The sequence below is a fragment of the Pleurocapsa sp. PCC 7319 genome, from assembly GCF_000332195.1.
GTDB lineage: Bacteria > Cyanobacteriota > Cyanobacteriia > Cyanobacteriales > Xenococcaceae > Waterburya.
Genome location: NZ_KB235922.1, coordinates 1,464,259 through 1,579,601, shown reverse-complemented (window position 1 = coordinate 1,579,601; position 115,343 = coordinate 1,464,259). Strand labels below are relative to the sequence as shown.

The window sequence follows — 115,343 nt, the reverse complement described above, 5'->3', positions numbered from 1 at the left end:
CACATTTTTTAAAACCTTTTCACTCTTTTCATTCCATACTGCATGATAAGCTTGAATTTTTTCCGTATCTAATACTTCAAAACCAAATTTAAGAATGACTTTAACTGATTCTGTCATATATCCTTTTCCTTGTGATTGAGGATGTAGCCAAAATCCTGTAGTCCAAACTTCCTCAGAGTTTTTTCTAATACTAATGGTCCCCAGTTGTTTATTCTCTTCTTTCAAACAAATAGTAAATGCATATGACTTTCCTTCATTCCATGTTTTGATTACTCTTTCGTAATATCCTTCTATTAATTCATCTTCGCTTTCTGGTGCATCCCATAATAGTCCATCATTAAAACCTTGATATCTAGTTGCAGAAAAAATGAAAGGAATATCCTCTTTTTTAATTTGCCTGAGTTTACATCGATCTGTTTCGAGAATTATGTCTGGAGATAACGCCATATTATTTTTTATATTTAAGTTTCAAATGACCAATTCTAGAACTATGCAAAATTATCTTTTTTGTATGCTTCCTTAGCTTTTTTATTTTCAACTTTTTCTAGCTTCTCCGCATTAAAGTTACTTAAACTACTAACTCAAAGTTATTTAGGAATTTTATCAATATGCATAACAATCATCATACAACCCCAGCAATTTCTATTCACAATCTCGATCATTATTTCGGTACAGGAGAACTTCGTAAACAGGTTTTATTTAACATCAATTTAGAAATAAATCGCGGAGAAATTGTCTTGATGACCGGACCTTCTGGTTCTGGTAAAACTACTTTGTTAACTCTAGTTAGTGGATTGCGATCGCCGCAATCAGGAAGCTGCAAAATACTTGGTAAAGAACTTTGTGGTGCGAGTCAAGCCGAATTAGTTCAAGCCAGACGTAACAATGGTTATATCTTTCAGGCACACAACTTACATCGTAGTTTAACTGCTACCGAAAATGTACAGATGGGTTTAGAAGTACATGGTAATTTGACCAAACAGGAAAGGTGCGATCGCTCTGTGGCAATGTTAGAACATGTTGGATTAGGTAGTCACGTCAACTATTATCCCGAGAAACTGTCTGGAGGACAAAAACAACGAGTTGCGATCGCTCGTGCTTTAGTTGCTCACCCAGCGATCGTCTTAGCAGATGAACCCACAGCAGCATTAGATAGTAAATCAGGACGAGATGTGGTGAATCTAATGCAGAAGCTAGCTAGAGAACAAGGCTGTACAATTTTGCTGGTTACTCATGATAATAGAATCTTAGATATTGCTGACCGTATTGTTCATCTCGAAGATGGCAAGCTAGTTAATAACTCGATCAAGCCTGTCGCAGCCTGACAATTAACTTTAAAGTTACATTTATGGACGAAAGTTAATCATTGTTTTTGAATTTCATCAGCTAATTAGAGCTAGAGTTAATAAAACCAACAAATCCTACAACAATAAATATATTTGTAGTCAATGCCAATATTCATCTAGGCATAAATTTTTGCTAGAAGTTTAAATGTAGACATTAAGGTAGGAGGCAAAAATATTTTCAAGCTTACTACCTTCACGGGCACAGCCCGTTAGATACGATCTCGATTCAAAGTATCAAGCTAAATTACGGAGAAATTTAAGATATGTGTTGGAGCGGACAAGCATCGGCAACTCTAGCCACAATAGGTTTAAGCAGTACCGCATATGTAGCCTGGAAGGGTGAAAAAAAAGCATTATGGATTCCTCTGGGTTATTTCTCGTTGATGGAATTACTTCAGGCATTTACCTACACAGTAATCGATCAGCCCGATTTGCCTTTGAATCAGCTTCTTACTCTGTTTGGAGTATTACATATTATTTTCCAGCCTTTTTTCATAAGTGCTGTGGCACTGCATTTTATTCCAGAGAGAATTAGAAAGAAGACAGCACCATTTATATATGGTTCCTGTTTTGTTGGCGCAATAATGATGTTAGTCAAGCTTTATCCCTTTGCCTGGGCTGGAACTTGTACTATAGGATACGAACCTCTTTGTGCTAGTCAACTGTGTTCTGTCTCAGGAAATTGGCACATAGCCTGGAATGTGCCGATGAACGGACTAAAGTGGCTAACTTTGGGCTATTATATTCCAGTATTTGTGGCTCCTTTAATCTATGGTTCCTGGAAATTTACGATTTATCACCTAATTGTCGGACCCTTAGCTGCTCGCCTTTCAACCGATAATATTAACGAATGGCCAGCAGTATGGTGTTTGTTATCTATTGGAATGTTCTTAATTGCCATTAAGACTCCATTACGGCAAATTCTTTACGTAAAACATTGGTGGTTATGGGACTCTGAAGAGGATTTAGAATCTAATTTAGATTCCGAGGAGTCCGAGAGAGTATTAACTGCCTCAATTCCCTTAGATGTGAATGTTGATACTCCACAAATGGTTAACAAAAAATGATTATTTTAGCATCACCTAAAAGCCTTGTAGTAAATTGGGCAATTTCAGCCTGATCGGGATCGATACAAAAATACTTTTCTACTTTTCTGCTCAGGCTTTTATAAAGCCTATTTTGATTGACCAGGAGGAATAAAACGAATCTCAATTCTTCGTCTAGTTTCATCTGGCTGACGATCAACTGATGCTAATCTACCCGAAGGTAAATACAACTGTGCAGCAGAATAGGCTCTAAATTCTACATTATGTAGCCCATTATTTTGTAATTCCTGAACTACCGCTAAAGCTCTCATTAATCCTAGATCGGCATTAGATCCTGCTAATAGTTTACTAACGGGTCGTTTTCCCTGAGCCACGGTTTCTAGAGTTTTATCGAGATTACTATTCTGTTTTATTCCCTCGCCATCCGTATGTCCAATTATTTGAATAAAGTCAATTTCTCGTTCTTGTAAAATTTTGTTTATTTCTGGACTAATTTTAGTAGATATATGATTTTTAAGTTGCGGATTTAATTCTGCACTTCCTGACTTAAATTTAAAATTCCCCGAACTTTCATCTATGATAATTGGTAATGCTGATTGTAAACGTTTATTCGCCTCTTTTAAATCTTTATTTAATTTCTCGGATTGGAATAATACAAGTAGGAGCAATAGACATAAAATCATAAAAGCATTAGACATCAAATCGGTAAACGATTGAAAAAGGCTATTTGATTCTATTGTTGATTGAGAACTGTATAAAGAACGTCGGGACATATTTTATTTCGCCACAGGATTCAGCGAATGTGTAGATAACTTAAAGGCTAAGATTTTATTTGTTTTAGAATGAGAAAAACTTTAAATAATATTATTAAATTTTTTGGTTAGGCTTTGTATTTGCTGACTATAGTTATTTATCTGCTGGTTAGCTTTATTAGTTATGTTTGTACTGAGATTATTAATATCTAAATTCATTTGTTTCTCATGTTTTTCGATAGCCTTAATTAGTTTTTCCGTTTCTAAACTAATAATATTAATTTGATTTATTATTTGTTTGAATTCTGTTATTAACTTAGTTATCTCTAGAGTATTATTTTGAGAGCGTTGCTCAAAACTTTTAAGCATCTTTTCTCCAAATTGTAGAAGACTAGTATTTACTTGCTGTTTATGTTGCTCTAGAGTTGTTACTATATTTTCTAATTCAGATTGAATACTATTTAAACTAGTGATTTCTTGTTGAATATTGCGATCGCTTTTTTCTAGTAGATCGCTCGATTTCTGATTGAGGTTATTTACTTGCTCGATTAAACTATTGGTTTCTTGAGTAGAAGTATTGATGTTATTGATCGCCCTACCCAAAGCATCACTAGACTGATGTAAAATTGCCGTTGATTCGTTAAATTGTTGGGGGATAGTTGTTAATTCTTCAGTAGCAGAAGCTAGTTTGTCGGCGAAGTCACTTTCTTTAAATGTTTCGGCTGCGCCCATAAAACCTGCTGCACTATCTTGTAATTTATTGGAAGTAGTTTGTAATTGTATATAAACTTGTTGAGCTAAATCCGTTGCTTGTTGATGACTTTCACTAATCTTATGAACTTGATTACCTAAGAAAGCTGTAGACTCTGAAAAAGATTTTTGCGTGCTAGCTAAATTAGTTGTAATATTTTCTAAGTTTTCAGAAAATTTACTAGCTTCTATTTTTTCTGCACCCTGCAAATATAATCTAGAGCCTGATTCAATTTTATTAGCCGAAGTTTCTAGAGAAGGAACTACTTCACTGACGATTTGAATTTGTTCTTTGAGGCTATAAGCCGATTCTTGAAAGCTATTGGTACTATTAGCCAAAGATCCTGAAACATCTTGAAACCGATTGACTAAGGTATCAACGTTGTTGTGAAAACCCTGATTGGCATCAACAATTTGCTGGGCAGCATTTCCCATCGATATTTCTAAAACCTTACCTACTTTTTCGTGAAATCTTTCTAAAAATTCTTGTTGTTGCTTGACCATACGGTCAACAGCTTTATCTAAACGAGTGTCCCCTTGAACATTAATTTTGAAAATGTTATCCAAATAATCTTCTAAGGAACTAATTAAGAGAGATTTAGCGAAGCTGGTATTACAGCGTAAATTAACCCCAATCAGAATTGAGCTACAGGCGATCGCCGTCAAACTGGTAAAAAAGGCAATACCCATATTTTGCAGCGGTATTTGTAGTTGTGAAACTAAGTTATCGACATCTGCTGCACTCTGGTTAATGGTTTGACTGAGGTTATATAGATTAGAACTAATACCGATAAAAGTACCCAATAATCCAAAAGCCAATAGTAAATTTGGTAATGTTTGGCAAAAGTAATCCCATTGTTCACAACGCAGAGATATCCCAACAAAGTTTAATCTTTCTTGAGAGTACAAACCATCGATTAAAGCCATCGTATTTACTTGCTCTAGTTTCTGGCTTGCTTGTTTAAATCTTGCTTCTAAGTTATCGACAATTTGCGGTTGTTTTCCTCGGCTTTGGTAAGTTAGTAACCTCGACACTTTATTAGCCGAACCAATTAGATATCGATAAAGGGAGTGACGTAATAAGATAGCCAAAAAAGTTGGTAAAATGACTAAAATAACCGTCAGTAATATTAAAGAAGGCGGGAAAATATTTAAGAGATCCAGCATAGCTTTTATAGGATTAGTAATTTATTTTTTATTAATTGAGTAACTAGGTTTAAAAATATAAATCTAGTATTTCTTTTTCCTTGGCTTTAAATCCTTCTTCTGTAATGATTCCCTGATCTCGTAATTGTTTTAGCTGTGCTAGTTTAGCAATTATTTCTGGATTATTTTTTGATGAATTATCATTATCAATTTCTGCATCCAAAACTTCATTTTGATTTGCTTCAGATTCGGTAATTTTAGTTGATTTTTGACTATTATTAATAACAGCAGTCGTTGTTCCCGATAGTCTTTGTTGACTTTGAGAGGGTAGAGAAGATGAACTAAGTGCTTGTTGTTGATTAAACTTCTCTTCCATCCTGCGCCAGAAACGATTAATAATTCCTTCCTGTGCTTTTGTATCTAAGGTTTCTCTCGTACCGACGACTATTTCTTTATATAGGTAATTAGGATCGTCTTCGGGTAACTCATCAACTAAAGCGACAAATTCTCGCAACTTAGGTAAATAGTGCGACTCCCATTTATTTGGGTTGTTGGTGATATCGTCGATCGCTTTATCTAATTCTTGATTTAAAGCTACTGCCATATCTTTAACATTGGCTAGTTGTTCTAAAGCCTCATCCCAAACTGTGCTTATAGTATTTACTTGATAGGTATCCCGTAGGCGATCGTAATATTGTAACTCGTGTAAACCTGTCTGCTGGTTACAGGGAAGCAACCCAAAAGCTAAAGAGGGATAAAAGATATCTTGTAGCTGTTTCATTTCTCGCGCATCAGGAGGGAGAATATCGGTAAACATAGTGCGATAGTCATTATGCAAAAAACCACTACCATAAGTTTTTTGGCGTAGATAATGTTGTCGCATTTGAGCCAAATCCTGAATCAGTCTCAAGGGAAAAGCAGCGTATTCTGTGACGAAGACAATTTCGTCTTCGGCTTGAATTGGTTTTAGTTGGCTGTCGGGAACACCTAAGTCATTGAAGAGTATCTGTTTAAATTGAATTACCTCGCGGTTATCGGTATCTTTGAAACCGATAATTTCTGCACTTTTACCCGAATCATTATAGAAGTAAGGATCGCTGGTATTTAAAGGCAGTAGAGGTTCGGCTTCTCTCAGTATTTGTTCGAGACGGGTTGCGCGATCGCTTACGGAGTAGTTTTCCAAAAAACGTTTAGTTGCCGACTGTACCCGATCTAAACTACGCGAACCAAATAAACCATCGACAATTAAATTAATTTCTTCGATTAGCTGCGGTTCATCAATTAAACCTGCATCAAGACAGCTAGCCAATGACTCTCCCAAACCAATCTTTTCGGTAATTTTAGTTGTTACTAGTGCTAGTTGTGTAGCGCGATCGCGATCAGGTAATAGGCTTTGATAACAATCATCGGTATCAGCATCGGCAAAGATTGCTTCTCCACTCATTTCATCGACGTTTAATTGTTTTAGTTCGGTTTCGGTTTTTTCGTAAGCCAGTTGGATATTTTTAAGCAGGTTATAAAAGTTGCTGGCTTTAGTGGTTAAGTCGTTGACGTAGTGCTGAAGACTTTTAACTATTTCAAGAGTTTCACGGGTTAATACAAAATCGAAGTTGTGTTTAATTAATTTATTAACCTCCCCAACAATGCGTTTAGCTTCTTCTTGTACCTGACTTTTTTTTTGCTTTTTATTAAACGGTAACAAGCCTCTCTTACTTTCTAGATCTTCAATAGTTTGGGCTGCATCCTGCCATTTTCTTTCTACTTCTTCCAGACTATGAATTTTGCCATTACTGTTTACTCGATCTTCTGTATTTCGATAAGTTTGATTTAATTCTGTACTTAAAGCCTCCAGCCAAGCGCGACTATTAGCTAAAGAAAAGTCAGGTTGACTGGGATGAAGTAAGGTCACTAAAAAGCGATCAATATCTTTAGTTAATTCTCGTGTAATTCGCTCACGGGCTTGTTTGATATTAGTTAGCCAAACTCCACGATTGCTGTCACTTTCCCCGGGTTGAACCTTACGAAATTGTTCGCGAATCTCTCTAGATAATTGAGTAATTAAATTCTCACGGTCGTCTTTAGTTTCACATTCAGCGATACTATTTTCCAGACGATTGCGCCAGCTACTTAAAACATTGCTGAAAGTTTTGTTCCCGTCAGTAGTTGTTTGACGCAGTTTATTAATTAATCCCTCTTGCTTATCCCCTCCCGAGTACCATTGATTTAAAAACCTTTCTAGTAATATTTTTGCATCGGGACTTTGTCCTTCTCCCTGTAACCAATACTTAACTAATTTTAGTTTGATTCGATTTAAAGATACCTGTACGGCAATATCGCGAGGAAAATATATTTCTGCTAAACCAAACGTAAGGTAACGCTGTACATTAGGGCGAGGGTGTTCGTCTAACTGAATTAAATGCTGTAAAAAGTTGTCCCGTTGTGCCACCAGCATTGGCGATAATTCTCCAGCAAAATCCAGATATATTTTATGAGCAATAATATTACACAGCTTGCTTTTTTCTAATATTCTATAATCGCTTTTTGTGCGGTTGGATACTAAATAAACATACTCAAAAGGTGGACGAGATTCTTCTACATATTGAAGATTTTGCAAATCATAATAAGCTTTAAAATTAGTTCCCGCAGTGGCATAATAATTCAACTCTTTTAGTGCTGCATAGGCATTGGCATTCATACTAGGAGTATCCCCGTAAAGTTCGGGACTAATTACCAAGTAACCGCTAATTTGCGCTCCGCGATCGCCATACATCCCTCGCAAACAATATGCAGTATCTAAAAATATTCCACTACCTGTACCACCACACAATGAACCAACTAAAAAAATGCTCAGTTCATTATCGACAACTAATCCCTGTTGAATTAATTTACTCTCATGTCCCCGCGTTCTTTGTTCGGCTGTTTGTAGAGCATTTCTAATCTTGCGATGGTTATGAAAAAAGGCTAATCTACCGACAGGTCTAATTCCTTTTGCTCCTTCATCAATAGCTTTTAGATCTTTTAATAGTTGTGGTGGAAACCAGCATTCAATATTTTTATAAACCCCTGGTGAGCCTTCATAATTACTCGACTTACGATTCATTTCTTGAACGAAGTTATTAACCTCAACTCTGCTCATTGTGGATGCAACTTTTTCGGCATCACTAAGACGTAAATCGACCCCGTGATAAAAATTTCCCGTTCGTAATCCTGTAACATTACTACTTGCTTTATCCGTATCTATATGAACAAAACTAACTACAGGTAGCGCATCTAAATTGCTATATTTATCCACAATCAGACGACGAATACGCATCAAAACATCTTTCCCTGTTCCTCCTAATCCAATACAGATAGTGCGTCTAATTTTCTGACTTTGAGCTTCAGGTTTAATATTCATAGTTTTATTTAATTAATTTAATAGCAAGATTGAAGTTTTTATTTCTGAAAGGGCAATTGAGTCTAAAACTATTAGATTCTACGGCTATAGCTTTTTTCACTTCTTGTTCGCGATAAAAAACTGGCTGGCTTTTAAAAGGAATCAAATGAAGACGATTCCCTTTTCTTTGCAAATAGCCTCTTATTTCATCTCCAGGGCAGAAAATAGCGTTTAGACTATCATCACCAATAAGTATTTTTTGTTTATTTTTCAAATAAACAATCTGTTCTTCCTTATCTTCATCCGATTCAAAGCTGATTTTGAGTTTCCATCTTTTGTTGAGATTAATTAGAGTTTGCTGAAAAAGTAATCGGAAAAATTGACAAGAATCAGCTTGTTTAAAAAATAAGTTTTTATGTTAGTAATTTGACTTTAATATCAGTTTTAATAATAAAAAAGTCAGTAATCGAGCCGAATTTATAGGTATTCAGAAATAAAGACAAAAAAAGACAGCTAACCTGCCTGAGCAGGGTGGAAAGATTGATAACTAAAAAAGTAACGGCAATAGAAGTTTCTGCTGTCTTTGAGAGTTTTGCCATGATACAGTTAAGTCCATAACGTCGTTTTGCTTGTCCGAATTTTCCCTCAATAGCATTACGAAATCTTTCATCATCTCTAGCTTGTTTTTTAGTTGATTTACTAACATTTTTAGGTGGTCTTCCCAATGGTGGTCCACTGATTCTAATACCTCGGTCTTTACACCAAGTTCGATTCTCTCTATTGCGATAAATTTTATCTACATGAACTGAGGATGGATAGTAGCCAGTGAAGTTTTTATAGGCTTCTACTTGTGTTTTTAAATCCCCTGATTCATTAAAGTTATCCCAACTCAAATGATCTAAAAATACATATTGGTCAAAACAGCTTACTGAAATTTTTGCTCCGAATTCCACAGTTTTTCCTGCTTTTCCTCTGACGATAGGACGGATATGAGGTTGAGTTATACTGACGATTCTATCGTCAATTCTGTTGGATTGATTCTCATACATCCACAATTGTTGACGATAAACTTCTGTAACTACCAACAACATTTTATATTGGCTTGGAGATAGACTACTTAAATCAGCCTCGGAATTAACTAAATTCTCTATGTGAGATAAATTTCTTTTGATGTATTGTAATTGTTTGGCGACTGCCGAGCTTCTTTCTTGTCGAGATGGACGACGTTTCTTCGCAACTTTCAAATAATCTTTTCTCGCTTTCTTTCTATAAGTCCTTGGCTTTTTTACTTTCTTTGTTTGACAAGTTTTATAAAGAGAATCTAGAATTTTTTCGGTTTGTCGTCTGGCTTGATTTAATATTCCCAAATCATTGGGATAACTTATATCCCCAGGAGCGCAAGTAGCATCTAATATTAACTTTCCTTGATTTTTAATTGATTTAACTTCTTCTTTTTCGTTTTTTTTTCTGTTTCTTCCTCCTCTTTCTCTCGGAGATTATTTACCATTTTTATATTGATTTTATTAACTAAATCCAGGTCTATTCTTTCTCTAAAATAAACCATCATTGAGGCATCAAATGGGGCTTGATTGCTATAGTCTGACATCCCTAGAAAATACTGTAAATAAGGATTTTCCCTTATTTGCTCTACAGTTTCTCTATCGCTTATTCCTAATTTTTCTTTAATAATTAATGCCCCCAATGCCATCCGAAATGGTTTGGCTATTGCTCCCATTGTTTCTGAGAAATTTTCTGCATATTCTGACTCAAAATCTGACCAAGGAATTAACTCTGCCATAATTACCCATCGGTTTTCTGATGACAACTTACTTTCAAAGGGTAATTCAAAATTTTCTGGGGTAAGCTCCGACTGGCTAGTTTTACGGTACATTTGTTCTTGCTCAGATAAGTGCAAGGGTCTTTTACCAATTTTAGGGGTTTTTCGCCATTTTTACTTAACTTTTTTCTGCGCCTAAAATCCTTATAACCTTTATTGGCTCAAGGTTGTCAAGTTATTCAGCAAACCCTAACTAATTATCGTAGGGGCTAATCGCAATTCGACCTTACACAATCGTATGATTTTCATTTGGAATGACTATAGATGTTCGCGATCGCACTCAAGCAGGCTTGTGGGTAGTGCAGCATTTAGCATAGAGTTAAAGGAGCAAAACTACTCGCTATCAGCCATTAGCTATTTTCATATAAATTAAAAAAGACGGGATAAGACCCGTCTATATCAAAGATTTAATTTACCCGCACGAAGATCTAGATTGCAGATAAAACTTCTTTTGCTGCTGCCAAAGTTTTATCAATATCCTCATCAGTATGAGCCAAAGAGGTAAATCCTGCCTCAAATTGTGAAGGAGCAAGATAAATTCCACTTTCCAACATACCGCGATGAAAGCGAGCAAATTTCTTCATATCTGAAGTTTTCGCATCATCGTAGTTATGAACTTCTGTGCCTGTAAAGAACATACCAAACATGGCACTAATGCTACCACCGGTAACTTCATGACCAGCTTCTTGAGCCACCTTTAATAAGCCAGTCGACAGCTTCTTAGTAATACGGTCTAGCTGTTCATAAGCACCTGGTTTTCTAAGTAATTCCAAAGTTTTGATCCCCGCAGTCATTGCCAAGGGATTACCAGAGAGAGTTCCTGCTTGATACATAGGACCTGCTGGTGCAACCATAGACATAATATCAGCGCGTCCACCATAAGCACCCACAGGCAGACCACCACCAATAACTTTGCCTAAGGTAGTTAGATCTGGAGTTACACCAAATTTTTCTTGTGCGCCACCATAAGCAATGCGAAAACCAGTCATTACTTCGTCAAAAACTAGCAATGCATCATGCTCTTTAGTTATTTCTCGCAAGCCTTCTAGAAATCCAGCATCAGGAGTGACAAATCCTGAGTTCCCTACCACAGGTTCCAGAATCACCCCAGCAATTTGCCCGGGATTATTGGCAAAGAGTTTTTTTACTGTTTCTAAGTCGTTATATGGAGCAGTTAAAGTGTTATTGGTTGCCGATTTAGGTACTCCTGGTGAATCTGGTAAACCAAGAGTTGCTACTCCAGAGCCAGCCTTGACCAAAAACATATCTGCGTGACCATGATAACAGCCTTCAAACTTGACAATTTTGTCTCTACCAGTGAACGCTCTCATTAAACGCAAGACAGACATACAAGCTTCTGTTCCCGAGTTTACGAAACGCACAACATCAATACTAGGAACAGCGTCAATTACCATTTCCGCCAAGACATTCTCTAAAGCGCAAGGAGCGCCAAAGCTCGTGCCTTTTTCCAGAGCTTCGTGAAGAGCTTGAATAACTTCAGGATGGGCATGACCACAAATTGCGGGTCCCCAAGTGCCCACATAATCAATATATTGATTACCATCGACATCCCAAATATAAGCACCCTTAACATGGTCAAATACAATTGGTTGACCGCCAACAGATTTAAAAGCTCTCACTGGTGAGCTAACGCCACCAGGCATTAACTTCTGAGCAGCACTAAAAATCTCTTCTGAATTAGCCGTTTTAAAGGAAGTTTTAAAAACCAAATATTTTCTCCTTTAATCAAAAAAATGAGTGTGTAAGTAAGTATCTTTAGTTTTAAAGATATGCGTTTTAGTAAAGACGTATAGTGTCAATGACTTCTTATTATCCTACGGATAGTAATTTATGAGCGAATCACAATATAAAGAATTTTAAATCTTTTCTCATTTTTCACAATTTTCTTTTAAGCGTGTTGATACACAGAGTCTTGAGCAAAAACCCAAGAAAAAAATCAAGTTAGAGTTTAGCCAAAATATTCTGGTTCGTTTCCCGGTTTCCACTTGATATTGCAACCAATACTCGGTTTTTGCTCAAAATCAACAGCGTTACCTTGCAATACAGCATCGATCGCTCGTCGTAAATCCTGACCGGTAACGGGGATATTATTACCTGGGCGGCTATCATCTAGTTGACCACGGTAAACTAGTTTTTGGTTGGCATCAAAGAGAAAAAAATCAGGAGTACAAGCGGCAGTGTAAGCTTTACTTACTTCTTGGGTTTCATCGTAGCAAAGGGGAAAATTGAAGTTCAATGCTTCTGCCATCTGCTTAAGTTTTGCGGGAGAGTCATCAGGATAATTCGCCACATCGTTAGCACTAATTGCCACAATTCCCAAAGGCTGCTGGCTGTAATCTTGACCAATCTGACCTAATTCTTGCTGAACGTGCTTAACAAAAGGACAATGCTGGCAAATAAACATCATCAGTAAAGCCTGACTATCGGCAAAAGTAGCTAAAGAAATATGTTCTCCAGATACAACATCGGGTAATTTAAATTCTGGGGCAACAGTGCCTAGGGACAACATTGTGGAAGCTGTTTTGACCATAGTTAAACCTCTTGACGATTACTAGACCTTGCTAATATTAATTTTAAGCCAAAAACAAGACTAGAAATATATCTTGACCTACTACCACAGCTTCTAGCTGTTGGATTTGAGGCATAGGTTGATTGAAGTCCGTATACACGACTATAAATCTAGAATAAAAACTAGAATAAAAAAGATAATTTTCTCAGTCAGACAATTTTAGAAAAGCGATCGCTATGACTACTGTTGAACAAGCTACAACATCTTCTGCAATGGATGTATCCAAAAAAGGTTTGCCCGTTACTATCATCACGGGGTTTCTCGGTAGCGGTAAAACCACACTGCTCAATCATATTCTGACTAATCAAGACGGAGTTAAAACTGCCGTTTTAGTGAACGAGTTTGGCGAAATCGGTATTGATAATGAATTAATTATCTCCACCGACGAAAGTATGGTTGAGTTGAACAATGGCTGTATTTGCTGCACTATTAACGAAGATTTAGTTGACGCTGTCTATAAAATCCTCGAAAGAGATGACAAGATTGACTATTTAGTAGTAGAAACAACTGGACTAGCTGATCCTCTCCCAGTAGCCTTAACCTTTTTAGGCACAGAATTGCGGGATATGACCCGCCTCGACTCAATCGTCACTATGGTCGACTGTGCTAACTTCAGCCTCGATCTATTTAATAGTGAAGCAGCACAAAGTCAGATTCAATACGGTGATGTGATTGTGCTTAATAAAACTGACTTAGTCGACGAGGCCGATGTTGATGCTTTGGAAGTCAGACTTAGGGACATGAAAAAAGATGCCCGTATCCTGCGGACTCAAAAGTCTCAAGTATCTCTCCCCTTGATCTTGAGTGTTGGTTTATTTGAGTCAGATAAATACTTCGAGCAAGCAGAATCAAAAGATCATAACCACGATCATGAACACGATCATTCCCATGAACACGATCACCATGAACACCATCATCACCACCATGACCATTCCCATCACTTAGAAAATGACGGTTTTTCTTCTATTTCCTTCCAGTTTGATAAGCCTTTGGCAATTCGTAAATTTCAATATTTCTTAGATAACCAACTACCCGAAAGTGTTTTTCGTGCTAAAGGTATTCTTTGGTTTGATGAAAGTCCTAAACGTCATATCTTCCACCTCAGTGGCAAGCGTTTTTCTCTCGAAGATGAAGAATGGCAGGGAGACAAGAAAAATCAGCTTGTCCTCATTGGTCAAAACTTAGATAAAGAAACACTTCGCAAACAAATCGAAAACTGTGTTTGTTTACCAACAGGCGATCGCGGCAAAGGTTTTGGGAAATAATTATAAATTAAAACTTGAAGCCTAGTGAGAATTAATAATGCTGATAGCTGATAGCTAATAGCTAATGGCTGATAGCTAAAAAAGTTAATTTGAACAAAGCCAATTCCTTAATATTCTGGTGTGTAACTAAATGCGTGTAGTTGTCCAGCGAGTTAAATCATCTTCGGTCATAGTAGGTGGCAAAACAATCGGTAAAATTGGTCAAGGGTTAAACTTGTTAGTGGGAATCTCACCGACGGACACAGAAACAGAACTCGACTGGATGACGCGTAAATGCTTAGAATTAAGATTATTTCCCGATCTATCTGCGGATAAAGCCTGGAGTAAATCAGTGGTGGATATCCAAGGAGAAATCTTAGTAGTGAGTCAATTTACACTGTACGGTGACTGTCGTAAAGGTCGCCGTCCTTCCTTTAGTGCTTCAGCATCTCCTAGTCTGGCAGAACCCTTGTACGATGAATTTGTTGCCAAACTCAAACAAAGTGGTTTATCGATAGCTACAGGTAAATTTGGTGCGATGATGGAAATCAACATCGAAAATGATGGTCCAGTAACTCTAATTTTAGAAAAAGAGAGTTGCTAAGAAAATTAATTCTAAATTCCGAACTCCAAACTCCGAACTCCGAACTCCAAACTCCGAACTCCGAACTCCGAACTCCAAACTCCGAACTCCGAACTCCGAACTCCAAACTCCGAACTCCGAACTCCGAACTCCGAACTCCGAACTCTTGTTATTTTTGAGTTGCGATCGGGAATTATAAAAACATATTCCTCAAGCTAAATAAAAACAGCAATTTAAATAAATGGATGGAGTAGAGCTATTATCGCTTTATCAAAAGGGTGACAGGGATTTTAGTCGCGCTAATCTCAGTCAGATCCAGATTATGCAAGTTGATCTGGAAAATATTGATTTCAGCAGAACTGAACTAGATTGGGCAAATTTTAGTGGTACAAATCTTACTGGAGCTAATTTGAATCGCGCTAATTTGAGTAACGCTCGATTAATCAAAAGTAATTTAGCTAGAGCAAATCTAACTAGTGCTGATCTGACAAATGCGGACTTGAGCTGGGCTAATTTAGAAAATGCTTCATTAGCGCGAGTAGATTTAAGTAATGCTAATCTGAGCCAATCTTTTTTTCGTGACGCAGATCTTTCTGATGCCGATTTAAGTAATGTTAATCTGAGCCGCGCCAATCTTGCTGGAGCTAATCTTAGTCGAGCAAATCTCGCTGGAGCTAATCTTACAGGAGTAGACTTAAGTGGTGCTGATTTCAGTCGAGCTGACTTAAGCGAAGCTGATTTGAGTAATGCCGATTTAACTTCTGCCAATTTTAACAAAGCTGATTTAAGTGGTAGTAGTTTACGCCAATCGAATCTAGAACAAGCAACCCTACAAGGTGCTAATTTACGTAGTGCTAATTTACGTAGTGCTGTACTAGCTGGGGCAGTTCTGAAAGATACCGATACAGGAAATAGTAGTATGGCAACTATATCTCAGTTGAGCTTAACTAACTCGGCAAAAGGTAATAAAATTGATTTTTGTTCTGCTAATCTTATTGGAGCTAATTTAGCAGAGGGAAATCTACAAAACGCTAACTTTAGATTTGCGTTATTATTCAAAACCAACCTAGAAAAAGCTAATCTACAAAATGCCAGTTTAGTTGATGTGTATCTGCGAGGAGCTAATCTGAGAGGAGTTAACCTTAAAAGTAGCATCTTGAGTAGCATTAATTGGAAAGGTACTGTCATGCCAGATGGGACTATTCATCCTTGAAATCATTGAAATGAACTTCAATGATTTATCATTACAAGCCCAAAATAATTCTGGCAATATTAAAGTAAATTAGCACACCTAAAACATCAACAGCAGTAGTAATAAAAGGTGCAGACATTAAGGCAGGATCTAAGCCAAAAGAACGAAATAAAAATGGCAAGGCAGAACCAGCAACTGAAGCTAAAAGAGCGATCGCCACTAAACTAATACCAACAGACATTGCCACCGCTAAACTGCCCTGAAGAAAATAAGCCCATACTGTTGCTATCGTACCCAGTATTAAACCTAACAAAATACCTGCACTAGCTTCGCGAAAAACGACTTTTCCTGTGCCCATATTGTCAATTTCTTCGGTGTTTAAACCACGAATAACCACTGTAGAAGACTGCGCTCCCACGTTTCCTCCTGTGCCAGTTAATAAAGGAATAAAAGCTGCCAAGATTACTGCTTGTTGTAATAGTTCTTCTTGAGAACGAATAATTGCGCCAGTAACTGTGTTAGTAAGTAGCAACACAAATAACCAGACGACTCTTTTGCGGGCAACAGTTAATAAATTGGTTTGAAAATAATTATCACCATCAGACTGAACTCCTCCCAAGGCATAAATATCTTCGGTGGCTTCTTGCTCAATAATATCAATGACATCATCCACAGTAACGACCCCAACTAATCTTTCCTCACTATCAACTACGGGTAATGCCAAAAGATCGTAACGTTGAATAGTTTTAGCTACTTCTTCTTGATCTGTATCGGTATGGACAAAAACCACATCACGAGCCATAATTTCTCCCAGAGTCGTATCAGGCGGAGTAATTACCAGATCTCTTAGAGAGACAATTCCCCTAAGTTGACGAGATGCATTAGTGACATAGAGATAGTAAACAACTTCCGAAGCATTAGCCAGACTTCTTATTCTTTCTAAAGTTTGGGTGACAGTTAAATTCTCTTTCAATGAGATATACTCGGGAGTCATAATACGCCCCGCAGTATCTTCTCCGTAACCTAGTAAAATAGCTGTGGCTTGACGTTCTCCTGGACTTAATTGGGACAATAGACGACGTACAATTTTAGCTGGTAGTTCGTCAAACATTCTAGCGCGATCATCGGGAGACATTTTATCTACGATATCCAAAACATCTTGACGCTTAAATTCTTGAATCAAAGACTGTTGAACTTCACTATTGAGATATTCGTATACTTCGATCGCCTCCGCTTTAGATAGTAAACGAAAGGCAATTAATTGACTTGATTGTGGTAAACCTTCGATCGCTTCAGCTATATCTACTGGTTGTACAGGAATTAAAAGCGATTTTGCCCCTTCTAAATTACCACTATCTAACAATAATTCTAATTGTGAGCGAACTAACTGTCTTAGTTCATTATGTTTAACTCTATTTTGTATCATACATTACATCCCATAATACAGACTTATTGTTATTTAAATCAATCTAAATAATGTAATTTAGTTATCAATAAATTATTAGCTACTATACATTTTTGTATTTTTTAACATTGTTTTCAATCTTGAGATTAATCCTTTCAATCCGGCTGTGTTAACCTACTAGGAAATAGAGATTTCGATTCGGCAAGCGTGTTTGTTTCAATTTTTTATGACCTCTTGGCTACTTCTAGATTGGCAGACTTCCTTCCGAAATATTTATCTCAAAATAATTTTCGTTTTTAGGAGACAATCAATGTCAGTCTATGTAGGCAACTTATCTTATGAGGTCACTAGAGAAGATCTTACGACCGTTTTTGAGGAATATGGTACTGTTTCCAGAGTATCCTTGCCTTCAGATCGCGAAACTGGTCGTCCCAGAGGTTTTGGTTTCGTAGAAATGGGGAGTGAGGACGAAGAAGCTAAAGCAATTGAAAGCTTAGATGGCGCAGAATGGATGGGCAGAGAATTAAAAGTCAATAAAGCCAGACCTCGCGAAAATAATCGTAGCGGTGGTGGTAACTATCGTCGTGATAATAATCTATCGCGTAACTATTAACAGCATAATTCATTAACTAGTATCTACTGATTAATATTTAGACCTAAAACTATTTCAGTAATCTTGCCTCTTCAACCCATCTTCTTACTTCCTCGACGGGAGGCGATAGATCTTTTCTCTGAAGAGTAGCTACCTGTAATCTAACAATTTGACGATGTAGACGATGAAAAGGAGTTTGAGCAACCTGGGTTACTGAAATCATGCCAGCATGTAAAAGTAGCCCGCAATATCGATAGCCAACGCTAGGTAAGCGGGCTAAATCGGCTAACGCTACTAATTTATTAATCTGCTTCAGATTCATTTTTAGCTGATTCGCTAGAGCCAGTCGAGAATTAGGTGTACTGGTTTGGTTTAACAGTTCTTTGGTATCAGTAATATTATTCCTCTTCAGCAACTCTTGTTCTCGGAGCATCAGTCCAGGCAAGCGATCTATTGACCAATATCGAGACTCCATAGTTTTGGGAAATTAATGAGAGATAATGAACGATTAATAGTCGCAAATTGTCGTGGGAAAGCTTAAAATTCGGTAATTATTAGTTGATTAATGGGAATTCCCAATAATGCTAATGCTAGTCTAAATATCTATACTAACTGTATTGGCTATCAATAGTATTATTCATGACTATACTTGTAGCAGATAATGACCAAAATCTTGCCGCCTCTCTCAAGCAAAGAAGAGTTGAGTTAGGAAAACTAATTGAACATCCGGTTATCTTGTGGTCTGGTAATGCTATTAGTAGAAACTTTGTCGCCAATACATTTCCCTTTCGTGCCAGTAGTCACTTTTTGTATTTTGCGGGACTGCCTTTGATCAATGCTGCTATTCGCTTAGATAGGGGGAAGTTAGAATTATTCATGGATAATCCGCCACCCCAGGCGACTTTGTGGCACGGTGAAACTCCTCAACGCGAAGACATCGGTGCCACAATTGGTGCAGATTGTGTTTATCCATTAGCTGAATTGTCAGCTAAGACAGATCATGCAGCTACCATAGCTGTACAGGATTGGAAAACTTATCAGCAGCAATGTCAATTATTAAACCGCTCTATAGCATTTGCTAATCAAATTGAAGGAATTGATTTGGAGTTAGCTCAAGCTATTGTTAAATTGCGATCGCACCACGACGATCTAGCATTACAGGAATTACGCCAAGCTGCTGCCGTATCAGTCGAAGCGCATCTAGCAGGAATGCAAGCAACTCTCCAGGCAAAAACTGAAGCACAAATTCGTGGAGCAATGGAAGGAGTAATTCTTGCTCATAATATGCATTGCGCCTATAACAGTATCGTTACTGTCCATGGAGAAGTTTTGCACAATGAATCCTATCATCATCAACTTGAACCACAGGATCTATTGCTCGCTGATGTCGGAGCAGAAACTTCTAACGGCTGGGCAGCAGATATTACCCGCACCTGGTCAGTTTCAGGGAAGTTTACCAGCACCCAAAAAGATATTTATGAGATAGTTTTGGCTGCCCACGATCGCTGTATTGCTCAGATTTACCCAGGAGTGGAATATCAGGATATTCATTTATTGGCAGCTCAAGTAATTGCTGAGGGTTTAGTTGATTTAGGAATCCTCAAAGGTAATCCCGAAGATTTAGTAGCTATGGATGCCCATGCTTTATTTTTTCCTCATGGGATTGGACATTTACTGGGTTTAGATGTTCATGATATGGAAGATTTGGGAGATTTAGCAGGATATGAACCAGGGAGAACGAGGAGCGATCGCTTTGGCTTGGGTTATTTAAGATTAAACCGCCCATTGGAACCAGGAATGTTAGTCACTATTGAACCAGGTTTTTATCAAGTGCCAGCAATTTTAAACAATCCTGATTTTCGCACCAAATATCAAGATGTAGTTAATTGGGAGCGTTTGGCAATGTTTCAAGATGTCCGAGGAATCAGAATTGAAGATGACGTTTTAGTAACTAATTCTGGTGCGGAAGTTTTAACAGCAGAGTTGCCAACTCAAGTAAAAGATATTGAGAATTTGGTATTAAGTCTTAGAGATTAATATGTTAGTCAAAAATTCACCTCCCGTCCTGATGAGCGATCGCTAACATCGGCAAATATAGCCGTACAAAGTTACGTTAGGACAAGTTTATTTGATTACTCGTAAGTAATGAGTAACGAGTAACGAGTAATGAGTGTCCTAATAAAAGTTCGTATTGCTATACATCTGTATCAGTAATGATAACGGCACTGAACAATGATGATACATTCATCCTGAACTTGGTAAATCAAGCGAAGTTCTTGGTTGATTCGGCGCGACCAAAGCCCCGACATATCAAACTTTAGAGGTTCTGGTTTGCCAATGCCTTCAAAGGGGGTTCTTTGAGTATCCTTGATTAATTGATTGATGCGTTTGAGTATTTTTTTATCTGTCTTCAGCCAATATAAATAATCTTGCCAAGCGTCATCTAAAAACGTTATGTCCATAGATTTAGACTTCAGCAGCCTTATCCGAAGGTGTATCCTTTAGGGTATCTTCTTCAACAGGTCGATTGGACTTGCGCCCTTCAGCAGTCTTGTCTTCTTCAACAAGTCGATTGGACTTGCGCCCTTCGGCGACGCGTCCCTCAACTTCAATCAATTCCCGTTGTTGGTATTTCCCCTCTTTTAATTGCTCTAATGCTTTGTAAAGTCGTTGGGCGTTTTTGGGACTTCTTAGTAAGTACATGGTTTCTTCAATAGCACTATAGTCTTCTAAAGACATCATGACCACTGGGCTTTCTGATTGACGAGTAATGATAATTGGTGCATGATCCTCACACACTTGGTTCATTACCGTAGTGAAGTTTTTGCGTGCTTGAGTATAAGTAATTGCATCCATAATTATAGTGGCGATTTTTTCTTTATTGTAACTATTTAAGTACGTAAACGGTCAATTATTAATTAGGTGGTGCCTCAGGAAAGTGTGGGAATGGTATGATGAGTAGCTAGGAAGAATAGGAGTTTCAAATATGGCTTTAGATCAACTCGAGGCATTTTTAAAGAAAATGCAGTCTGAACCTGCACTTAAAAATGAGGTGCTCGCTTCCTCAACTGCAGATGAAGTTGCGCAAATAGCACTAAAGCTTGGTTTCGAATTTTCAGGTGATGAATTATTGAGAATGTCAGGTAAGAAAGTTGGCAGGGTTACTGTTGAAAAAAACGATCTTCCTGGAGAGTACTGGGGGAATTGAGCAGATGCCAGCTCACCTATAGCCGATAGCTGATAGCTGATAGCTTGTTTGAGCGAAGCAAGTTCTAATAACTACGACGACTTTTTCTTTTGCTCACAAACAACAGGGGAATTACCCAACCCAGAATCATACCAATACCACTACAAAAAGCTAATAAAACTCCAACGGGCACAGTAATCGATTCCAAAGTCAAAAACTTTACCGAAACATCTTGAATATTTTGGATCGAAAATATGGCGATCGCGATAACCCAAGTTGCTAAGAGTAAAGAATTTAATAAGCCAGCGAGTGCTTTCATGATTAGCAATAATTAAAATAATAAAAGTTGTTCTAGAGCAATCTTAATATCCGGAAAAGCTAGGGGAGAAATCGTACCACTAATATACTCAACAATTTGAGAATAGCTATTATTTTTAGGGTGAGTATGGACAATTAACTTATTGTTTGCCAGGTCTACGACCCAATATTCAAGAATATAATTTCGGGCATAAATAAGAGATTTTTCTGCCAAATCTTGACTGAGAGTCTCGTTTGATATTTCAATTAACCAGTAAATATCTTGGGAATAAGGATGATGATGAGAATAAATAGTTTTGGGTAATCTAACTACTGCTATATCAGGTTCTGGTTCAGAATTATCTAAAGTAATCGGATGAGATTCGCGTATTTTAGCCAGTCCTTGTAGTTTTTCTCTCAGTAACTGAGCTACATCATCATTAGCATAAGTATGTTCTTCTCGTTCTGGACTCATTTCAATTATTTGACCATTTAACAACTCAACAGATTTACCTTCTAATAGTCCAGCTTTGATCATCAGGTGATACTCTTCAACTGACCATTTATAAGTAGTTAGCGTCATAGTTTGAGCAGTTTTTGGTTCGAGATATGTATAACTCTGGCTCCATACATTTATATTAATTCTTCATCGCTCTAATTTTGGAGCAACTTAAATGCTACTGTACTCCAATAGACTTCCCACCTGGAAGTTCCGAACCGATTATAGTCCGAATTTTAATCGGTGCATCTTGGGGATGAGGCTCCCAGCCCACCTCGTAACCGGCTGCCCAAGCCTGTTTTCTAGCTGTACGAAAAGCCTCAAAACTATCTGGTCTGACAATAAATACTAGGTAATCTTTGTTGGAATTAGACTTAGCCAAAACCTGATTAAATTGAGAGTCTTTAGAGGTCAATTGATTTGTTGTTTCTCCAACATTGGGGGACAAAGGGTCAAAGGTCAGAGATACCCCATTGTCTACTGCCTTCACTTCGTAGTTTTTGGTATTGACTCTAAAATTACTCTGACGACCTAAAATGCTCGATAAACAAGACTGATAGTTACTTTGACTGATAATTGCCTCTGCGGCGCTGACATTATCTCGGGGCTTATTACAGTTGGGCAGGTTGCCTGATAACTCCAGTTCTTTTTTTCTGACCTGTCTAAGATCCAAATAGCTCACTCGATTATTTTTAATCTCGAACCAGAGAGATTCTTTTTCAGTCGGAGAGGATAAAGGAGTTTGAATAGTCACTTGGGTTTTAGGTCTACTACCCGTAGCAATCAGGGTGACAAAAAGACTAATGAACATTAGCACCCCGACGGTATTAGTCAAAATATCCAAAAAAGAATCTAAATTTTGGCTTAAACTAATGTTTTTGCGTCTAGCTCTACTTCTCATTGATTATTCTTAATTTAATTACTTTTAACTTAGCGAGTACTTCGAACTAACCTATAACCTATAACCTATAACTCCGAATTCCGAATTCCGAACTCCAAACTTCGAACTTCAAACTTCGAACTCACGTTATTTAGCTTTCTATTTTGAGTTCTAAGCCAAATTCTAGTGGTTCATAGCCAATATCTATCTCTTCTTTGGTGACTAGCTCCCGAATCTTGTTAAACATTTCTAAACCGTCAGGCCGCAAAATAACTATGAGATATTTTTCTTCTTTTAGTGTTTTTAATTCGGCAACCAATTTTCTGAGGGGAGATTTTTCGTCATATAAATCTGCTCGAGGAGCAAACTCTTTGCTGGGATGTAATACAAAACCATCCTCACGACATTCAATATAAACTGGAATTTTATTTTGGTTAGCTCCCTTACTGTCTTCTTCTGTCTTAGCAACTACAATTGCTTCTTGCGGTTCCAGAGCTTGGGTAGTTAAGACAATAATTAACAAAATTAGCGTGCCGATGGTGCAGGCTAAAACAGAAAGGAACGGAAATAGTTCTATCTCTGTTTGTTGTTTACGATAAATGTTGCGCCTAGACATGAAGAAAATACTTTGCTCTGATGGTTAAGAATTTTTGTTGTTGTCCTGTTCTACAATAGTAATCCGACGAGGTTTGTTGAGTTGTTTGAGAACAGGTTGAAGCTGAGCCAGGTTATCTCTAACACCAGTCAAAACATTTTCTAGTAAAGCAGTTTTTTCTAGGGAAGCAAAACTCTGTTCTAACCCTTGCTGTATCTTTTGAAAATCCGACATTTTTTGGGTAGCAACCTCTAGGGAATTAACTCGATTTTCCAAAACCCGAGCTGCTTTCTCTAGCTGGTGGCTAATCTGCTTAGTCTGGATGTTGAGATCGTTAGCTGCGGAGAGATTTCTGCTTCTAATCTCATCGACAATCGATCTGATTTGCCCTACCAACTCTTGATTAGCTTGCTGTTGCTGCGCAAAAAAGTTGAGAAATTCTTGGCGATCGCGGTTAGCTGACTGTCTTGCCTCGTTGGCTTGGGCGATTATCTGAGAACTAATATCCTGTACTTTGCCTACTTCTGTTAAAAATCCTGCGGATAAGCTTTTGGCAGCCTGTTCGGCATAACTATGGGCGGGCTGGATTAGATCCTGAGGATTGGGGAAATGCTCTCTAATTGCTCCTTCTACCGATTGATAAATAGCTTCTTCGTTGAGCTGTTCATTTTTCTTCTTTAATCGGGGTAATAGCTTGTCGTTGATAAAGACATCAATACCGAGCAGTAATTTTGATTCATAGCGTTCTACTAATACCAGGGGAATCATCACCAATACACTAAGAAACAGTGCCAACAGAGTAGTATCAAAAGCCAAACCTAGGTTACTGGTAACTTGACCAATACCCTCTTTAATTTGTTCTACATCCCCTGAATTTTCCAAAAATCCCGAAAAACCACTGACGGCACCACTAATACCAACAACTGTCCCAATAAACCCTAAGAGAGGAATTGCCCAAACTAAGATTCGCGGTACCGAATAAGAAGCTTCTGACGCACTCATATAAAAAGAAGAATCATCGAGAGCAAAATCATTCGCTACAGTGCGATCGCCACTTTTGATGTAAGCTCTGAGAATACGTCCACAGCGTACTGCTATCAGACTTCCGTCCTTCATTAATCTTTCTTGGAAGTATGCCACTTCATGAGCATCAGGCTGGTCTAGAGGAATATGATCGGCAATCCAAATTTTACCTAATGTCTGATGTTCACTTCTAAGAGTCAAAAATTTCAAAATAGTTGTAGCAACTACTAAAGCAGCCAGAGCAACTACTATGGCTTGGATAAAACCTCTTTCAAACAGCAAAATCCCAATATAAGATTGCCTTACCGCTGGCACAATCCCGATCACGGCATAGGTAATGATAAAAATAGCGGCTGCCAAAATCAACAACAGTAGGAAGTCAACTTCCAATTCCTGACGTTGAGAATTTCGCAAACTGGCTTTAGGTTTAAAGCTAAACTTTTTTTTGGTCATATTTATTCTTAGTTATTGTTTATTATGATTGGTTATCAAGAAATTCTTTGATTTGTCTCTAAAAGCTGATAATCTTCTCTTTGGTCAAAAATTACTCCGTCCTGCAACAACGGACACATGGGGCGAGGCATACAAGCCGATAAGGTTTCCTCCTCGGACAGTGCCTTGCGAACCAATCGCCTTCTTAGGTGATTGCATATGGGGGTAAAACCCCAGAGTGCCTCACGTGCTTTGTGCTCTGACCGTTGGTCAATTATTGATTTCGGAGAAAATACAGTATTCACTGTCAAATAAAAGCGATGAGACAGTACAAATGAATGTCATTGATTTTTAACTAACTGATATAAGTTAATCTAGAAATATATTCAAATTAATCTAGTCTAATAAAAACCCTTAAATTCTGCCTGCTGACAAAATAGACTTCTTGCTTTAATTCAAATAAACTTTGATTAAGTTTACAAATATAAAGATGAAAGGCAAAGGAAAAAATACATTTATAACGAATTGTAATATAAAGACCTCAACACTTCAGTATGCACCTTTGTAGATAACAGATCCAAGTAAAAAAAACGAATACGATTTAGAATACGAGCTAGTAGTTTTCTGGTAAATGATGAATTGGCTAGCTCATTTATTATTAGCCGAGGATAATCCCGAAAGTCGTTTGGGGAACTTGTTAGGGGATCTAGTTAAAGGTGTGGAGCGAAAATCTCTGGCTCCTAGTTTGCAACGGGGATTACAATGCCATCAGGCGATCGACATTTTTACTGATAAGCATCTAATAGTTAAGCGCAGCAAAAAGAGAATTAACGAGAAATATCGTCGCTATGCAGGAATTTTAATTGATGTTTTTTACGATTATATTTTGGCTAATCATTGGCAAGACTACTCAGATATACCTTTAACTAAATTTACTACTACGGTCTATGCTTCCTGGGCAGATCAGCTCGATTATTTGCCTGCCTATGCTCAGGGGGTTATTCGGCGATTAATAGCAGAAGATTGGCTTAGTTCCTCTAGTAGTTTAGAGGGGATTGAATATACTTTACGCAGAATATCTTGGAAACTAAGTCGGCGCAGGAACCGGCAGTTCGACCTAACTCCCGCTAAACAAGAATTAACGCGAAATTACGCTGAATTGGAGCAGGATTTCCAACAATTTTTTCCCCAACTGATTTTATATATCGACAATTGGCATCAAAACTTGAGGAGCGAAAATTGACCTTATCTTAAATATATTGGTGAAAAACAAGATAATCAAGGGCTGATATGTGGCAAAAGCACTCTTTTCGATTACTCCTATATCTAGAATGGGTATTACTGGGAATTGCTCTACTCGCAGCATTTAGTTTAGTAATTCCTCATCATCGTCATCACTTAGTCTATCACCCAGCACATCCAGCATTGTTTAATTTGGCAGGAATTTTATGTATTGCTACTTTAGGCTTGATGGGTTTGAGGCTACCTAGCAATTCCAAATTATTGCAGCAAATTTATATTGGTGGCGGATTTATTTTCAGTTGGCTGACGATATTGCTTATTGGAAGAGGAGAAAGAGTTTTTCCTGCTTTACTTTTAATCGTATTAATTCGTGCTTGTTTATTATTTTCTTGGAGTGGCAGAATATTCGTCGCTATTTTGGCCTATATTTCCTTTCTTGCTGTGCAAATAATGTCTTTAATGAGGATTAATCCTTTTGGTATTCCCTTGGGTAGAAGATTTCCCCCTATTTTAAGACGTTTGCCATCAGAAGAATTACGCCGAATTTTATTTGGTTTGGCTTTTAATTCAGCATTATTTTTTGCTTTTGTCTTAGTTTTTGTCCTCTTATTAGTTGGTGCAGTATTAGCAGAACATGAAAGCAGAGCTAAGTTGGTTAAGGCTCATCGTCGCTTGGGTCAGTATGCACTGCAAATTGAAGCCCAAGCAACATTACAGGAAAGAAATCGTATAGCTCGCGAAATACACGATTCTGTTGGTCATTACCTAACGGCTCAAAGTATTCAGTTAGAAAATACCGCTTTATTTTTAGCTCAAGATCCAGCTAAAGCATCTGGTCATTTAGCCAAAGCAAGACAGTTAGGAAAAGAAGCACTGGCTAATATTCGTTCCTCGGTAGCAGCTCTCAGAAACAACTCTCTAGAAGAGCGATCGCTGAAAGTCATGTTAGAGGAACTGATCGCTGAATTTGAATCGAATACGAACATAGCGATCGCCTTTAAGATGAGTCACAGATTACCCCGCCGTGAAACGACGGGGCCTGCTGTGACCGTTGGTCAAGTATCAGCTTTAGCTCCAGAAGTTAGTACGGCACTTTATCGTATTGTTCAAGAAGCATTGACTAACATCACTAGACACAGTCAAGCAACTCAAGTAAACCTAAACTTAGAAGCAGCAGCAGAGAAAGTCTCACTCTCAATTAAGGATAATGGTTGTGGTTTTAATCCTCAAGATAATACTACCGGGTTTGGGTTACAGGGAATACAGGAACGGACGACAGCATTACAAGGTAGCTTGAGAATTATGAGTGAATATGGCAAAGGATGTCAGATTCAAGTTGAAATCCCCAAAAAGTGACAGTTATCGAGAAGTGTTGCAATGTTGCAATACGTCAAGTAATGATTAACACTGATTTACTGGATGGCTATTAATAATCTGCCAAGAGATTTATTCGATAAAATAATTCAAATATCTAGCATGAATTTGAGGCTATATGGTAACTAGACGAGTTGCAGACATTCTAAAAAATGGTCAACCAGATGAATCCGTAACCATTCAAGGTTGGGTCCGTACCAAAAGGGAATTAAAAGGATTTTCCTTTGTAGAAGTCAATGATGGTTCATCACTGTCAGGTTTGCAAGCTGTTCTGGATGCCGACATACCAAATTACGAAACTATTCTCAAACAACTAGGTACTGGAGCTGCTGTCGAAATTACCGGAAAGTTAGTCGAGTCTCCAGGTAAAGGGCAAAAAATTGAGATGAAAGCAGAGTCTATAACCGTATATGGTGAAGCTGACTCGGAAACCTATCCCTTACAAAAGAAGCGTCACTCTTTTGAGTTTTTACGCACCATTAGCCATTTGCGATCGCGGACTAATACTTTGGGAGCAGTTTTTCGGGTACGAAATGCTTGTGCCACAGCGATCCATCAGTTTTTTCAAGAAAAAGACTTTTTATGGATACATAGCCCAATTATCACTGCCAGCGATTGTGAAGGGGCGGGAGAATTATTTACCGTTACTAACTTAGATTTAAACAACCTGCCCAAAAACGATCAGGGCGAGATTGATTACAGTCAAGACTTTTTTGGTAAACCTGCCTATTTAACTGTTAGTGGACAGTTACAAGCGGAAGTGATGGCAATGGCGTTTCAAAATGTTTATACATTTGGTCCTACTTTCCGTGCCGAAAATTCTAATACTTCTCGTCACTTGGCGGAATTCTGGATGGTTGAACCAGAAATGGCTTTTTGCGACCTGGAAGGAGATCAAAACCTAGCAGAAGAATTCCTGAAATACATTTTTCAATATGTATTGGATCATTGTGCTGACGACATGGAATTTTTCAATAAATGGGTTGACAAGTCAGTGCTAGCTACTGCCGATAATATCATTAGTAATGAGTTTGAACGAGTCACCTATACCGAAGCTATTACTTTGCTGGAGAAAGCCAAGAAAAAATTTGAATTTCCCGTAGAATGGGGAATCGACTTACAGTCCGAACACGAGCGCTATTTAGCAGAAGATTTGTTTAAAAAACCCGTCATTGTTACGAATTATCCTAAAGATATTAAAGCCTTTTATATGCGTCTTGACGATGGCGAAAAAACTGTCTCTGCTATGGATGTATTAGCTCCTGGAATTGGTGAAATTATCGGTGGTTCTCAACGGGAAGAACGATTAGATGTTTTAGAAAGAAGAATTAAAGAAATGAGCATCGAAGCAGATGATCTGTGGTGGTACTTAGACTTACGCCGTTATGGAACTGTACCCCATGCTGGTTTTGGCTTGGGCTTTGAACGACTGGTGCAGTTTATGACAGGAATGACCAATATTCGAGATGTGATTCCCTTCCCTAGAACTCCCTTGAATGCCGAATTTTAAGGTCTGAGGCAGAAATTCAAGGTAAAGCACATTATACTAAATCCGTTTCGTATAGGTTACTTAAAAAATTAAGTAATGAGTAACAAGTAAAGCGGCAAAGCCGCAGCTATAAGCTATAAGCTATAAGCTATAAGCCAATTAGAAGGGGCTTTAACCCCTCCTAATTGAAGACCACCAAACTTTGTTTGCTGGGGGCATTAAACCGCGGAATGCGGCGGGCAACGGACAGCTTGAGGTTACCTCAAGCTTCCGCCCGCCCAATAGCTATAAGCTGTTAGCCGTTTACAAAGCGTAAACTTTAGAGCTTATAGCTTAAGGCTTAGAGCTTATAGCTTTTTGGTAACGAGTAATGAGTTGAAACAACATTTGGTAAAAAACTAAACACTACTCTTAACAAGCGGATTTAGTATTAGTACCCTGATGCTTTGGATAAGTAACTTCAGTTCGGGTTAAGACAATTTAAGGAAGAAGTTAGCTTAAAGCTTTTTGAGATTATTTCTCAATCAACTGCAACATAAGCCTTTCGACTTTAAACAACACCTTGATTACACTAATCTTTACTATTTACAACACAACCAGATTTAAAGATTAAAAATATCTTCATAAATATCTGCCATTGTTAAAGTCAATCCAACTGAATCTAGTGATAACTTATCATCTTTACTCAAAATTTCTACTGTCCAATTCCCATTATTATCTTGGCGATAAATTTCTACTTTAATTTTATCTTGAGAAACCAAAACGTATTCTTTCAGGCTATCAATAGTTTGATAATTAATTCGTTTTTCCCGTTTATCCGTAGTTTCGGTAGAATCAGAGAGAACTTCTACAATCAGATTTGGATTGGTTTTAAAGTATTTTTTATTGTCATTGGGATCGCAAGTGACTAGAAGATCTGGATAATAAAATATATCCGCCTTTTGTGCCTTAACTTTGACTTTCATATCAGAAACGAAAGCACGACAGTAACTACCTCGTAAATGAGGACGTAACAAAGCGAAAATGTTGCCTACAATCAAGTTATGTGCTTCGCTAGCACCAGCCATAGCATAGATTTGTCCCGCCACGTATTCATGACGTATTTCAGCGTCTTGCTCTAAATTGAGGTATTCTTCGATGGTAAGAAGATTTAAAGGCGATCGCATGATCTTATCAAACTTAAAAAATTTACTCTCTTTTCTATTGTCCTACAAGCCATAAAGCGCAGCGTCATGAACAGAGTATTCACTGCTATTAAATTGCTCTAAAAGTTTGCTGATCTATTCTATACTTGGGGTGTAGTGCAAAATCGTTGGTGATGACTGTTAAAGCTTTTTGGAGAGTCACTAAAGTTAAAAATGCTTCATTTCCATACGATACTATCAACCTCAAGGTGCTGTATCCCGCTCTAGATATAGATCCTCAACAGCCAAGATCTACTTCCTCTGTTGATTCTACCCTAGCTCCTTTTCCAGTAGTCATTTTCTTCAGTGGGATCAATTGTAGTTTGATTATGTATCAATGGTTGGCTTTCAAGTTAGCTGCTCGTGGGTTGGTAGTAGTTTTGTTTGATTGGCTGGCAGAAAATATTCCTGGGAGCATTGCGCTCACTCCTGGTGTCGATCTGGCTGCTTTTTCACCTGATGTCTATGGTACTATTCCTTCTGCTTCTGCTTTGCCTTTACTGTTAGCCGAATTAGAGTATTTGCAGTCAGAAAGCATACTAGCAGGTATGCTAGATCTCCAAAAAATCATTTTGGGAGGTCATTCTGCTGGTGGCAGGATAGCTTTAGAAAATGCTAGTCCGAAGTTTTTCAGCCAAGTCTCCGCTGCTTTTAGTTATGGTGCTCATTCTGCTACTGCAATCCAATTAGGATGCAGTCCAGGAACTATTTCACCTTTACCTTCCTCGGTACCAATGCTTTTGATGGCGGGTACTCGCGATGGAGTCATTGCCAAAAATAGTCATCGCTATGGCGTTAGAGAATGGAAAACTCCAGCCACTCCTGTTATCCGCACCTTCAACGAGGCTATTTCTGGAGGGCGAAATGATACTTATTTGATTGTTCTTGAAGGGGCAAATCATTTTGCGATCGCCGAGTATCTTGATTTGACAGTCGAAGCCACTGCTTTAGATTTCCCTCCCACTCAACCAGAAAACAAAATCCGCTCAATAATAGCTTCTGCAACTAGTTTATTTATTGATACAGTAGTTCGCCAACCATCAAAAGCATCACAAGAGCTTCAGCAATTAATAGAGACTGATAATTCTTTGATTGCCTTTGCTCAATTTAAATAATTTTCTTCTTGTTTAAAGAAAGTAGGTAGTAATGAAAAAAACACCAAAAAACACCCTGAATATCGACGCAGGTACGATTGTTTTAATTATCTCTGTCCTGATTTTATTACCCTTGTTGGTAACGGGCTTTGTTTCTCATTAGCCGAAATTAATAGTTGGTCCTGCGCACGAACCAATAAAACAAGGCTCTACATCTGTAACGCGAAGCGTGTCAGTGTAAGAGAAGTCACACAAATGGATAAACACCAGTAATAATTTCATTCGGCTTAAGTTTGCCAATTTTTGCTCCAGGACTATTTTTTTCAGCTAACTTAAGACTACTAATTGGTAGTACTAACCGTCGATTGATGCTAGTAGTTAGAGTAATATTTTCTTTGTCAGTAGTAGCAATAATTCCTGCTAACATATCTTCTTTAGCTGTGAATTGAATCGCTTGAGTTCCAATATCCCCTCGATTAGCCAACCTGAGAGAACCAACAGAAATTCGTTTACCAAATCCTAGCTGAGAAATTACCGCGATGGAATCATTAGGTTTAACAGCACAACAACCCACTAGAGATTCTTTCAATCTCAAGCGCATGACTCGATTTCCTTGAGCATTCCTTCCCATTATGGGAATTTGAGCATCGTTCACTGGTAAGCGTAATATACGTCCTCCTGTAGTCGCAATTACCATTTCATGCTTTTTCTCAGTAAAACAAAAGTATTTTAAAATATCTTTTTCCTTGAGTTTGACTAAGACTAACCCCCTGTTACCTAAAGCATCTAGCTCAGTAGATTCGAGGCGTTTAATAATACCTTTTTCTGTGAGGAATACTAAATCTAGATTGTGATAATTTTTAGGTAGGAAGAAATGCGCCACCGTACCATTAGCATCTCTCTGGGCAGCTGACGATAAGAGTTCTACAGCTTTTAATTCAGTACTTTCCAAACTAGAAGGAACTTCTTCAACCGGAACAGGGTAAGCTTTGCCACTATCGGTAACTACAATTAGTTTATCCCGATCGCCAATAGATTCTTCTTTAACCAGAAAGTCTTGTCCTTTATTGGGAGTAGATTTAGTCGCAGTTTTATCTGAAACAGGATTTTGCCAGTATATACAGCCAGAATTAGTTACTTTGAGAGTGGCTTGGGGAGAACGTTCAAAAGTAAGGCTAGGAGATACCGCTAAAGCAGGATCTTTCTTCGGAGTTTTTTTCTTACTAGAAGATTTTGGTTCAGTTTCTGGTTGATTAGCTGATTCATCAACTAAAACGTTGGGGATACGAGTACGACGTTGATCGCCAAACTTACGCTTTAGAGAGCGTAGTTCTTTTTTCAGGGACTTCATTAACTCATGGCGATCGCCTAAGACTCGATCTAAGTTAGCAATGCGCTCTTGTAGATCTGTTAATTCAGTCTCTAGCTTTTGCTTTTCTAAACCTGTTAAGCGACGCATGGGCATCGCCAAAATAGAATCTCCCTGAGTTGGCGATAAGTCTAACTCTTCTTGGAGACGTAACTTAGCTGAAGTGCCATCAGGAGCATGACGCAAAATTTCAATTACAGCATCAATTTGATTTAGAGCCAGTAACAAACCTTCTACTAAATGTAGCCGTTGATTAGCTTGTTCTAGTTCATGAGTGTATTGTCTTCTTAGGGTATGTTCCCGGAATTTAAGAAATTCTTCTAGGACCCCACGTAGAGGCAGCTGAACTGGCTTATTGTCTACTAGTGCCAGCATAATTGCCCCAAAATTGCTCTGTAATGCTGTCTGACGGTAGAGTTGGTGCAAAACCTTTTGCGGAGTAGCATCCTTTTTAAGTTCTATTACTACTCGCATTCCATTGCGATCGCTCTCATCTCGAATATCAGAAATCCCCTCGATTCTGCCCTGGTTCACTAAATCAGCAACTTTTTCAATCCAGCTAGCTTTATTAACTTGATAAGGTAGCTCCGTAATGATAATTGCCCGTTTTTCTCGGCGTCGTTTTTTGCCCGAAATCAACCTCTCGATTTGGGCAATACCACGCATTTTAATGCTCCCCCTACCAGTACGATAAGCATCCTGAATTCCTTTGATTTCAACAATTTCTCCACCGGTAGGAAAATCAGGACCAGGAATTAACTCCCAGAGTTTTTCCTCTGCTATATTTGGGCGATCAATTAAGGCAATTAAACCATCGACCACCTCTCCCAGGTTATGGGGAGGAATATTGGTTGCCATTCCTACTGCAATTCCTGAACAACCATTGAGGAGTAAAATCGGTAGTTGAACAGGTAGAACAATCGGTTCAGTTTGAGAATTATCAAAGTTACTGCTGAAGTTAACCGTTGCTTCTCCAATCTCTGTCAGCATTGCTTCATGGGCAACTGGAGCCAGCCTGGTTTCCGTGTAGCGCATCGCTGCCGGAGGATCATTATCTACTGACCCAAAGTTACCATGACCATCTAAGAGAGGATATCTAGTCGAAAAGCTTTGTACTAAACGCACTAAGGCATCGTAAACTGATTGGTCGCCGTGAGGATGATATTTACCTAATACATCTCCCACTACGCGGGCGCACTTACGATAAGGACGGTCTGGAGTCAACCCTAGCTCATACATGGCATAGAGAATACGTCGATGAACTGGTTTGAGCCCATCTCTTACGTCGGGTAAAGCTCTCCCAACAATTACACTCATTGCATATTCGAGATATGACCTCTCCATTTCTTGGTGAAGAGGAGTAGGAATGATTTGACCATTTCCTAACAAGTTTAGCTGTTGTGCCATTCAAAAAATCTCCAAGAGTTGTGAGGAATATGCCGCCAAAAATACAATCGAGCCTTGGGGAAAATAACTAACAAATAATTAAGAGTATAAAAATTTAGCGCAATTCGACCTTGTAGGTAATAAAACTAATTAGCTTTGCTATCTGACTTTTTTGAGCCAAAATTAGAAGTATGTTTTCTTAATCTAATAATCTTATTTGTTCACGTTATTCTTAGCATCAAGTTTCTCTAAGTAAAAAAACTTTTCAAAGTAACATCTATGACAACGGTATTGATTGTAGAAGATGACCCTATAAATTATCGGGTTTTTTCCAAAATACTAACAAAAAAGGGTGGATTGCAAGTCCAAGGGACAGAAATTGTCGAAGAAGTTTTACAATTAGCTCAATCTGGAGAGGTAGATGTAATTCTAATGGATATTGCTCTTGCCAATAGTATTTATGAAGGAAAACCAGTTGATGGCATAAAAATTACTCAAATGCTCAAATCAGACCCAAAAACAGCTCATTTACCGATAATTTTAGTTACCGCTCACGCTATGGAGGGCGATCGCGAAAACTTTCTTAAACAAAGTGGTGCCGATGGCTATATTTCTAAACCAGTGGTTAATCATCAGGAGTTTATTCAACAGATTGTTTCTTTAATCAATAAAACATAATTCAAAAATTTGCAATTTGCCATTTATTTTCTTCTTGGAGTTATATTTTAATGAGCTAGTACATATATACTATTAAGGTTGATTTTTATCAAATAGCTTGTTTTTAAATAAATGAGAACCGCTATATTTAGAGTTTTTTGATATTTTAGAGGCAGATATTCAGATCTAAACTTAAAAATGTATACAGTAAGTCTAATCCGCGCTCAGTCCTACGAGCTAAAAAAAATAAAATCGCGTCTTGAATATTTACTCGAACCTTTGGGGGGAATCCAAGCCATTGTCCAACCAGGCGATCGCGTTTTATTAAAACCCAATTTACTAACTGGTAGTCGTCCCACCAAAGAATGTATTACGCGTCCTGAGATAGTATACTGTGTGGCTCAATTAGTACAAGAAGCAGGAGGAAAACCTTTTTTAGGAGACAGTCCCGCTTTTGGTAGTGCGAAGGGAGTAGCCAAGGCTAATGGTTATTTACCTCTATGCGCCGAATTAAATTTACCAATCATCGAATTTAAAGGACAACGTTACACCACAGAAAACGCCAATTTTCAGCACTTACGCCTATCTAAAGAGGCAATGAATGCTGATGTCGTCATTAACTTACCCAAAGTAAAATCTCATATGCAGCTAACTATGACCTTGGGTGTAAAAAACCTCTTTGGTTGTGTTCCTGGAAAAATGAAAGCTTGGTGGCACATGGAAGCAGGGAAAGATGCCGCTCGCTTTGGTGAAATGCTAGTGGAAACAGCTAAGGCGATCGCTCCAGATTTAACCATCATTGACGGTATTGTTGGTCATGAAGGTAATGGTCCTAGCGGTGGTGAACCTAGAGAACTAGGCGTTTTAGGTGCGTCTACTAATGTCTTTGCTTTAGACCGAGCCATGATTGAAATCTTGAATGTCGATCCTCTGGTTGTACCCACTTTAGCAACTCAATTTAAACAGGGACTTTGTGCCGAAATTGCGGAAATCGAATTTCCCTACTGCAAACCCGCAGACTTACAGGTATCTGATTGGAAACTACCCGATGCTCTCACACCCATTGATTTTGGATTACCTCGTGTTCTGCGCTCAACTTTTAAACATTTCTATATTCGCTTTATCAAAGAGCCATTAAAAACCTATGGAAATTAGTTCAGAACTACTAGCTTAGAGCTTAGAGCTTAGAGCTTAGAGCTTAGAGCTTATTGACTTATTCGACTCAGGAATATAGCGGTTAAAATGAACGGGTTCAAAAAAAGATTTTGCCCACAGCCACCAGATATGAAAGTAGGAATAGGGATTATCGTTGGTGAAATATTCGGGAGCAATTTTTTTGATTTTTGGTAGATGTATCCAGGCTACATTGGCGAAGGTATGGTGTTCATCGTGATAGCCAGTATTAAAAAAGGGGATATTAGTCCATTGATAAGTTGAGTAGGTTTTACCTTCTTGATAAATATGGTGTTCGGCGATCGATTGACCTTTAAAAGTTATGCCCCAATTACTTACCATAAAAGTCAAGCTCCAAAATAAATATAAAGAAGCTTGCCAGCTCAATAAATACCATGCTAGAGCATATAAAAATAAACTGGTAGATGTTAGAAATATTTGCAAAAATTTAGATGTATAAGCTGATTGGATGTGACGAGACTCGGCGGGAATCATTTGCGCCATTACTAAGTCTGTAATAGCTACACCGCCAGGAAGCAGTTGAATAATAGCTTCTGCTGACCGCCAATAAGGATTTAAAGTCAGAAAGCGCGATTGTTTTTTATCCCACCACTCATAGTCTTGTTGATAGTCATTGAGATGTCGATGGTGGGATTTGCCGTGAATACCAATATAGGTTATAGATTTGCCAAAAGAAAGTGAACCTAACTCAATGAGAAACAAGGTGAAAGTAGAACCAAATTTCCCTTTTAAAACTAGATTATGAGCCGCTTCATGCACAAATACGGCTAACGAATGTAGAATAAATTGACCAACCAAGAGGGAAATTAAGCCAATCATCCACCAAGATAGATCTTTTACTAACCAAGCTACAGTCCACTGAAGAGAAGCCAGAACGATAATGGGAATAATAGATAAGGGATAGTTGCCAAAATACTGTTTAATCTCGGGATGATCTTGGAGGATTTTTTGACTACGTTCAATGTGCCACTGGCGATCGGATGACATAAAATTCTGATAATCGGATATAGAATAGCAATCTTATCCTACAGATTTTATATTGTTCAATACTGCCTATGTCTCGAAGAAGGCTGAAATGATCTGCTTAGACAGAAATCAGTGGCATTAATTTTTCCAGATTAGCTGATAAAGTAACGATTTGAGGTCGACGGTTTTTCTGGAGATTATCTACTTTTCTTAAATCTGGCATTTCTTGCCAGCAATAGCGGCAAAACCAGTATTCTCTTTTATTGTCAATGTGGTGCAGCATTACATTGGAGCAACAAGGGCAGGTAGGATTAATTTTCATAGCTAGGTCAACTCGGTTTTTTCGGGAATATTTCTATTAAAGGTATAAAATCAAATTTCGCTAGTTAGAGAATACTTAGTAAGGAGCTTATGAAATAAAATTAGCTTGCCCTAGAATTGCGAATTTACTTGTAGATCCTGACAATTTACAAGTCGACTAAAAGAAGTATCACCTTTTCCATTGAGCAAAATTTCTATCTGACTATCAGGTTCAGCTTCAAACATAATTCTTTGCCCAGGAAAGATAATTTTACTGGAATACTCTATATTACTTTTAACAAATTGTATTATTTGTATTTGATTAGAAGAATTGTAATGATAGCAAAGGATATTTGTTTTAGGCTCTGTCGTCAGTGTTTTAGAAATCTGTGGCATAGTTTTTTTGGTTAACTTCACTTCAACCCGATTTCAAGACTAGCCTCAAAACTTGAAGAACTTGTGAGGAAAGCCAAATAATATTTAAGTAGTCATAAAATAAAATCAAGAATTTAGAATCAGTTTCCGCTCTGTGCTAGGAATGCCTATTAATTAGCTCTACTAAATCCAATATATCAAAGGGTTTAGCGATCGCCGCATCCACATCAAAACTGGCATATAATTTGCGATCGCTCGATTGCATTCTTTCTGTGAGAAGAATTAGAGGAATAGTTTTGAGGCGAGAGTTGTCATGAATAATCTGTAACGTATCTAGTCCCGCTACATCTGGCAAGATTGTATCTAACACTAAAACATCTGGCTGATGAATTGCAGCTTGGTTTATGCTTTGAAAACTAATATCTACAGTAATGACTTGCCAACTGGCAATCTCTTCCAAACTGAGTTGCACAATTCTTCCCAAGTCTTGGGTATTGCTCAGCAGCAAGACTTGCTTGGGTTTTGGGAACTTAGATTTATATTTCGGGCGGAGATTTATCGGCTGGACATCTAGTTTAGTGAGCACCGATTGTAAATACATTAGAATTTTTAATACTCTCATCTCTTTGAGCTAGAGTTTAAAGCTAAAATCCAGGGAAGTTGTGAAGAAGAGTAAGAGAAGTTTAGTGAGAAAGAGAAACTAAAATTTACCATGCTAAAAATCCAGCAATTTGACTGGCTAAAGTCAAAGAATCGAAGGGTTTATTAATGACTCCTTTAGCACCTGCAGCATAGAAACGGCGGCGATCGCTTGCTTGAGCTTTGGCAGTTATGAAGATTGTGGGAATTTTTTTGGTTTTGGGGTTTAGCTGAAGTTTTTCCAGGGTTTGTAAACCATCTAGTTCTGGCATCATCACATCTAACAGAATCGCATCTGGTTGTTCAGTTTCGGCAATAGCAATGCCTTCAGCCCCGCTAGAAGCAGTGATTAATTGCCAATCCGATTCTAACTCGATACAGAAACGAGCTAAAGTTTTTATATCTTCCTCATCATCGATAAATAAAATACGTTTGGCACTCATGTTAATCAATTTGGCTGAACAAAATTGAAGTTTTAAAAAATCAAACCAGAATAGACTAGTCAAAAAATAACCAGTCAAAATTGCTGAAACATTTACAAGTAAATCGTTTCGACTTTTGTAACTATAAAATGCTTGTAAATATTACTTTTAAATGTATTTCAGACTATTTAGGTTTTCATTTTCAGATAACTATAATATATTAAAGAACTAATCTTAACCTAATTTGGTTCCTAGAATCTCTAACCTATAGGGGTAAGGTGAAGAAAAACGTACTCCCTTGATCTACAACACTTTCTACCCAAATTTTACCCCCATGTTGTTCAACAATATGACGACAGATAGATAATCCTAGACCTGTTCCGCCTTTTTTGCGAGAGTCAGAAGCGTCTACTTGCTGAAAACGGTTAAATACAGTTTCTTGTTTCTCTCTGGGAATACCTCTTCCTCGATCCTTGACCATAAATAACGCTTGATTCTCCTGTTGTTCGCAACTTATCCAGACTGTACTATTGTTGGGAGAAAATTTAATGGCGTTACTCAGTAAATTGGTAAGAGTTTGCAGAATGCGATCGCTATCTACCCATAATTCGACAGAGTTGGTATCGGTTTCTATTTTGACCTGCTGTTGTTGAGCCAGGGAGTGCATAGTTTCTATGGCGTACTGAATTAGATCGGCACTATTACATAGTTGTTTTTCTAATTTTTCTCGACCCGACTCCATGCGCTCTAGATCGAGAACATCATTAATTAAACGTACCAAGCGATCAGTATTTCTCAGGGCAATATTGACCATTTCTTTCCCTGAGGTTGAAAGATCGCCCAGGCGCTCGGCACAAAGCAATTTCAAAACCCCGTGAATAGAAGTTAGGGGGGTTCTCATTTCATGACTGGCAACAGAAACAAACTCGCTTTGCATCTGCTGAATTGCTTTCCGCTCCGTAATGTCATCGATCATAGAAAAGAACCCTTGTACCTTACCTTCGGAGTCAAAATCAGGGACATAGATCGCACTAATCCAATAATTACCGCCACGCTCATTTTGATGTAGATTTTCAAAAGTAACTGCTTGCCCCGATAACGCAGTTTTGATATAGGGCAGCATTTGTTGATAATTCTCTTTACCTAGAAGTTCTCGAACATGAAGTCCAATTAAATCTGTTCGAGACTTACCAAACCAAATTTCATAGGTGCGATTATTGTAGCGGTATCGATGTTGATTATCAATGTAAGCAATCAATACTGGTAAAGAATTAGTAATTAGTTGCAACCGATCTTCGCTACGACGCAGAGATATTTCTGCCTGAACGCGATCGCTGATATCCATAATCGTTCCAGAAACTTTAACCACTTTTTCTGAGGAATCAATAGTCGGTTCGCCTCTAGTTTCTAAATATTTAAGTGAGCCATTAGGCATCACCAAACGATAGTTAAATTGCCAGGGTTGTCCCTCAATATGCCCTTGTTTAAGAGTATTTCTGACCAATGAGCGATCGTCAGGATGAATAGAGTCAAAGATTACTGCACAATTAGGAATTGTTCGCTCTTGATTAAGACCCAAGATATTAAATAATTCCTCTGACCAAGTTAGTTTTTGAGTGACAATATTGTATTCCCAACTGCCAATACAAGCTATTTTCTCAGCTTTAGCTAATAATCTTTGCGAAGCCTGAAGTTTTTCTTCAGTCCGTTGACGCTCCGTAATATCTTGGAGCATTACCGTAAATATTAAACCCTCGTGGGTATGTAATTTGGAAATTGAAGCTTCGGCAGGGAACTTCTTACCGTCCTTACGCAGACCATATACATTACTGCTACGCACCGTCATAGAGCGAGCTTGTTCTATCGAGCCGCTAAATTGATCGATGTGCTGTCGATGTATATGACGAAATTCCTTGGGCAATAAAATATCTAAAGACTGTCCCATGATTTCTCTGGCTTGATAACCAAAGATCTTTTCTGCACCCTGATTAAAAAGTAAAATTTTGTACTGTTCGTCAATAGAAATAATTGCTTCATCAGCATATTCTAAAATTCCCGCTAACATTTGCTGATTTTCTCTCAGGGCAGTTTCCGTTTGTTGGCGTTCCGTAATTTCCAACTGTAAGCGCTGATTGGTTACACTGAGTTCGTTAGTACGTTCAGCAACCGCTTCTTCTAAATTATTTAGTAACTGTGCCTGAGATAGAGCTACTCCAATTTGGTCAGCTAACTGTTTCAATAGTTCGATTTCACTATCTTGCCATTGACGGGGATTAGAACATTGATGTGCTACCAGCAAACCTTTGAGTTGGTTTTGACTGAGAATTGGCACGACTAGTTTGGCTTGAATCGCAAATTGTAGTAGTAGCTGTTTGATATCTAGATCAATTGCCGCAGTTTGGAGATCGTTAATGGCTAAAATTTTTCCCTGGCGATACCGCTCTACATATTTTCCCACTAATAAAGGATCGGCAAGTTCGTAACCCAACATGGGAGGGTAATCCCTCAGAATCGCCTCACTAATCGGTACTGCTGTTTGATTAGACCTTAGTTCGACGATCATCACGCGATCGCAAGCTAATAGATGTTGCACCTCGGTAACGGTAGTTTGTAAGATTTCATCTAAGCCGATTAACATCCGAATCTTACGAGTTACTTCTGCTAGTAACTGGGTTTGTCGAAACTGATGTTCTAATTTATTCCGAACCTGACGCTGTTGAGTTACATCAATTCCCGTGGAAATTACAAACTCAACCTTTCCCTGGGCATCAAATAAAGCTGTATTTGACCAAGATATTAAATGACGGCTACCGTTTTTCGCTAACCAGTGATTCTCATAATTGTTAGATAATTGTCCGGCTAATAATCTCTCAAAAATGGCTCTGACAGTTAATTTTTCCTCAGGTACAATCAATAAATCCCAGATTGGTCTACCCGCAACTTCTGCCCAGGAATAGCCAGCAATTTGTTCACAGGTGCGATTAAAACTGACAATTTGCCCCTGGCGATTGAGAACCGTGACTAAAGCACCAACTGTATCTAGGATTGCACCGGTAAAATCACGTTCTTGCTGGAGTTGTATTTCTGTTTGTTTGCGATCGCTAATATCCCTGGCTGCTGCATAGATGACTTGTTCTTCCACATATGAAGAAGCTGTCCATAACAACCAACGATAACTACCATCTTTAGTCCGATAGCGATTTTCAAAGGCAATAGTAGTTTTACCTTGAATTAAACCCTCTACTTCAGCTATAGTTGCGGCCCGATCTTCTGGATGAACAAAGTTAATAAAAGGTTCGGCTTGCAACTCTTCATTCGTAAAACCCAGAATCTGTCTAAAACTGGGGTTTAAACGTTTGAAATAGCCATCAAAACCAGCAAGACAAAGCAGACTAGGAGTAATGTTAAAAAAGCGTTCGAGTTCGTCTTCTACTCGTTGGCAGGGATTAACATTCCCTGTCCCATAAAACTCTAAACAAAAGTTAAATTCATCGGACTCCAAAAGCTTTAGTAGATGCTCTTGCTCCACAACTCCCAGTAATTCTTGGCGATCACTTAATATAGGGACGTAAGCTAAGGAATGCCGTCGCAAAAATGACCAAACTGAGAAGATATCCTGACATTGCAATTCCTCCATAGTTTTGACAGGTTGAGTTACTACCGAACCAATCTTGGTAGTTGAGAAATCGATTTTAGTTGCTACTAACTTTACTAGCTCTTCAGCGGTAAAAAGACCCACTACTTTTCTTTGATCTACAACCAGAGCATACTTTGTGCCAGCACTATCCATCGCAGCGATCGCTACTGACAATACAGTTTTTGGTGTCACGATGACAGGGTTAGGTTCAATTATCTGCTCTAACTTAAGTCGAGCGGGCGATTTCTTAGGCTGCTGCATAGTAACTAGAGTCAAAGAAAGGATCGGGAGTGAGAAGAACGTCAGCTCTGGTCAAAATTCCGAAGTCGAGAATTTTATGTAACTAAAATATAAGATGCTTTTGTTTCTAGCTCTTTTCTCCCCCTACTGTTGTACTTCTTCACAATTTCCTCAGAATATTGAGCTAAATTTTTTTTAATCATCAATTCTAGTGAGATTTTCCCAGTCAGAAGTATCGAGAATACATACCATGATAAAAAGACTAACTGAATTTTGGCGAACAGAGTTAGGAATTTCTACAGCAGCAATTTCTCTGGCAGAAAAAAATCCTCATGCCGAGCTACATACTCTGCCAATTATTCTTTGGCAGTATGGACTGCTGAACTTAGAACAACTAGATCGTACATTTGAGTGGTTGGAAACAGTTTGAGCAAAAATATTATGAAGATTAATATTGACTATATTTACTCCTTTAATAATGCCAGCGTAACACTGCGAGTTATAGATTTTTTGCGCAGACGACAATTACCGTTAAATTCGGTAACAGTTCTTAATACTATTGACCGCTGGATAGTAAAATTCCACTTTAAACATTCCTTACCCAGCCAACTAAGAGAAGATATTAGAGCTTTTTTCTGCGAAATGGGTATTCCTTACCAACCATCAAAACTGATCGCTACAGCTTTGGAAAGATTAGAGGCAGGAGAATCTCCTACTAAGATCATGAACCGCTATCAAGTAGTAGTGGTAGCATACGGTCTACCAGCAAAAGAAGAGATTGAAATCTTCCGAGAGGCAATTGTTGCTCGATTAGGCTACTGTCCTCAGAATATGGCTTAAAGAAGTCAGAAGTCTGAATCAGAAACTGCTAGACCTCCTGACTTTAAAATCCGACTTCTTTGGAGCCGATTAATTATTCTATTTGCTAGTTCTGCCCCCAATATGGGTTTATAAATATAATCGTCTGCACCAACTGCAAAAGCTTGGTGTTGCGTTTTTTGATCGTGATGTACAGTCAGAAATAATACAGGCAATTGTTGCCAGCGGTGATCGCTTCTTAATACTTGACAAATCTCGATGCCATTAACTTCAGGCATTTCAATATCTAGTACGAGTAGATCTGGGTTAAAACTTTCTAAGATCTCCCAAAATTCTTCAGGTTGTTCCAGAGTTTTGATTATAAATCCCCAAGGTTGAAGCGAGATTTTCAATGACAGTAAAATCTGAGGATCGTCATCGACAATCATAATTTTGGTTTCCGAACCCAGATTTTTAACCATTTGGGTAAGAGAGGTGAAAATTTCACTGGTTGCTAAGGAATGCTGTAAGACTAGACTAGCACCACGTCTTACTAACTCTAGACGATCATTAAACTGCGCATTGTTAATGACAACTGCGATCGGCAACAATGGTATTTGTTGATGTATTTCCTCTAAAAATGCCAGATCTTCTCCATCCGGAAAAACAATTTGTAGCAGGATGATGGTCGGAGGATTAGCAGCAATTATCTCCCTAGCGCGCTTAAATCGAGCGGCAGTCTGGATTTTTATCCCCCATTGCTCAGCATCTTTAATCAACCTCTTAGTCAAAGATAAATTTTCGGAGATAATTTCACGCTCAATCAATAACAATGAGATAGTTTTACCTAGTGAATTAATGGCATGGTCAACAAAAGGTTGATGTTGTATTTCAATTTGCAACGAATTGACGAGACGAATCAACTGTTGTTCTTGAATTTGATCGGTAAGATCGTTAGCTAATAAGTTTTCTATTTCTTTAGCTATGATTGATCCCTGGGGAAAGCCAAAGCCACCTAAAGAACCAGCCAGTTTATGGGCAGCACTTTTCGCGCTGTCATGAATTTCTCGGTTTACTTGATTTTGAGATATTGCGCCAGTTAGTTGTTCCAGAACTGTTATTCTTTCCTGGGTTACATTTTTAAATGTTGCCCAAGCTGCCTTGATTCTCTCGGAAATATCGGATTGGTTAGACTTTACTGAGTGAGACTCTGTTTTCTCAATGGCTTTGAGTCGATAACCGACACCATATACAGTTTGAATGGTATCTTTGGTCATACCGGCAGCTTTCAACTTTTGACGTAATCCCTTGATATGAGTTCTTACTGCTTCTTCTCCTGGTGGGTCTTCTCCTGCCCAGAGATTGTTAATAATTGCTCCAGGACTGAATACCTGTTGTGGATGACGTATAAATAACTCAATCAGACCATATTCTTTGGGAGTTAGGGGCAGTAATTGGTCTTGGTGACTGACTTCGTGCGTTTTGGGATTGAGGCTGAGATTTTGCCATTTTAAAATTGATGAAGCAACGTGAATATCTCTTCGCAGTAGAGCGCGAATTCTTGCTGTCAGCTCTTCAAAATCGAAGGGTTTGACTACATAGTCATCTGCCCCGGCGTCTAACCCCATAACCTTATCATTAGCGCGATCGCGAGCTGTTAGTAGTAAAATAGGCATTTTGTACCCTTTAGTCCTAATTCTCTGACAAAGACTTACACCTTCAACGTCGGGTAACATCCAGTCCAGAACTACTAGGTCATAATTAAAGAGCAAAATAAACTCCCAACCCATTTCTCCGTCATTAGCAATATCTACTGCATAGTGCTGTTTGATCAGGTTATCAGCTAAAACCTCCATTAATGATTCATCATCGTCTATCAATAAAATTCTCATCTGATATGATTAGACATTTTTTAGGATTTCTTACTCACTATGTTATTGCTATTTAAGAAGTTCATCCCAACCACCCCCAATTCTCCAACCGGTTACAATTAACCTGTTAAGATAGTGGATTTGAGGAGAAATATGCCAAAAATTAATACAGTTTTAACTTTAATAGCTCTTAACTTTATAGTGTGTGCTAATGCTGTAAGTCAAACAAATACTACTACTGTTTCATCTATTTTAGATAATCCTGTTGATGGACAAAAAGTTATCCTTCGGGGCAAAATTATTGGACATCAACAAAATGAAACAGACTATACGTTTACTGACAACACGAATGAGATTACGATTGAACTTGAAGATGACAATTATCCCTTCAATTCTAATACGACCGTTGAAATCTCGGGAATAGTTGATTTTGAATCTGAGCATCCAGATGAAGCAGTAAAAGATCCAACTCCAGAGAAAATCCAAATTCGTGTTGATCAGCTTCAAGTCGTCAATTCAAACGAGTAGGAATCTTGAACTAACTTAAGAAGTTACTTGGCCAACTTGTGTTTGAAGACATTCTCATTTAGGAGACTTCAACAACTATCTTGCTAGAAACTGACTTATTCAGGAGTGATTCTAGCCCAATACCCAGCAACAGCAAGTTTACGAACTAAATCTTCAGCATTGTCCTGTTCACTAAAAATTCCTACCTGGATAATATGACCTTTGATAAATGCTCTTGGTTCGATAGCTCTGACTTGTCGTAAAAGTTCTTCGTCGCTGCCATAGACTTCTACTTTGTAGCCGCTAATTGTGCTGGATTGAGCTGTATCGATGAGAGTACTACTGTTAGCAGGTGCTTTAAACGTATATTCTCGTTTATTGGAGTTTTGATTAGAGTCTGGATGGTTCTTGCTCAGATAAAAAGAGGATACTGAATTAGATTGATAAGAATCGTGTTGATATCGCTCCATATGGTTGAAAATTTGGGCATTGGCTGTTGTGGAAGTGGCTACAACCATTAACTGGCTAACTAAAATAAATAAGTAATAATGAGACGAAATCTTACTCATAATTCAAGATTAAAGAAAAACTATAGGAGAAAATTGAAGTAATTAAGTAAATAGACCACTACAAAATAATTAATTTTATTATCTTATAAATTGTCGTCGTTATTAGCTTATGTCTGGCTCGATCTGATGATTAATCAGACTGCTACTCAAATTAAGATAATGAGTGGTATGGAATGTCATTAATATTATCCAGATCAACACCAAATTTAGTTGTCATAAGATATAGGACTAATCTACTATTGAAAAATACCCCTAATATTTATAGAAGTTAACATTAGTCAACTAGTTCCATGAATAAGGTCGTTGTCGGCTTATCTGGTGGCGTTGACAGCTCAGTTGCTGCTGCCACTCTACACCATCAAGGTTACGAAGTAATTGGTCTTACCCTCTGGTTAATGAAGGGTAAGGGGCAATGCTGCTCAGACGGGATGGTGGATGCAGCTCGTCTTTGTGAAGAATTAAACATTCCCCATCATATTGTTGATAGCCGAGATGTCTTCCAAGAAAATATTGTTGACTATTTAGTTAATGGTTATGAAGCTGGTATTACTCCTCTACCATGTTCTCAATGTAATCGCGCAGTCAAATTTTCTCCGATGTTGGACTATGCTCGAAAAGAGTTGAGTACGGATAAAATTGCCACTGGTCATTATGCTCGAATTCGTTACGATCAAGTTGGCGATCGCTATCAACTATTAAAAGCAGTAGATCGCCACAAAGATCAGTCTTATTTTCTCTATGATCTGACTCAAGAATTACTGGCAGGCTCAATTTTTCCTTTAGGGAATCAAACTAAAGAAGAAACTCGGCGAGTTGCCAGTGAATTTGGTCTATCGACCGCAGATAAACCTGAAAGTCAAGATCTATGTTTAATTGAAGCTCATGGCTCGATGCAAACCTTTTTAGACCGTTATATCGACCAAAAAGAGGGAGATATCGTTGATATGGCGGGGAATATCCTAGGTAAACATACAGGAATTCACCATTACACCATTGGACAAAGAAGAGGATTGGGGATTGCTGCCTCGCACCCCCTATATGTAGTCAAATTAGATGCGGTAATGAATCGTGTCATAGTGGGCGATCGCCATGCTGGTGGACGGTTGTCATGTACTGTATCTCGAATGAACTGGGTTTCTATTGCTGAACCTTCATCGCCGATCCAGGCTGAAGTAAAAATTCGCTATCGTTCTCAACCTGTCTCGGCACAGATAATTCCCCTGGGTAACTCCCGGAGCAAAATTATGTTTGATGAGCATCAATTTGGAGTCACTCCTGGTCAAGCAGCAGTTTTATATAACGGCGAAATGGTTCTTGGTGGTGGAATAATTGAAGTTGATAGCTAATAGTTAATAGCTAATAGCAATATTTTTTCAGACGATCTTTGACGTACATTAAGAGCAAGAGGAAGAATGGCAAGAGGATTATTGTGGCTACCATTATTAATAGCCTTTATTTGGTTGGCGTGGAGTGGTTGGAATGAATATCACAAACTTGAAGCTTATAAAATATGGGCGGAAGATTTTGATAATGCCAAGTTTGATATCTATGCTGTGTTGGGCAAAAAAGAGCGAGAAATCACTTGGGGTAAACCTAGTCGTAAGGGCATGATCAATTTAGAAAGTTTTTCTCTAGACAACGTCAAAGAAATTAACTTATTAGTAAGCGATCGCCCGGTGGAGTTGGATCATCTTCCTCGCAAAGGTAAAGTGGCCCTGGAATTTAACTTGAGTGAGCCAGAAAAATCATTACAAATACCTTTTACAGATATTTCTTTAGCAGCTAAGTGGTTTAGTTATCTACAGCGAGAATGGAAAAAGACTTCAACCTCAGTAAATTGATCTGAGCAATCATAATTGCTGGCTGATAAAGAACATATTTAAATCAAATTTACTGGTATATTAGCTTCAAAATAGAAGAGGCATAATTTTCCAAATATGACAATTTTGGTAACTGGAGGAGCAGGATATATAGGATCTCACTCCGTTCTGGCATTACAACAAGCAGGATATGAAGTTATCATTCTCGATAATCTGGTATACGGTCATCAAGACATAGTAGAAAAAGTATTAAAAACTAAATTGATTGTTGGAGATACGAGCGATCGCTCTTTATTACAACAGATATTTAACAATCATCAAATCGATGCAGTGATGCACTTTGCTGCCTATGCTTATGTAGGAGAATCAGTTACCCAACCTGCTAAGTACTATCAAAACAATGTTGTTGGTACATTAACTCTGTTAGAAGCAATGGTAGAAGCGGATATCAATAAGTTTGTTTTCTCATCCACCTGTGCCACCTATGGAGTTCCCGAAACAGTTCCCATTATAGAAGAGCAACCCCAAAACCCCATTAATCCTTACGGTAAAACCAAATTAATGGTAGAGCAAATTTTACAAGACTTTGATCTGGCTTATAATTTTCGTTCGGTATGTCTGCGTTATTTTAATGCTGCTGGGGCTGATCCCGAAGGAATGCTGGGGGAAGATCACACACCAGAAACGCATTTAATACCATTAGTACTACAAACTGCTTTAGGTCATCGTGAATCAATTTCCATATATGGCATTGATTATGATACGACCGATGGTAGCTGTATCAGAGACTATATCCACGTAACAGATCTGGCTCAGGCTCATATACTAGCCTTGAAATACCTGTTAAATGGTGGGAGTTCAGATATGTTTAACTTGGGTAATGGCAATGGTTTTTCCGTTAAACAGGTAATTGAAACAGCTCGTCAAGTAACACAAAAAGAGATTAAGGCTACTGAATGCGATCGCCGTGCAGGAGATCCACCAATTTTAGTTGGTAGTGGAGAAAAGGCAAAGCAAATTTTAGGATGGAAACCACAATATCCGGGCTTAGAAGATATTATTACTCATGCTTGGCAATGGCATCAAAAACGTCATCCATAACTACTACTTCCCTCAATCCGATTGGTGAAGAAGTTGAATTTTGTACAGTTAATTATTGAAGTAAATTATGTTCCAAGGCAAATCGAGTTAACTCTATACGATTATTACTTTCAGATTTACGTAATAAACTGCTGACATATTTTTCAATAGTGCGGTGAGACAAGTGTAGTCTCTGACCGATTTCAATGTTAGAGTGACCATTCATCAACAGATGGAGAACCTCTTGTTCTCTTGGAGTTAGCTCTAATTTTTCTTGGAGTTCTAAAGTGTCAAATTGAGTTTTGGCTTTTTGGCTATCAGTTGACAAGTCTGAATGAGTTTCTACATCGTAGCTATGACGACGAGAAAATCGTAATTCAGAGTGAACAATTTGCGATCTCTCTAATAAGTTACGAATTACGGCTCCTAATTCTTCCATTTCAAATGGTTTGGGTAAGTAAACATCACATCCAACCTGATAACCACGAATACGGTTTGGAGTTCCTCTACATTCGGTTAACAGAACTACTGGTAACAAACGATATTGGGGCAGTTGACGAATATTTTTTACTAACTCATAACCATCCTTTTCTGGCATTTTAATATCAGAAATTAAGAGATGAGGATGATACTTGTCTAACATCGATAGGGCCTTGATGCCATTTTCTGCTGTAATGACTGAATACCCAGACAATTCTAAATAATCGCTAACAGACAAGCGAATTCCTGGGTCATCTTCAGCAATTAGGATTAATAGAGGCATTGGCTTTAGTAGGCTACACTCGTCTATTCACTATTAATATTGTATATTAATGTTTTCTTTATATTTTTAATATTTGTTCAGATCGTCATCAAATAACTCAATCTTGATGCCAACCTACACTCCAGTTAATTAAAAATTTATCTTTTAAAAAGATATAGTTTATTGTAAAATAGAGGGGTTACAAAAAAGGCTCGGTGGCTCAGTTGGTTAGAGCGGGGGACTCATAAGCCCTAGGTCGTCGGTTCAAGTCCGACCCGAGCCATAACCATTTCAAGGCATACAAGCTTTAATTGCGTTACTCCTACGTTTTTTATTGGGTAATTTTAGAGTAGTTTAGATTGAAAATTGGGGTAAGTTTGGGGTAAATTCTAATTAGAGCATGAGTGTTTCCCCAACAAAAAATATAGATCTACTCGATGTACGCCAAAAGCTCAAAAAGCAAAGCCCCCAAAGGTTCTGTCCGCATTAAAGTTTCCAATAGTCGATTACAGCTTGTCTTCTCATATAGTGGTAAGCGTCACTACCTTTCACTAGGCTTACCAGATAGTAAGCTAAACCGCAAAGCAGCAGAGGCTAAGGCTAAGGTTATTGAGGCTGATATCGCTTACGAGCGGTTTGACCCTTCCTTAGCAAAATATAGACCCCAAACTGCGATCGATACTCTTACCCCAATATCTACCCCAAAAGTTTCATTTTCATTTACGGATCTTTGGGAAAAATATACCAAATATAAAGCTCCTCAAGTTTCAGCTAGTACCCTCACTAGAGATTATGGCAAGATTGCCAAGCGACTGAAGCTTATGCCCAAAAATATAGAAGATGGGATAAGTGCTAGAGATTGGTTACTAAGTAAATATAGTAGTGAAGTTGCACGCCGTACTTTAGTTCAACTTAATGCTTGTTTTAAATGGGGAGTCAAGTCAGGCTTAATTGATGAAAATTTTTTTGAAGGAATGGCTGGGGACATAAAAAAAACTGTTAGAGATAGTAGTAGAGAGCCATTTAGTTCTGGAGAGAGAGACGCGATCATAGCAGCTTTAGAAAACAATACATATTCCTCAAAATATTCTCCTTTCTCTCATTCTTACTATGCTCCCTATGTCAATTTTCTTTTTATGACTGGGTGCCGACCTGAAGAAGCAGTTGCACTTCAATGGAAACATATCACCATTGACTGTAGCAAGATTCACTTTATAGAAGCAATTCCCTGTGACACTGGAATTAGAGGAGCGACTAAAAACAAAAAAACTAGAATTTTTCCTTGTAATCCAAAACTTCAGAGTTTCTTACTAAGCATCAAGCCTGAGAAGTTATTATCAGATTTGTTAGTTTTCCCCAGCCCAAGAGGGCGGATTTTGGACACGCACAATTTTTCAAATCGTATTTGGAAACCTGTGATTAAGGCACTAGTTAAAGAGCGAAAGCTAGAGAAATATTTGCCTCAATACAATACTCGGCATACTTTTATTACATTAGCTTTAGAACATGGTCTTGATGCTAAGGATGTTGCTCGCCTAGTAGGCAACTCACCAGAAATTATCTATCGCCATTATGCAGGAACTAAGCGGGAGTTATTCGTTCCTGAATTTTAATTTAGATAAAAATTGATAGGTATAAAATAGTAAAGATTGAGAAGTTTTTAAAAGCTGGAATTCGACCTATTATCATCTCCCCACTACCCCAAAGTGAGCAAATAATTCTTGAATAGCTATCTACAATTAGTTTTTAGTTGTTATCAATAACTTTATCTACCAATTTTCTACCAATAATTTACTTGATTAAAATATTTAAAGTTAAGACTTCAGCAAAACACTAGTCTCTTGAATTTTAATATCTAGAGCTTCTGCTACTGCTGATATACGCTGAAATCCAGCCGAACTATATTGATTAGCTTCATCCCTTTGAACTTGTTGCTCCTTGACTCCCATTTTCTCTGCTAGTTCTTTTTGAGTCATGCCCATTGCAATTCGCGCTCTAATCAGAGCTAATGGCAATTCTTGAATTGATGCAATCTTGATCGGTGTCTGTTGTTGTTTTAAAGCGTTATATTCTTCAATTTCCTTGCTTAAATTGCCAATCATTAATTGTAAGCCATTCTTACGTGATGAAAACTGGCGAGGACGCAAAGTATCTTTAATTTGTAACAGTTCTACTAATGCTTGTTCTAAGTCTTTGAGTTTATTTTGAGTTACTTTATACTGATGTTCGTTTTGAATCACTGCTATTTTCCTCTCATTTAAGTAATTCTCTGGGGTCTAGAGCGATTATTCCCTTGGGACTACCATCTCTGTCTGTCTGTAAAAAGCCTTGAAATATAGGATCGGCGAATAATTCTCCACTAAATCTTTCTTTTTGAACAAATAGCTCTTCATCAAATATGGGATCGAGCAGATCGTAATCTACACCCATGTCATCGTAGCAACCATCAAAATCATTGGGATATTCTTTGCTGGTGACGAAACTCCCTCCTATATAAACTCGCTGACAGTTTGCTTGAGCTAGAAATTGGAGAGCCATTTGTAAACCTACAAGGATGTTTTGTCTGTGAGAATTGAACCCAAAGCGAACGCAAAATTCAGTCCAGTTTATTTCATAGACACCAGGAGGAAGATTACCCCTTTCATCAAATGGGGGTAGCATATTGATTTGTTTTCGATGGTTTGTCAAAGTACAATATATTTGTTGTGCCTAATTCAAGAATAGCACGATTGCTCTTTTTATAAATATGATCGACACAAGTTAAAGCTAATTTCCAAATGCCTTAATTGCCTAGCAAGATTTAAAATTTCTGCTTTAATGAATTAATCGTGGACAAAGCAAATTTAAATAAATTAAGCAAAAAAGCGAGAGGGAACAAAATAGTCAAATTACCATTGATTGCAAGATTAAATCGACTACATGAGAAAGAATTTCTGCTGATGTTTCTATCTCTTTGTCAGTGGTAAATTTGCCTAGTCCGATTCTTAGTGAGCCTTCGATCTCGTCATCGGATAAATTCATGGCTCGCAGAACATGAGATGGTGCTGCTACTCCAGAAGAACAGGCAGAACCAGTAGAAATTGCTAATTGGTTAGGTACTCTAGCAATAATGGCACTATTAGGAATCCCAGGAATGGAAATATGGAGGTTGCCTGCTAGTCGTGAATTAATATCTCCGTTGACAATTAAGTTAGGTATTTTGTCTTGTAGCAACTTCTGTAATTTATCTCGAAGTGTGGCGATCGCCTGTTCATCTTTTTCCATTTCTAATTGTCTTAATCGACAAGCTTCTCCTAAACCAACAATCCCAGGAACATTAAGCGTTCCCGATCGCAATCCTTTTTGATGACCACCACCAAAGATAATCGGTTCTAGATGATGTCCTTTTCTAACAATTAATCCTCCAACTCCTTTGGGTGCATAGAATTTATGACCAGAGATGGCTAGATAAGTTATTCCCCACTGTTCAAAATCGATTGGTATTTTTCCTACTGCTTGGGAAGCATCACAAAGAAAAGGAATCTGATATTTTTGAGCTATCTCACCAATTTCTCGAACTGGGTAAATATTGCCGATTTCGTTGTTAGCTGCCATCACACATAGCAATGAAAGCCCTTGTTTACAAACTTGTTCGAGATGTTCAAGGTCTAATCTCCCAAAGGAGTCAACTTGAAAAAAAATAAGATTGGCTAGTCTTTTTTTGGAGATCGCCTGACAGGTATCTAATACTGCTTTGTGTTCCAGTGGGGAGAAAGCAATGCAAGGTTGATTTTTGTTATCAATATGCTTAAATATAGTTCCTTGAATAGCTAAGTTAATGCTTTCTGTTGCCCCAGAGGTAAAAATCACTTCTTTTGATGATGCGCCGACTAATTCAGCAACTTGACAGCGAGCTTTGGATAAGGCTTTTGCTGCTTCGTCGCCGTAGATATGGTCTGTACTGCTAGCATTACCAAATGTAGTTGTCATATTAATTATGCGCCAAAAACATAGTAAACTCATTCGCGATCGCATCCCTGAAATTATCCGTCAAGCTGGACGAGAATATGAAGTAAAAACAATGTCACAGTCGGAGTATTATCAAGCTTTACTAGATAAGCTGATAGAAGAAGCTAAAGAAGCAGCAGAGGCTAAACCAGATAATTTAGTAGAAGAATTAGCCGATATTTATGAAGTTATAGATGGAATACTGACTAACTTAAAAATAGATAAAGATTTAGTTTTAGCTAGACAAGAACAAAAGCGAAAAGAAAAAGGCGGATTCGCTAAAAAAATACGATTGTTGTGGACTAAATAAATTAGTTTTGGTTGCTCTGATAAATCCAATTTTGTTTAAAGCCTTGAATTGCTGCTAAAGAAACTAAAGGCTGTAGTGTAGCTTGATAAGCATTATTAAGAATATCAATATTTAATAAATCATCAGCTTTATTTACTTTCAATTCTGCGATGTAATCTTCTGCATAGTTATGCCATTTTCTTTCCGAGTTATTTTGAGCGTAAATTGTTAAACCTTGATGCTGTAATTTTACAAAATCAGTAAAATATTTTTCCGCAGGAATATTATTAGATTTAGAAGAGTTAACAGATGGAGTTGTAGGGATTAAATTCCATAATTGGTCATGAGCTACAAACGACCAAGGTAAATAATGATCTAATGAAATACTATTTTTGTCTAATTCAATTTGAGAATATATACATTTAATTTTTTGATGATTTAAAATTAGCTTCCAATATTTTGTCTGTTTACTTAAAGAATCTCTCTGTTGTGGAATAAATAATTTACTAACTATATTAGGAATATTAATATTTTTTGATTGCATATAATTCAACCATTCCCAAGATACCCAACCCCGAACAATAGAATAATTTTCAGCAATATATTCTATCCAGTCCTGATGCAAAATAATCGCCGTACAGTCTTTGTATGATGTTGAATCAAAACAATAAAGCGGTTTAGTTACTTCAAATTGATTATTAGCAAGCTCGCATACACTGGGATTAACGTCATAATCTTTTAATCCCCTAGTTTTATGGGTAAAAAATGGACGAATTAGACGAAATGGAACGTATCGCCCAATATCTTTGACAATATCATCAAGGTTCTGACCTTGAATTGTTTTTCTTAAAAGTTTTTTATCTGCATCTCTAAATTGTAATATTGGTTCGCTAATTACTAAATCAAGAGAATCTAATTTATTAGCAATCTGGTCTTGTGTTCCAAAAGACAATTTGAAATAATTATGGGGATACCAAGCATTAGCTATAATCTCGATAATAATTTCTTGAAAAGTAACGGGTGATAAAGTATCGAAGTTTCTTCTTTTAAGAATATCCAAAAGTGAAAGGAAGAAAAGATATTTATAAGAATTAGTAGTCTTATCAAAGATTTGTGATAAAACCGAGACATTAACTCGATCTGATGGTGGTAAATCTTGGCTGATAGTTGCATTAACTGTTTGTGTTAAATCGCCTAAATAAACTTGTATAAAGTCTTTTGCAGCAGATATATTGATGATTTGTAAGGCTTGGACAATTTGAGCCACTGTTTCAGCCGTTGGGTCTGTTTGTTCATGATACCAACGAAAAACAATCGAACGCTCAACACCTAAACCTGTTGCTAGTGCGCTTTGGTTGATGTCGTACGCCTCTAATACCTGTCTTAATGCTTGACCTGCTTTTCCCATAGTTTCAATTATGGCAGAGCAGATTGTAATTGTTGTTAACTTTTAAAACAACAAAATATTTGAGTAAAGTTAGCATTTATGATAACAAAATAATTCAAGTTAGAATCTATGGTGCAACCTTTTAATTGTCTGGTTTGTAGTAAAAAAGTTGAGCCTAATTTAGTTCATCCTGCTTGTCGTCGTACCTGTGGAAGTCCAGAATGTCAGGCTATTTATAAAAAACAGCTTGCTGTCAAAGCTGATTATTGTCGCCAACGCAATCGAATCGAACAACTCAAAGAACAAGATATCGATTTGGTAACTTGTGCGGTGTGTAACCAACAATTTGAAATGATTGGCTATAGCCACTTAAGAACACATGGGTTGACAACTAAAGAATATAAAATACTGTATCCTAATTTTCCCGTGCTTAATTCTCGGATACAGCAACAACGAGGAAAAGAAGCAGCAGGAAGGTCACACTATTTAAACTATAAAGGGAAAAAACCTGACAAAGAATTATATGAATTTTTAACAGGTTCTTTGTTGGGTGATGGTTGTCTAGAAAGACGTTCGAGTAAACGGAACGCTCGATATGCAGAAGGTGGAAGTAATCAAAAATATTTAGAATGGAAATATAAATTTATCAGTCAATATTTTTCTTGTTCTTTTAATGAACGTATATCTTCACCCCATACAAAAACAGGAAAAAGATATCAAGGTTGGTGGTTAAGAACTAAAGTGCATCCAGTTCTAACCGAGTTACATTCACAATGGTATTCAGAAGCAAAAGTTATTCCTGAAAAGCTTATTAAAAAATATTTAACAAAATTTGCCCTGGCTGTTTGGTTTTGTGATGATGGTTGTTCAAGTGGTTCAGCTAATTTTTATACAATGGCTTTTTCTGATAACGAAGTAGAATTTTTAGCTGCGTTGCTTGAATCTCGTTTTGATCTTTGTGGAAGTATTTTAAAAAATCAAAAGAATCAGCCTTTTATTCGACTTAGTGCTGATTCAAAACGGAAATTGAGTAAGATTGTTTCTAAATTTTCAATTCCTGGTATGGAATATAAACTTGATTTTTAAAATATTTGAACTATACAGCTTTGATTAATGTTTGTTTCCAGGTTTCTCATCGATCGCAGCTTTAGCGAAACGTTTTAAAGTAGGTTCAATACATTTTTCTACCAAATAATTAGCTCTGACTCGTAAATCTTCCCGTAGCTTTTGTTTGCCTCTGCGAACCCCAAAAGCATCCTGAAGTAAACTTTGACAATCGCTTAACAAACTGTCATAAGCAGTATTAAGTTCGCGGAGAACTTGAATCAGTTTTAACCGTAAGTTTTTCGCAATCGTGCCATCATCAGCTTTATCTGTACCGATAGAAGGCAAACCACAAGCTTGGGGCAAACCTGTAAATAAAAGTTCATCTGGTTCTACTGTTTGTTGTAGAGCTTGTATAATAGCTACTGCTTCCTTACTCAATCGCTTAGTTTGCTTTGTATATTTAGGAAGTTTACCAACAAACTGATATAACGGTGTAACTACTGTTAAAAGAGTAGCATTACGCAGATTACCAGATTTTTGAGCTTTAGGGCTACGTAAAATAGCTTCAAGTTCTTTAAATACCTGCGATCGCAGTCCGACAACTTCAAAATACTTAATTGCAAAACGAGATGGAGCTTTCAGTAGTAACTCAAAATGCTCTGCGCCTAAAATAGGAATAAAAGTACCATCTTGATAAACTCCTAAATCATCAATGTGATAGAGCAATACAGCAGCTAATAAGATAGGAATTGAACCCTGCTTTATTCCATAGGGAGGAGTAGCTAAAACTTCATAAAGCCGATCTAAAGTTCTAGGTTGATCTGTAGCAGCCAAACAAAATTCATCAATAGCTTGCCATACTCTCCATACTCCTGATTCTTTGTCAGGTGGATAAAAATCCCAGTACCCATCCTTTTCTTTATGAATGCCTGTTTCACCGAGTATTGAATGATATATTGTGACTTCGGGACCATATCCTTCTAAACCTAATTTTGCTAGGTCAGAGCGTTCAATCATTGCTTCAATCAATTCTCGCCTCGCTTTAGCCCCTTGAGAAGTAAGAACTCGACGGTTTATTAGTTCATTCCAAATCCTGGGACTCTTTTGATAAACGCGATCACAAACTCGCGAAAGTTCAGCGTTAAAGTCAGTAATGCTGCTAATAGTTACTTGTTGCCCTTGAATCCAGCAAATATTGCTGTCATTGGTTAGCTCAAAAGCGTATTGTAGACTTTCATAAAGTAATTTTTCTGCTTCTGCTAATCGATAGCGAACTTCTCTTCTAGCTACACCATCGGTTTGTAATTCTGAAGCGTTAATTTGAATTTTCTTCAGTGCAGCATATTCTCTAGCTCGGATACGTAACAAATCTAATTGAGCAGCACACAATATAATTAACGGTTTGCCATCGACAGTAGATTGAGTAACAGAAGTGGGTAAATCTTCATTTACCCAATAACCAATCATTCCATCACTGTCATGATGAGAACAAGATAAATCTTTTAAATTACTAGAACCATCTAGATAGCTACGCTCGAAATAACGTAAAGTTCCTGTTTGATAACTATGACGCTGCGCTACTAAAGGTTTTAGAGGTCGAATTGAGGACAACAAGCTGTATAAAGGAGATCGCTCTTCTTCAAGATATCGTGACAATTCGCTATCTACATTAAAATCAGAGCCTTGCCAAATACGCAGTTCATCTAATTGGCGACGATGGGTAATTAAACCTCTTTGCAACAACTTATCAACAACGTGACCCCAGTATTTAAGACTCTCACTATCATTAGGGCGATCGCACATTGCTAGAGTGACTAAATTACGAGTCGCCCTAGTTGTGCCTGTAATAGTAACCAAGTTTAAAATTCCAATAGTTTTTAATACTCTAAGACTATCTGAATCGAGATAGTTAGCATCAGCAATTAAATCTTGAATTTCTAACCATCTTTGTAGATTAGGTCGTGATGCCAATCCCATTCCTGCTGCTTCAATAAAAAAGGGCAATCAATGGAATCTTCTTGAAAATTTTTTTTACCCTCTTCCATGCCATACATTCGCAAAATACAGGAAATATCTTTCTTGAGAGAAGATTCTACTACCTTTTTGCCTAGAGTATTTTGCCACTCACTTAATTCAGTTAGTAATTCATCTGAAGTAAATTCAACTTTTCTAAAAATATAAAAAGTAAAATACCAAGCAGCAGCTTCACAGGTGGGCTTGAGTAGATTCCAATGTAATAACCACAGAGAAGCTGGATCTTCAAGAAATGTGTCCCACCCTTGATCAGAAAAAAGCTGCCTCCCGAATTTGCTTGGACAATCTTCTTGCAAGACCTTAAAAGTTCTACACCAATAGCGAATAGAACGCACCATATTCTTTCCCACCCCCAGGCGAACTGGCGCATCAGGTTGTACAAAAACACCCGAATCCTTCTCTGCTAAATCGAATCCTTTTTTAAGCCAGCCAAACCTTGGGTGAAAAGTTTCATGGCGAGCAAAAATAGGCTCTACTGGCAAAATATCTGAAATATCGTTATTTATGTTGGAAATACTTAATTGAGTCATTAATTATGTTAATTGCTTAAATACCAAGTTACTTTCAAGTTTTGAATTATGTTTAAGTTCTAACCTGGTTTTAAAAATACGGCATTGCTGATTTTAGATAATATTTTTTAGCATATATAGTGAACCAATCACCTCGCCTCTTTGTTATTTTAATTCGTACTTTGAGTCAGATTTTTACAATTTGTTATTTAAGAGTAAAATGGCTATCCATCCCAGCAAAGCCATAACAGGAATTGCCCAAGCCAAAACTATTGAGTTAAAAGCAAATTTTCTAGCAGCTTCAGTTTGAACCAACATCTGTCTCTGCTTCTTCAATAAAATCGAAATAGAGTTAACCAAACCAGTTGAGACGGCTTTTAGATTCTCATGCTCTCTTGTCAATCCTTCCAGCACTTGAATAATTGTTTGGTCTAGCTTCTGCTGATTTTCCAGAATGCTTTGTAACTGTCTTTCCAATTGCTCGTGTATCCAATTAGAAGTATCAACCACTTGATTTTTATAAGCTTCCGCAGATTTCTCAAGCTCCTTCTCGGCTATTAAAATCTTCTCCCCAGAGCTACCCAACACCTCAACAGCAGCTATGTTCTGAGCCACACAGAAATAAAAATCAAACAACTCATCATCAACAAAATACTGATTGTCACTCAACCACTGATATACTCGCTGACGAATCTTTACTTCTTCATTTCCTAATCTCTCATCTATCAATTTCTGAAGTTCTTGCTGTTGTTGAAGTAAAGTTGGCTTCTTTAAATAAGTCACTAATCCAACCTCAAACTTTCAATATTGAAACCAGCATCATCAAATACCTTGTAGACTCGTCGCATATATCCACGTAAACCAGCCAACTGAGCCGTACTAAACTCTGAATGTCTCCTGGCTTCAGTAAAACTGAGGGCATTTTTATACACCGTCGTCGCTGTATCTAGCCTCAGCTTTGGTAGGTCAATCACCGTCAACTTATATTCAGCGATCAACCCAGGAGTAATAAACTGATCAAAACTTTCCCAGTCCTCACATCTGCCTAAATTTCTGACCAATATATGAGTCGCATTGTCTTTGACAAACTCCAGCGTTCTCAAAAACCCTTCATAGCACTCAGTCGAATCATCAAGCACATACCAGTTCTGAATCTCGACACCAAGATCCTTTGATGCTTCTAAAATATCGCTAGCCGTTAGCCAATGATTAAATGCTTCTTCTACATTTCCTGGCAAATCAACTAACACTAATTTTTCAAGAGCCAAATCCAAAATGCGATCTGGTATCTTTAGATTCTTATCCAACTCACTAAATCGTGTTGGCAGGGCAAACTCAGGATAAGCTTTCAAAAAACTCTCTTGTCTATCTGCATCTACCGCATAAAAATCCAGCTCCGATTCTAAACAGTAAGCAGCCTTTAATTTAGATAGTAGTGTCTTACCTACACCGCCTTTCTTACAGTTAGAAATCTGAATACCTGGACGGGTGACAATTAATTTTGACGCTGATTCTTTTGTTTCGGTCTTAACTTTCATTACTTACTTGCAAATAACTTATTTACTACCGACTGCTTTCTATCTGGTGTATTAACTTGCTGCTTGATTTCCTCTGGCTGTTCGGGAGGCAATATTGAGCCAACGGTATTAGATTTTTCTTCCGCCTCTTCATTCAAAGAACGACGATACTCAGTGTGATATTGCTTCAGGGTAGCCGTACTGATCTTGACTCCTGATTCCGTAATTGATTCCGCCAAATCATCATATTCACATCCTCTAGCTAAGGCTGCCTCAATCCTCAAGTGCAACTTAGCAACTAGCGTTCTTAAATATCCTGGTTTTGATGCCTTATCTTTGGTCTTATCTATCCTTTTCGCGATCGCTTTTTCCAAAGGACTTAGTTCAGACTGATTCATTTTCTGTTTGTAGCAATAACTCTGATATTATTCTGCCAGATATTTTATCAATTAAACAATAGCTTGAATTAAAAAAGATTCACTTTCAGTGTGACAGATTTTGTTTAACAACACTAGTTTTATACTGGTTGATATCCCACACCTGATGCACCCTTAGTGAGAACAAAATAAATTCTGCTGGTTTTTCAAATAAATATAGATAAGGTATTTTTGACTATTTTTAAACATCAATAATAAGATATGTAAACCAGCTTTTAAATAGTAGTTTTAAACAATGAAAAATGTCACTATCAAAATAGATAAATCAAACAAAACAATTCAAAATGGTTTGCTCGATTGGTAGACTCTACGCCAAGGTAAACGACTATGCTCAAGACAATTACTACACTCAAAACCAAGGATTAGAGAATAGTCACTGGTATGGGCAAGGTGCAGAAATACTTGGTCTTAATGGTCAAGTTTCAATAGAAGAATATAACAATGCCTATCAGGGATTAGATACTTTAGGAAATCCTTTACGTCAAAGACAGTCGGGAAAAAAATATAATCCAGGCAGAGATATTACCCTTTCTGCTCCTAAATCGGTTTCGCTATTGGGTTTAGTCAAAGAAGACAAAGCAGTCATAGAGGCTCATCAAGAAGCTGTACAAACTACTCTCTCTTATATAGAGAAAAACTGCATCTTTACCAGAACGGGGAAAGGAGGAGCTAATCAAATTCAGACAGATAATGCCTTGTTCGCTGTCTTTCAACATGATGATAATCGCAATCAAGATCCTCAACTTCATAGCCATTGTGTGACTTTTAATCAGACACAAGGAACAGATGGCAAATGGCGTTCTATGGATAACCGTCAACTCTACCAGCAGAAGATGACTATTGGCATGGTCTATCATCATGATCTTGGTAGAAGACTTCAAACTCTAGGATATGAATTGGACTGGAATCGCGATGGCACGTTTGATGTTCGGGGTTATAGCCAGTCACAGTTAAAGGAGTTTAGCACTCGCAAACAGGAGATAGAAAATGCTGTAGGTCATGAAGCCAGTGCAGCAAATAAAGCTAGAGCCTGTACGACTACTCGTAAAGATAAATTACACAAAGCTCCTGAAGAAAGGAAAACTCTTCGGCAGACTTGGCAACAACAAGCTGAGTTAGCCCGAATTAGTCATCCCGAACCTATTATTCATCAACTAAGCCAGGGTTATTATCTTCAGAATGCTGAAAAACGGAAAGAGCTAGTGAATCAAGCTATAGAAATAGTTACGGAGAAACAAGTAGCTTTTCCCAAGCATATACTTCTCAAAGAAACACTGCGACAATCTCAAGGAAACTATAGCCTTGAAGACTTAGAAAAAGAAATCGATCACAGTCAAAATCTGCTTAAAACTCAAGATGGAAGACTAACAACATTAGCTGCGATCGACAGAGAAAAACAAATTCTTAATTTAGCAATCAGCGGTAAAGATAAATATTCTCCTCTAGCCAATACAGAAACAGCTCATCAACAAGCCAAAATACTAGGACTCAACCAAGCTCAAGCAAATGCTCTCAATCATTTTGCCAATAATTGCGATGGTGTAATGCTCTGTCAAGGGGATGCAGGAGTAGGCAAAACTTATACCGTTAAAGCTTTAAAAGCAACTATGTCTTCTGATATCAAGATGCGGGGTTTAGCTCCTAGTGCGGCGGCTGCTAAAGAACTAAATAAAGGAGCCGATATTAACTGTCAAACCCTTGATGCCTATCTCAATATTCCTCTAAAATCTCTACCCAAAAACGAATTAATTGTCGTTGATGAAGCAGGAATGATCGGCAGTAGCCAAATGCAGAATTTGCTGGAAAAGGGCAAACAAACTAATTCCCGCATACTCCTTATTGGCGATACCAAACAATTAGCTGCGGTACAGGCAGGTTCACCTTTTAAATTGCTTCAAGAACAAGCTCAGCTACCCACAATTGGAATCAATCAAAATGTTCGACAGCAGAATTTTCAACTAAGAGAAGTTGTAGCTCTATTGTCCAAAGGAGAAATCAAACAGGGATATCAAAAGCTTAACGAACAAGGTCGCATTAAACAGATACCCATTGATAGTCTGAGACTAAAAGCGGTGGTCAATGACTACTTAGAACGGGATGGTACAACCCAAGCACAGACTCTCATTCTGGCAGGTACAAATAAAGAAAAATCAGCCATTACCAACCAGATACGCCAAGGGCTAATTAAGCAGGGTCAACTGAGTCAGGAATCTCAGCAAATTAACATACTCAAAGCCAAAGATTTAGATCAATTCAGTCTGACTCAAGCCAGCAGCTACGAGGTGGGAGACGTAATTAAGTTCGGTCATACCACAGTCAAGTTTAATAAAGATCTTTATTACCGAGTTGATGCTGTAGATAGCAGCACAAAAACCTTAACCCTCAGAAATAGCTTTGGCGATCGACAGAGTTTAAAACTCAATTGCTACAAAGACCGCTCGGTATTTCAATCTCAAATCCGCGAATTGCGTTTTGGAGAACAGATGAAGTTTACCCGCAACCATTATCGGAATCAGCAGAAGCAAATTAATGGACAACAGTTTGCAGTCTTGGGTTTTGATGACAATGGGCAAATAAAAATAAAGACTAAGGGTAAAACTAAAACCGTTAACCCCGATGCCCTCTTGTATTCCGATTACCGCTATGTTGATACAGTCCACAGTAGCCAGGGTCAAACAGCTAACTATTGTATCTATGCTGCGGGTTCGGGAAAATCTTTGACCGTAGGAAGAGAAAGCTTCTATGTCGCTGCTTCTAGAGCCAAACAGGAATTCCAGATCTACACTTCCAGTACTAAGGCTTTGGGACTATCTGTCGCAAAATCAAGAGCGCAGGAAAATGCGATTCCTCTTGTTATGAAGCAGACGCTTAACCAACAAAGATTAACTCCATCGAGAGAAGAAGAATTCCAACTATTAATCACAGCCAAATATTTAGTAGAGCATCAAGGACATTTTAATTCTTCATTTCCTCAGGAAAAAATTTACCAGTCTATCGATGGCACAGTAATTAGACATAGCCAAGATTATTTAACAATTACTCAACACGGTCAGGAATTAAAGTTCAATCTACGAGACAATGCCACAGTCAAAAACAGCTTTTCCCGTAGCCAAACCAACTATCAAGTCAAAGCTAGAACAAACGAGATGCAGCAGCACCATAAACTTAGCCGTACTCAAATACATTCAAGGTCAATCAGCAGATAATGAATCGAACCAACCCCAATTCTTCTTTAGTAGGACAAATCTTTCTTATTGCCATACTCTTATTACTTCTCTGGGGTACTAAAAATACCGAAGTCGCTTTAATGCTGATGAAGCGTCCGAGATTAATCCTGCCCTACTTAGTAGAACAAGTTGGTCTTTTCAAGCTTATCTCTGGGGTGTTATTGACAACTTTCATCTTGTCATATTTGTTGCTCAGTTCCCATAATAATAACCATGTAGTTCGTGGTGCCAAGATAGTAACTAATCGCCAACTCAAAGCAATACTCAAAAAACAGCCCAAATTCAGAAAGCAACCTCAACTAGAAATAGCAGGTATGCCCATTCCTGCCGAGTATGAAAATCTTGGTTTCTTTATGTTTGGTTCTCCTGGAAGTGGCAAAACTCAAGCTATTAGTCAAATGGTAGATATTCTAAAACAGCGAAGTGATTTTCGGGGGATAGTATTTGACCGCAATGGAGAGATGCTTGAGAAATTCTACGATCCCCGAAGAGATTTAATTTTTAATCCTTTTGATGCTCGTAGTGTTCATTGGAGTCACGCTCATGAAGCAGCCAAACCTGACACCATGGCAGCAGGATTGATTCCAATGGAATCATCATCTGAGCCTTTTTTCTCTAAAGCTGGAAGAGTGGTTATGGCAGAGTTATTTCGTCAAACAACTAGTAATCAAGAGTTATGGTCATTGCTTCGGAGTGATATCCCAGCCTTAAGTTCATTTCTTTCAGGAACATTAGCTGCTAGATATTTGGGAGAAGAAAGGATGGCAACTTCTATACTTTCTACTGCCTCAAACTACTGTCAGTTTTACTCTTGCCTAACTCAGCCACAGAATAATGCTCTCAGTTTTTATGACTGGGCGGCAAGTAATAGTCGAAGGTGGATTTTTATCACCTTGAGGGAAAATGATTCAGAATTACTAAAACCGCTTTACAGTCTGATTTTTGAATTGATGCTTAATGGTTTGCTGTCCAATGAACAACGAACTAGAAAGACGGCAATTGTAATTGATGAATTAGGTGCCTTAAATCAATTGCCCAGTCTCAATCGCTTACTTAGTGAAAGTCGCAAGTATCTGGGGTGTCCCATTTTAGGCACTCAAACAGAAGCCCAGATTACTAAGATTTATGGCAAAGAGGATACTCGCATAATTTTGCAGGGAACTAAAACTAAGCTAATTCTAAATTGTGCTGACCCTCAAACAGCAGAGACGATGGCTAATATTATTGGCAAGCAAGAGTTTATTTACACCGCTAAAAACCAAAGTCGTTCTCATCAGGCAGGAAGAAATGGAAACGGAAGAACTGTCTCGCTGAATGAGCAATTAAGAGAGAGTTACGCTGTTATGCCCTCCCAATTGCAAGATTTACCCAAACTCAAAGGCTATTTGAAAATTGCTAGTGAACCTACTGCGTTGGTTAAGGTGAAAGTGAAGAAATTCCCTGCCTGTGCTAGAAGATTTATTTCATCTGTGGTTATGGCTAAGAGTCAAAGGGATGAAACTATTCAGCAACAGTGGCGCAACATAGTTGAAGATTGATCATTTAGGAAAAATACTACAAATGCTTTGTTCATCATCAAAGCAAACGCAAATTACAACCTCAGTTTTAACGTTGTATTTATTTATATATGGTATGGCTGATTTCTCAGAATTGTTAATAAATTCCTTAAGAGGAGAAAATTCACAATAGTTGTGTTTTGGGTAATAAAAAAGCGCACCACGTACAGTTTCTAATTCTGATTCAAAAAATAATTTGTCCTTTTCAAATCTTGATATTAAGTAAGCAAGATTAGGTTTTAAATAGAATTCAAGTAAACTCTGTATTCTTACTTTTTCTAGTTTTTCTTGTTCTTGATGTTCAATAAAATTCAACTTTGTTATATTAGACATTTCTAGTTCATAGTAAATTGATTTTTTTAATGAATCAAAGCTAATCTCAATCCTGTTTATAAAATCTTCTTTAGGAAGAATTATACAAAATGGAGCATAGTCTTTAATACAAACACAAATTACTAAATCTCGATCTGGAAAAGATTTATTTATGTATTTTAATGCTTTTTTTGTTAGCTTATCATTACTAGTTTCAATTTCTGAATATTCGATAAATTCAATATACTTATCTGGATGTGGATAAAAGAAAATAGCACCAGGTAATGATTGAGATACGACTTTTATTGTTTTTTCATGCTCAGACAGATATTTTAGATTATCTTGAAGATAAAGATGCAATAATTTGATGATTTTCTCTTCTCTTTTCCTTTTAAAATCATTGTTAGCTTTAGGATCGAGTCCTAACCAAAACTCAACTGGCTCTAAGGAAGACTCTATTAAATTTTCAACTGATTCAATATTAATTTCATTCTCTTCTTTCAGATCAACTGTCTTCTGGGAAAATATTAAATCTTTTTTATAAGAAAAAGTAGTATGAAGAAACTTCTCCTTGACTGGTATGCAATTATCAAATAAACCAATATGATTTATCCAATATAATATATTTTCATGATTTAATTCAAAATCTTCCATGACATATTTGATCAAATAATTGTCCCAAAGAATAGCACCATTTAATTGACTGGCAATTACTATAGTCTTTGACTGAAACTCAAATATTCTGAGCAAACAATAAAGATTAAATGATGGGTCAAAGTAATAAATACATCTTGAAATCTTATATTCGTTAGATTTTTCTATACTTATTTTTCCAGGAATGGCTCTCATACTAAGGTTCACTATCAACTACTTCTGAATTTTGTAATTTATTTAATTTCTCTTTGAAGCTAGCTTTATTCTCTTCATTAGCAACTTGTAATTCATTTGCCAATTTAGATATTTTGGGGACATCACGATTATTCATTTCCATCAATTTGAGACGTGCATTCTCTAAGCAATTGACATAAATGGAGTACGTTTTGTATGGACAAATATAAAGTTTTTTCTGAACTGCACCATTCAGATTCGTATTCCAATCAGATATTCCGTAAACAAAACAATATTTAAGAATCGCATATTCAAAATTTGCTTGATTTAAAATTGCACCTCTCATGTCAGCATGAGTAAGATCTGCGTTACTCAAATTTGCTTCTTTAAAATTCGCATTACATAAAATAGCATCTACCAGAATTGCCTCACTCAAATTCGCTCCCCATAAGTTGGCATTTGTCAAATCTATCCCAGTTAAATTTGCTCCACTAATGTTTGCTCCTAAAAGATCGGCATCGCTTAAATCTGCATTACTCAAATTTGCTCCGCTGAGGTCTATTCCTCTCAGGTTTGAGGCTCTTAGAGATTTGTTCTCTAGATATGAACCCCGTAAATCAGCATGATAAAGATCAATTTCATCCAAGTAATCTTCTTTTGGTTTTACACCAGCTAATTGAGGTATGATTCTATAATTTTTTTCTCTCCAGCGATTCCAAGACTTTACCCCTTTATTTAGAACATTAAGATGTCGCTTATTAGGAACATATGTATCATTATCTAAATTAGGAATAATAATTCCCTCTTCACTCAACTGCTTACTAACAAGTTCTAAAAATTCCTCCAGTGTAATATCTAATAATGAAGCTATTTTGGGAAAATGCTTTCTATTTGGTAAGAGGTCTCCCTTTTCCCATCTAGCTATTGTAGGTTGAGCTATAGAAGGTTCAAAAAACTTACCAAAAGCAGTTTGAGTAAGATTATTGCGGTCTCTTGCTCTTTTGATTAGTTCTGATAGTGGTTTATCTGACAATGTTGAGCTAGTTACAGTTGATATACATAAGGACTAATATCTTAGCATATTCCTAATATTACATTTTTTTTGAGTCTTTTATGGCTTTTTGTAATATTTTACGATAAAGTTAAAAGAGCCGAGGTAAATAGGGTTTACCGTCCAAAGTAAAAGTTCCCTTCAAATCTCGACTCTCTATTGACAGCTTTCGCTGCGCTACTTATATTTTACTCGACCTTAGTGAAATGTAACTCGGCTTGGTGAAGCAGCTACCTCAAGAGAGTCAGTGTTTATATATCTCGGCGTATCAATAATTAAGAGAATACCAACATGAAAACTTCCGAGGCACAAAAAATAGTATCCGAGGCTCATAAAGACTGGATAAACAAAGATGCGGCTGCCAAAATATTTGCAATTTCAACTCATACTTTAAAGCTTTACCGCAAAAGATACTGGACTTTAGGAATCCATTATCAGTACTTGAATTCACGAACTATCAGGTATCATGAGGGACTTTTGCGAGATTGGTTTGCTAATATTTGCGATCCAACAGCTCATCAGAGAGGCATTGAAGCTTACTTAGCATCTCTGCTCTCTAATCAGCAGAAGAAACGTAGTCGTAAGTCCAAATAATTCTTCATTCTCAGAAGAAAGCTGTGCCTCTTAAATCATTTCAAGAGGCACAGATTCCCTACATTAATATTCTTCACTCAGTCATGTCTACCAAAAAAATATCTGGAAAGTTTTATCCACTTCAGCATCAAGAGTTTCTGAAACTCAATCAAATTCTTACTCAGTCAGAGCTTTCGGTTTATCTATGGCTGAAAACCAACGATCCTTTTGGGGGAAAGCTAATCGAAGCCAATACCCATGAAATTGCTAAAGATTTGGGAATTAGCCGTCGCACGGTTCAGCGAGCTTTGGTTAAGTTGCAGAAAGAGAACTTAATCGAACTGGTAATTAACAAATTTAAGTATCAGATGAAATCTAAATCAGTATCTGAAAATGCTCATTGCCCTCAAATTAAAGATAAATCCGAGGTGGTGACACCAGGATCGTCAGACGACACTGAGATCGTCTCGGCGACACCAGGATCGTTTGAGCGACCTCAGGATCGCCTAGACGACACCCATGTCACTTTAGCGTCACCAGTGTCGCCACCGTCGCCTGAAACCAAGTTAGAGATAAGGTTTCAAACTCCTAAGATCTCTAAGACTTATATAGACTTTAAAAAGACTCTCTCAGAAGGCGAGAGCGAGAATTTTTTCAAGTTTGTCAAAAAGGCAATTCAAAACTTCAGTCAACCAGTAAATGATCTTGAAGCTTGGTTAGCCAGTAAGACAAAAGCTGGGCAGAATCGCTGGGAAGTTTATTATCACAAGTATCAAGAGGAAAAAAAAGCTCGTAAACTCGACTCTCATTCAAGTTCAATTCCTGATGAAGACAAAAAAAAGGCGATCGCTAAATTTCAAGAACAGTTAAAACAGCAAAGGTCAGGGCGGGTCAAGATTGAGAATAGACAAGATAAAGAGAAATTTGACCGATTCCTGAATAATCCCGAGCACAAGCTCAAAAGAATCAATCAACTTGAAAGTCAATCGAAACCAATTTCTCAACCTTTAGGAAAACGAATTGCTGATGGCTACGAACAATTGCGAAACTTGAGAATGAAAAGCCATTTTGCTAATCAAGCAGTCCAGGTAGGTGTAGCATGACAGAACCCAACTTACCTCCAGCAAATATTGAAGCAGAAGAAGCAATTTTAGGCGGAATTTTATTTGACCCCAAAGCAATTTCTTACATTGAAGCCAAACTAAATCCCAAAGCTTTTTTTGTTTCTTCCCATCAAGAAATTTATCAAACCGCTTTGAAACTCCATCATCAAGGCAATCCCACCGATTTTATGGCACTCAGTACATATCTGGATGATAGAGACAGATTAGATCGAGTTGGCGGAACAGCTAAATTAGCTCAATTATTAAATCGCATAGTTTCAGCGGTAAACATCGAGCGCTATGTCGATTTGGTCATGGATAAATACCAACGACGTAAAATTATTGAAGCAGGAAATAAAATCGTCAACCTTGGATATGATTTAAGTCTTGAACTAAAACAGCTTTTAAACGAATCCGAACAAGAAATATTCAGTGTCACACAGCAAAGGATAAAATCAGATACTGATAACAATAGCGAGATTGCAATGTCTGCTTTTAATCAGCTGGAAGAAAATAATCCGATTTATCCTACTGGAATTAAAGAACTGGATCAACTGATGATGGGATTTGAGCCAGGAAGCCTGACTATTCTGGCTGCTAGACCATCAATGGGCAAAAGCGCAATTTCTCTCTATCTGGCTCTTCAGCAGATGATTCAGCATCAGTTACCTGTAATTATCTTTTCCTTGGAGATGTATAAGAGTCAGTTAGAGTATCGACTTTGGAGTTTAATGAGTCGGATGGATTGTTATCAGCATTTAGGTTTGACCCCGATTCACGTCGAGCGCATTCGTCAACATCGCGCAGGATTGTCTTCTCTCAATGAAGAAGAAATGGACAGTATCTCTAAAATTGTTCAGGTTGCCGTAGAGTTACCTCTATACATGAATGATAATCGGGGAATAAATGTAGCTGGGATTGCTTCAGAATGTCGTCAGGTTAAAGCACGAGAAGGGAGACTTGGTTTAGTAATCGTAGACTATCTACAAATGATGGCATCAGATAACGGTGGTAATCGCAGTTATGAATTGGGTGATGTCGGCAGAGGACTGTATCAATTAGCAGGAGAATTGAATGTCCCAGTTTTAGCTCTATCTCAAGTTAACAGGGGAGTAGAGGGCAGACAGAATAAGCGTCCGATGATGTCAGATCTTTCTCAGTCTGGGATTCTGGAGATGGTGGCAGATAATATCATCTTTGCCTATCGCGATGAATATTACGATCCAGGTACTTCGCAGCCCACATTTCGCGAGTTGCATTATACTTCTAATGAATTTCATTCAAAACCATTGCCTTGAAATATTTTTGATTTCTCGCGATGACATGATTGGGACTTAGATCGCCAAAACCATCTCTTGGCAATGGATTTGAATCGGACATTTTGCAGGTCAGTCAGCAGATTAAATAATATTTTTGGCAAGGGTTTCCAAAAAACCGTAAGATCTTCAGTCGGGTGTCAGTAAGATTAGAAACTTGTATTTGATGATTCAAATGAACAAGATGAACCGCCTGAAAACACTGAAATACCCATCTTAGTGTAGGAGTAGAGGTGGGTTTCTTGAGTTGGTTGGGAATAGTCTGCTCGGAATGAGCTAAGACTTGTCTTAATTGACGTTGACCGAGAGTATAAACTAGCAAACACAAACCCATAACCATTGCCAGGGCTGCCACTCGCCGAGGAGTATTCAAAAAGACACTCGAAGTAAAAAACAGAGGATCTTTCAAGAATCGGAAACCCCTTTCCGAACTTTGCTGACCTTTATATTCAGTTAAAATCTCATCATTAGTCAGAATCTTCTCATCGAGAACATTAGTAGCGAGAACAAACCTTCCTGCTTGTCTTCTGGCAATCTCAATTACCTCATCTACAGGAACAACTTGAGCCTTGATACGATAGGTAAAATGTTCAGGAGACTGATTTTTCCTAGGTCGTCCTGCCTTTGTGTAGTGAGCATCAGTCTCAATGTCGATTAATTCTAAGGAATGATATTTCCAGTTGCGGCTAAGTTTTTCCGCCGCTTTTTTGGCATCGGCAGCACAGGCAAAATCTTGTCTCATCAGTGACTTAAGTTCACTTGTCGCTATTTTAAGTTGTTTTGTTAGTCGCTTTTCGAGTTGCTTGAGATCGCTATTAAGACGCTTTTCACTTTCAATAATTAGCCAACGTTGATGAACTCCTCCATAATCGCAACAACATGATGCAATACGATAACCTGGAATTTTGCTCTCAACCAACACCTCGCCTTCGATTGATTCAGCTAAGATTTTGGCGGTTTTTATACTTCGAGGGACAAGGGTAATCCAGTTTAACTCTCCCAGTTGTTGAATATTTGCTGAACTGTAAAGCGCACTGTCAGCAACGTAGATACTATCCAGATTCCATTCCTGTTTAAATTGCTCGATCAATTGAGCAAAAACAGCACGGTCGGATTCGTTTCCATTTCCTATCCTCACAAACAGGGGGACATCTCCATCTCCTGTACAGATAACATCCATCATGAATTGTTTTAAATCTGGTCGATGATCTTTGGAGTAGCCGTAAGTTATCTTGACGGATTCGATTGATTCGGTTGATTCGGTTGATTCATCTGCGGTTTCTATTTCATAGCTTCCCTCCAAACTAAAGCTACTCGAATCTAGATGTAGACTCTTGGTCAAAAGGTTAAATCTTTGATGGGCTAACATCGCAATGCTAGTGAATAAGGTCGTTAATCCTTGATTCGACAAGCTATCCAAAGCTCTTCCAATTCGGTCATCATTCAGATGTTCTGGTTTAATCCCCTCTCCTAAAAGATGTTCCGTTGCTTTGCCAACGAAAAACTCACTAAATAAGTACAGCGGTGCACTGACAAACCCTAATCCATTGAGAATCATAGCTTTCACCACTTGTCCTGTGCTGATGATTTGTTGGGGATGTTGCTCTATTTGCTTATCTATTTCTTCAACTAATCCTATTTGGTCAACGATTCCTGCTACTATACCTAGGTGGTCTAAGTTTTTAACTTGGATATCCATTCAGAGGTTATTTTAACTCTTCATTTTAATACCCTATCTTTATTCCTCAACCTGCGAAATCCCCGTTCGCAGCCAGGAATTCTAGAGTTAATTTTGGCAAAAGCAAGACACGGAAATACAGGAAAAGCAGAAGTTTTATTTGATAAGTCTTCTGGTATGATTCGTTCTCTTAAAGAATTTGCTTGAAGATTAGAGCGGTCGCTTTTTTGATGATTTTATTCGGATTGCGATCGCTTTTTTAGATGACTAATTTTTCAAATAAGAATTTAAAAATATCAGTTGATTTGTCATATCTTCAGCGGATATAGCAGTTACTAACTTGAGCAATCCTGTTACCTGTTGACCAATTGAATATCGCTGTTGTGGTGCCAGAATAATTCCCGTATGAGTTTTGCCTTGAATCATATAATCGTGATGTAATCTACAAAAATCGCCGATATTGAAACTGTAAATCACTCGTTTCTGTTCTGTTGACCAGATTAATTGTTCTTCATCGGAATAGCCCAACATCCCTATATCAGCTACAGTCATAACATCGAGATCGGCATTTCGCAGAGCTTTAACTAATGCATTTTTAATCGTATCTTCATCTAGATAAAGGCAAATTCGGCTCACAACTATTTACCTGTTGTATATTCTGCTATCAATCGGTCGCATTCTCGATCATATTCAGCAAATTCAGTATCTAGTAATTCTTTATTAGCATAATAATATGCGATCGCAGTATAGATGCCAGCAAGAGTTAAATGAGGTTTATCTTCTAAGATTTCTTCTGGAGTAACACCTGCTTTAATTTCATTGACAACATATTGAACTGTAATCCGAGAGCCATCAATTCTAGGTCTTCCTCCACAAATATCTGGACTAGATGCAATCAAACTATCAATGCTAACTGTAGCTGTCATTTCATTGTATTGATCAATTTTACGTATCAATTATAGCTACAAATGGATAAACTACTTCCGCTAACGCTTCGGGTTGCTGCCTTCCGAATGACAAGCTGCGCTCCTCATTCTCCAGCCAGCTAGAAAATATTTCTCCAGCCAGCTAGAAAATATTTCTCTAGCTATTTTGATTTCGTATCAAAACAATGGTTAACAAAACATAAAGCTACCGAAAAAGCTTTTAATACTTTTAATATCTCGATTTTACCTACCTCAACTATTTTGTAGAGACTATCAGTATAGCCTTGAAAAATAGGTTTTTCTGGGGTAAGTTTGGGGTAAGATTTTATATCAAACGGCATAACCCTTGATAAATCGATATCGACTTTGGGACTCATAAGCCCTAGGTCGTCGGTTCAAGTCCGACCCGAGCCATAGAATTTCAAGAGCTACGACGCTTATTTACCGTCTATTATGGATTGGTAAAAAGTTATGCGAAGTTGGCACGTCGGGTTATGAGAAATTGAGCGGTAAACGGGCGGAGATGCGGGGAAAATAATGAAGAAATTGACGTAATTATTCTGCTCAAAACTAAAAGAAATGGATAATCGCCATCCCCCTAAATAAAAAAGAGCGATCGCTAATTGCTTAAATAAGAATAAAAATTTATTTTAGGCAGCAGTTTTTCCTGATGAATGGGAGTTTATATATTCCAGGGCAGCATCGGCTAAAAATGCAGAACGAGATTGATTAGTATTTTCAGTAAAGCGATCTACCTTACTTAAAATTCTTTCAGGAAGAGTAATATTAACTCGCTGTGTTTTTCCGCCTAGTTTAGACAAATCTACTTCCACTAACGCCCAAGTTCCACCTTGATATTCTGGTTGATAAATATGTTGTTCCATGTTTTGAGGTATGGGTAAATCTTCGTTATCAATTAAGATTCCTTCTACATGGCATTCAATTGCTTCCACTGCATTTTTAACAGCTTCTTCCATAGTATCTCCAGCAGAAAAACAACCAGGGAGATCTGGAACTGTTACTCCATATGCTGTATCTAGATCTTTATGAATAACAATTGGATAAAACATTTTCTATTTCCTCTATCTTGAATTCCAGTCCCATCCAGCCTGTTTAAAAATATTTTTCAAAGTACCAATTGGCAAATCTTTTTTAGGATGGGGAACTGTTACTTTATTTGGTTTATCAGGATGTTTATATTGAGCATGACTGCCACGAGTATTAACCAGCTGCCAGCCATCTTGCTTTAGTCTAGAAATTACTTCACGGCTATTCATATCATGATTATACACACAATACACATTAAATAACTAGTCATTATTTAATTGTTTCAGTAACCGGCGATACAAAATTGTTATATCTCTACAAATGTCTTACAAAACGGTAAAAACCTACGTCAAGTTGACTAGGGCTAAGATTAGAAACTACTAGGGTCGCAAAACTAAAGATATCCTTGCAGATAATCGATTATTGCTTAAGGTAAGCTCACCCCGCACTGAAGTGACGGGGCTTTCGCACTCCGCCGTCAGTGGAATGTTTCAGTAGCCCTGAATCCCATGTACAAGACAAAGAATCCGAACCTCGAAGGAGGCTTACAACCCCTCCAATAATTGCTAGAACTCGACTAGCATTTTGATCGGCATCTCCCGACCATTTACACGCACTATTAGCGCATTTGAATTTCTTTCCACTTCTTAAACCAAGGTGTAGGCATTTATGACAACTTTTACTACTGTAGGCTGGTGGAACAATATAAGTTTCAACTCCTTGAGTAATTCCTTTGTACTCGATAAATTGTCGAAGTTGAAAAAATGCCCACGAGTTAGAGCGTCGTCTTTCAGTCTTAGTTCTTGGTTGTTGATTAGTATCTTCTCTAATGCCAGTAAGATCTTCAAGTGCAATGATGCTGTTAGCTTGAAGTGCATCAGCTACTACTGTCTTGCTGATGACATGGTTGATATGACGCTGAAACCTTCGCTCTTTCCCCGACAGCAGTTTCAACAGTTGCCGACATCTACGTCTGCTACTGCGCGTGCCTTTCGAGGCTTTCTTTTGGCTCGAAGCTCTGAGTCGAGAGTATTTATCTCTCACGTCTTTTATATCTTTGCCAGACCATTTTTTGTCTTGAGAAGTATAAGCCAAATCTGTCCTTCCCAAGTCAATGCCAATTACATTATTAGCTTTGATTGGTTTAGGAGCATCGTCTTTAAGTTGAATATGAATATAGTACTTACCATCGTTATACTTGCAAAGCTGTGCAGAAGTTGGCTTTCTACCTTTGAGTTTTCCAATTTGATAGTTACTAGTAACAATTGGAATATGCTCTCTACCACCAACAAGAGTCAAACTAACAGTCCAGTCTTTTTCTCGAAAAGCAAAAATTCGAGCATCGTAATCAGCCGATGTTGGTTTGAATTCTTTGACAGGCTTTTTCTTTTGTTTAGCAGTCTTTCTGTTAGCACCGACCCTCGCGCAAGCCCTAACTGCCAAGTTAGCCGACAAATCAAATTCTTTTCTTATGGTTTGATAAACCAAAGATTGAATAGTAGTTTTGCTAGTTATATAGCTAACTGATTTTAGAATGATTCATTTTATTTAGCTGTGCAGCCAAATTATCAGAGAAGTGCTCAAAGTCTTTTTTTGCGGATTTGACATAATGTTTGAGATTAGCCCATGCATGTTCGATGGGGTTTAGATCTGGAGAATAGGGGGGAAGATTTATCAGTTGGGCACCAGTACTTTCAATGAGATTTTTGATGTCATTTCCCCGATGCCAAGGAGCATTATCCATGATAACAACCATCCCATGAGTGAGATGTCCCTGAAGGTGAGATTTAATCCAATCCATAAAAACCTTCTTGTTGACAGTATGGTCATAAGTGTTTGTGGCAAAAAGTTTATTATCTGTTGACCAAGCCCCAATGATATTGGTTCTACCCTGTCTTTTGCCATCAGTTAGACCGTGTACTTTTTCTCCCTTGAGAGCATAGCCATGAGTTCTTTGCAAACGATGACATAGCCCACTCTCATCTAGATAAACTCTCTGTTGTTCGGGATACTGTTCTATCTCTTTTAAATAATCGTTTCGCCTTTGTTGGTCCCGTTCTCGGTACTGCGGTGTCTTTTTTTTCGACTAATCTTCAATCTTTTAAGTGCTCGACATACGGTATTTTCTTTGGCTCTAATCGCTTCTGCTATTTCTGCTTGATAGGCATCGGGATTTAATGCGACATAAGCTTTTAATTTTTCATCATCTACTCTAAACCCACCTCTTTTTTTGGGGTAAATAGCTGCAAGCTCTCCTCTTAAGGCTCTTTTTTCCCATCGAAGAATACTTGTTCTACTAGCTCCAAGCATTCTTGATATTTCTGTTTTGCTTTTGCCTTCTTCTAACAGGTCTAATGCACGTTGCCGCATATCTAAAGAATATGCCATTTTTAGGTTTTATTTTCGATTGTTTAAGGGTTATTATCCCAATTTAGCTTTAATTCTTCAGCGATTCAAACTTATTTCAGTTAGCTATAGTTGGCTTTACAGTTTGATTGGCATAGTTACAAGCATTAGCAAACGCCTTTAATGTAGATTCAATTTTTTGAATCACTTCATTAGAAGGGTTGAGTTTGCAAACAATTGTCAATACTTGTTTCATACGATTAATTATATCACATATGAATACCAAGAAATATAAAGCCGTCCTAAAAGCGCGAAAAAGCGTTGCGGGGGTTCCCCCCGTTGAGCTTATTGAGCAAGAAGGACAGGGCTTCAGACCCAAATTTTCGGTGATCAATGATATAGCAATCGGATTTGATTTGTGAAAAAAACATACCTGCGATCGCCAAAGAAGAACTATTAAAGAATAGGGTCAGCCATGTAATACAGGGTAGAAGAATATTACAACCAAAATTAGGTAATAGATGAATGTCATCTCCTGTGGGGAGACCTTTGTGATTATATAGCCGTACAAAGTTACGTTAGGACAAGTTTATTTGATTGCTCGTAAGTAACTAGTAACGAGTAACGAGTGTCCTAATATAAGTTCGTATTGTTATATCTGGGGTCGAACAGATGAAAGAGTAGAAGTGCCAATGACCAATGAAAGCTACAAACCTATTTTGGGGCGCTAGATTATCAGACTAAAGAGTTTTTAGTTAAACCCCTCAATTCAAACTTGTTAGGGTACTACATCAGCTACAGTCATTACATCGAGATCGGCATTTCGCAGAGCTTTAACTAATGCATTTTTAATCGTATCTTCATCTAGATAAAGGCAAATTCGGCTCACAACTATTTACCTGTTGTATATTCTGCTATCAATCGATCGCATTCTCGATCATATTCAGCAAATTCAGTATCTAGTAATTCTTTATTAGCATAATAATATGCGATCGCAGTATAGATGCCAGCAAGAGTTAAATGAGGTTTATCTTCTAAGATTTCTTCTGGAGTAACACCTGCTTTAATTTCATTGACAATATATTCAACTGTAATCCGAGAGCCAGTTCTTGGTATCTGCTACTTTTGAATGGGACATATATCGCCGGGAAAGAATGGTATTAAGCACCTGTAAAGTCTGAGGTTATCACGTTGCTAGCGTTATTGGTGATGGTTATGTCAAAGATATGTCTGCTTTAGTTTATCGTCATTCTTTACTACATCGCGCAGCGCAAGTAGTATTCTCTAGGTGATATTTTTGTTTCATTAGTTGTTGTTGCATCCACTGGTTAAATAGTTCATCCCTCAGACGCTTCTGCACAGCGCGATCGCATTGTGCGGAAACATATTTGTCCAGACGCAAGATCACATACCATTCCCCAATGAGGATAGGAGAAGAAATAGAATTGGCTGGGAGGGTAGATAGCTGTTGTGCTATTAAAGGTGAGAGAGTTCCCAATTCTACCCAGCCAATAGCTTCACTAGCTTTAATCTGGGGATTTTCCCTACATTCTTGTGCTAACTCAGTAAAAGTCTGTTCTGCTTCAATTAAGCGAAAGTGCATTTCTCTAGCGATTTCCTTTGTTTTCGTCTTAACGATTGAATAAACTACCTGATCTAGTTGCTTTTTTTGACGAGCAAAATAGGCAGGTATCTGATCGCTAAAATTTTGTTGCTTAAATTTTTCAATCTTGAAGTTTCTGATAGCTGATGCTAGAAACTCTTCTTTGTTTACAGAGGAAGTTTTTGATTTATTTTGTTGATGTTGCCATAACCCAGAAGCGATCGCTATTTCTTGGGGAGTGCATTCAATCTGGGAGATCGCTCGATCAATGATATCTTCATAAGCCAACCGTGACAGCATCCCGTATTTATTCAATAGAGGAATAATCTCTTCGGCAGTAATAACGCGATCGATACTTCTAATAATTGTCTTCATAGTTGCTCCACTCACTACTCATCTCGATCCCGCGAAGACGGGACTACTCACTACTTCTTAAGCCAAGTCCCAACCAATCACATCAAACGCAAGTAAATCGTTATTCGTGAACTCCAGGAATTCTCCAGTATCACCAGTGGGATCGAGGATGCCAATATTTGGATTATCTCCTAAATTGTCTTGCCAATGAGAAAGCTGCTCGCCATCGCCTGTATATACCCCCGTAGAAAGAGATGCGATTCGAGTTTGACCTCCATCAATAGAGAAATATTTATCTTCAAGGATACCTGTCGTAAAATCTCTTGCACCCTGGACAAAGCTCTCAGGAGAAAAGCGGAATAAATCTAGCGACGAGGGAATATATTCATTGTCCGAAATAAATTGATCGACGATGTCTTCTCCATCATCAATACCTTCAATACCGTCTTCGTTTGCCTCAGCAATTAATGTAGGGATGTCTACACCTAAAGTTTCGCTTAACTCATTTAAACTTTTATTCGCATACAGATCTAGGTAATTAGCAGAACTTGTAAATCCCAAAGCGTGACCAATTTCATGAAATACTACGCCAGTAAAATCATGGGCGTCAGGAGCAATGCCGTCACTAGCATCAAAATCCCAAGCAATATTGCTGCTAAAGTTTATTTTGGCATCTACATTCTCCTCTGGAGTATCTTCCATAGCCTCAGCAATATATTCTGAACTAAAACCCAAAGCTTTAGCATTAGCTGTAGTTAACTCAATAGTTGAATTGTTCAAACCAGCATTATTATCCAGATAAGGAGTATCGCTGCCGTTATTTTCACTAGTATTGTTAATTAAAAAAGGTACACTACCTTCTGGAAGATAAGTAACTGCGGTTTGGTCATCAGGTGAGGTAATGTCGTCAGCTAAAGCCTGATTTACCTCAGTGTAGGGGAGTTGCACAGAAGTCGACGCAGTTCCTCCTAAATTGTTTGGTTCACCTGGTGTAAAGGTAAAGTCGAACTGCAGATCTACATCATCTAATAAAAATGATGACCAATAGTCCGCAGCTTCTGTGACTCCATCAATAACTTCTTGGGGAGTATCTTCGGCATAATTAAAAGTAAACTGAGTTCCCTCAGGATTGCCTACCGTGATTGTATTGGTTAAAGGTGTTTCAGCTTCTGCTGTCTGTAATATTGGTTCACTGTTTTCAGCTGAATCGCTACCATCAGCATTTAGAGCCAACGACTCGGAGTATAGTGAGCTTGTTGCTATTTCTGAGTCGTCAAACCAGTTAAAATTTTTGATTGCTTGATGTTGTTGAGTCATTTTGGATTAGTTGTCAATTGGTTATTTATTTAGATGTCAATCAAGAACAATAAGCTTGCTCGTTCTCTTAAACACTGTCTTTATCTTAGGGATTGAAAACACAACAAACATCTGAAAAACGTCTTGAACTATCCTTAACGAAAGATAGAAAGACTATCTAACTTTTGCCGAATCATTAAGTATATTTCTCTACAACCAAAGTTATATAATCGTCTCAATTTGGTTACTAATACTGCAAAATACCATTTTTGTATCGAGCTACTGCTGCTGTTAAATAATTATCCCAAGCGCGATCTCTCGTTAGCCAGCTAATCGAATAATATTAATTTTTAGGTGGAACGTACCATTTCCCCAAAACCTTGGCAAATAAGGGCGATCGCAGGATTAAAATTAAACTGCTTACCAAAATAACTATCCCTACTCGCAACTTACTGCCGAAGCTTAGTTGAAAATCTCCCAAATAATGCGAGCCTAATAAAACTGTATGACTAACAGCAAATACGAAGGCAGGAACAGTTAAAAGATGAATTTTACGCCAGCGTTGACCGAGATTTTTCTGTAAGCGATCGGTACTGGTAATTGCCGCAGGAAACATTAAAAATAGACTTAAGAACCCCCCAGCCATACCAAGACGATGTTGAGGTAACATAAAAGCGATCGCATCGAGATTCCAGTTTAAAGAATGATCTAACATATGGGCGGTATGCGCCAAAGCCAGAATAAAAGAACCCACACCAATTACACGACGATAATGAAGTGGTGCAGCCCAAACGCAACTAATCGGACGAGCAACCAAAGCTAACATCAATAAAATCAAGGCACCATGACCTGTGTAATCTATCATGGCATCTGTCCGTAAGAGAGTTAGGATACCGATACTAATAGTAATCCAGCCACCGAGGCGAAATAGCTGACTACGCTTATCTGCGCTTAACCTCGAAGCAGATATTCCTACCCCTAACATCGTAGGCATTGTCCCGATGCCGAAACAGAGCATGGTTAAGGCACCAATGATTAAATCTCCTGTTTCTACAGCTTTTAGCTGAGCTGCATATAGAAAACCACAGGGAATTAAGCCCCAAATACTCCCAAGTAAAGCAGGTGTCCACCATTGTTGTTGAGCTGAAAGTCGATCCATGCCTGTATTCAATCGATTGTGGATAGCTCCCTGCAAAGGATGCAAAAAAGGTAAGCGAGGCAGCCAGTTTGGTTTAATTTGTCCTAAACCAAACCAAATCAGCATTATGCTAGTAATAATTGCCATGATCTGCCGCAGCTCACTCCCTATTCCTGCTAATTGTCCACTAGCAATCACAGTCGAACCTAAACCGCCTAAAGCTGCTCCAACAAGAGTGTAACTAATAATTCTGCCAATATTTAAGAGAAGATGAAACCGCCAGCTATTTTTTGGCTGGGGATGGTTTTCCTGAGACAGAGCAAAAGCTACCGTCAAAGGTCCACACATACCCACACAATGACCAAAACTTCCTAAAAATCCTAGGGCAATAACCAGCAGTAAATCTAACACTATCTCTGTTTAGCAATAACTTCCTTCTTTATTCCTAGCAGATTGTTGAGTATTTTTTAATAATTAATACTGCAAATTTCAACTAATGATGAGATGTATATGTATAAGTTTCCAATGGAGTTAAAAATGCCAGATTATTCAACAGACTACGAATTTAGCCGTTTAAATTTCTACCGAGATAACCATGGCAAGCAGCTTTACTATAGTTGGCAGGGAGATATTTGGTGGATTGAAGCCCCAGGCAAACCCAAGGAAAAGTTATTCTCGATTATTGGCATGAACGCCACCAAAATCTTGCTTAAATCCGATCCTGAATATGGGGAAGTTGGATATCGACTCAATAGAGAGATTGGCTTATTTTGCGATCCAGAAACCAAAGAAATCTTACATTATTGGCAACCACAAAATGGTAGCCCAGAAGTTCCAGTAGTGCATATCGCCAACCGTATGGTACAGGGTTCTCTTCGAGAAAGAAAGATAGTTATTCCTCAGGGTCAAGGATACATAACTAAAGTTAATGAGATTCCTTTGTCATATCCCCATCCTCTAGCCAAAGAGAGTAAATTCCGAGACTATTGCCCTGGAGAAACTTTTCAAGGGGTAGAATATTTCACCTCAAATTTTTCCCGTCCTGGAGTCGAGAATATTCCTCCGGCGACTTGGGCGAGAGATTGTCCTTGGATGCCCTGGATGAAATTAGGTTATGGTCATCCCGCACGATTGAGATACGAAACTACTATATCGAGAGTAGAAACTTTTGAGGAACTCGATCCTAAGTTAGTTAGGTTAGTTAGGGAAAAATTACCTATTTACGAATTCACCCCAGATGAATGTGATGAACTCAATACAACCAGCATCTTATACTTTAAGCGACACTTTGATTCTTATTTAAGGGGAGAAATTTTTCCTATCGAAGAAACTGCTTGAATGCGTCTAATCTATTAGCATACAGATAATGATATTTGTTTCTCACAGTGAACTCTATTCCCGCTAATTCCATCGACTCCTACCGAGCATTAGCACTGCAAATAACTTGTCATGCGGTTAATCAAGCAAGCGATCGCGCTGAAGTTTTTTCTCTGATACAAAAGACGATCACTCGCTTAGCAAAACAAATTGCTGCCAGTATTGCTTTTATTGGTTCCGACTGCCGGTTAATCGTTTTACCAGAATATTTCCTGACCGGTTTTCCTTTGGGAGAATCTATTCCTGAATGGGCACAAAAAGCTTGCTTGGAAATGGCTGGTGCTGAATATGAATTACTTGGTCAAATTGCCCAGAAACATCGTATCTTTTTAGCTGGTAATGCTTACGAATTAGATCCTAATTTTCCGCAACTTTACTTTCAAACCTGCTTTATCATCGACCCTAGTGGCTCAGTCGTACTGCGGTATCGCCGGTTGAACTCTATGTTTGCCCCCACACCTCACGATGTTTGGGATCAGTATCTTGACTGCTATGGTTTGGAGGGAGTTTTTCCGGTTGCCAAAACTGAGATAGGCAATTTAGCAGCTATTGCTTCAGAAGAAATTCTGTATCCAGAAGTAGCTAGATGTCTAGCGATGCGTGGAGCAGAGATTTTTTTACATTCCACTTCCGAAATATATGGCAAAGGACGATCTCCTAAAGATGCAGCTAAAATTAGCCGTGCAGTAGAAAATATAGCCTACGTAGTATCAACTAACACAGCAGGAATTAATAAGATCTCGATTCCTATTGCCTCTGCCGATGGTGGCTCTCAAATCGTTGACTATCGAGGATTAGTTTTAGCAGAAACATCTACGGGAGAGAGTATGGCAGCATTTGCTGAAATTGACTTAGCTGCATTACGTCGTTACCGTCGCCGACCAGGATTAAATAATTTACTATCGCGTCAGCGATTTGAACTCTATGCAGCTAGTTACAACCAATCGCACTTTTACCCCGCTAATACTATGCAAGACAAAAACATAGACCGCAAGCACTTCTTAGAAACACAGCAGAAAGCGATCGCCCGTTTAACCGATCTCGGAATTATTTAAGATGAATAAAACAATAGAAGTCCGCAATCCTCGTACTGGTATATCTGACCATACAATTGTCCCCCCCTCTAAGAATCAGCTTGAACAGCAATGTCTGAACTTGCGTCAAGCACAAATTCATTGGCAGCAAATTGGTATTGTAGGTCGAATCGAAGCCTTACAGCAGTTGAAACAAGCCGTATTATCTCAGCGCGATCGCCTGACTGAAGCTTTAGTTCAAGACACGGGACGATTATCTATTTCGGCACTGGAAATTGATTCGTTTCTCTCTAGTATCGATCGCTGGTGTCAATTAGCTCCTGAATTATTACAGGAATCGGAAAAAAATACAGCAATTCCATTCATAAAATTACAGCAAACCTTCGTTCCCTATTCTTTGGTTGGGGTAATTAGCCCCTGGAATTTTCCTCTTTTACTATCTACCATCGACACTATACCTGCATTACTGGCTGGTTGTGCCGTAATGGTTAAACCTAGTGAGATTGCACCTCGCTTCATAGCACCGCTGATGAAGGCAATCAAAACCGTTCCCGATTTGCGAGATATATTAGTCTTTATTGAAGGGGGAGGGGAGACGGGAGCTTCTTTAATTGAATATGTGGATCTAATTTGTTTTACAGGTAGTGTCGCCACCGGACGCAAAGTCGGAGCAGCAGCAGCAGCAAACTTTATCCCTGCTTTTTTGGAATTAGGCGGTAAAGACCCGGCGATCATACTCTCCTCCGCTAATTTAGAATTAACTACCTCAGCAATTTTGTGGGGTTCAGTTGTCAATACTGGTCAGTCATGTCTTTCTCTTGAGCGGATTTACGTTGCTGAATCTATTTTTGAGCAATTTGTAGATCTGCTAGTTACCAAAGCCAAAAGTTTAAAATTAGCTTATCCGACAGTCGAAAGTGGTGAAATTGGTCCTATCATTGCCGAGAGACAAGCAGGAATCATCAGCGAACATTTACAAGATGCGATCGCTAAAGGAGCGATGGTACGCTGTGGTGGAACAGTAGAAGAGAAAGATGGTGGATGGTGGTGTTATCCAACAGTGCTGACTCAAGTAAATCACTCGATGAAAGTGATGACTGAAGAGACATTTGCACCGATTATGCCCATAATGCCTTTTGTGACTGTAGAGGAAGCTATTAACTTGGCAAATGACACAATTTACGGACTCAGTGCAGCCGTATTTGCAGCAGAAGAGTCAGAAGCTATAGCAGTTGCTAGACAGATAGATGCTGGTGCGATATCTATCAATGACGCAGGACTTACCGCTTTAATTTATGAAGGGGAAAAAAATTCTTTTAAATACTCTGGTTTAGGAGGTTCGCGGATGGGAGCAGCCAGTTTAAAGCGATTTTTACGCAACAAAGCTTTCTTGGCAAAAACTAATTCTGTTGCCGATCCTTGGTGGTTTGATAGCTAGAGCTAAATCCTGTCGAGAGAGAAATTTTCTGAGTTGTCCCCACAAAATTCAGACAAGTAACTATCTAGTACCGCCGTTTTTAGATTTTTGCTTCAGAATTTAAATTGCCGAAAGACTACCAAATATTAGGGCGGCTGATATAAAAGAAGATTTGTTGAGGAATTTATAGGAATTACTTTCAGTTATCAAATCTGGAGCTAGTAGCGATTCAAATCCATGAACTGTGTAGGGGGGAACGTATAATAAATCTCCTGGTTTGGTCACTATCGAGTACACATCAGACTTGGAAGCATTCTTCCCTGGTATTGAATCGCCTGGATAAGTTTTGTCTCCAACCCAAAACTTGACATTTCCTTCTGGAAGATAGAAAAATTCACCGTAACCTTTTTGTATATGTGGTTCTGGACCAGCGCCAACTGGAGATATAGACTCTGACAGGGTATAATCTTCCTTTCTTTTGGAAAAGCTGAACATTTCACCAGCAGATCCCATAATCAGAGGTGGATTGGAATCAGTAGCAATTGTCGGAAAGTCGAATGTAAGTTGGGAAGAATTGCTAGGAGTTTCTGAGTACTGAACGAGTTTAGGTGATTTCCAGCAATAATTATACCCACAAGGAAGCAACAGTATTCTGAATTTGAAGGATGCAAGTGGGTATGGTCTTTCTTGGAAATCACCTTATTCTTAAAAGTGGCTCCCTAGATCGAGCCTGTACGCACATCGTCACTAGCCAGTAATCCATCAAAGTTGTTGACGCATTCTTCGTTGCATTCATGATTAGTCATAATTTTCTCCTTTAGATTTGAACGGTAAATTTAGTAATGAGCCATTTGATCGCAGTAGACGTTATCGCCCGTACTCACGCCCAACATCTGGGTAAAACGTTGGTAGAAGCCTACCCGGCTATCAACTTGAGGAGGCGTGGGGATGCTACATTCGAGACCGCCGTTGATAATATTAATAGTCATACCAAAACCAGGTAGACGTCCTTTGCTTATATCCTCAGGGGAGGGAGTCCAAAGACCACTCATAACATCGTGGCAAGAAGGCTTTGGTGGTTGAGGGGTCATCCAAAACCACAAAGCTGTAGAAAATGAGATGACACCATCTGACTTCACTAAGTCAGGGTTAGTGAGTAAAGCTTGACCTAAAGCTTGACCTGCTGCACCGTAGTTGTAGTTCCATGATAATTGCATTGGACCACGACCGTGATAGCTGCGACCAGGCTGACATGGATACTGGGTGTTATTGCGATCGCAGTATTCATCTCCACAGCCGTTAGGAATGCAGCGTAATTCTTCGATGTATTGAAGACTACCCGTTTCGTGAGCAATGTTGGCTAGGAACGCTGCTGCCTCGCGTTTGCGTTGTGTATCAGGTTCTTCATTGCAGAAGTTTGGGTATCTTTGCGTTGCTCTTACTAAACTGTCATAGGAGTACAAACCGTTACGATTAGGAAACATAGATTCATAGATTTGACGCGACACAATATCTGCAAAACCGCCGTTTCCAGGAGGTTCAGGTGGCTCAGACCCATTAGGAATACACAATTCTTGACCTGGAAAAATCGTCTCGTCAACAGGTTTACTGCAATCAGGATTCATGATGTCCCGCCAACGATTACCATCACCTAACTCTCGCTGGGCAATGTCAAAGAGTATATCTCCTTGCCGAACAACATAAGATCTTCCACATTGACAAGTCATAAAATTACCTCCAAAAAATTAAATTACAAAATTGCTTTGACAGGCTTTCTACCTAGTTCGAGTGCTTCTGAAATAGTATCGACAAGAATATCAATCTTACCCGTTACAATTGCCGTACCTACATCTAAGGCTTCTGCGGGAACTTGCCTGCCATCCCAAAGAACCAAAGTAAACTTTGTACGCAGGGGAATTTGAGAGCGAGCTACTGCACATTGTACGCGCAGAACATTTTCACCTATATCGGGGCATCGTGGCTTCCAGTCTCCTTCAAGTGCTGCACGTAATGTTATGCCAAATACACCTGAGGCTGGGAAAGCACATCCTACATTCTCATGGGCGTAAAATGTAGCTTCTAACTCTATTGCATTACCATTACCATTCGGAATGCACAATTCTTGACCTGGAAAAATCGTCTCGTTAACAGGTTTACTGCAATCAGCATTCATGATTTCGGGCCAACGATTACCATCACCTAACTCTCGCTGGGCAATGTCAAAGAGTATATCTCCTTGCCGAACAATATAAGATCTTCCGCATTGACAAGTCATAAATAACCTCCAAAAAATGAAATTACGAAATTACTGCTTGGACAGGCTTGTTAGCTAAATTTTGATTTCAATTACTTGAGCGGTCATAGCTAATTGATTTACTGCCGAAGACAGACCATGAATCTTTACCTTTAGATCGGGATTCAATTTACTAGAATCCACTGTTTTTTCTTGCCGAGTAATCTTGGTTTCTGGGAGAAGAGCAACATAACAACGACCACTATCAGTTTCCACCATCAATTGCAAAGGAAAACTTTCCATCACCTGAGTAATCTTGCCTTCAATACTGATTGCTTTGCAGGTGTGACGTGAACGCGATCGTCAGCACCACAGACTGTTTCTGGCTGTAGGTATACTAAGGTAGCAGCATCTGGAAGTGATTCTAGGTCTTCTGCGATCGCTACTGTCTGAACTTCACTAACTTCATCCATAGCGTGAGAAGGATTAAAACCAGCTACCGCTTCAATTTCACCTTGGGCTCTGCTCGCTTAACATTTGCATACCTTCAGTGACTGCATCTTCACGGAACAGAACCAAATATTTTCCTGTTAATTCATTTTCAGCTATTGCTAGATTCTGATTGTTTATCATTTGACTATTAGCCTCTGTATTTTTGTAAATTTCTATTGCCAGAACTTTTAGATACGTGTGTCGATTAGTTCTTATAGTTCTTATAGCTATCCCCCAAAGGTTTGCGTCCAATAGGGTTGATTTCCGCGAGCATATCCAATACCAATATCACGGAAGTTACGATTGAGAATATTTGCACGATGACCGCTACTATTCATCCAACCTTGCATTACATCTTGAGGTGAGGAATAACCTGATGCTATATTCTCGCCAGCCCATCGGAAATTGTAACCGTATTGCGTGATGCGATCGAATGGTGATGAACCATCGGAACCAATGTGGCTCAGAAAATTATGCCTTGCCATATCGTCGGAATGTGCTTGAGCTGCTGCAGTTAATTGCGAATGAAGTCTGAGTGGCGATAATCCTACTCGACCCCGTTCACTATTAACGATCTTGAAAACTTCCTCAATTAAAGATAAAGTTGCTAAGTCTAATGGTGAAGGATCTGCAAGCTCACTAGATGAAACCTCATTCTGTTGAACAGTAGTTTCAAGTTCAATGCTGACAGCTTCATCGATAGCCGACTCAGACTTTGTTGAATCTAAATTGAAATCATGTGTTGCAGTCATAATTTTTTCCTGAGAAATAGAGTTTTTGGAGAAATGCAAAGTTTAGCTTGTTTGCCAACCCTTTAGCTCTTTCTTAATACCAAGATATTCTTTTCTAACTCGATTGATAATTAACTATTTTTAGGTACTTATAGAAACAATAATTAATTATTTTTAGGTAGTGATAATTTATTTTTTCTATACAAACTGTAGTTTATTCAGTTAGTAAAAATAGATAAATGTAGAAAAAAATATTAGAAATCAGCAATGATATACTACCGAAGCAATTACTCACTGCTACGATAATTTACAAGAGTCTTGTTAACAGCTTTTGCCCCAGGTAATTTTTCATGGTTATTAACTCTTGTATGTTTGTTTACTCTTTTTTCACAACGCTGTTTATCTCTCCAAGCTCCAGGAGTAGTTTGATAGTAATTACGAAACTGTCCATAAAAATGATTAATATTTTGATAGCCTACATTAAAAGCAATCTGTTCAACGGAGAAATTAGTTTCTAAAAGTAAGGTACTTGCTTCGGCTATCCGACGCTCGATAATCCAATTGTTGACCGTTTTTCCAGTAAGTTTTCGCACTAAGTCGGTTAAGTAAGCCGGGGAATAACCGAGTGCTTGAGCTACTTCTTTTAGTCTAATATTTTGATCGTAATTCAATTCGATAAACTCAAAAACCTCACGCAATCGAGGGATGGAAGGAAATATAGATCGAGGAGTATTTGATTGTTTACTTTCGGTGTTAGTAGATAATTTCTCATTTGCTAACTGAACACTAACAAGACCATTTTCTTCACCAATCAGCTCAAATCCTGCTGCTTCCAAGCATTTAATTAAAAGGTTCTTATTTTCAGGATCTTCATCGCTTACTAAAATGTGAGTCATTTTATCTCTTAATATTTAATTATGTAGCGATCGCACAATCTTATTCTTCTCAAAAATAAACTCGCTATAGTCAGCCAAGTTATCAATTCCTAAAAAGTTGAACCAAATTTCAGTGGTTAACCATAGAGTGGTTGTCGCTAACAATTTTTTCCATCGCACATTCATTGGTTTCAATCCCCCAAGGTTAGGAAAAGTTGATATTGAAAGTATGTTTGATTGCTGTTTGTTATCTTTTCATCGTAGAGATTCAAATAGAGACAAACATCTGACAAACGTCTCGAATCGCGCTTTAACCAAAGTGATAACTACTCTCTGACTTTCGCTGACCTATTAAGTAGATCCTCCTATGACTAAAGTCTTGTAGCTAAACCAGCGATTACCACACAAGTCATAAACTTAAGTTTTATGGTGATACTGGGAATGGATTTAGCAGTTTAATTAAAGAACACTCCCTCTGGTTGTTTCTATGACTTCCTTTTTTAAATTTCTACCCAATCCCTTTCGCTTTTTGCTTGTTACCGAATGATAGTGGCAGAAATTCCTCTAGGTTAGACTTCAGTTGAAAACTAAATCTAATCAAATTTTTGGTTTCCCACTATTTTCTTAATTGTAAATAAATCTTACAAAAACTAAAATTCTGCATAAAATCAAGGTTTAAGTCTGAGAAATAATTAACGGCTTAAATTAAGCTTTATTCATTTCTATAGCTGGAGTTGGTTTTTATGATTCGCCTCCTACTGGTAGACGATCAAGAACTTGTTTGTCAGGGATTAAAAGCAATGCTAAATTTAGAGTCGGATTTGGAAGTAGTAGGAGTCGCTAATAATGGTCAAACTGCTATTGAGCAGGTGGCAGCTCTTCAACCAGATGTAGTGTTAATGGACGTGCGGATGCCGATAATGGATGGTCGAGAGGCTACCAGGATGATTACTAAACATTTTCCCGCAACTAAAGTCCTAGTTTTAAGTACCTTTGATGACGACCAATACATCTCTGACTCCATACGAGCGGGTGCGAAAGGCTATTTGCTCAAGGATATGCCTTCTGAAGAGCTAGCCCAAGCGATTCTGTTTGTTCATCGCGGCTATACACAATTGGCTCCGGGTCTAATGGAAAAGCTGCTTAAGAGCGTTTTAGAGAATGACACTGTAGGTGCAGAGCCAAACCCACAGAAATTGGTTCAGTTGACACCCAGAGAACAGGAAGTGTTGGGTTGGATTGGTAAGGGCAATACCAATCGGGAAATTGGTGAACAACTCTATATTACAGAAGGGACAGTCAAAGCTCACGTCACTCATATCCTCAACAGCCTCAATCTGCGAAATCGATCGCAGTTAGCAATTTATGCTAATTCTCCTAGGAGCAAAAGGCTACAATTGAAATTTTAAATATAAAAATTTGCTCTCTTCAGCACTGAGCTGTAATCAACTTATTACACCAAAAATACCATTAGGAGTACTGCCGAGCTATTACCATAGTCGCTTTTGGAGTTCATCTATGGGGCTGCTGAATGTGGGTTCAATCTATTTGACAAGGCGCTGATTGCTGAGCCAATTTGCTAGATGGATTAGGAGCATTATGAGCAATGAGTACAACTTTTCCTCGATCATTCACTATCCAACTATCGGCTTCAACTATAGGTTTAAATTCTTCGTCCTCAGCTCTTAATGTGCTTTCATTCGAGCTTGAAGCAGAGAGCCAACTATCTTCTTCTACTCGCCAATCTTCTAGACCAAAATCACCATTGAGATTAGCTTCTGGAGAATCGGGTAAACCACCCCGCCCAGTAACCACAAATTCACTCCGATTACCATTGGTTGTTGATTCACAAATTTGAGCAACTTTAGCTTCTACTGGTGCAACGGAGATACTTAAAGAATCTTGACTAGGATCGACCCGATAAATATTGATTTCTACTTCACCAGAAAAACCAAACTCAGAACTAGCATCAATGTCATTAGTTATATTGTCTTCAGTTGCTCGACGTTGCTCAATGCCAAATATTCCCTGTGCATCGATATCAATATTACCTCCATCCCCTTGAAAAGCATTGGCAATGATATCACTATTTTCTGAGGGAAAAGCAACTAAAACATCAGTATCAATATGAATGTTTCCACCATCTCCCCCAGTTCCTTCAATGCCAGCAGTGGTAGAAATAAGACCATTGTTACGTAGCAGCAATATTTCTAAATCAAGTAATTGAATATTGCCACCATTACCTTGTCCCTGAGCAGTAGCTATTATTGCTGACCTATCGCTAATTTCTAAATTTGGAGTAGTAATTATCAAGTTACCTTCTTTGCCTGTAGCGGCAGGTCCAAAGCTTGTAGTTATTGTGCTTGGCAATTCATTATCAAGATTATTGTCTTCTGTTTCGGTTAAGATGACTGAATCGGTCGCTGTAATTGATATGTTGCCAGCATTTCCACTTCTCGAAGTACCAGAATTTATCAGTCCTCCATTAATGACATCAAGTGTTCCTGTTACGATTTCAATATTACCTGCATTACCTATGCCAGTATCACTAACTGTAGTCGATAAACTTCCACCATTGGTAATAGATAACGTATTGGTATTGATGTCGATTTTACCAGCATCTCCAATACCTTCAACACTACTGACCAATCGAGCTTGATTGTTGATAGATAGAGATTTGCTGTTAATTTCAATGTCACCGGCATTTCCTTCTGCTGGGCCAATATTGGGAATTTCTAGATTTCCTCCAATAAGGCTGAAAACATCACTTCCACGTCCATCAAAAGTAACGTCTTCAGTAGCATCTATCGTTAAGTTACCAGCATCACCCTGTCCAAAAGTGGCAGTAACTAATTGACCAGTATTACCTGTTAATTCAGGAGGGATTCCTGTAACTAAAAGCGAGCCAGTAGTAATCTGAATATCTCCAGCACTGCCTTCTCCGCCTGTTCCCAATCTGCTTCTGGCAAAACCGCCATCAAAGACTATATTATTACCCGTGATGGTTATATTACCAGATTGTCCCATACCACTACCACCTACATCAGAGTTGAAAGAGGCTCCTTCAATCACGGATACTTTTTCGGTAGCATCAATATTAATATTTCCGCCATTTCCTTTTCCGAAGATGGTAGTAGAAATTAAACTGCCATTATTGAGAGATAATGACTTGGTAGCAAGATTAATATTTCCACCATTACCTACTACATTGCTACGTATTTCGTTAATAATACTACTACCAGTATTTAGAGAGATAGTTTCGATGGCATTGATATCAATGTTCCCATTATTGCCTCGATCACCCTGTTCAAAGGAGCTACTAGATACAGCAGAGCCATTTTCAATATTCAACGTTCTAGTGTCAATGCTTATATTCCCTCCCGCTCCAGAACCTAATATGTCTGTAGTTACGCGAGAACCATTATTGAGGAGTAAATTTTCGGCTGTAATTGAAATGCCTTGACCATCGAGATCTCCCAAAGTGTCGGCAAAAACAAAACTCTCATCAGTTATATTTATATTTTTACCTCGTAAATGAATTGCTCCCCCACCGCGATCGCTTGTATTGATAAAAGCTCCATTAACAATCGATATATCCGCTAGTTGAGGTTGTGAGGGTAAATTTAAGGCTGGTCTATTTTCATCGGTGTTGAATTCTATACTTTCTTCTCCTTCTATTCCCAATAATTCCACACGACCATTTAGAGCGTGCAAGCTACCCCCATCTATTATTACTTCTCCACCAACTAATAGTAAGCTTTCACCATTAGGAACTCTCAAACCAGATAAAGGCGTGTCTAAAATATCAAATCCAGCAGGAGCGATCGATCTGTTCTCAATTCTGCCCGAATTCATTTGATTGAAAAATAAAGCAGAGGGTTTAACCGTGAGTAAAGGTGGTGTATTTGGTTCAGTGGCAGTAAATAATCCTTGATCGCCAAATTGAATCGCATCGGCTGTAGTTCCCACAAAAGAACCATTGATATCTAGACTGGCATTCTCACCGAAAATAATTCCATTGGGATTGAGCAAGAATAAGTCGGCACTACCATCAACTCCCAAAGTACCCATGATATTAGAAATATTACTGCCAGTAATTCGAGTCAGAATGTTATCAATGCCGGCGGGATCAGCAAAGTCTACTCTTTGTCCTTCTCCAATATTGAACTCTTGAAAGCTATGGAATAGGTTAGCTCCTCGCTGCGCGCCTCCCTCGATTAATTCTGCTGGTAATCCTTCAATCTGACCATTAGGGACAACAGTTGAATTTTCGTTACCTAGGCTATTATCAGGAACAATTTGGCTTTGAGCTAAAGCGGGTAGTAAACCAATACCGAAAGACATATCACCGAAAAAACTAATTAGCACCGTTGTCGAAACAACCCAACTAAAGAACCCGAGCTTTTTATTTTTGTTTTGGCGATCGCTTTGAGTCATTAACCAAGCAAGATGATTATCTTTCCTTTCGCTTTTTTTGGACTTTACCAAAACAGTAAGGGATAATAGTTGAAATTTAGATAGAGTAATATTTTTACAAAACTCTTGATGTGAATTACTTTTGTTCAGATTCATGGTTTTTTAGCTATCAGCTTCTAATACCATCTTGATTATCATGAAAGGGATTGGGTGGATAATTATGCAATCTCTAAAACGTAGAAGTTAAAGATAGCAAAACGAATTATGTTTAGACCTAATCGACTGAAGAAAATGCTTCAAGCCACTTCCCAACCAATCGGTTGTTGGATTTTTTTCTCAGATGGTGATTCGAGCGAACTTTTATCCCTGTGCGGGTTTGATGCTTTTATTATCGACCATGAACATATCGCTTCGGATATGCGTGTCCTGGTGGGTCAACTCCGCGCCGCTCAGGCAACGGATGTTACCTGTATTTTGCGCGTTCCCTCTCACGATCCAGTTTATATTAAGCGAGTTTTGGACATTGGCGTGGAGGGTCTCCTGGTTCCAACCGTAGAATCAGCAGATGAAGCGCGAGCAATTGTCGCCGCGACCCGCTATCGACCTCACGGCGGACATCGAGGTGTTGGTTATCCGGAGTGCAGAGCTGCTAACTGGGGCTTAGCAGAGCTAGAGTATCCAGCTAATTATCGAGAAAATCTGCTCATAGCCGTGATCGTCGAAACACGACTGGGGTTTGAGAATGTTGAGCAAATTGCCGCAGTTGAAGGTATCGATATGGTATTTTTGGGACCAGGTGATCTGACAGCAGACATTGCGGACGATTTTGCGGCACTAACAAAGTTTGGAGCTTACGATAATTCTGAACTTGACCGACTGATGACGGAGGCTGAAGCAATAGTCCGCTCTAGTCCCGATTGTTGGCTTGGGGGCATCAGTCGCAATGCCTTAGGAGGTCGTGAACTGTTCGCTAAGGGCTATGATTTCGTGACACCTACTGCTGATGCTTGGTTACTGTCCGATGCTGCGCGATCAATTGTCACTGAAATCAGAGGCTGAGAACAAAAAACGCAGTATATGCTCAAATCGATTTTATCTGTTAAATACTTATAATTTATGCTCTAGCATAGAAGGTAAGCAATAGAGTTTCTGAAACACCAGTTAGATTTATCATTTCTCTCAAATTTATTATTCGTTTTCCTTAATTCACCTGCACAATGAATACATTTATCTGTTGGTCTTATCTGAAATAATTTCTATCAGCTTTCACAGCACTTGAAGATTAGCTATCAATTAGAGGATTTATAAGGATATTAGCGATGAGCAATACTCGTGAAGTAATTATCCCCCAAGGGATGGAAATCCTATATGAAAAGTACCACTACTGTCCTGGTATTAAGGTGGGAAGTACATTATACATCTCAGGACAGGTGGGACGGGATGAAAATTTACAGGTAGTAGAGGAAACAGAAGCTCAATTTGTTCAGGCTTTTGAGAATGTGAAAAAAGTTCTTTTAGCAGCAGGAGCCAGTTTTGATGATGTGGTAGAGATGATTACTTACCATGTCACAGGAGCAAATATTGTTGCCTCCCCAGAGTCTTCTGTTTCCGAACCACAACACTTGACTATTCCTCACTTACCACTATTTATCAAAGTAAAAGACCGCTATTTTACTAATAAATTTCCTACTTGGACTGGTGTAGGGGTGACGGGTTTATCTACTCCAGGACTAATTGTCGAAATTAAATGTACAGCGATCCTGGAGAATTGAATTATTTCGATGGATTGTTCAAAAATTCAATTACTACTTTTGATACTTCTTCAGGTATTTGGTTCATCATACAGATTGTGCCCTCTGCAAATTCAACCTCCTGGCTATTAGCAATAGCTTTTGCCACAAAATGACGGTTTTCTGCTTTTGCCAAGCCCAATCTTTCAAATTCTTGCACGTCATCTAACCCCCATAATATGAGTGTGGGACATTTAATCATGCCCAAGCGTGCTTCAGCTTCCAGGCAATAGTTTCCCACTGCCCAAACTGCATACAAAGGATGATCAAAACATTTTAGATCGTCTAAAACCCAACGATGATTTAATTTCGCCGAACCAACATAACGAGAACGTGCCAACCATCTTTGCATTAAATGGGAACCGTCTTCTTTGATTTTGAATCCTATATCAAATAACTCTAATAGTTTTGCTTTTCCCTCCTCACCAAAGCCAGCTACGTTACCTAAGATAAGTTTTTCGACGCGATCAGGGTAGGCAGCTGCTACTTCTGTCGCTACAAAAGCACCTGTATGATTTCCTAAAATACTTATTTTGTCAATATCTAATTCCTTTAACAGAGCAATAACAGTTTTGGCATAGTCGGCAATTGTATACATTCTGGGCGGCTTGTCTGAATCACCAAAACCAATCAGATCCATTGCGATTACTCGTCTTTGTTGAGCCAGAATGGGCATTAACTCACGATATTCATCACTACTACGAGGATTCATATGCAGTAACAGCAAAGGTTCACCATCCCCACCGATTCGATAAAGAATCTGTCCATCTTCAGTATCTAAAAAGGCTCTTTTAATCTGTTTTTTCATCATGCGAGCGCAATTATTAATTAATTAATCATCATTTTCCTAGGCTGCTACCTTAGTCGGTAGTTGCGATCGCTGGGGTAATTTTAAAAGTTCCCGTGCTTGGGCTGGAGTTGCCACTTCGCGATCTAAAGTATGTGCCATCTTGACAACCTTTTCTACTAATTCACCGTGATGGGGCTTTCCAAATCGAGAATAATGATAATCGCCTAGCCCAATTGCCACATGTCCACCGAGGGTGATCGCCCAGGATGCTACCCGCATCACATCACCATTCCAACAGAGTACTAGCCATTGATTATCTCTGGGAACTTCCGCGATGAATGCCTGTAACCCAGAAATAGTTGGAGCAGCACCTGCTGGCATCACTTCTCCTGTAAAAACAAACTCCCACAGAGTATCCTGTGGCAAGAGTCCCATTTCCTGGAAACAACGGGCTGTTCGCATCTGTCCTACATCCCAACAAACTGAACTTACGGGGACACTGTGCTTTTGAAATACTTCTAACACCTCCTTCAGGTTCTCACGGGTATTAATGTAAACTTGGTCGTAAGTAGTAAACTGTTTTTCTTGTGGATTCCAGAAGTCTACGTTAAGGGAGCCAAAATCTACTGGTGCTATATCCACCCGCAATACTGGATCATCGTTAACTGCCAAAATATGCCGAACACGATCCTCTATCTGATTTTGTGTTATGTAGCCAAGGGTTGGATGGAGCAGAAGATCTGTCTGTTCGCGAATTCCCTGTATAACTTCAAGATATAATTCAACATCATTGCAAGGCTTACCAGTCTCAGGATCTCGCCCATGCCAATGAAAAATCGACGCTCCCGCTTCCCATGCACGTACTGCTTCACGGACGATCTCTTTTGGGCTATAAGGAAGCGCCGGATTATCCCCTCGAGAGGTTATTTCGTTGCAGCGACATTCGATAATGAGTGGTAATTCACTTTCCATCGTCTTCCTCCTGAGGATTATCCAAAAAATCGATTATTAGTTTTGATATTTCTTTTGGCATCTGATTCATCATCCAGAGAGTTCCTCCTTGGAGTTCAACTCTTCGACTATGAGGAATTGCTTTTGAGAGCCAAAGTTGATTCTTTGCTTTAGCTAAACCAGCTTGTTCTAGTGGTTCTAAACTCTTTTCTCCAGATAAATTCAGAGTAGGACATTTAATCGATTGAAATCGCTCTGGAGCATCAAGACAATAGTCGGCTACAGCTAAACCAGTGTATATTGGCGAGCTAAAACACTTTAAATCTTCCAAAACACAACGATGATTTAACTCCCCTGTGCCAATGTAATTAGCACGGGCTAACCATCTTGACATTAGATGGGAGCCATCTGCTTGAATTTGAAATCCTTCAGAATATCTCTGGGCAATCTTGTCAGTTTCTTCCCGGTCAAATCCATGCACATTGCAGAGAATTAATTTGTTGACTCGTTCTGGGTAGGCTGCTGCTACTTCGCCTGCAATATAACCGCCAGTGAGACTACCAAGAATACTGCTTTGTTTAATACCTAATTCATTCAAAAGTGCGATCGCATTTTTAGCATAGTCTGCAACTGAATATATTCTGGGAGGCTTGTCAGAATCACCTAGCCCCATTAAATCCATAGCAATGACCTGTCTGTTTTGAGCCAGGATAGGCATGACCTCACGAAATTCATCACTACTGCGAGGAGTCATATGTAGCAACAGCAAAGGCTGTCCCTCTCCGCCTATACGGTAAAGAATCTGACCATCTTCCGTATCTAAAAATGCTCTTTTAATAAGTTGGTTCACTATTTATCTCCCAACTCTCCCTAAAAAAATTTTAAAACTTCTATTGCTTCCTTTCTTCCTTAATTAGAGTTCTTTGATAAATTTCATCGTTCTTGAACCAATGCCAGGTACGGGCTCGATGATTATTACAGGGGCTAATATGAATCATTTCATATATATAAGCATTGGCGATGTCTTTGTAATTAAAGTAAAGAATAATCAGGGAATCGTTAGCTTCCCAAGCATGCCCATCAATGCGTTCTGTGTCAAACCAGAGTTTTTTGTCTTGGTATATTCCTGGGAACTGATACTCTTGGTACTTACCATCAGCCCATTTATATCGATTGATTTGGAAGTAGGGATAGTCTGCATTTTCTGGAAACCGACAGGTTATATGAGACTCATTCTTATCGATGATTTTGCCATCATTGTCAATGGTTGTATAAGTACCAACCCATTCTCCTTCATGGCGGACAAGTACGGGCATTTCTTCTTTGATAAGAGACATAGAAACTTCTCCTGATTTAGCTAATCTCAAATTAAGTTTATCTAATAGCGTATCAGTTAGCTTGACAATACCATTTTCGGACAAGTTTATTTAGGATTAACTGAGACATGAGCTTCCATTCATCGCGTCAGTTGTGTATGGGTTCAAAGTGCTTTTTGACTGAATAATGTCTGGGTCCCGATAAGTAAAATTCAGCCAAAACAAGGAGCGAGCCGACAGAAATATTGTTCGTTATTATTAGAGTAGCTAGCATCTTCGGTGATCGAGAGACGGATAGCATGAAGCTAGGTTATGCGAGTGCATTTTCCAGGTTTTTCAGAATAACCAGTAGAGGAAGCAATCTTGACGGTCGAAAACCAACAGATATTTAGATTCTATTGTCCGCGCTTTCAATCAAAGACATTGAGAAAAAACCGTACAGGCTAGCCGAGCGATGTTTTTACCTTAAAAAGCTTTAAGCTCTAAGCCTTAAGCTTTAAGCTCTAAAGTTTACGCTTGGTAAACGGCTAACAGTGAGACAGTTCGTTGGCGGTGAAGCAGGGCGTTGGCGGGGTTCCCCCGCTTGAAGCCACTGCTGAACCCTTTAGGGGGTACGATGCGGCCATACGCCTGGCCTTTGTCCCGCTTAAAGCGATGAAGTGTGGTCTTGGGGGTTTCCCCCATGAACAACTTCATCAAGAAGAAACTGTCGTTGGCGGAGCCTTCTCGAAGAGTACCCGAAGGGCTTATAGCTATCGGGTTTAATGCCCCCAGCAAACGAAGTTTGGTGGTCTACAATTAGGAGAGGTTAAAGCCTCTTCTAATTGGCTATAAGCTTACAGCTTATAGCTGCGGCTCTGCCGCTTTACCTATACATTGATTGGATTAAAATTATGGATGCTCTTACTCATAACTATGTCCCCGTTGCTCAAACCAGCGATCTTGAAGCAAAAGGTCATCTTGTAGTTCGGGTCGAAGGGCGAACCATTGCTTTATTCAATCACAACGATCGAATTTACGCTATCGATAATCGCTGTCCGCACATGGGCTTTCCCTTACACCAAGGCTCAGTTTCTAACTGCATTCTGACCTGTCATTGGCATCATGCTCGTTTTGACCTTGAAAGCGGGGGCACCTTTGACCCCTGGGCAGATGATGTCCGCTCGTTTCCCGTCCAAATTCGTTCTGGAGAAGTGTGGCTCGATCTTACCGACCATCTCAATGCCAAGACCCACGCAAGGCAAAGGTTAATCGACGGTTTACAACAAAGTATTTCTCTGATAATTGGTAAGTCCGTCCTCGCTTTGCTGGCTGAAGGAATAGAACCTAAAGAAGCTTTTCAAGTGGGTCTAGATTTTGGCGTACGCTATCGTGATCGAGGTTGGGGTGCTGGTTTAACCATGCATACCTGTATGATAAATCTCCTGCCCTATCTCGATGAACGAGACCGACCCCGCGCCTTGTATCATGGTTTGGCAGCGGTAGCTGCTGAATGTGCTGGTAAACCACCTCGATTCGAACAGCAGCCTTTACCTTTATCCGAACAGACTGCAGATAAATTACCTTTATTAGAAAACTGGTTTCGTCAGTTTATCGAAGTCCGCGATTCGAGAGGTGCAGAACGCTGTTTGGTTTCGGCAATTGAACTCGGGGTCGAGCGTCAGCAAATTGCTCAAATGCTGTTTGCCGCTGTTACAGATCATCGCTATCTCGATGGCGGACATACCCTTGACTTTACGAATAAGGCACTCGAAGCTCTCGATGCTGTGGGATGGCAAAATGCCGCTTCGGTATTGACTAGTTTGGTTCGAGGCTATGCAAGTGCCGAAAGGAAAGAAGAGTCTAACGCTTGGCGTTATCCCATAGATTTAGTTGCCATTGTCGAGAAAGCTTTTGCAAGATTAGACGCAGCGATTGCTAGTGGCAGAGAAAAACAAGGCAGTTGGACCGATCGAGAACTACTAGTAGAAGTATTATTGGGAGAAGACCCTCAAGCGATCGCCGATTCTTTGTTAGAAGCATTAGGAAATGGTGCGACTTTTGAGGAATTAGCTGCTACTGTTACCTATGCTGCTGCCTTACGAATTGCCCAATTTTCTACCAATAATGATTTTAGGGATTGGAATACGGCGCATCATTCTTTTACCTTTGCCAATGCCGTCGAGTCAGGATTGCGGCGAGTCCCCTCTCCATTACTGTTACGGGGAGTTTTTGATGCTGCGATGACCGTTTATCTCAATCGCTTTTTAAATGTTCCTCCTGCTCGCCTTCCAGAACCAGGAGCGGCGATCGCTAAGCCAGAAGAGTTACTCAAGCAATTGCCAGAACTACTAGACCGTCAGCAACAAGTTGACGCAGCGGGTAAGCTAGTCGCTCGCTATCTATACAGTGGAGGGAATCCCGACCGATTGCTGGCAATGCTGGGAAAATTACTGTTGCGTGAAGACCGAGATTTTCACACCATTCAGGAAATAGAAGCCGCTTTTCGTCAGTACGCTCGGCTGCGAGAAACCAAAACCGGAGTTCACGTGTTGGTTGCTGCTACACGCTATTTAGCCGCTCACGCTCCCACTAGACGCTCTCAAGGACAAACTTATGAGATGGCGGAAAAACTCCATCTGGGCGAACAAGTCTTTGAGGCTTCCTAAGTCCTGAATCGAGCTCCAGTCAAACATCGAGCGGGAAGTCGATTTCGCAATATTTGATTAAGCGCAATAATCGATTCAGCACTCAATTTTCCCATCATCACCTCTTCAACAGATTTAACACAACTATCCATCTCAAGCAGTTATAGCCTTACGCATTATGGTTAGGACATTTTTATAAATATTTACCAGCGATCGCTTTAACCGCAGCAGCCAGACCAGAAGACCGCGAGAAGCTAATAGCAGCAGGCTACGATGGTTATCTAGCAAAACCCTTTCTGTTTGAAGATTTAACTGTTTTGATTGACGAAGTAATGCTAGGTATCGAGCGAAGTTTCGATTAGTTGTCGGCTATTGGCTCGACCGAAATTAGTTGCGCTAAAGACTTTACTAACTCAAAAGGTTCGATGGGCTTGGGTAAATGAAGATCGAAACCAGCTTTTAGTGCCTTTTGTTTGTCTTCTTCTCTAGCATAGGCAGTAAGAGCGATCGCCGAAATCTGTCTGGTTGTTTCACTGTTGCGAATTTGGCGAATCAGTTCGTAACCGTCTTCTAAAGGCATGGAAATGTCGCTAATAACAGCATCTAATTGATGTTGTTGATATTTACTCCAAGCTTGCTTAACCGAATCAGCAGCAATAACTTTAGCACCACACTGTTCTAAGATTAAAATTATCATTTCGCGGGCATCGGCTTCATCCTCTACCACTAACAGAGTTAAACCCGCCAGAGAAGGAAGAGCATTAGTTGTAGGGGTCGGAGCAAGATTTTGAAGATTATTCGGTGGTTCGCTTAACAAGGGTAACTCGACTGTAAAGGTAGCACCTTGACCCAAACCGTCACTATCTGCCATTACCCGACCGCCGTGAATTTCTACAAGATGGCGAACGATTGCCAGTCCCAAGCCCAAACCCCCTTGAGTGCGAGTTGAAGATTTGGTCTCTGCTTGACTAAAGCGATCGAAGACATAGGGGAGGGTATCGGCAGCAATACCTTGTCCCGTATCGGTAATTCTAATTGCCACCGTGTCTTGACTGGTTATTGTTTCTACCGTCACCAAACCGCCAACGGGAGTGAATTTAACAGCATTGATTAGGAGATTCCAAAACACCTGTTGCAGTCGTTCTGGATCGAGATTGACTTTTATTGGATCTAAAAATTGAGTCTCGATCTCAATCTGTTTGGCTGCTGCGGTGGGACGTACCGTATCGAGCGAAGATCTTAGCACTTCAATAAGATTGCCCGATTGCAGGTTTAAATTCATCGTCCCGCGAATAATACGAGAAACATCTAGTAAGTCTTCGATTAGTTGGTTTTGCGCTCGGGCATTGCGATAGATCGTCTCTATGGCTTTGGCAGATTGAGATTTGCTCAATTTGCCAGCGCGTATCAATTGCGACCAACCTATGACTGCATTGAGGGGGGTTCGCAATTCGTGGGAGAGAGTAGCCAGAAATTCATCTTTAATGCGGTTCAATCGCTCCGCTTCTTCTTTTGCCCGACGTTCCCTGGCTAACAATTCGATGCGTTCTAATTGTGCTTGTTTGCTGGCAGTAATATCTGCAACAGCTCCTTCATAATAAATTATCTCACCATCTCGGTCTTTAACGGCGATCGCCTTGTGACTGACCCAGATCGAACGGTTATCGAGAGTACGAATTTGCCCCTCCCAATTTTCTACGGCATCTGCTTGAGTTAGCTGCTGTTGCCACTGAAGATATGCGGCGCGATCGAGATGATAATCTGTTAAATTTTGCCCCAACAAGTCTTTGATTCGACTGCCACCAAGGGTTTTAATTAAAGTAGAATTGGCTTCTAAAATTGTTCCTGAAGGATCGAGACGATATAGCCCCAAAGGAACGCGCTCGAAAAAACGGTCATATGATTGTTGAATCGCATCGAGAGCTTGCTTTTGCTGCGCTCTTTGCCAAGCAGATCTGACTGCTGCTGCCAGACGAATATAGTGTTTGGGGGATTTAATTACATAATCATCTAACCCCGCTTTCATAGCTTCGACAGCAATTTCTTCACTCCCCGTTCCCGTAAACATAATGACAGGACAGTCTGGAATTTGCTCTTTGAGGCGATATAAAATGTCCAATCCCGTCGTCCAGCGTAAGCGATAGTCGGTAATCACCAAATTAAACTTTTGCTGCTGTAATGCTTTGCTAAAATCTGCTTCGTCAATGATTTCCCAATATTTAAACTGGGGAAACAATTTTTTGACCTCCCGTAAAGCCAAAGCGCGATCATTCTCGTTGTCATCGATGATTAAGGCTTTGAGACAAGTCATGATATTGGGCATTTATCATTGGACATTAGAATTTGATAGCAATTTTTTTTGTATACTTAATTATCGATCCTGTATAAAAATTTCGATGTAAATTCTAGCTAGCGCAAATTTTAGGAAACTGATTAAACTTAAACCAGTAATCATCAATCGTTCCTACCAGTTTGACAAAATCTTGGAAGTCAATGGGTTTGACCAAATAAGAATTAGCTCCCAAATCGTAGGCACGATCGAGGTCGGAGTTTTCTTGAGAAGAGGTTAATACCACTACCAAAAGGCGTTTTAAGAGTGGTTGTTGTTTAATCCATTCTAAAACTTCTAGTCCCGAACGTCGGGGTAGTTTTAAATCTAGCAAAATCAATACAGGAACGGGATAAGTTTCTATGTCGGCATATTTCCCCGTTTGGCTTAAATAAGCGATCGCTTCATCCCCATCTTTTACCTCTATCATTGGGGTTTGTATCTCAGCCTTGCGAAATGCCCTCCTAATTAACAAAATATCGTTGTAATTATCTTCTACTAATAATATAGACATTAAATTTCTCAACAGAGGTAAGTGTTATGCAATCTACAGCTTGACACTCCCATCGCTCTCTAGCGAGGGATTCTTGTATCACCCCAAGTTAACTAGATGAGAACAACAATGTTGCAGACACATCCCCGTCAGAGCTTGAGGATCAAGCTTTTCGCTAGCGTTACAGCTAGCCCGTTCCTGGTTGCCCCCCAGTACGGCATCAGAAAATCTGATTTAACTTCGTGGTTTGAATATTTTACCTGCTCAAACACTCGTGAGCAGAACCTTATATATTCACTTTTCGAGGTACTGATTATAGACTTGGTTTTCGTCGACAAAACTATAGTACATCAGTTCAAACTCTTACTACATGAAGATACATGCGGCAAAAGAATGCCTTTGTGTATCAAAAGTGCTTGCCCAGCTTCGTATTCTGGGTAAACCTCAGCTCTTCGTTGCCCCTGAAGGGGCTGTGGGCGTAATCGCATTGCGCTGCGGCAGTCGCTTCAAGCGGGACCAAGGGATTAGCCGCAGGTGCCCCGCCAACGCGCTGCCTTCTTTATAAGCCCCGTTTCGATTCATCCCTCACTGAAAGGGAGGGTCTTCTCTCACAGAATGATAAATATTGATTGTTAAAATTATCTAAATTTTAAATAATATTTTTTAACCTTACACTTAAAACTATTCTCTAAATATTAGAAAAAGCTAAAATCTACTGCGGTTATTATTTAACTTGAGTTAGGGTTAACAATGTTGTTTTGCTAGGTTAGCTCTAAGCTTTAGGCTTTAGGCTTTTTAAGAAGCCGCTGAAGCGATCGCTGATAATTGCTTACTGTTGACTGTTGACTGTTGACTGGTTACTGTTCATTGTTCCCAGGTAATTCAATCCAAAAACGACTACCGCGATTTACCATTGATTCTACGCCGTATTTACCGCCCAAACGCTCTACACCTTTTTTGACGATCGCCAAGCCGATACCAGTACCAGGATAAGACTCATTGCCGTGTAAACGTTCAAAAACTTGGAAGATACGTCCTTGATGTTGGGATTCTATGCCAATTCCGTTATCTTCTATCCACAAGCGCACAAAACCTTCTCTTGCCTCCGTCCAGATCCTTATCTGGGGTCGAGCATTATCGGGAACGAATTTAATGGCATTGGATAGTAGATTGATAATTATTTGCTGCAAGATAATTCGATTACCCCATACCCTGAGTAAAGGCTCGACAGTAATTTCTGCCTGCATTTTAGTTATGGGAGATTCTAATTCTTCTAAGGCTTTATGCATAACCAAATTTAGATCTACCGACTGTCTCTCGATATTAGTACGGGAAAGACGACTGTAGGTGAGTAGGTCTTGAATCAATTGTTCCATCTGCTGTGCGGAACTAGCTAGCCTTTGGGTATATTCTCGTCCTAATTCGTCTAAACTTGCTGCATAATCTTCCTGTAGGGCGATCGCAAAGCCCTGAATTGCCCTTAAGGGTGCTTTAAGATCGTGGGAAATACTGTAGCTAAAAGCTTTAAGTTCTTGATTGATTTCTTCTAACTGTGCGGTACGTTCTCGCACTTTGTCTTCTAATTCTAAAGTATAATCTTGGATGGTTTGACTTAAATAAGCTTGTTTGAGAGCGATCGCTACTTGAGTACTTACTTCTTTAACTATAGTTAGTTTTTCTGAATCAACGGCATTAAGATCTTTAATCCATAATTTGAGGATACCCAATAAACCGTCTTTGGTTCTGAGGGGGAAACAAATCAGGCAATTCAATCCCACATTAGCCAGAGAGGGAATAGCTGCGGATAACTGGGGTAACTGCTCTAGGTAAGCAACTATATAATCTGTTTCTGGTGCTTTTAACCTATTGATTAACTCTTGCCAAAGATGGAGAGGGGTTTGTAATCCCGTACCAACTTGTTTGCCTTCTCCTTGAGTCAGCAAAATTGTAGCGGTATCTTTTTCTAAATTGAAAGTAACAATAGATGTCCGTTGACAAGTTAGCAATTGTTGAATGCTGTCAATAGCGATCACAGCAATTTCTTTAGGTTGTCTTGCTTCCACGATCGCCCGATCGATTTGATGTAGATTAGAGAGGCGTTGTAGAGCTTTTTGTCGAGAAACTTCTAAGTTTCTGCGATCGCTAATATCTTCGATGACAGAGATAAAATATTCTGGTTCGCCAACTTTATTTTTAACCAAAGAAACCGTTAGATTAATCCACACCAGGGAGTTATCTTTGCGGATGTAGCGTTTTTCTATCGAGTAGTTAGCAATCTCCTCTGCTAACAACTGACGGACGTAGTTTAAATCTGCTGCTAAATCTTCGGGATGAGTAATCTCTTGAAAAGTAGTCTGTAATAATTCGGCTTTGGTGTAACCGACAATTTCACAGAGCTTTTGGTTGACCATTAACCATTCTCCCTGGAGTCCAACAAGAGCCATACCTACCGCAACCTGTTCAAAAGTGCTACTAAATCTGGTTTCTAGACGAGTCAGTTGCGCTTGGGCTTGTTTTTCTTGGGTAATGTTGGTGGCGATGCCGATAATGGAATCAACTTCTCCTTCGTCATTAAGTAAAGGAATTTTAAGCGATAAATAAGTTTGTAGTTGACCATCTCCGTGATGAACCCGTTCTTCGGTAACTATAATTTGTTTGTTATTAATTACTTTGAGGTCGTTAACTTTAAAGTGATCGACTGTAGCGGGGGGAAAGATTTCGCGATCGCTTTTGCCGATGATTTCTGCTTCTGTCACCTGAAAGACGCGACAAAACTCTCGATTGATCAGCCACATTTTACCCGAACGAAAGTTTTCAACTTTTTTGGCATAAACAACCAGTGGGATATTATCGACAATTAGTTCTAATTTTTCGCGATTGGCTATTTCGCGATTGCAAACCTGATTGCTATAGGCTAATTCTTGGTTGCGGGCAATAAGTTGAGCGATTAACTGCTGATTTTGACGCTGTAGTTTGTCAAAGGCAAAAGCTTTAGTCACCGAAAGTTGCAGTCTGGCTTGAGTAATCTCATTTTTGTTTAAATAATCGGCGGCACCCAATTGAATACAACGTATCGCGATAGTTTCATCTCCATGCCCCGTTAAAACAATCACAGGACAGAGATTTCCACGATATGTTTCTTGCCACAGCCTCAACCACTCCAACCCATCGAGATCGGGCAGTAAATAATCTAGTAAGATTAGATCTGGTCGTTCTTCGGCATAGATTGCTAAAGCAGATTCCCCCGTTTCCATTTCGATAAAGCGATAATCATATCTCTTATCTGCTGTCAAATAGCGTCGATCTAAGGTACAGTCTGTGTCACAATCTTCGACCAGCATTACGGTTCGTGATTCTTTAAAAGCAGATAAATTGTTTTCTGTTTCGTTTGGGCGATCGCCAACCATAATTTAAAGTCATCAAAATTTTTGATATAGAGTCATTCTAGAAAGGCATCGCCTATTTGTGACAACTTAAAGGTATGTGTTGTTTGTCAACTGATTGTTAGCTATTAGCTCTCAGCTTAGCTTTTGAGATACTTTCATAAACTTTAACCTTGGATATGGCGATCGCCACGAACATTAGCTTTAATCCATATTTAACGTCAGTTCGGGCTAAGAAAATTAATCTGTTGAGGTAGCTTTAAGCCCTAAGCTTTAAGCTTTAAGCCTTTGAAGAGTCTGTAGATTCTATAGTTGTTAAATTTTATTGAAAAAAGCAGTTTTTCAAATCCTTATGTATTAAGGCTTTGAGCTTATCCCGAACTCAGGTTATTTAGTGCTATCTAATATAAAAAACACTGCCTGTAGTAGTTGACTAAAACTATTTTGTCTTAACTTGTCAGCAATGGGCATCGCTTATCTTTCAGTGAAATCAGCCAGAAAGAATTCAAAAGGTTTGGTTATATTCCCATTCTCTTGCACTGTTTCTCTAGCTATGCTGTCTGGCGATCGCAATACACAAGTTATAGATTATAAATTATGAGTTTAAGTATTCATTTACATCGCTATCGATGTCCAATTTCACTATCTTTGACAATTGAAATAACTGCCCTATAAATTTTGGTAATGATTCGCGATGTTTGCGCCTACATGCGTGCAAGCCCTTTGTCTCGCTTGTCCTAAAGGATACCCTAAAGGGTTCAGCAGTACATGCGGCGAACCGAATCGCCTTTGTTTTGAGCGGGACAAAGGCCAAGCGTATGGCCGCATCGTACCCCGCCAACGAACTGCTTCACCGCTCCGCATATGGTTTATTTTAGCTGTCGCTACTCTTTACATCAGCGCCCAAGGTGTCGAGGTAGTTCGTACTGGAAAACGAAGATGGGTTGATACCCATTGGTTTCGAGGAAACAGCTATTTTCTGAGGGCGTAATTGTGGGGTCTCCCCAGAATGTTGACCGGCCCGAATCGGATTGGCTGGGATTGGGTCAAGGCTGCACTTTTAAATGGTTGGAAGTTGCTCCAGATTGTAACTTTCTCTAGCAATCAAGACCCTGAGCCAGCAATGGCATCACTTAAACAACACGAGCGACGAACATATCAATTAGAATTCAAAGTTCTGACTTATTCCTACAATGTCTCTTAAAAGTTTTGTCAGTCAATCAGGATAAAAACTGATAAACAAAATCCCCGCTTGCCTAGAACAACGAGGATTCGTATAATTAAAGGACTTAACAATCACGGGATGTAGCGCAGCTTGGTAGCGCACTGCTTTCGGGAAGCAGGGGTCGCAGGTTCAAATCCTGTCATCCCGATTTATTTTTGTAAACCTCTACTGTGGGTGTGACTGACAGATAAGAATTAATTAAGCTAAATTACAAGGCTGATCTTGTTAACCCATTATTTAAGTTTGGATTAAGTAAATAGAGGAAATAGCTTTTTAATGAGGGTAAATCAACTAATTATTAATGCGCGGGTAGTTGGATATCAAGATCTACAGCAAGTTGCTATCCAAGAAAGAAAAATAGTAGCGATCGCCCCCACATTAGATCATCCACCAATTACACCAACTATTAACCTAGAACGAGATTGGTTATCTCTTGGGGGTATAGATTTACAAATCAATGGTGGATTGGGTTTAGCTTTTCCCGACCTAGAATTAGAGGACTTGCCTAAATTGGAACAGATCTGCGAGTTCCTGTGGCAACAAGGTGTGGATGGCTTTTTACCGACGATAGTAACAACCTCAATAAACAAAATACAGCGATCGCTGGCAACGATCACTCAATTTATGGCTAATCAAGAGGAGAAAGAAGATACAGCTAAAGTATTGGGAGTTCATTTAGAAGGACCATTTTTAAACTACCAAAAGCGAGGCGCACATCCAGCAAAATATTTATTGTCTTTAACTATCGAGAATATTAAACAGGTTCTGGGAGACTATAGTCATATTGTCAAAATTATGACCCTAGCCCCAGAATTGGATAGTAGTGGTGAGACGATTACTTATTTACTAGACAAGAATATTATTGTCAGCTTAGGACATTCTTTAGCCACAGCTAGCCAAGCCCAACAGGCATTTGCTCAAGGCGCATCGATGGTTACTCATGCTTTTAATGCCATGCCTAGTTTGCACCATCGTCAACCAGGATTATTGGGGGCAGCTATCGTTAACCCAGACGTTTATTGTGGCTTAATCGCTGATGGCAATCATGTTTCTCCTACCATGCTGGAAATTATTTTAAAAGCAAGCAATTACGAGCGCGGTATTTTTTTGGTCAGTGATGCCTTAGCTCCGATTGGATTACCTGACGGAGTTTATCCTTGGGATGAACGTGAGATTATAGTAACTAATGGGACTGCCAGATTACGAGACGGTACATTATCTGGGACAACTTTACCCTTATTGGTCGGAGTACAAAACTTAGTTAAGTGGGGTTGCAATCTAGAAAAAGCGATCGCTATGGCAACGGAATCTCCCAGAAAAGCAATGAAATTACCAGGTATTAGCATCGGACAGCCTGCTAACTTAGTGCGTTGGCATTGGGATGAGCAAACGAAAGATTTAACCTGGAAAAGGCTAAATCAATCCTAATAAGTATATAGACAGAATTAATTACACAAATTATTTTTCTGTTCCCTGTTCCCTATTGCCTGTTCCCTATCTCTGACTATGAATTTAATTTTGTCCATCTACTTATTTGTGAGCAGAAAATTTAGTTCGACAAACTTTCTACATATCAATTAAAAAATACTAGTAATTTTGTAGGGTATAGAACAAGCTTTACTACAATCCCGGCTATGGATAATTTGCTTAAACACAGTGTAAGACCAAGTAGCTCAAATCGCTGCGTATCCAAAATTGTTTTTTAGAGAGCAAAATTTATGAATTCACTAGCCCACGCACTTTCACTTTCTCGTAACGGTTTAATCCTAATTTCTTCTACAGTTATAATGAGCAGTCTAGCAATTGGACTAACTAAGGCTAAGCCCAAACCATCTTGCTATATGGTAAATAACTTTGGGGAAATAGTAAATTTAGAAGATATTTGTGACATAAAATCTCAGCATCCACCAAAATCCAACACAGCGACACTGGTCAAAAATACTGAAGATGTTTATTTAGTCTCAAAAATTTAGCAATTGGAATGCTACCAGAAATGCATTATCAGAAGTTCGCAGGAAATGCTAGAAGCCTTGATTTTTTTGAAAAACCCAACTCATCATCTATTGATATCAGCAATAAGACTTAGCCTATAAAATCTTACAGATTCGATTTGGGTTCCGATTCGCTAATAAATACCTCCATACGAAGCCAGTGTAATCAGACACTAGCTTTTTTTTTATTAAAATATTAAGAACATGCGCTCAAAAAGCGTAAATTAGTGAAATAATGAACAATAAATTTGTTTATTTCGTCAAATATACTTAATATAGCTCTATATAAAATACCAACGAGTTCCCATGAATAAAAAATATCTTATTACGGCATTAATAGGAACTGCGATCGCCCTAAATGTAGCACCTATTCAAGCTAAGAGCGATTCAAGCCGTAAATCTGGCGACACCATTTTTGTCTGTGCTTCGGCACAAGATACACCAACAATGTTCGCTTACACTCCAGGGAAGGTAAATTTAACTCCACTAATTAGTTGGCACCCAGAATATCTACTTCCGGAACAGTCGGGAAAAGGGGTGTGTCAGCAAACTGCCACCAAATTACAAGCTTCATATCAACAAGGACAAGAAAAATATATTAAAGCAGAAGAAGCAGAAGCAGAAAATTTAGTATGCCTTGTTTCTGAAGAAAATCAAAATTGTAACACCGAAGATAGTGAAAAGCTTTTTAGTGTTAATCCTAACTATGACGCAGGCTGCGTTTTAGACAACAAAAAACCTATAGAGTGCATGGCGCTTAATGCTAGAGGTGTTTATAGCTTTGAAGATAAGCCCTATCAACCCCTATGGTGGCCTTGGTAAGCTAACAAGTAGTGCAATAATCTTACTTTTGGATATTTATTTTCTTGGATTCTTGTCTAACAAAGTGAATTTTAAGTGCTCTTGGACATATTAAATAAACACCTATAAATACAATATCGACAGAAGAAAAAGAGTAAACTTAAAAAATAAGCACAATCGAATATCTAAATTAAACTAACGAATTATTGTTGTGCTAGAATCGATTGCCCTAACTTGCCTCTAGTTTTACTCACTTACTCACTCACCTCAAATATCGTCGATTATATCGATCTATGAGTAAAGCACATCTCCAGCTCTATATTTTAATCTCTTAAAATTGCTAATTACAATGATTAATTGTTAGTTGATCCAATAGTTATTTTTATGGCTTTATTAATCAAACTGAGACAATCAATGCAATCTTAATAATTAGTGCAAGTATCCTTTAGCTAGAAATTAAATATAAAAACAACCGAAAATATAGCTCATAAATGCCATTTAAAAAAAAATCAATCTTAGGATTTATTAGCTTTATCTCAATAAATAGTTTATTTTTATCCACAGCTAATAGAGTTGCAGCTAAAACACCTAATAATAAAAATAAGTATTCTAGTTTCTCAGCGATCAGATCTACTCAAAATCAAAATACATCTACAAAATCAGAATTAGAATTTGATTTTGTCCGATTTAGTAATTTAAATATTATTCAGACTGTTGCTGTTGATTCTCAAGAATCAACATCCCCTTTAGAAAGTGGAACCCCTTCCTTACGTCGTCAACCATCAGGAGGAGAAAGATTTGAACCAAAAAGAATACCCTTGCGTATTCCTCTTCCCAAGGAACCATATCGAGCTTCACCAAGTATTACTATAGTTAATCCATCTGCCTACGGTGCATCATGGAGAAGTGCTGGTATTGGTTTCGGGTTTCAAGAGCGTGTACGCTTTGACGATCAATCTGATGGAGTAATTGGTTTGGGTTTTGGTCTGGGTAATCCTCAAAAAAACGTTGGTGCGCAAGTCGGGATTAGTTTAGTTGATGTCAGCGCTCCATTTCGAGATGGGGCAGTTAATCTAAAATTGCATCGGCGTTTACCTAAAGATTTTGCAGTTGCTCTAGGAGTTCAGGGTCTGGCAACATTTGGAAATACAGATGGCGGTTCTTCAGTTTACGGGGTTGTCACTAAAAGATTTAAACTTCGTCAAGATAGAACTAAACCCTTTAGTGAAATATATACCTCATTAGGAGTAGGCGGAGGACAATTTCGTTCGGAGTCTGATATTAACAATGGCAATGAAACATTAGGTGTATTTACCAGTTTTGCTGTCAAAATAATAGAGCCTGTTGGTTTGGTTGCTGAATGGAGTGGTCAAGATTTAACAATCGGTACTCCGATAGTTTTGTTTAGAAAGTTACCTATCGTCATAGTACCTGCTGTCACAGATATCACTGGGTCAGCCGGGGATGGGGCAAGATTTATTCTTGGTGCTGGTTATACTTTTTCCTTTTAAATAGTTAAGTTCGAGCAAGATATAAATATGAAATTATTTCAATTACCAATCAAAATAGCTTTAGTACTTACCTGGTTATTAATAGCTACTAATCCAGTCCGTTCTCAATCAGGAAATATGTCCGATATCACAGGACCCAATCCTGGAGAAATGCCTCCTAATGAGGAGACAACTACCGATAATGGTGGAGATGCCACTGCCGATGATGGTGGGGATGCCACTGCCGATGATGGTGGGGATGCCACTGCCGATGATGGTGGGGATACCACTGCCGATGATGGTGGAGATGCCACTGCCGATAATGGTGGGGATACCACTGCCGATAATGGTGGGGATGCCACTGTCGATAATGGTGGAGATGCCACTGCCGATGATGGTGGGGATGCCACTGCCGATAATGGTGGGGATACCACTGCCGATAATGGTGGGGATACCACTGCCGATGATGGTGGGGATACCACTGCCGATAATGGTGGAGATGCCACTGTCGATAATGGTGGGGATGCCACTGCCGACAATGGTGGAGATGCCACTGTCGATAATGGTGGGGATGCCACTGTCGATAATGGTGGGGATGCCACTGCCGATAATGGTGGGGATGCCACTGTCGATAATGGTGGGGATGCCACTGTCGATAATGGTGGGGATCCGAGCGAAACTATTGTAGAAGAGGTAATATCAGGCGATGGTACTGATGCTGGTGATGTAACTACTGATAACGACAATACTGATGCTACCGATTCTGGTGATATAACTACTGACGGAGATACCACCGCTACCGACGGGGACACCACCGCTACTGACGGAGATACCACCGCTACCGACGGGGATACCACCGCTACCGACGGAGATACCACCGCTACTGACGGGGATACCACCGCTACCGACGGGGATACCACCGCTACTGACGGGGATACCACCGCTACTGACGGGGATACCACCGCTACTGACGGGGACACCACCGCTACCGACGGAGATACCACCGCTACTGACGGGGACACCACCGCTACCGACGGAGATACCACTCCCGAAACCGACGTCACTGCTACCGAGGGCGAGACAGCTCCCGAAACTGACATCACTGCTACCGAGGGCGAGACAGCTCCCGAAACTGACATCACTGCTACCGAGGGCGAAACCACTCCCGAAACTGACGTCACTGCTACCGAAGGCGAGACAGCTCCCGAAACTGACGTCACTGCCACCGAGGGCGAGACCACTCCCGAAACCGACGTCACTGCTACCGAAGGCGAGACAGCTCCCGAAACTGACGTCACTGCCACCGAGGGCGAGACAGCTCCCGAAACTGACGTCACTGCTACCGAGGGCGAGACAGCTCCCGAAACTGACGTCACTGCTACCGAGGGCGAGACAGCTCCCGAAACTGACGTCACTGCTACCGAGAGCGAGACAGCTCCCGAAACTGACGTCACTGCTACCGAGGGCGAGACAGCTCCCGAAACTGACGTCACTGCCACCGAAGGCGAGACAGCTCCCGAAACTGACGTCACTGCTACCGAAGGCGAGACAGCTCCCGAAACTGACGTCACTGCCACCGAGGGCGAGACAGCTCCCGAAACTGACGTCACTGCCACCGAGGGCGAGACAGCTCCCGAAACTGACGTCACTGCCACCGAGGGCGAGACAGCTCCCGAAACCGACGTCACTGCCACCGAGGGCGAGACAGCTCCCGAAACTGACGTCACTGCTACCGAAGGGGACACCACTCCCGAAACTGACGTCACTGCCACCGAAGGCGAGACAGCTCCCGAAACTGACGTCACTGCCACCGAAGGCGAGACAGCTCCCGAAACTGACGTCACTACTACCGAGGGCGATACGACAACTGAAGGGCAAAGCACTTCAGGAGTTACTTTGCAAGAAAATACGGCAGGTGATCCAGGAATAACCTCAGAAGGTAATGCGATCGCTGATGAGGTAGGTGAAACTTCCAATCCTAATATAGATTCAGAACCTGAATCTGTAGTCGAGACAGGCGACAATTTTGATAACGAAACTGGAAATTCTTCGGTTACGGATGATTCTACAGAACAGAATGTAGAAGTTTCGGATGGAGTAGATTCACAACAAGTACAAGCAGAATCGGAAATTGTGGATGGAGAAACTGAAAATTCAGTAGGTCAACAAACCAATGCGGATGATGGAGAAGGAGATGATATAGCGGATACACAAGATACTCAGGAAACTGAAACATCAAGAACTCAAGATGAAATTGCTGAAGAATCAGAACCAACAAATACAAGTACTTCCCA

General features: G+C 39.0%; 105 protein-coding genes, 2 tRNA genes and 6 pseudogenes (2 of these 113 only partly in view). 45 read left to right on the top strand and 68 right to left on the bottom strand.

The genetic code is table 11. The features are described 5' to 3' along the window. A protein-coding gene (locus PLEUR7319_RS0111125; protein ID WP_019505301.1) for a GNAT family N-acetyltransferase crosses the window boundary here: on the bottom strand, positions 1-447 show its 5' portion. 162 nt of this gene lie to the left of the window's left edge; only the first 447 of its 609 coding nucleotides appear in the window; it begins with the start codon at positions 445-447; its stop codon lies off the left edge, out of view. A 161-nt stretch (positions 448-608) separates the two neighbouring features. On the opposite strand from PLEUR7319_RS0111125, the gene PLEUR7319_RS0111120 reads away from it, so the two are divergent. After that, positions 609-1,325: a DevA family ABC transporter ATP-binding protein gene (locus PLEUR7319_RS0111120; RefSeq protein WP_019505300.1), complete on the top strand. Its 717-nt coding sequence runs from the start codon at positions 609-611 to the stop codon at positions 1,323-1,325. Between the two features lie 284 nt (positions 1,326-1,609). Beyond that, the gene (locus tag PLEUR7319_RS0111115; protein WP_019505299.1) at positions 1,610-2,413 is read left to right on the top strand and encodes a DUF5765 domain-containing protein; all 804 of its coding nucleotides are present in this window, start codon (positions 1,610-1,612) and stop codon (positions 2,411-2,413) included. Between the two features lie 107 nt (positions 2,414-2,520). On the opposite strand, the gene PLEUR7319_RS0111110 is transcribed toward PLEUR7319_RS0111115, so the two are convergent. From PLEUR7319_RS0111110 to PLEUR7319_RS0111075, 7 genes are all read right to left on the bottom strand, one after another. After that, the gene (locus tag PLEUR7319_RS0111110; protein WP_026102448.1) at positions 2,521-3,165 is read right to left on the bottom strand and encodes an OmpA family protein; all 645 of its coding nucleotides are present in this window, start codon (positions 3,163-3,165) and stop codon (positions 2,521-2,523) included. A gap of 81 nt (positions 3,166-3,246) precedes the next feature. After that, positions 3,247-5,061, bottom strand: a complete 1,815-nt coding sequence (locus tag PLEUR7319_RS34945; RefSeq protein WP_019505297.1) for a hypothetical protein — start codon at positions 5,059-5,061, stop codon at positions 3,247-3,249. A 49-nt stretch (positions 5,062-5,110) separates the two neighbouring features. Beyond that, the gene (locus tag PLEUR7319_RS0111100; RefSeq protein WP_019505296.1) at positions 5,111-8,437 is read right to left on the bottom strand and encodes a tubulin-like doman-containing protein; all 3,327 of its coding nucleotides are present in this window, start codon (positions 8,435-8,437) and stop codon (positions 5,111-5,113) included. 4 nt (positions 8,438-8,441) lie between these two features. Continuing rightward, the gene (locus tag PLEUR7319_RS0111095) at positions 8,442-8,690 is read right to left on the bottom strand and encodes a hypothetical protein (protein ID WP_019505295.1); all 249 of its coding nucleotides are present in this window, start codon (positions 8,688-8,690) and stop codon (positions 8,442-8,444) included. A gap of 139 nt (positions 8,691-8,829) precedes the next feature. Continuing rightward, positions 8,830-10,307 (bottom strand): IS5 family transposase gene (locus PLEUR7319_RS38855; RefSeq protein WP_371265370.1). Its coding sequence is split into 2 segments (ribosomal slippage): positions 8,830-9,873 and positions 9,876-10,307, totalling 1,476 coding nucleotides; the frame shifts between segments, so codons are not numbered across the junction. Between the two features lie 374 nt (positions 10,308-10,681). Then, positions 10,682-11,983 (bottom strand): glutamate-1-semialdehyde 2,1-aminomutase, encoded by a 1,302-nt coding sequence (hemL, locus tag PLEUR7319_RS0111080; RefSeq protein WP_019505292.1) that lies wholly within the window; start codon positions 11,981-11,983, stop codon positions 10,682-10,684. 239 nt (positions 11,984-12,222) lie between these two features. Further along, entirely contained in the window at positions 12,223-12,804 is a 582-nt protein-coding gene (locus PLEUR7319_RS0111075; RefSeq protein WP_019505291.1) for a thioredoxin family protein, read from the bottom strand. A gap of 215 nt (positions 12,805-13,019) precedes the next feature. Here PLEUR7319_RS0111075 and PLEUR7319_RS0111070 point away from each other — a divergent pair, with 215 nt between their 5' ends. From PLEUR7319_RS0111070 to PLEUR7319_RS0111060, 3 genes are all read left to right on the top strand, one after another. Beyond that, entirely contained in the window at positions 13,020-14,108 is a 1,089-nt protein-coding gene (locus PLEUR7319_RS0111070) for a GTP-binding protein (protein ID WP_019505290.1), read from the top strand. 130 nt (positions 14,109-14,238) lie between these two features. After that, a complete protein-coding gene (dtd, locus tag PLEUR7319_RS0111065; RefSeq protein ID WP_019505289.1) occupies positions 14,239-14,691 on the top strand; it encodes a D-aminoacyl-tRNA deacylase in 453 nt (150 codons plus the stop codon). Positions 14,692-14,911: 220 nt separating this feature from the next. Next, positions 14,912-15,883 (top strand): pentapeptide repeat-containing protein, encoded by a 972-nt coding sequence (locus PLEUR7319_RS0111060; RefSeq protein ID WP_019505288.1) that lies wholly within the window; start codon positions 14,912-14,914, stop codon positions 15,881-15,883. A gap of 31 nt (positions 15,884-15,914) precedes the next feature. Here the strand turns inward: PLEUR7319_RS0111060 and mgtE are convergent, their stop codons facing one another. Beyond that, a complete protein-coding gene (gene mgtE, locus PLEUR7319_RS0111055; RefSeq protein ID WP_019505287.1) occupies positions 15,915-17,288 on the bottom strand; it encodes a magnesium transporter in 1,374 nt (457 codons plus the stop codon). Between the two features lie 289 nt (positions 17,289-17,577). Here mgtE and PLEUR7319_RS0111050 point away from each other — a divergent pair, with 289 nt between their 5' ends. Next, a complete protein-coding gene (locus tag PLEUR7319_RS0111050; protein WP_019505286.1) occupies positions 17,578-17,880 on the top strand; it encodes a hypothetical protein in 303 nt (100 codons plus the stop codon). A gap of 49 nt (positions 17,881-17,929) precedes the next feature. Here PLEUR7319_RS0111050 and PLEUR7319_RS0111045 read toward each other — a convergent pair whose 3' ends face one another. Beyond that, complete coding sequence (locus PLEUR7319_RS0111045) at positions 17,930-18,334, bottom strand: DUF4332 domain-containing protein (protein WP_019505285.1); 405 nt, start codon at positions 18,332-18,334, stop codon at positions 17,930-17,932. 164 nt (positions 18,335-18,498) lie between these two features. Here PLEUR7319_RS0111045 and PLEUR7319_RS0111040 point away from each other — a divergent pair, with 164 nt between their 5' ends. Next, a complete protein-coding gene (locus PLEUR7319_RS0111040) occupies positions 18,499-19,896 on the top strand; it encodes an aminopeptidase P family protein (protein WP_019505284.1) in 1,398 nt (465 codons plus the stop codon). 170 nt (positions 19,897-20,066) lie between these two features. Here the strand turns inward: PLEUR7319_RS0111040 and PLEUR7319_RS0111035 are convergent, their stop codons facing one another. Next, complete coding sequence (locus tag PLEUR7319_RS0111035) at positions 20,067-20,321, bottom strand: Txe/YoeB family addiction module toxin (RefSeq protein ID WP_019505283.1); 255 nt, start codon at positions 20,319-20,321, stop codon at positions 20,067-20,069. Positions 20,322-20,460: 139 nt separating this feature from the next. Further along, a pseudogene (locus PLEUR7319_RS42585) lies at positions 20,461-20,715 on the bottom strand (type II toxin-antitoxin system Phd/YefM family antitoxin); the annotation flags it as partial. A gap of 130 nt (positions 20,716-20,845) precedes the next feature. Between PLEUR7319_RS42585 and PLEUR7319_RS0111025 the strand changes: the two are divergent. Further along, positions 20,846-21,067 (top strand): Nif11-like leader peptide family natural product precursor, encoded by a 222-nt coding sequence (locus tag PLEUR7319_RS0111025; protein ID WP_019505281.1) that lies wholly within the window; start codon positions 20,846-20,848, stop codon positions 21,065-21,067. A gap of 64 nt (positions 21,068-21,131) precedes the next feature. Here PLEUR7319_RS0111025 and PLEUR7319_RS0111020 read toward each other — a convergent pair whose 3' ends face one another. From PLEUR7319_RS0111020 to PLEUR7319_RS42580, 6 genes are all read right to left on the bottom strand, one after another. Then, positions 21,132-21,365, bottom strand: a complete 234-nt coding sequence (locus tag PLEUR7319_RS0111020) for a LapA family protein (RefSeq protein ID WP_019505280.1) — start codon at positions 21,363-21,365, stop codon at positions 21,132-21,134. Positions 21,366-21,377: 12 nt separating this feature from the next. Next, positions 21,378-21,926, bottom strand: a complete 549-nt coding sequence (locus tag PLEUR7319_RS0111015) for a Uma2 family endonuclease (RefSeq protein ID WP_019505279.1) — start codon at positions 21,924-21,926, stop codon at positions 21,378-21,380. Positions 21,927-22,020: 94 nt separating this feature from the next. Then, positions 22,021-22,743 carry a hypothetical protein gene (locus PLEUR7319_RS0111010; RefSeq protein WP_019505278.1) on the bottom strand — a complete coding sequence of 241 codons (723 nt, stop codon included), beginning with the start codon at positions 22,741-22,743 and terminating at the stop codon, positions 22,021-22,023. 130 nt (positions 22,744-22,873) lie between these two features. Then, positions 22,874-23,338, bottom strand: a complete 465-nt coding sequence (locus PLEUR7319_RS0111005; protein WP_019505277.1) for a hypothetical protein — start codon at positions 23,336-23,338, stop codon at positions 22,874-22,876. A gap of 24 nt (positions 23,339-23,362) precedes the next feature. Next, entirely contained in the window at positions 23,363-24,793 is a 1,431-nt protein-coding gene (locus tag PLEUR7319_RS0111000; protein WP_019505276.1) for a MotA/TolQ/ExbB proton channel family protein, read from the bottom strand. Between the two features lie 35 nt (positions 24,794-24,828). Then, positions 24,829-25,077, bottom strand: a complete 249-nt coding sequence (locus PLEUR7319_RS42580) for a hypothetical protein (RefSeq protein WP_144054287.1) — start codon at positions 25,075-25,077, stop codon at positions 24,829-24,831. A 326-nt stretch (positions 25,078-25,403) separates the two neighbouring features. On the opposite strand from PLEUR7319_RS42580, the gene PLEUR7319_RS0110995 reads away from it, so the two are divergent. The 3 genes from PLEUR7319_RS0110995 to asnS all read left to right on the top strand — a co-directional run bounded on the left by PLEUR7319_RS0110995 (position 25,404) and on the right by asnS (position 28,898). Beyond that, a complete protein-coding gene (locus tag PLEUR7319_RS0110995) occupies positions 25,404-26,015 on the top strand; it encodes an ACP phosphodiesterase (protein ID WP_237743555.1) in 612 nt (203 codons plus the stop codon). Positions 26,016-26,062: 47 nt separating this feature from the next. After that, positions 26,063-27,370 (top strand): sensor histidine kinase, encoded by a 1,308-nt coding sequence (locus PLEUR7319_RS0110990; protein WP_019505274.1) that lies wholly within the window; start codon positions 26,063-26,065, stop codon positions 27,368-27,370. A 136-nt stretch (positions 27,371-27,506) separates the two neighbouring features. After that, the gene (asnS, locus tag PLEUR7319_RS0110985) at positions 27,507-28,898 is read left to right on the top strand and encodes an asparagine--tRNA ligase (RefSeq protein WP_019505273.1); all 1,392 of its coding nucleotides are present in this window, start codon (positions 27,507-27,509) and stop codon (positions 28,896-28,898) included. Positions 28,899-29,479: 581 nt separating this feature from the next. On the opposite strand, the gene PLEUR7319_RS0110980 is transcribed toward asnS, so the two are convergent. Then, positions 29,480-30,043: a Uma2 family endonuclease gene (locus PLEUR7319_RS0110980; RefSeq protein WP_019505272.1), complete on the bottom strand. Its 564-nt coding sequence runs from the start codon at positions 30,041-30,043 to the stop codon at positions 29,480-29,482. A 152-nt stretch (positions 30,044-30,195) separates the two neighbouring features. Between PLEUR7319_RS0110980 and PLEUR7319_RS0110975 the strand changes: the two genes are divergently transcribed. Then, positions 30,196-31,176 (top strand): alpha/beta hydrolase, encoded by a 981-nt coding sequence (locus tag PLEUR7319_RS0110975; protein WP_026102447.1) that lies wholly within the window; start codon positions 30,196-30,198, stop codon positions 31,174-31,176. Positions 31,177-31,402: 226 nt separating this feature from the next. On the opposite strand, the gene PLEUR7319_RS0110970 is transcribed toward PLEUR7319_RS0110975, so the two are convergent. Continuing rightward, the gene (locus PLEUR7319_RS0110970) at positions 31,403-33,931 is read right to left on the bottom strand and encodes a DNA topoisomerase (ATP-hydrolyzing) subunit A (protein WP_019505270.1); all 2,529 of its coding nucleotides are present in this window, start codon (positions 33,929-33,931) and stop codon (positions 31,403-31,405) included. A 258-nt stretch (positions 33,932-34,189) separates the two neighbouring features. Between PLEUR7319_RS0110970 and PLEUR7319_RS0110965 the strand changes: the two genes are divergently transcribed. Next, complete coding sequence (locus PLEUR7319_RS0110965; protein WP_019505269.1) at positions 34,190-34,588, top strand: response regulator; 399 nt, start codon at positions 34,190-34,192, stop codon at positions 34,586-34,588. 177 nt (positions 34,589-34,765) lie between these two features. Beyond that, on the top strand, positions 34,766-35,722 hold the full coding sequence (locus tag PLEUR7319_RS0110960) for a DUF362 domain-containing protein (RefSeq protein ID WP_019505268.1): 957 nt from the start codon (positions 34,766-34,768) through the stop codon (positions 35,720-35,722). Between the two features lie 36 nt (positions 35,723-35,758). Here PLEUR7319_RS0110960 and PLEUR7319_RS0110955 read toward each other — a convergent pair whose 3' ends face one another. From PLEUR7319_RS0110955 to PLEUR7319_RS38010, 6 genes are all read right to left on the bottom strand, one after another. After that, positions 35,759-36,748, bottom strand: coding sequence for a fatty acid desaturase (locus tag PLEUR7319_RS0110955; RefSeq protein WP_019505267.1), 990 nt, complete (start codon positions 36,746-36,748; stop codon positions 35,759-35,761). A 97-nt stretch (positions 36,749-36,845) separates the two neighbouring features. Beyond that, a complete protein-coding gene (locus PLEUR7319_RS0110950) occupies positions 36,846-37,049 on the bottom strand; it encodes a hypothetical protein (protein ID WP_026102446.1) in 204 nt (67 codons plus the stop codon). 110 nt (positions 37,050-37,159) lie between these two features. Then, complete coding sequence (locus tag PLEUR7319_RS34930) at positions 37,160-37,423, bottom strand: DUF1830 domain-containing protein (RefSeq protein WP_019505265.1); 264 nt, start codon at positions 37,421-37,423, stop codon at positions 37,160-37,162. 136 nt (positions 37,424-37,559) lie between these two features. Further along, positions 37,560-37,988: a response regulator gene (locus PLEUR7319_RS0110940; protein WP_237743554.1), complete on the bottom strand. Its 429-nt coding sequence runs from the start codon at positions 37,986-37,988 to the stop codon at positions 37,560-37,562. Positions 37,989-38,109: 121 nt separating this feature from the next. Further along, a complete protein-coding gene (locus tag PLEUR7319_RS0110935; RefSeq protein ID WP_026102444.1) occupies positions 38,110-38,484 on the bottom strand; it encodes a response regulator in 375 nt (124 codons plus the stop codon). Between the two features lie 244 nt (positions 38,485-38,728). Then, positions 38,729-42,361, bottom strand: coding sequence for a PAS domain S-box protein (locus PLEUR7319_RS38010; protein WP_019505262.1), 3,633 nt, complete (start codon positions 42,359-42,361; stop codon positions 38,729-38,731). Positions 42,362-42,590: 229 nt separating this feature from the next. Here PLEUR7319_RS38010 and PLEUR7319_RS0110925 point away from each other — a divergent pair, with 229 nt between their 5' ends. Together PLEUR7319_RS0110925 and PLEUR7319_RS0110920 are read left to right on the top strand one after the other, a co-directional pair. Then, positions 42,591-42,770, top strand: a complete 180-nt coding sequence (locus PLEUR7319_RS0110925) for a DUF2949 domain-containing protein (RefSeq protein WP_019505261.1) — start codon at positions 42,591-42,593, stop codon at positions 42,768-42,770. Positions 42,771-42,781: 11 nt separating this feature from the next. Next, the gene (locus PLEUR7319_RS0110920) at positions 42,782-43,180 is read left to right on the top strand and encodes a hypothetical protein (protein WP_019505260.1); all 399 of its coding nucleotides are present in this window, start codon (positions 42,782-42,784) and stop codon (positions 43,178-43,180) included. A 5-nt stretch (positions 43,181-43,185) separates the two neighbouring features. On the opposite strand, the gene PLEUR7319_RS0110915 is transcribed toward PLEUR7319_RS0110920, so the two are convergent. Then, positions 43,186-45,030, bottom strand: a complete 1,845-nt coding sequence (locus PLEUR7319_RS0110915) for a response regulator (protein WP_019505259.1) — start codon at positions 45,028-45,030, stop codon at positions 43,186-43,188. A 132-nt stretch (positions 45,031-45,162) separates the two neighbouring features. Here PLEUR7319_RS0110915 and PLEUR7319_RS38005 point away from each other — a divergent pair, with 132 nt between their 5' ends. Next, positions 45,163-45,537 carry a YgiW/YdeI family stress tolerance OB fold protein gene (locus tag PLEUR7319_RS38005; RefSeq protein WP_019505258.1) on the top strand — a complete coding sequence of 125 codons (375 nt, stop codon included), beginning with the start codon at positions 45,163-45,165 and terminating at the stop codon, positions 45,535-45,537. Between the two features lie 95 nt (positions 45,538-45,632). On the opposite strand, the gene PLEUR7319_RS0110905 is transcribed toward PLEUR7319_RS38005, so the two are convergent. Then, positions 45,633-46,085 (bottom strand): SPOR domain-containing protein, encoded by a 453-nt coding sequence (locus PLEUR7319_RS0110905; RefSeq protein WP_144054286.1) that lies wholly within the window; start codon positions 46,083-46,085, stop codon positions 45,633-45,635. Between the two features lie 290 nt (positions 46,086-46,375). Here PLEUR7319_RS0110905 and mnmA point away from each other — a divergent pair, with 290 nt between their 5' ends. The 3 genes from mnmA to galE all read left to right on the top strand — a co-directional run bounded on the left by mnmA (position 46,376) and on the right by galE (position 49,006). Then, positions 46,376-47,431 carry a tRNA 2-thiouridine(34) synthase MnmA gene (gene mnmA, locus PLEUR7319_RS0110900; protein WP_019505256.1) on the top strand — a complete coding sequence of 352 codons (1,056 nt, stop codon included), beginning with the start codon at positions 46,376-46,378 and terminating at the stop codon, positions 47,429-47,431. Between the two features lie 66 nt (positions 47,432-47,497). Further along, a complete protein-coding gene (locus PLEUR7319_RS0110895; protein ID WP_019505255.1) occupies positions 47,498-47,926 on the top strand; it encodes a hypothetical protein in 429 nt (142 codons plus the stop codon). A gap of 96 nt (positions 47,927-48,022) precedes the next feature. Continuing rightward, on the top strand, positions 48,023-49,006 hold the full coding sequence (galE, locus tag PLEUR7319_RS0110890) for a UDP-glucose 4-epimerase GalE (protein WP_019505254.1): 984 nt from the start codon (positions 48,023-48,025) through the stop codon (positions 49,004-49,006). A 52-nt stretch (positions 49,007-49,058) separates the two neighbouring features. Here the strand turns inward: galE and PLEUR7319_RS0110885 are convergent, their stop codons facing one another. Beyond that, positions 49,059-49,748, bottom strand: coding sequence for a DNA-binding response regulator (locus PLEUR7319_RS0110885; RefSeq protein WP_019505253.1), 690 nt, complete (start codon positions 49,746-49,748; stop codon positions 49,059-49,061). Between the two features lie 188 nt (positions 49,749-49,936). On the opposite strand from PLEUR7319_RS0110885, the gene PLEUR7319_RS0110880 reads away from it, so the two are divergent. After that, a tRNA-Met gene (locus PLEUR7319_RS0110880) sits at positions 49,937-50,010 on the top strand. 154 nt (positions 50,011-50,164) lie between these two features. Then, positions 50,165-51,340 (top strand): Arm DNA-binding domain-containing protein, encoded by a 1,176-nt coding sequence (locus PLEUR7319_RS0110875; RefSeq protein WP_019505252.1) that lies wholly within the window; start codon positions 50,165-50,167, stop codon positions 51,338-51,340. Between the two features lie 201 nt (positions 51,341-51,541). Here the strand turns inward: PLEUR7319_RS0110875 and PLEUR7319_RS0110870 are convergent, their stop codons facing one another. The 3 genes from PLEUR7319_RS0110870 to PLEUR7319_RS0110860 form a co-directional block, all read right to left on the bottom strand. Further along, positions 51,542-51,967, bottom strand: coding sequence for a helix-turn-helix transcriptional regulator (locus tag PLEUR7319_RS0110870; RefSeq protein ID WP_019505251.1), 426 nt, complete (start codon positions 51,965-51,967; stop codon positions 51,542-51,544). Between the two features lie 13 nt (positions 51,968-51,980). Then, on the bottom strand, positions 51,981-52,388 hold the full coding sequence (locus PLEUR7319_RS0110865; RefSeq protein WP_019505250.1) for a hypothetical protein: 408 nt from the start codon (positions 52,386-52,388) through the stop codon (positions 51,981-51,983). A 222-nt stretch (positions 52,389-52,610) separates the two neighbouring features. Then, entirely contained in the window at positions 52,611-53,696 is a 1,086-nt protein-coding gene (locus PLEUR7319_RS0110860) for a cysteine desulfurase family protein (protein ID WP_019505249.1), read from the bottom strand. A gap of 7 nt (positions 53,697-53,703) precedes the next feature. Between PLEUR7319_RS0110860 and PLEUR7319_RS0110855 the strand changes: the two genes are divergently transcribed. Beyond that, the gene (locus PLEUR7319_RS0110855; protein ID WP_019505248.1) at positions 53,704-54,024 is read left to right on the top strand and encodes a nucleoside triphosphate pyrophosphohydrolase; all 321 of its coding nucleotides are present in this window, start codon (positions 53,704-53,706) and stop codon (positions 54,022-54,024) included. Between the two features lies 1 nt (position 54,025). On the opposite strand, the gene PLEUR7319_RS0110850 is transcribed toward PLEUR7319_RS0110855, so the two are convergent. Next, the gene (locus tag PLEUR7319_RS0110850; RefSeq protein ID WP_019505247.1) at positions 54,026-55,411 is read right to left on the bottom strand and encodes an HNH endonuclease domain-containing protein; all 1,386 of its coding nucleotides are present in this window, start codon (positions 55,409-55,411) and stop codon (positions 54,026-54,028) included. Positions 55,412-55,519: 108 nt separating this feature from the next. Here PLEUR7319_RS0110850 and PLEUR7319_RS0110845 point away from each other — a divergent pair, with 108 nt between their 5' ends. Then, positions 55,520-56,476, top strand: a complete 957-nt coding sequence (locus tag PLEUR7319_RS0110845; RefSeq protein ID WP_019505246.1) for an LAGLIDADG endonuclease — start codon at positions 55,520-55,522, stop codon at positions 56,474-56,476. A 45-nt stretch (positions 56,477-56,521) separates the two neighbouring features. Here PLEUR7319_RS0110845 and PLEUR7319_RS34910 read toward each other — a convergent pair. The 5 genes and pseudogenes from PLEUR7319_RS34910 to PLEUR7319_RS38000 form a co-directional block, all read right to left on the bottom strand. Then, positions 56,522-58,435: pseudogene (locus PLEUR7319_RS34910) on the bottom strand (hypothetical protein); the annotation flags it as partial. Next, positions 58,432-59,001 (bottom strand): annotated as a pseudogene (locus tag PLEUR7319_RS34905) (DUF4007 family protein); the annotation flags it as partial. The pseudogenes PLEUR7319_RS34910 and PLEUR7319_RS34905, both read right to left, overlap by 4 nt. Before the next feature lie 174 nt (positions 59,002-59,175). Then, positions 59,176-59,763, bottom strand: coding sequence for a hypothetical protein (locus PLEUR7319_RS0110830; protein WP_019505243.1), 588 nt, complete (start codon positions 59,761-59,763; stop codon positions 59,176-59,178). After that, entirely contained in the window at positions 59,763-60,518 is a 756-nt protein-coding gene (locus PLEUR7319_RS0110825; protein ID WP_019505242.1) for a hypothetical protein, read from the bottom strand. Before PLEUR7319_RS0110825 ends, PLEUR7319_RS0110830 begins: the two co-directional genes overlap by 1 nt. After that, positions 60,518-60,895: a hypothetical protein gene (locus PLEUR7319_RS38000; RefSeq protein ID WP_019505241.1), complete on the bottom strand. Its 378-nt coding sequence runs from the start codon at positions 60,893-60,895 to the stop codon at positions 60,518-60,520. Before PLEUR7319_RS38000 ends, PLEUR7319_RS0110825 begins: the two co-directional genes overlap by 1 nt. Before the next feature lie 323 nt (positions 60,896-61,218). Between PLEUR7319_RS38000 and mobF the strand changes: the two genes are divergently transcribed. Both mobF and PLEUR7319_RS34890 read left to right on the top strand, forming a co-directional pair. Further along, positions 61,219-64,140, top strand: coding sequence for a MobF family relaxase (gene mobF / locus PLEUR7319_RS34895; RefSeq protein ID WP_019505240.1), 2,922 nt, complete (start codon positions 61,219-61,221; stop codon positions 64,138-64,140). After that, positions 64,140-65,699, top strand: coding sequence for a type IV secretion system DNA-binding domain-containing protein (locus tag PLEUR7319_RS34890; RefSeq protein WP_051044417.1), 1,560 nt, complete (start codon positions 64,140-64,142; stop codon positions 65,697-65,699). Before mobF ends, PLEUR7319_RS34890 begins: the two co-directional genes overlap by 1 nt. Here PLEUR7319_RS34890 and PLEUR7319_RS0110805 read toward each other — a convergent pair whose 3' ends face one another. Together PLEUR7319_RS0110805 and PLEUR7319_RS37995 are read right to left on the bottom strand one after the other, a co-directional pair. Further along, a complete protein-coding gene (locus PLEUR7319_RS0110805) occupies positions 65,700-66,878 on the bottom strand; it encodes a hypothetical protein (RefSeq protein ID WP_019505239.1) in 1,179 nt (392 codons plus the stop codon). Position 66,879: 1 nt separating this feature from the next. Continuing rightward, on the bottom strand, positions 66,880-67,890 hold the full coding sequence (locus PLEUR7319_RS37995; RefSeq protein WP_019505238.1) for a pentapeptide repeat-containing protein: 1,011 nt from the start codon (positions 67,888-67,890) through the stop codon (positions 66,880-66,882). Between the two features lie 309 nt (positions 67,891-68,199). On the opposite strand from PLEUR7319_RS37995, the gene PLEUR7319_RS0110795 reads away from it, so the two are divergent. The 3 genes from PLEUR7319_RS0110795 to dnaB are packed head-to-tail and all read left to right on the top strand — an operon-like array spanning position 68,200 to position 70,882. Then, positions 68,200-68,502, top strand: a complete 303-nt coding sequence (locus PLEUR7319_RS0110795; protein WP_019505237.1) for a hypothetical protein — start codon at positions 68,200-68,202, stop codon at positions 68,500-68,502. Positions 68,503-68,525: 23 nt separating this feature from the next. Beyond that, the gene (locus PLEUR7319_RS0110790; protein ID WP_237743553.1) at positions 68,526-69,584 is read left to right on the top strand and encodes an HTH domain-containing protein; all 1,059 of its coding nucleotides are present in this window, start codon (positions 68,526-68,528) and stop codon (positions 69,582-69,584) included. Further along, positions 69,581-70,882, top strand: coding sequence for a replicative DNA helicase (gene dnaB / locus PLEUR7319_RS0110785; RefSeq protein ID WP_019505235.1), 1,302 nt, complete (start codon positions 69,581-69,583; stop codon positions 70,880-70,882). Before PLEUR7319_RS0110790 ends, dnaB begins: the two co-directional genes overlap by 4 nt. 94 nt (positions 70,883-70,976) lie before the next feature. Here the strand turns inward: dnaB and PLEUR7319_RS0110780 are convergent, their stop codons facing one another. Then, the gene (locus PLEUR7319_RS0110780) at positions 70,977-72,599 is read right to left on the bottom strand and encodes an IS1634 family transposase (RefSeq protein WP_019505039.1); all 1,623 of its coding nucleotides are present in this window, start codon (positions 72,597-72,599) and stop codon (positions 70,977-70,979) included. Between PLEUR7319_RS0110780 and PLEUR7319_RS0110775 the strand changes: the two genes are divergently transcribed. Next, complete coding sequence (locus tag PLEUR7319_RS0110775; protein WP_019505234.1) at positions 72,588-72,785, top strand: hypothetical protein; 198 nt, start codon at positions 72,588-72,590, stop codon at positions 72,783-72,785. The genes PLEUR7319_RS0110780 and PLEUR7319_RS0110775 overlap by 12 nt on opposite strands. Before the next feature lie 60 nt (positions 72,786-72,845). Here PLEUR7319_RS0110775 and PLEUR7319_RS0110770 read toward each other — a convergent pair whose 3' ends face one another. The 8 genes and pseudogenes from PLEUR7319_RS0110770 to PLEUR7319_RS39335 all read right to left on the bottom strand — a co-directional run bounded on the left by PLEUR7319_RS0110770 (position 72,846) and on the right by PLEUR7319_RS39335 (position 77,992). Then, positions 72,846-73,214 carry a DUF5615 family PIN-like protein gene (locus PLEUR7319_RS0110770; protein WP_019505233.1) on the bottom strand — a complete coding sequence of 123 codons (369 nt, stop codon included), beginning with the start codon at positions 73,212-73,214 and terminating at the stop codon, positions 72,846-72,848. A gap of 2 nt (positions 73,215-73,216) precedes the next feature. Beyond that, entirely contained in the window at positions 73,217-73,504 is a 288-nt protein-coding gene (locus PLEUR7319_RS0110765; RefSeq protein WP_019505232.1) for a DUF433 domain-containing protein, read from the bottom strand. A 650-nt stretch (positions 73,505-74,154) separates the two neighbouring features. Beyond that, complete coding sequence (locus PLEUR7319_RS0110755) at positions 74,155-74,574, bottom strand: type II toxin-antitoxin system HicB family antitoxin (protein ID WP_019505230.1); 420 nt, start codon at positions 74,572-74,574, stop codon at positions 74,155-74,157. A 12-nt stretch (positions 74,575-74,586) separates the two neighbouring features. Continuing rightward, entirely contained in the window at positions 74,587-74,781 is a 195-nt protein-coding gene (locus PLEUR7319_RS0110750) for a type II toxin-antitoxin system HicA family toxin (protein WP_019505229.1), read from the bottom strand. Between the two features lie 208 nt (positions 74,782-74,989). Next, a pseudogene (locus PLEUR7319_RS34880) lies at positions 74,990-76,066 on the bottom strand (RNA-guided endonuclease InsQ/TnpB family protein); the annotation flags it as partial. Between the two features lie 4 nt (positions 76,067-76,070). Then, positions 76,071-76,574, bottom strand: a pseudogene (locus PLEUR7319_RS0110740) (IS630 family transposase); the annotation flags it as partial. A gap of 2 nt (positions 76,575-76,576) precedes the next feature. Continuing rightward, complete coding sequence (locus tag PLEUR7319_RS0110735; protein ID WP_019503404.1) at positions 76,577-76,939, bottom strand: IS630 transposase-related protein; 363 nt, start codon at positions 76,937-76,939, stop codon at positions 76,577-76,579. A gap of 849 nt (positions 76,940-77,788) precedes the next feature. Beyond that, entirely contained in the window at positions 77,789-77,992 is a 204-nt protein-coding gene (locus PLEUR7319_RS39335; protein ID WP_256380658.1) for a DUF433 domain-containing protein, read from the bottom strand. A 41-nt stretch (positions 77,993-78,033) separates the two neighbouring features. Between PLEUR7319_RS39335 and PLEUR7319_RS43475 the strand changes: the two are divergent. Next, a pseudogene (locus tag PLEUR7319_RS43475) lies at positions 78,034-78,189 on the top strand (histone deacetylase); the annotation flags it as partial. Here the strand turns inward: PLEUR7319_RS43475 and PLEUR7319_RS34875 are convergent. The 3 genes from PLEUR7319_RS34875 to PLEUR7319_RS0110705 all read right to left on the bottom strand — a co-directional run bounded on the left by PLEUR7319_RS34875 (position 78,144) and on the right by PLEUR7319_RS0110705 (position 81,699). Then, on the bottom strand, positions 78,144-78,875 hold the full coding sequence (locus tag PLEUR7319_RS34875; protein ID WP_019505225.1) for a peptidylprolyl isomerase: 732 nt from the start codon (positions 78,873-78,875) through the stop codon (positions 78,144-78,146). The pseudogene PLEUR7319_RS43475 and the gene PLEUR7319_RS34875 overlap by 46 nt on opposite strands. 57 nt (positions 78,876-78,932) lie before the next feature. Then, complete coding sequence (locus tag PLEUR7319_RS0110710; RefSeq protein ID WP_019505224.1) at positions 78,933-80,171, bottom strand: NF038122 family metalloprotease; 1,239 nt, start codon at positions 80,169-80,171, stop codon at positions 78,933-78,935. A 322-nt stretch (positions 80,172-80,493) separates the two neighbouring features. Next, positions 80,494-81,699, bottom strand: coding sequence for a sulfite exporter TauE/SafE family protein (locus PLEUR7319_RS0110705; protein ID WP_019505223.1), 1,206 nt, complete (start codon positions 81,697-81,699; stop codon positions 80,494-80,496). 126 nt (positions 81,700-81,825) lie between these two features. On the opposite strand from PLEUR7319_RS0110705, the gene PLEUR7319_RS0110700 reads away from it, so the two are divergent. Genes PLEUR7319_RS0110700 through PLEUR7319_RS0110690 form a run of 3 tightly spaced genes read left to right on the top strand, consistent with a single transcriptional unit; the run spans position 81,826 to position 85,137 of the window. Further along, entirely contained in the window at positions 81,826-82,626 is an 801-nt protein-coding gene (locus PLEUR7319_RS0110700) for a DUF1838 family protein (protein WP_036799705.1), read from the top strand. 56 nt (positions 82,627-82,682) lie between these two features. Continuing rightward, positions 82,683-83,720, top strand: a complete 1,038-nt coding sequence (locus PLEUR7319_RS0110695) for a nitrilase-related carbon-nitrogen hydrolase (RefSeq protein ID WP_026102439.1) — start codon at positions 82,683-82,685, stop codon at positions 83,718-83,720. Position 83,721: 1 nt separating this feature from the next. After that, positions 83,722-85,137 (top strand): aldehyde dehydrogenase family protein, encoded by a 1,416-nt coding sequence (locus tag PLEUR7319_RS0110690; protein ID WP_019505220.1) that lies wholly within the window; start codon positions 83,722-83,724, stop codon positions 85,135-85,137. 99 nt (positions 85,138-85,236) lie between these two features. On the opposite strand, the gene PLEUR7319_RS0110685 is transcribed toward PLEUR7319_RS0110690, so the two are convergent. From PLEUR7319_RS0110685 to PLEUR7319_RS41605, 8 genes are all read right to left on the bottom strand, one after another. After that, positions 85,237-85,629: a cupin domain-containing protein gene (locus PLEUR7319_RS0110685; protein WP_019505219.1), complete on the bottom strand. Its 393-nt coding sequence runs from the start codon at positions 85,627-85,629 to the stop codon at positions 85,237-85,239. Between the two features lie 323 nt (positions 85,630-85,952). Then, positions 85,953-86,843, bottom strand: a complete 891-nt coding sequence (locus PLEUR7319_RS0110680; RefSeq protein WP_019505218.1) for a glycoside hydrolase family 19 protein — start codon at positions 86,841-86,843, stop codon at positions 85,953-85,955. A gap of 23 nt (positions 86,844-86,866) precedes the next feature. Next, positions 86,867-87,391: a LysM peptidoglycan-binding domain-containing protein gene (locus PLEUR7319_RS42575; RefSeq protein WP_019505217.1), complete on the bottom strand. Its 525-nt coding sequence runs from the start codon at positions 87,389-87,391 to the stop codon at positions 86,867-86,869. A 54-nt stretch (positions 87,392-87,445) separates the two neighbouring features. Then, positions 87,446-87,655, bottom strand: coding sequence for a hypothetical protein (locus tag PLEUR7319_RS0110670; protein ID WP_158441826.1), 210 nt, complete (start codon positions 87,653-87,655; stop codon positions 87,446-87,448). Beyond that, on the bottom strand, positions 87,652-87,822 hold the full coding sequence (locus PLEUR7319_RS41235; RefSeq protein ID WP_019505215.1) for a hypothetical protein: 171 nt from the start codon (positions 87,820-87,822) through the stop codon (positions 87,652-87,654). The genes PLEUR7319_RS0110670 and PLEUR7319_RS41235 overlap by 4 nt, the downstream gene beginning before the upstream one ends. Positions 87,823-88,068: 246 nt before the next feature. Further along, a complete protein-coding gene (locus PLEUR7319_RS34870) occupies positions 88,069-88,593 on the bottom strand; it encodes a CAP domain-containing protein (RefSeq protein WP_019505213.1) in 525 nt (174 codons plus the stop codon). A 266-nt stretch (positions 88,594-88,859) separates the two neighbouring features. Beyond that, positions 88,860-89,468, bottom strand: coding sequence for an AraC family transcriptional regulator (locus PLEUR7319_RS0110650; protein ID WP_019505212.1), 609 nt, complete (start codon positions 89,466-89,468; stop codon positions 88,860-88,862). Positions 89,469-89,483: 15 nt separating this feature from the next. Then, positions 89,484-89,633, bottom strand: a complete 150-nt coding sequence (locus PLEUR7319_RS41605) for a hypothetical protein (RefSeq protein WP_192816066.1) — start codon at positions 89,631-89,633, stop codon at positions 89,484-89,486. Positions 89,634-90,190: 557 nt separating this feature from the next. Here PLEUR7319_RS41605 and PLEUR7319_RS0110645 point away from each other — a divergent pair. Then, positions 90,191-90,856 carry a response regulator transcription factor gene (locus PLEUR7319_RS0110645; protein ID WP_019505211.1) on the top strand — a complete coding sequence of 222 codons (666 nt, stop codon included), beginning with the start codon at positions 90,191-90,193 and terminating at the stop codon, positions 90,854-90,856. A 130-nt stretch (positions 90,857-90,986) separates the two neighbouring features. Here the strand turns inward: PLEUR7319_RS0110645 and PLEUR7319_RS0110640 are convergent, their stop codons facing one another. Further along, a complete protein-coding gene (locus PLEUR7319_RS0110640; protein WP_019505210.1) occupies positions 90,987-94,019 on the bottom strand; it encodes a filamentous hemagglutinin N-terminal domain-containing protein in 3,033 nt (1,010 codons plus the stop codon). A gap of 108 nt (positions 94,020-94,127) precedes the next feature. Here PLEUR7319_RS0110640 and PLEUR7319_RS0110635 point away from each other — a divergent pair, with 108 nt between their 5' ends. Continuing rightward, complete coding sequence (locus tag PLEUR7319_RS0110635) at positions 94,128-94,922, top strand: HpcH/HpaI aldolase/citrate lyase family protein (RefSeq protein ID WP_019505209.1); 795 nt, start codon at positions 94,128-94,130, stop codon at positions 94,920-94,922. 260 nt (positions 94,923-95,182) lie between these two features. Beyond that, positions 95,183-95,635 carry a RidA family protein gene (locus PLEUR7319_RS0110630; protein WP_019505208.1) on the top strand — a complete coding sequence of 151 codons (453 nt, stop codon included), beginning with the start codon at positions 95,183-95,185 and terminating at the stop codon, positions 95,633-95,635. Between the two features lies 1 nt (position 95,636). Here PLEUR7319_RS0110630 and PLEUR7319_RS0110625 read toward each other — a convergent pair whose 3' ends face one another. The 4 genes from PLEUR7319_RS0110625 to PLEUR7319_RS0110610 are packed head-to-tail and all read right to left on the bottom strand — an operon-like array spanning position 95,637 to position 98,731. After that, a complete protein-coding gene (locus PLEUR7319_RS0110625) occupies positions 95,637-96,461 on the bottom strand; it encodes an alpha/beta fold hydrolase (RefSeq protein WP_019505207.1) in 825 nt (274 codons plus the stop codon). A 39-nt stretch (positions 96,462-96,500) separates the two neighbouring features. Beyond that, the gene (locus tag PLEUR7319_RS0110620) at positions 96,501-97,415 is read right to left on the bottom strand and encodes a 3-keto-5-aminohexanoate cleavage protein (RefSeq protein WP_019505206.1); all 915 of its coding nucleotides are present in this window, start codon (positions 97,413-97,415) and stop codon (positions 96,501-96,503) included. Next, entirely contained in the window at positions 97,405-98,244 is an 840-nt protein-coding gene (locus PLEUR7319_RS0110615; protein ID WP_019505205.1) for an alpha/beta fold hydrolase, read from the bottom strand. Before PLEUR7319_RS0110615 ends, PLEUR7319_RS0110620 begins: the two co-directional genes overlap by 11 nt. 40 nt (positions 98,245-98,284) lie before the next feature. Further along, a complete protein-coding gene (locus PLEUR7319_RS0110610; RefSeq protein WP_026102438.1) occupies positions 98,285-98,731 on the bottom strand; it encodes a DUF3598 family protein in 447 nt (148 codons plus the stop codon). An 872-nt stretch (positions 98,732-99,603) separates the two neighbouring features. On the opposite strand from PLEUR7319_RS0110610, the gene PLEUR7319_RS0110600 reads away from it, so the two are divergent. Next, positions 99,604-101,358 carry a Rieske (2Fe-2S) protein gene (locus PLEUR7319_RS0110600; protein WP_019505202.1) on the top strand — a complete coding sequence of 585 codons (1,755 nt, stop codon included), beginning with the start codon at positions 99,604-99,606 and terminating at the stop codon, positions 101,356-101,358. 337 nt (positions 101,359-101,695) lie between these two features. On the opposite strand, the gene PLEUR7319_RS0110595 is transcribed toward PLEUR7319_RS0110600, so the two are convergent. From PLEUR7319_RS0110595 to PLEUR7319_RS0110585, 3 genes are all read right to left on the bottom strand, one after another. Continuing rightward, positions 101,696-103,660 carry a response regulator gene (locus PLEUR7319_RS0110595; RefSeq protein ID WP_019505201.1) on the bottom strand — a complete coding sequence of 655 codons (1,965 nt, stop codon included), beginning with the start codon at positions 103,658-103,660 and terminating at the stop codon, positions 101,696-101,698. A gap of 82 nt (positions 103,661-103,742) precedes the next feature. Then, positions 103,743-104,180 carry a response regulator gene (locus PLEUR7319_RS0110590; RefSeq protein WP_019505200.1) on the bottom strand — a complete coding sequence of 146 codons (438 nt, stop codon included), beginning with the start codon at positions 104,178-104,180 and terminating at the stop codon, positions 103,743-103,745. 836 nt (positions 104,181-105,016) lie between these two features. Continuing rightward, positions 105,017-107,566 carry a PAS domain S-box protein gene (locus tag PLEUR7319_RS0110585; RefSeq protein ID WP_019505199.1) on the bottom strand — a complete coding sequence of 850 codons (2,550 nt, stop codon included), beginning with the start codon at positions 107,564-107,566 and terminating at the stop codon, positions 105,017-105,019. A gap of 985 nt (positions 107,567-108,551) precedes the next feature. On the opposite strand from PLEUR7319_RS0110585, the gene PLEUR7319_RS41600 reads away from it, so the two are divergent. The 7 genes from PLEUR7319_RS41600 to PLEUR7319_RS39995 all read left to right on the top strand — a co-directional run. Next, a complete protein-coding gene (locus PLEUR7319_RS41600; RefSeq protein WP_019505198.1) occupies positions 108,552-108,746 on the top strand; it encodes a hypothetical protein in 195 nt (64 codons plus the stop codon). A gap of 95 nt (positions 108,747-108,841) precedes the next feature. Further along, a tRNA-Pro gene (locus PLEUR7319_RS0110575) sits at positions 108,842-108,915 on the top strand. 128 nt (positions 108,916-109,043) lie between these two features. Beyond that, the gene (gene nagA / locus PLEUR7319_RS0110570; protein ID WP_019505197.1) at positions 109,044-110,195 is read left to right on the top strand and encodes an N-acetylglucosamine-6-phosphate deacetylase; all 1,152 of its coding nucleotides are present in this window, start codon (positions 109,044-109,046) and stop codon (positions 110,193-110,195) included. A 290-nt stretch (positions 110,196-110,485) separates the two neighbouring features. Beyond that, positions 110,486-110,740, top strand: a complete 255-nt coding sequence (locus PLEUR7319_RS0110565; protein ID WP_019505196.1) for a hypothetical protein — start codon at positions 110,486-110,488, stop codon at positions 110,738-110,740. A gap of 324 nt (positions 110,741-111,064) precedes the next feature. Continuing rightward, a complete protein-coding gene (locus PLEUR7319_RS0110560; protein ID WP_019505195.1) occupies positions 111,065-111,580 on the top strand; it encodes a COP23 domain-containing protein in 516 nt (171 codons plus the stop codon). Between the two features lie 470 nt (positions 111,581-112,050). Beyond that, positions 112,051-113,070 (top strand): hypothetical protein, encoded by a 1,020-nt coding sequence (locus PLEUR7319_RS34860; protein ID WP_019505194.1) that lies wholly within the window; start codon positions 112,051-112,053, stop codon positions 113,068-113,070. Between the two features lie 27 nt (positions 113,071-113,097). Then, positions 113,098-115,343, top strand: the 5' portion of a protein-coding gene (locus tag PLEUR7319_RS39995) for a CHAT domain-containing protein (protein ID WP_019505193.1). The gene runs 1,651 nt beyond the window's last position; the window shows 2,246 of its 3,897 coding nt (coding positions 1-2,246); it begins with the start codon at positions 113,098-113,100; its stop codon lies off the right edge, out of view.

Bases quoted from the DNA above. Each gene is read 5' to 3' on its own strand.
- PLEUR7319_RS0110685 (WP_019505219.1), bottom strand. From the start codon at position 85,629: ATGGGATCTGCTGGTGAAATGTTCAGCTTTTCCAAAAGAAAGGAAGAT.
- PLEUR7319_RS0110690 (WP_019505220.1), top strand. From the start codon at position 83,722: ATGAATAAAACAATAGAAGTCCGCAATCCTCGTACTGGTATATCTGAC.
- PLEUR7319_RS0110565 (WP_019505196.1), top strand. From the start codon at position 110,486: ATGAATTCACTAGCCCACGCACTTTCACTTTCTCGTAACGGTTTAATC.
- nagA (WP_019505197.1), top strand. From the start codon at position 109,044: ATGAGGGTAAATCAACTAATTATTAATGCGCGGGTAGTTGGATATCAA.
- PLEUR7319_RS0110855 (WP_019505248.1), top strand. From the start codon at position 53,704: ATGCGCCAAAAACATAGTAAACTCATTCGCGATCGCATCCCTGAAATT.
- PLEUR7319_RS0110965 (WP_019505269.1), top strand. From the start codon at position 34,190: ATGACAACGGTATTGATTGTAGAAGATGACCCTATAAATTATCGGGTT.
- PLEUR7319_RS0110955 (WP_019505267.1), bottom strand. From the start codon at position 36,748: ATGTCATCCGATCGCCAGTGGCACATTGAACGTAGTCAAAAAATCCTC.
- mgtE (WP_019505287.1), bottom strand. From the start codon at position 17,288: ATGATACAAAATAGAGTTAAACATAATGAACTAAGACAGTTAGTTCGC.
- PLEUR7319_RS0110590 (WP_019505200.1), bottom strand. From the start codon at position 104,180: ATGTCTATATTATTAGTAGAAGATAATTACAACGATATTTTGTTAATT.
- asnS (WP_019505273.1), top strand. From the start codon at position 27,507: ATGGTAACTAGACGAGTTGCAGACATTCTAAAAAATGGTCAACCAGAT.
- PLEUR7319_RS0110975 (WP_026102447.1), top strand. From the start codon at position 30,196: ATGACTGTTAAAGCTTTTTGGAGAGTCACTAAAGTTAAAAATGCTTCA.
- PLEUR7319_RS0110750 (WP_019505229.1), bottom strand. From the start codon at position 74,781: ATGAATAGCCGTGAAGTAATTTCTAGACTAAAGCAAGATGGCTGGCAG.
- PLEUR7319_RS0111025 (WP_019505281.1), top strand. From the start codon at position 20,846: ATGGCTTTAGATCAACTCGAGGCATTTTTAAAGAAAATGCAGTCTGAA.
- PLEUR7319_RS0111110 (WP_026102448.1), bottom strand. From the start codon at position 3,165: ATGTCCCGACGTTCTTTATACAGTTCTCAATCAACAATAGAATCAAAT.
- PLEUR7319_RS0110960 (WP_019505268.1), top strand. From the start codon at position 34,766: ATGTATACAGTAAGTCTAATCCGCGCTCAGTCCTACGAGCTAAAAAAA.
- PLEUR7319_RS0111035 (WP_019505283.1), bottom strand. From the start codon at position 20,321: ATGGACATAACGTTTTTAGATGACGCTTGGCAAGATTATTTATATTGG.
- PLEUR7319_RS38010 (WP_019505262.1), bottom strand. From the start codon at position 42,361: ATGCAGCAGCCTAAGAAATCGCCCGCTCGACTTAAGTTAGAGCAGATA.
- galE (WP_019505254.1), top strand. From the start codon at position 48,023: ATGACAATTTTGGTAACTGGAGGAGCAGGATATATAGGATCTCACTCC.
- PLEUR7319_RS0111005 (WP_019505277.1), bottom strand. From the start codon at position 23,338: ATGTCTAGGCGCAACATTTATCGTAAACAACAAACAGAGATAGAACTA.
- PLEUR7319_RS0111010 (WP_019505278.1), bottom strand. From the start codon at position 22,743: ATGAGAAGTAGAGCTAGACGCAAAAACATTAGTTTAAGCCAAAATTTA.
- PLEUR7319_RS0110995 (WP_237743555.1), top strand. From the start codon at position 25,404: ATGATGAATTGGCTAGCTCATTTATTATTAGCCGAGGATAATCCCGAA.
- PLEUR7319_RS0110755 (WP_019505230.1), bottom strand. From the start codon at position 74,574: ATGTTTTATCCAATTGTTATTCATAAAGATCTAGATACAGCATATGGA.
- PLEUR7319_RS0110645 (WP_019505211.1), top strand. From the start codon at position 90,191: ATGATTCGCCTCCTACTGGTAGACGATCAAGAACTTGTTTGTCAGGGA.
- PLEUR7319_RS0110860 (WP_019505249.1), bottom strand. From the start codon at position 53,696: ATGACAACTACATTTGGTAATGCTAGCAGTACAGACCATATCTACGGC.
- PLEUR7319_RS0110950 (WP_026102446.1), bottom strand. From the start codon at position 37,049: ATGAAAATTAATCCTACCTGCCCTTGTTGCTCCAATGTAATGCTGCAC.
- PLEUR7319_RS0110700 (WP_036799705.1), top strand. From the start codon at position 81,826: ATGCCAGATTATTCAACAGACTACGAATTTAGCCGTTTAAATTTCTAC.
- PLEUR7319_RS0110625 (WP_019505207.1), bottom strand. From the start codon at position 96,461: ATGAAAAAACAGATTAAAAGAGCCTTTTTAGATACTGAAGATGGACAG.
- PLEUR7319_RS0111115 (WP_019505299.1), top strand. From the start codon at position 1,610: ATGTGTTGGAGCGGACAAGCATCGGCAACTCTAGCCACAATAGGTTTA.
- PLEUR7319_RS0111015 (WP_019505279.1), bottom strand. From the start codon at position 21,926: ATGACGCTAACTACTTATAAATGGTCAGTTGAAGAGTATCACCTGATG.
- PLEUR7319_RS0111100 (WP_019505296.1), bottom strand. From the start codon at position 8,437: ATGAATATTAAACCTGAAGCTCAAAGTCAGAAAATTAGACGCACTATC.
- PLEUR7319_RS0110620 (WP_019505206.1), bottom strand. From the start codon at position 97,415: ATGGAAAGTGAATTACCACTCATTATCGAATGTCGCTGCAACGAAATA.
- PLEUR7319_RS0111000 (WP_019505276.1), bottom strand. From the start codon at position 24,793: ATGACCAAAAAAAAGTTTAGCTTTAAACCTAAAGCCAGTTTGCGAAAT.
- PLEUR7319_RS0110560 (WP_019505195.1), top strand. From the start codon at position 111,065: ATGAATAAAAAATATCTTATTACGGCATTAATAGGAACTGCGATCGCC.
- PLEUR7319_RS34930 (WP_019505265.1), bottom strand. From the start codon at position 37,423: ATGCCACAGATTTCTAAAACACTGACGACAGAGCCTAAAACAAATATC.
- PLEUR7319_RS38000 (WP_019505241.1), bottom strand. From the start codon at position 60,895: ATGAATCAGTCTGAACTAAGTCCTTTGGAAAAAGCGATCGCGAAAAGG.
- PLEUR7319_RS42575 (WP_019505217.1), bottom strand. From the start codon at position 87,391: ATGACTTGTCAATGCGGAAGATCTTATATTGTTCGGCAAGGAGATATA.
- PLEUR7319_RS0110925 (WP_019505261.1), top strand. From the start codon at position 42,591: ATGATAAAAAGACTAACTGAATTTTGGCGAACAGAGTTAGGAATTTCT.
- PLEUR7319_RS0111045 (WP_019505285.1), bottom strand. From the start codon at position 18,334: ATGGAGTCTCGATATTGGTCAATAGATCGCTTGCCTGGACTGATGCTC.
- PLEUR7319_RS0110915 (WP_019505259.1), bottom strand. From the start codon at position 45,030: ATGAGAATTTTATTGATAGACGATGATGAATCATTAATGGAGGTTTTA.
- PLEUR7319_RS0110640 (WP_019505210.1), bottom strand. From the start codon at position 94,019: ATGAATCTGAACAAAAGTAATTCACATCAAGAGTTTTGTAAAAATATT.
- PLEUR7319_RS41235 (WP_019505215.1), bottom strand. From the start codon at position 87,822: ATGGATGAAGTTAGTGAAGTTCAGACAGTAGCGATCGCAGAAGACCTA.
- dnaB (WP_019505235.1), top strand. From the start codon at position 69,581: ATGACAGAACCCAACTTACCTCCAGCAAATATTGAAGCAGAAGAAGCA.
- PLEUR7319_RS34890 (WP_051044417.1), top strand. From the start codon at position 64,140: ATGAATCGAACCAACCCCAATTCTTCTTTAGTAGGACAAATCTTTCTT.
- PLEUR7319_RS34860 (WP_019505194.1), top strand. From the start codon at position 112,051: ATGCCATTTAAAAAAAAATCAATCTTAGGATTTATTAGCTTTATCTCA.
- PLEUR7319_RS0110680 (WP_019505218.1), bottom strand. From the start codon at position 86,843: ATGACTTGTCAATGTGGAAGATCTTATGTTGTTCGGCAAGGAGATATA.
- PLEUR7319_RS0110610 (WP_026102438.1), bottom strand. From the start codon at position 98,731: ATGTCTCTTATCAAAGAAGAAATGCCCGTACTTGTCCGCCATGAAGGA.
- PLEUR7319_RS0111050 (WP_019505286.1), top strand. From the start codon at position 17,578: ATGTCAGTCTATGTAGGCAACTTATCTTATGAGGTCACTAGAGAAGAT.
- PLEUR7319_RS34875 (WP_019505225.1), bottom strand. From the start codon at position 78,875: ATGAAGACAATTATTAGAAGTATCGATCGCGTTATTACTGCCGAAGAG.
- PLEUR7319_RS0110970 (WP_019505270.1), bottom strand. From the start codon at position 33,931: ATGGCACAACAGCTAAACTTGTTAGGAAATGGTCAAATCATTCCTACT.
- PLEUR7319_RS0110865 (WP_019505250.1), bottom strand. From the start codon at position 52,388: ATGCTACCCCCATTTGATGAAAGGGGTAATCTTCCTCCTGGTGTCTAT.
- PLEUR7319_RS0110765 (WP_019505232.1), bottom strand. From the start codon at position 73,504: ATGACAGCTACAGTTAGCATTGATAGTTTGATTGCATCTAGTCCAGAT.
- PLEUR7319_RS0111040 (WP_019505284.1), top strand. From the start codon at position 18,499: ATGACTATACTTGTAGCAGATAATGACCAAAATCTTGCCGCCTCTCTC.
- PLEUR7319_RS0111020 (WP_019505280.1), bottom strand. From the start codon at position 21,365: ATGAAAGCACTCGCTGGCTTATTAAATTCTTTACTCTTAGCAACTTGG.
- PLEUR7319_RS0110905 (WP_144054286.1), bottom strand. From the start codon at position 46,085: ATGAGTAAGATTTCGTCTCATTATTACTTATTTATTTTAGTTAGCCAG.
- PLEUR7319_RS0110795 (WP_019505237.1), top strand. From the start codon at position 68,200: ATGAAAACTTCCGAGGCACAAAAAATAGTATCCGAGGCTCATAAAGAC.
- PLEUR7319_RS0110875 (WP_019505252.1), top strand. From the start codon at position 50,165: ATGTACGCCAAAAGCTCAAAAAGCAAAGCCCCCAAAGGTTCTGTCCGC.
- PLEUR7319_RS34870 (WP_019505213.1), bottom strand. From the start codon at position 88,593: ATGACTGCAACACATGATTTCAATTTAGATTCAACAAAGTCTGAGTCG.
- PLEUR7319_RS34945 (WP_019505297.1), bottom strand. From the start codon at position 5,061: ATGCTGGATCTCTTAAATATTTTCCCGCCTTCTTTAATATTACTGACG.
- PLEUR7319_RS0110710 (WP_019505224.1), bottom strand. From the start codon at position 80,171: ATGACTCAACAACATCAAGCAATCAAAAATTTTAACTGGTTTGACGAC.
- PLEUR7319_RS0110990 (WP_019505274.1), top strand. From the start codon at position 26,063: ATGTGGCAAAAGCACTCTTTTCGATTACTCCTATATCTAGAATGGGTA.
- PLEUR7319_RS0110980 (WP_019505272.1), bottom strand. From the start codon at position 30,043: ATGCGATCGCCTTTAAATCTTCTTACCATCGAAGAATACCTCAATTTA.
- PLEUR7319_RS0110585 (WP_019505199.1), bottom strand. From the start codon at position 107,566: ATGGTTGGCGATCGCCCAAACGAAACAGAAAACAATTTATCTGCTTTT.
- PLEUR7319_RS0111120 (WP_019505300.1), top strand. From the start codon at position 609: ATGCATAACAATCATCATACAACCCCAGCAATTTCTATTCACAATCTC.
- mobF (WP_019505240.1), top strand. From the start codon at position 61,219: ATGGTTTGCTCGATTGGTAGACTCTACGCCAAGGTAAACGACTATGCT.
- PLEUR7319_RS0110805 (WP_019505239.1), bottom strand. From the start codon at position 66,878: ATGAGAGCCATTCCTGGAAAAATAAGTATAGAAAAATCTAACGAATAT.
- PLEUR7319_RS0110825 (WP_019505242.1), bottom strand. From the start codon at position 60,518: ATGAAAGTTAAGACCGAAACAAAAGAATCAGCGTCAAAATTAATTGTC.
- PLEUR7319_RS41600 (WP_019505198.1), top strand. From the start codon at position 108,552: ATGTTGACCGGCCCGAATCGGATTGGCTGGGATTGGGTCAAGGCTGCA.
- PLEUR7319_RS0110780 (WP_019505039.1), bottom strand. From the start codon at position 72,599: ATGGATATCCAAGTTAAAAACTTAGACCACCTAGGTATAGTAGCAGGA.
- mnmA (WP_019505256.1), top strand. From the start codon at position 46,376: ATGAATAAGGTCGTTGTCGGCTTATCTGGTGGCGTTGACAGCTCAGTT.
- PLEUR7319_RS41605 (WP_192816066.1), bottom strand. From the start codon at position 89,633: ATGAATGTGCGATGGAAAAAATTGTTAGCGACAACCACTCTATGGTTA.
- PLEUR7319_RS0111075 (WP_019505291.1), bottom strand. From the start codon at position 12,804: ATGGTCAAAACAGCTTCCACAATGTTGTCCCTAGGCACTGTTGCCCCA.
- PLEUR7319_RS0110735 (WP_019503404.1), bottom strand. From the start codon at position 76,939: ATGGCATATTCTTTAGATATGCGGCAACGTGCATTAGACCTGTTAGAA.
- PLEUR7319_RS0111070 (WP_019505290.1), top strand. From the start codon at position 13,020: ATGACTACTGTTGAACAAGCTACAACATCTTCTGCAATGGATGTATCC.
- PLEUR7319_RS0110630 (WP_019505208.1), top strand. From the start codon at position 95,183: ATGAGCAATACTCGTGAAGTAATTATCCCCCAAGGGATGGAAATCCTA.
- PLEUR7319_RS0110595 (WP_019505201.1), bottom strand. From the start codon at position 103,660: ATGCCCAATATCATGACTTGTCTCAAAGCCTTAATCATCGATGACAAC.
- PLEUR7319_RS38005 (WP_019505258.1), top strand. From the start codon at position 45,163: ATGCCAAAAATTAATACAGTTTTAACTTTAATAGCTCTTAACTTTATA.
- PLEUR7319_RS0111060 (WP_019505288.1), top strand. From the start codon at position 14,912: ATGGATGGAGTAGAGCTATTATCGCTTTATCAAAAGGGTGACAGGGAT.
- PLEUR7319_RS0110920 (WP_019505260.1), top strand. From the start codon at position 42,782: ATGAAGATTAATATTGACTATATTTACTCCTTTAATAATGCCAGCGTA.
- PLEUR7319_RS0110845 (WP_019505246.1), top strand. From the start codon at position 55,520: ATGGTGCAACCTTTTAATTGTCTGGTTTGTAGTAAAAAAGTTGAGCCT.
- PLEUR7319_RS0110650 (WP_019505212.1), bottom strand. From the start codon at position 89,468: ATGACTCACATTTTAGTAAGCGATGAAGATCCTGAAAATAAGAACCTT.
- PLEUR7319_RS0110885 (WP_019505253.1), bottom strand. From the start codon at position 49,748: ATGCCTCTATTAATCCTAATTGCTGAAGATGACCCAGGAATTCGCTTG.
- PLEUR7319_RS0110850 (WP_019505247.1), bottom strand. From the start codon at position 55,411: ATGGGAAAAGCAGGTCAAGCATTAAGACAGGTATTAGAGGCGTACGAC.
- PLEUR7319_RS0110600 (WP_019505202.1), top strand. From the start codon at position 99,604: ATGGATGCTCTTACTCATAACTATGTCCCCGTTGCTCAAACCAGCGAT.
- PLEUR7319_RS0110895 (WP_019505255.1), top strand. From the start codon at position 47,498: ATGGCAAGAGGATTATTGTGGCTACCATTATTAATAGCCTTTATTTGG.
- dtd (WP_019505289.1), top strand. From the start codon at position 14,239: ATGCGTGTAGTTGTCCAGCGAGTTAAATCATCTTCGGTCATAGTAGGT.
- PLEUR7319_RS0110935 (WP_026102444.1), bottom strand. From the start codon at position 38,484: ATGAGTGCCAAACGTATTTTATTTATCGATGATGAGGAAGATATAAAA.
- PLEUR7319_RS0110635 (WP_019505209.1), top strand. From the start codon at position 94,128: ATGTTTAGACCTAATCGACTGAAGAAAATGCTTCAAGCCACTTCCCAA.